Source organism: Vibrio sp. 10N.286.55.E10 (assembly GCF_002872555.1).
GTDB classification, from domain to species: Bacteria; Pseudomonadota; Gammaproteobacteria; order Enterobacterales; family Vibrionaceae; genus Vibrio; species Vibrio crassostreae.
On the sequence record NZ_MCSD01000035.1, the window covers coordinates 365,620 to 459,950 of the forward strand.

67 protein-coding genes and 1 pseudogene (1 of these 68 running past the window's edge) are annotated in these 94,331 nt (G+C 44.3%); 31 read left to right on the forward strand and 37 right to left on the reverse strand.

Annotated features, from left to right (window positions below; all coding sequences use genetic code 11):
• The 4 genes from BCV39_RS18110 to BCV39_RS18125 all read left to right on the forward strand — a co-directional run.
• A protein-coding gene (locus BCV39_RS18110) for a glycerate kinase (RefSeq protein ID WP_102431793.1) crosses the window boundary here: on the forward strand, window positions 1-1,146 show its 3' portion. It extends 24 nt beyond the left edge of the window; the window shows 1,146 of its 1,170 coding nt (coding positions 25-1,170); the start codon falls outside the window, past its left edge; its stop codon occupies window positions 1,144-1,146.
• Window positions 1,147-1,346: 200 nt separating this feature from the next.
• Window positions 1,347-2,798, forward strand: coding sequence for a catalase (locus tag BCV39_RS18115; RefSeq protein WP_102431794.1), 1,452 nt, complete (start codon window positions 1,347-1,349; stop codon window positions 2,796-2,798).
• Between the two features lie 230 nt (window positions 2,799-3,028).
• The gene (locus tag BCV39_RS18120) at window positions 3,029-3,901 is read left to right on the forward strand and encodes a patatin family protein (protein ID WP_102431795.1); all 873 of its coding nucleotides are present in this window, start codon (window positions 3,029-3,031) and stop codon (window positions 3,899-3,901) included.
• A gap of 233 nt (window positions 3,902-4,134) precedes the next feature.
• The gene (locus BCV39_RS18125) at window positions 4,135-5,136 is read left to right on the forward strand and encodes a substrate-binding domain-containing protein (RefSeq protein ID WP_102431796.1); all 1,002 of its coding nucleotides are present in this window, start codon (window positions 4,135-4,137) and stop codon (window positions 5,134-5,136) included.
• Between the two features lie 114 nt (window positions 5,137-5,250).
• On the opposite strand, the gene BCV39_RS18130 is transcribed toward BCV39_RS18125, so the two are convergent.
• Together BCV39_RS18130 and BCV39_RS18135 are read right to left on the reverse strand one after the other, a co-directional pair.
• Window positions 5,251-6,510 (reverse strand): carbohydrate porin, encoded by a 1,260-nt coding sequence (locus tag BCV39_RS18130; protein ID WP_102431797.1) that lies wholly within the window; start codon window positions 6,508-6,510, stop codon window positions 5,251-5,253.
• Between the two features lie 389 nt (window positions 6,511-6,899).
• On the reverse strand, window positions 6,900-9,464 hold the full coding sequence (locus BCV39_RS18135; RefSeq protein WP_102431799.1) for a glycoside hydrolase family 3 protein: 2,565 nt from the start codon (window positions 9,462-9,464) through the stop codon (window positions 6,900-6,902).
• A 554-nt stretch (window positions 9,465-10,018) separates the two neighbouring features.
• Between BCV39_RS18135 and BCV39_RS18140 the strand changes: the two genes are divergently transcribed.
• The 5 genes from BCV39_RS18140 to BCV39_RS18160 all read left to right on the forward strand — a co-directional run bounded on the left by BCV39_RS18140 (window position 10,019) and on the right by BCV39_RS18160 (window position 16,461).
• On the forward strand, window positions 10,019-12,148 hold the full coding sequence (locus BCV39_RS18140; RefSeq protein ID WP_102431449.1) for an ADP-ribosylglycohydrolase family protein: 2,130 nt from the start codon (window positions 10,019-10,021) through the stop codon (window positions 12,146-12,148).
• A 43-nt stretch (window positions 12,149-12,191) separates the two neighbouring features.
• Window positions 12,192-13,442 carry an extracellular solute-binding protein gene (locus BCV39_RS18145; protein ID WP_102431448.1) on the forward strand — a complete coding sequence of 417 codons (1,251 nt, stop codon included), beginning with the start codon at window positions 12,192-12,194 and terminating at the stop codon, window positions 13,440-13,442.
• Window positions 13,443-13,526: 84 nt separating this feature from the next.
• Window positions 13,527-14,627 carry an ABC transporter ATP-binding protein gene (locus BCV39_RS18150; RefSeq protein ID WP_102431447.1) on the forward strand — a complete coding sequence of 367 codons (1,101 nt, stop codon included), beginning with the start codon at window positions 13,527-13,529 and terminating at the stop codon, window positions 14,625-14,627.
• Window positions 14,628-14,629: 2 nt separating this feature from the next.
• Window positions 14,630-15,622 (forward strand): sugar ABC transporter permease, encoded by a 993-nt coding sequence (locus tag BCV39_RS18155; protein ID WP_102431446.1) that lies wholly within the window; start codon window positions 14,630-14,632, stop codon window positions 15,620-15,622.
• A 2-nt stretch (window positions 15,623-15,624) separates the two neighbouring features.
• A complete protein-coding gene (locus tag BCV39_RS18160) occupies window positions 15,625-16,461 on the forward strand; it encodes a carbohydrate ABC transporter permease (protein ID WP_060980646.1) in 837 nt (278 codons plus the stop codon).
• 291 nt (window positions 16,462-16,752) lie between these two features.
• Here BCV39_RS18160 and BCV39_RS18165 read toward each other — a convergent pair whose 3' ends face one another.
• The 3 genes from BCV39_RS18165 to BCV39_RS18175 all read right to left on the reverse strand — a co-directional run bounded on the left by BCV39_RS18165 (window position 16,753) and on the right by BCV39_RS18175 (window position 19,166).
• Window positions 16,753-17,745: a 2-hydroxyacid dehydrogenase gene (locus BCV39_RS18165; protein WP_048660977.1), complete on the reverse strand. Its 993-nt coding sequence runs from the start codon at window positions 17,743-17,745 to the stop codon at window positions 16,753-16,755.
• 211 nt (window positions 17,746-17,956) lie between these two features.
• Entirely contained in the window at window positions 17,957-18,289 is a 333-nt protein-coding gene (locus BCV39_RS18170) for a DUF1971 domain-containing protein (RefSeq protein ID WP_048660978.1), read from the reverse strand.
• Between the two features lie 73 nt (window positions 18,290-18,362).
• Window positions 18,363-19,166: a ferredoxin--NADP reductase gene (locus BCV39_RS18175; RefSeq protein ID WP_102431445.1), complete on the reverse strand. Its 804-nt coding sequence runs from the start codon at window positions 19,164-19,166 to the stop codon at window positions 18,363-18,365.
• Window positions 19,167-19,504: 338 nt separating this feature from the next.
• On the opposite strand from BCV39_RS18175, the gene BCV39_RS18180 reads away from it, so the two are divergent.
• The gene (locus BCV39_RS18180; RefSeq protein WP_102431444.1) at window positions 19,505-20,449 is read left to right on the forward strand and encodes an acyltransferase; all 945 of its coding nucleotides are present in this window, start codon (window positions 19,505-19,507) and stop codon (window positions 20,447-20,449) included.
• Window positions 20,450-20,553: 104 nt separating this feature from the next.
• On the opposite strand, the gene BCV39_RS18185 is transcribed toward BCV39_RS18180, so the two are convergent.
• From BCV39_RS18185 to glgX, 3 genes are all read right to left on the reverse strand, one after another.
• A complete protein-coding gene (locus BCV39_RS18185) occupies window positions 20,554-21,282 on the reverse strand; it encodes a tRNA (adenine(22)-N(1))-methyltransferase TrmK (protein WP_102431443.1) in 729 nt (242 codons plus the stop codon).
• Between the two features lie 140 nt (window positions 21,283-21,422).
• Window positions 21,423-23,165 (reverse strand): diguanylate cyclase, encoded by a 1,743-nt coding sequence (locus BCV39_RS18190; RefSeq protein WP_102431442.1) that lies wholly within the window; start codon window positions 23,163-23,165, stop codon window positions 21,423-21,425.
• Window positions 23,166-23,413: 248 nt separating this feature from the next.
• Window positions 23,414-25,405 (reverse strand): glycogen debranching protein GlgX, encoded by a 1,992-nt coding sequence (gene glgX, locus BCV39_RS18195; RefSeq protein ID WP_102431441.1) that lies wholly within the window; start codon window positions 25,403-25,405, stop codon window positions 23,414-23,416.
• 434 nt (window positions 25,406-25,839) lie between these two features.
• Here glgX and lamB point away from each other — a divergent pair, with 434 nt between their 5' ends.
• Both lamB and BCV39_RS18205 read left to right on the forward strand, forming a co-directional pair.
• Entirely contained in the window at window positions 25,840-27,048 is a 1,209-nt protein-coding gene (gene lamB / locus BCV39_RS18200) for a maltoporin LamB (protein ID WP_017078577.1), read from the forward strand.
• Window positions 27,049-27,209: 161 nt separating this feature from the next.
• Window positions 27,210-28,040 (forward strand): MalM family protein, encoded by an 831-nt coding sequence (locus BCV39_RS18205; protein WP_017078578.1) that lies wholly within the window; start codon window positions 27,210-27,212, stop codon window positions 28,038-28,040.
• A gap of 599 nt (window positions 28,041-28,639) precedes the next feature.
• Here BCV39_RS18205 and pulA read toward each other — a convergent pair.
• Window positions 28,640-32,281 carry a pullulanase-type alpha-1,6-glucosidase gene (gene pulA / locus BCV39_RS18215; RefSeq protein WP_102432459.1) on the reverse strand — a complete coding sequence of 1,214 codons (3,642 nt, stop codon included), beginning with the start codon at window positions 32,279-32,281 and terminating at the stop codon, window positions 28,640-28,642.
• A gap of 622 nt (window positions 32,282-32,903) precedes the next feature.
• On the opposite strand from pulA, the gene BCV39_RS18220 reads away from it, so the two are divergent.
• A complete protein-coding gene (locus BCV39_RS18220; RefSeq protein WP_102432058.1) occupies window positions 32,904-33,293 on the forward strand; it encodes a DUF1294 domain-containing protein in 390 nt (129 codons plus the stop codon).
• Window positions 33,294-33,345: 52 nt separating this feature from the next.
• Here the strand turns inward: BCV39_RS18220 and BCV39_RS18225 are convergent, their stop codons facing one another.
• Window positions 33,346-33,930, reverse strand: a complete 585-nt coding sequence (locus BCV39_RS18225) for a LysE family translocator (RefSeq protein ID WP_065675799.1) — start codon at window positions 33,928-33,930, stop codon at window positions 33,346-33,348.
• A gap of 141 nt (window positions 33,931-34,071) precedes the next feature.
• Here BCV39_RS18225 and BCV39_RS18230 point away from each other — a divergent pair, with 141 nt between their 5' ends.
• Window positions 34,072-34,512 (forward strand): Lrp/AsnC family transcriptional regulator, encoded by a 441-nt coding sequence (locus tag BCV39_RS18230; RefSeq protein ID WP_102432059.1) that lies wholly within the window; start codon window positions 34,072-34,074, stop codon window positions 34,510-34,512.
• Between the two features lie 26 nt (window positions 34,513-34,538).
• Complete coding sequence (locus BCV39_RS18235; protein ID WP_004732134.1) at window positions 34,539-35,468, forward strand: LysR family transcriptional regulator; 930 nt, start codon at window positions 34,539-34,541, stop codon at window positions 35,466-35,468.
• A gap of 155 nt (window positions 35,469-35,623) precedes the next feature.
• Here the strand turns inward: BCV39_RS18235 and BCV39_RS18240 are convergent, their stop codons facing one another.
• The 5 genes from BCV39_RS18240 to dsrO all read right to left on the reverse strand — a co-directional run bounded on the left by BCV39_RS18240 (window position 35,624) and on the right by dsrO (window position 42,876).
• On the reverse strand, window positions 35,624-36,685 hold the full coding sequence (locus BCV39_RS18240; RefSeq protein WP_102432060.1) for a c-type cytochrome: 1,062 nt from the start codon (window positions 36,683-36,685) through the stop codon (window positions 35,624-35,626).
• Window positions 36,686-36,694: 9 nt separating this feature from the next.
• Window positions 36,695-37,336: a c-type cytochrome gene (locus BCV39_RS18245; RefSeq protein ID WP_102432061.1), complete on the reverse strand. Its 642-nt coding sequence runs from the start codon at window positions 37,334-37,336 to the stop codon at window positions 36,695-36,697.
• Window positions 37,337-37,787: 451 nt separating this feature from the next.
• Complete coding sequence (locus BCV39_RS18250) at window positions 37,788-40,880, reverse strand: tetrathionate reductase subunit A (RefSeq protein WP_102432062.1); 3,093 nt, start codon at window positions 40,878-40,880, stop codon at window positions 37,788-37,790.
• A 14-nt stretch (window positions 40,881-40,894) separates the two neighbouring features.
• Entirely contained in the window at window positions 40,895-42,043 is a 1,149-nt protein-coding gene (gene nrfD, locus BCV39_RS18255) for an NrfD/PsrC family molybdoenzyme membrane anchor subunit (RefSeq protein ID WP_102432063.1), read from the reverse strand.
• The gene (dsrO, locus tag BCV39_RS18260; protein WP_102279811.1) at window positions 42,040-42,876 is read right to left on the reverse strand and encodes a sulfate reduction electron transfer complex DsrMKJOP subunit DsrO; all 837 of its coding nucleotides are present in this window, start codon (window positions 42,874-42,876) and stop codon (window positions 42,040-42,042) included. Before dsrO ends, nrfD begins: the two co-directional genes overlap by 4 nt.
• 209 nt (window positions 42,877-43,085) lie before the next feature.
• Between dsrO and BCV39_RS18265 the strand changes: the two genes are divergently transcribed.
• From BCV39_RS18265 to BCV39_RS18275, 3 genes are all read left to right on the forward strand, one after another.
• A complete protein-coding gene (locus BCV39_RS18265) occupies window positions 43,086-44,948 on the forward strand; it encodes a sensor histidine kinase (protein ID WP_102432064.1) in 1,863 nt (620 codons plus the stop codon).
• Between the two features lie 11 nt (window positions 44,949-44,959).
• Window positions 44,960-45,562, forward strand: a complete 603-nt coding sequence (locus BCV39_RS18270) for a response regulator (protein ID WP_102432065.1) — start codon at window positions 44,960-44,962, stop codon at window positions 45,560-45,562.
• 306 nt (window positions 45,563-45,868) lie between these two features.
• A complete protein-coding gene (locus BCV39_RS18275; protein ID WP_048661004.1) occupies window positions 45,869-47,080 on the forward strand; it encodes a tetratricopeptide repeat protein in 1,212 nt (403 codons plus the stop codon).
• Between the two features lie 174 nt (window positions 47,081-47,254).
• Here the strand turns inward: BCV39_RS18275 and sstT are convergent, their stop codons facing one another.
• The 7 genes from sstT to malT form a co-directional block, all read right to left on the reverse strand.
• A complete protein-coding gene (gene sstT, locus BCV39_RS18280; RefSeq protein WP_048661005.1) occupies window positions 47,255-48,469 on the reverse strand; it encodes a serine/threonine transporter SstT in 1,215 nt (404 codons plus the stop codon).
• A 389-nt stretch (window positions 48,470-48,858) separates the two neighbouring features.
• Window positions 48,859-49,923, reverse strand: coding sequence for a ribosome small subunit-dependent GTPase A (gene rsgA, locus BCV39_RS18285; protein WP_102432066.1), 1,065 nt, complete (start codon window positions 49,921-49,923; stop codon window positions 48,859-48,861).
• Window positions 49,924-50,448: 525 nt separating this feature from the next.
• A complete protein-coding gene (locus BCV39_RS18290) occupies window positions 50,449-50,907 on the reverse strand; it encodes a copper chaperone PCu(A)C (RefSeq protein ID WP_048661007.1) in 459 nt (152 codons plus the stop codon).
• An 85-nt stretch (window positions 50,908-50,992) separates the two neighbouring features.
• A complete protein-coding gene (locus BCV39_RS18295; protein ID WP_102432067.1) occupies window positions 50,993-51,589 on the reverse strand; it encodes an SCO family protein in 597 nt (198 codons plus the stop codon).
• Complete coding sequence (locus BCV39_RS18300) at window positions 51,586-52,026, reverse strand: hypothetical protein (RefSeq protein WP_048661009.1); 441 nt, start codon at window positions 52,024-52,026, stop codon at window positions 51,586-51,588. The genes BCV39_RS18295 and BCV39_RS18300 overlap by 4 nt, the downstream gene beginning before the upstream one ends.
• Before the next feature lie 196 nt (window positions 52,027-52,222).
• Window positions 52,223-53,143, reverse strand: a complete 921-nt coding sequence (locus BCV39_RS18305; protein WP_048662439.1) for a DUF368 domain-containing protein — start codon at window positions 53,141-53,143, stop codon at window positions 52,223-52,225.
• A gap of 555 nt (window positions 53,144-53,698) precedes the next feature.
• Window positions 53,699-56,407, reverse strand: a complete 2,709-nt coding sequence (gene malT / locus BCV39_RS18310) for an HTH-type transcriptional regulator MalT (RefSeq protein WP_102432068.1) — start codon at window positions 56,405-56,407, stop codon at window positions 53,699-53,701.
• Window positions 56,408-56,974: 567 nt separating this feature from the next.
• Here malT and BCV39_RS18315 point away from each other — a divergent pair.
• From BCV39_RS18315 to glgB, 3 genes are all read left to right on the forward strand, one after another.
• On the forward strand, window positions 56,975-59,428 hold the full coding sequence (locus BCV39_RS18315) for a glycogen/starch/alpha-glucan phosphorylase (protein WP_102432069.1): 2,454 nt from the start codon (window positions 56,975-56,977) through the stop codon (window positions 59,426-59,428).
• A 175-nt stretch (window positions 59,429-59,603) separates the two neighbouring features.
• Window positions 59,604-61,784, forward strand: coding sequence for a 4-alpha-glucanotransferase (malQ, locus tag BCV39_RS18320; protein ID WP_048661012.1), 2,181 nt, complete (start codon window positions 59,604-59,606; stop codon window positions 61,782-61,784).
• A gap of 175 nt (window positions 61,785-61,959) precedes the next feature.
• Window positions 61,960-64,140: a 1,4-alpha-glucan branching protein GlgB gene (gene glgB / locus BCV39_RS18325; protein WP_102432070.1), complete on the forward strand. Its 2,181-nt coding sequence runs from the start codon at window positions 61,960-61,962 to the stop codon at window positions 64,138-64,140.
• Between the two features lie 62 nt (window positions 64,141-64,202).
• Here glgB and BCV39_RS18330 read toward each other — a convergent pair whose 3' ends face one another.
• From BCV39_RS18330 to BCV39_RS18355, 6 genes are all read right to left on the reverse strand, one after another.
• Window positions 64,203-64,679, reverse strand: coding sequence for a TetR/AcrR family transcriptional regulator (locus tag BCV39_RS18330; RefSeq protein ID WP_102432071.1), 477 nt, complete (start codon window positions 64,677-64,679; stop codon window positions 64,203-64,205).
• 222 nt (window positions 64,680-64,901) lie between these two features.
• Window positions 64,902-65,741 carry an energy-coupling factor transporter transmembrane component T gene (locus BCV39_RS18335; protein ID WP_055319657.1) on the reverse strand — a complete coding sequence of 280 codons (840 nt, stop codon included), beginning with the start codon at window positions 65,739-65,741 and terminating at the stop codon, window positions 64,902-64,904.
• The gene (locus BCV39_RS18340) at window positions 65,738-67,432 is read right to left on the reverse strand and encodes an ABC transporter ATP-binding protein (protein ID WP_102432072.1); all 1,695 of its coding nucleotides are present in this window, start codon (window positions 67,430-67,432) and stop codon (window positions 65,738-65,740) included. Before BCV39_RS18340 ends, BCV39_RS18335 begins: the two co-directional genes overlap by 4 nt.
• Before the next feature lie 6 nt (window positions 67,433-67,438).
• The gene (locus BCV39_RS18345; RefSeq protein ID WP_004732085.1) at window positions 67,439-67,987 is read right to left on the reverse strand and encodes an ECF-type riboflavin transporter substrate-binding protein; all 549 of its coding nucleotides are present in this window, start codon (window positions 67,985-67,987) and stop codon (window positions 67,439-67,441) included.
• 303 nt (window positions 67,988-68,290) lie between these two features.
• Window positions 68,291-69,421, reverse strand: coding sequence for an HlyD family secretion protein (locus tag BCV39_RS18350; protein WP_057623594.1), 1,131 nt, complete (start codon window positions 69,419-69,421; stop codon window positions 68,291-68,293).
• On the reverse strand, window positions 69,421-69,816 hold the full coding sequence (locus BCV39_RS18355) for a DUF3302 domain-containing protein (RefSeq protein WP_102432073.1): 396 nt from the start codon (window positions 69,814-69,816) through the stop codon (window positions 69,421-69,423). Before BCV39_RS18355 ends, BCV39_RS18350 begins: the two co-directional genes overlap by 1 nt.
• 280 nt (window positions 69,817-70,096) lie before the next feature.
• Between BCV39_RS18355 and BCV39_RS18360 the strand changes: the two genes are divergently transcribed.
• The gene (locus BCV39_RS18360) at window positions 70,097-70,999 is read left to right on the forward strand and encodes a DMT family transporter (RefSeq protein ID WP_102432074.1); all 903 of its coding nucleotides are present in this window, start codon (window positions 70,097-70,099) and stop codon (window positions 70,997-70,999) included.
• 57 nt (window positions 71,000-71,056) lie between these two features.
• Here the strand turns inward: BCV39_RS18360 and BCV39_RS18365 are convergent, their stop codons facing one another.
• From BCV39_RS18365 to deoD, 4 genes are all read right to left on the reverse strand, one after another.
• Entirely contained in the window at window positions 71,057-72,637 is a 1,581-nt protein-coding gene (locus tag BCV39_RS18365) for a GGDEF domain-containing protein (protein ID WP_102432075.1), read from the reverse strand.
• A complete protein-coding gene (locus tag BCV39_RS18370; RefSeq protein WP_048662428.1) occupies window positions 72,637-74,106 on the reverse strand; it encodes a hypothetical protein in 1,470 nt (489 codons plus the stop codon). Before BCV39_RS18370 ends, BCV39_RS18365 begins: the two co-directional genes overlap by 1 nt.
• Window positions 74,107-74,292: 186 nt before the next feature.
• Window positions 74,293-75,762: a lactate dehydrogenase gene (locus BCV39_RS18375; protein ID WP_048661020.1), complete on the reverse strand. Its 1,470-nt coding sequence runs from the start codon at window positions 75,760-75,762 to the stop codon at window positions 74,293-74,295.
• Window positions 75,763-75,844: 82 nt separating this feature from the next.
• Window positions 75,845-76,555: a purine-nucleoside phosphorylase gene (gene deoD / locus BCV39_RS18380; RefSeq protein WP_048661021.1), complete on the reverse strand. Its 711-nt coding sequence runs from the start codon at window positions 76,553-76,555 to the stop codon at window positions 75,845-75,847.
• 346 nt (window positions 76,556-76,901) lie between these two features.
• On the opposite strand from deoD, the gene BCV39_RS18385 reads away from it, so the two are divergent.
• Window positions 76,902-77,876 (forward strand): L,D-transpeptidase family protein, encoded by a 975-nt coding sequence (locus BCV39_RS18385; protein ID WP_055319663.1) that lies wholly within the window; start codon window positions 76,902-76,904, stop codon window positions 77,874-77,876.
• Window positions 77,877-78,053: 177 nt separating this feature from the next.
• On the opposite strand, the gene BCV39_RS18390 is transcribed toward BCV39_RS18385, so the two are convergent.
• Complete coding sequence (locus BCV39_RS18390; RefSeq protein ID WP_017061882.1) at window positions 78,054-78,320, reverse strand: Lpp/OprI family alanine-zipper lipoprotein; 267 nt, start codon at window positions 78,318-78,320, stop codon at window positions 78,054-78,056.
• Window positions 78,321-78,681: 361 nt separating this feature from the next.
• Here BCV39_RS18390 and BCV39_RS18395 point away from each other — a divergent pair, with 361 nt between their 5' ends.
• Window positions 78,682-80,013, forward strand: a complete 1,332-nt coding sequence (locus BCV39_RS18395; protein ID WP_102432076.1) for a DEAD/DEAH box helicase — start codon at window positions 78,682-78,684, stop codon at window positions 80,011-80,013.
• 168 nt (window positions 80,014-80,181) lie between these two features.
• Here BCV39_RS18395 and BCV39_RS18400 read toward each other — a convergent pair whose 3' ends face one another.
• Window positions 80,182-81,432, reverse strand: a complete 1,251-nt coding sequence (locus BCV39_RS18400; protein WP_102432077.1) for an SGNH/GDSL hydrolase family protein — start codon at window positions 81,430-81,432, stop codon at window positions 80,182-80,184.
• A gap of 425 nt (window positions 81,433-81,857) precedes the next feature.
• Here BCV39_RS18400 and BCV39_RS18405 point away from each other — a divergent pair, with 425 nt between their 5' ends.
• Window positions 81,858-82,799, forward strand: a complete 942-nt coding sequence (locus tag BCV39_RS18405; protein WP_102432078.1) for a triacylglycerol lipase — start codon at window positions 81,858-81,860, stop codon at window positions 82,797-82,799.
• A gap of 38 nt (window positions 82,800-82,837) precedes the next feature.
• Window positions 82,838-83,731 (forward strand): lipase secretion chaperone, encoded by an 894-nt coding sequence (locus BCV39_RS18410; RefSeq protein WP_102319987.1) that lies wholly within the window; start codon window positions 82,838-82,840, stop codon window positions 83,729-83,731.
• A 110-nt stretch (window positions 83,732-83,841) separates the two neighbouring features.
• On the opposite strand, the gene BCV39_RS18415 is transcribed toward BCV39_RS18410, so the two are convergent.
• A complete protein-coding gene (locus tag BCV39_RS18415) occupies window positions 83,842-85,485 on the reverse strand; it encodes a methyl-accepting chemotaxis protein (protein ID WP_102432079.1) in 1,644 nt (547 codons plus the stop codon).
• 467 nt (window positions 85,486-85,952) lie between these two features.
• Here BCV39_RS18415 and BCV39_RS18420 point away from each other — a divergent pair, with 467 nt between their 5' ends.
• The 5 genes from BCV39_RS18420 to BCV39_RS18440 all read left to right on the forward strand — a co-directional run bounded on the left by BCV39_RS18420 (window position 85,953) and on the right by BCV39_RS18440 (window position 92,015).
• A complete protein-coding gene (locus tag BCV39_RS18420; RefSeq protein ID WP_048661033.1) occupies window positions 85,953-86,774 on the forward strand; it encodes a phosphate ABC transporter substrate-binding protein in 822 nt (273 codons plus the stop codon).
• Window positions 86,775-86,885: 111 nt separating this feature from the next.
• Window positions 86,886-87,815, forward strand: a complete 930-nt coding sequence (gene pstC, locus BCV39_RS18425) for a phosphate ABC transporter permease subunit PstC (protein WP_019822958.1) — start codon at window positions 86,886-86,888, stop codon at window positions 87,813-87,815.
• Window positions 87,816-87,830: 15 nt separating this feature from the next.
• Entirely contained in the window at window positions 87,831-88,694 is an 864-nt protein-coding gene (pstA, locus tag BCV39_RS18430) for a phosphate ABC transporter permease PstA (RefSeq protein WP_048661034.1), read from the forward strand.
• A gap of 90 nt (window positions 88,695-88,784) precedes the next feature.
• Window positions 88,785-89,534, forward strand: coding sequence for a phosphate ABC transporter ATP-binding protein PstB (pstB, locus tag BCV39_RS18435; protein WP_004732036.1), 750 nt, complete (start codon window positions 88,785-88,787; stop codon window positions 89,532-89,534).
• Between the two features lie 336 nt (window positions 89,535-89,870).
• Window positions 89,871-92,015, forward strand: a complete 2,145-nt coding sequence (locus tag BCV39_RS18440; protein WP_102432080.1) for a GGDEF domain-containing protein — start codon at window positions 89,871-89,873, stop codon at window positions 92,013-92,015.
• A gap of 137 nt (window positions 92,016-92,152) precedes the next feature.
• Here the strand turns inward: BCV39_RS18440 and BCV39_RS18445 are convergent, their stop codons facing one another.
• Entirely contained in the window at window positions 92,153-93,835 is a 1,683-nt protein-coding gene (locus tag BCV39_RS18445; protein ID WP_102432081.1) for a BatD family protein, read from the reverse strand.
• Window positions 93,836-93,837: 2 nt separating this feature from the next.
• Window positions 93,838-94,331, reverse strand: a pseudogene (locus tag BCV39_RS18450) (hypothetical protein); the annotation flags it as partial.

The window sequence follows — 94,331 nt, forward strand, 5'->3', positions numbered from 1 at the left end:
TCGTTTAAAGAATCTTTATCGGCGGTATCGGTGGCGGCGTGTATTGAAAAGGGTTTTCGTGAAATCTTTCCTGACGCTGACTATGTGACTTTACCTCTGGCCGATGGTGGTGAAGGTACGGTAGATGTGTTGTTGCAAGGTTTAGCAGGACAGAAGCGAAGCCACCAAGTAGAAGGGCCGTTGGGGGCACTTGTAAACGCGGAGTGGGCGATACTTGAGCCATCCGCAAGCAATCAGAAAAAAACTGCACTGATTGAGATTGCTGCCGCATCAGGCTTGGAATTGTTAACACCAGAGCAGCGTGATCCATTGGTAGCCTCTTCATTTGGTACAGGTCAGCTCATTTTAGAAGCGATGCAGCAGGGCGTTCAAACGATCATTCTTGGCTTGGGTGGCAGTGCGACCAATGATGGTGGTGCAGGAATTGTACAAGCGTTAGGTGGTAGATTGCTTGATCGTGCAGGGCAAGAACTCAGCCGAGGTGGCGCTGCGCTAGCTGATTTAGCATCTATCGATCTTACCGATCTAGATTCACGCTGTGCTGATATCGAATTGATTGTGGCGTGCGATGTGGATAATCCACTGTGTGGCGATAATGGTGCCAGCCATATATTCGGCCCACAAAAAGGCGCAAGCCCAGAACAAGTTGTGATGCTGGATCAGGCGCTTGCGAACTTTGCTCAAGTAGCTGAAGCGCAAGGTTGTGTTAGTGGCGATGAATCCGTTCACAAGCGCACGGGTTATGGCGCGGCTGGTGGTACGCCGATGGGACTTGGCTTGCTATTCAATATGCAGATTAAACCGGGCATTGAGATGGTACTCGATGTTTTACAAGCCGATGAAGTATTGAAAGGCGCAGACCTTGTGATTACCGGCGAAGGTCAGATGGACAATCAAACCCTTCAAGGAAAAACGCCTTATGGCATTGCTAAACGTGCGAGCTTGCAAGGCATTCCGACGATAGGGATTGCAGGATCTTTGGGCACTGAAGTCGAAGCCTTATATGGTGAAATGAGCAGCTTGTTCGGAACAGTGCGCTCTCCTCAGCCACTCGAGCAAGTACTACGAGAAGCTGAATTGAACCTAACCAGAACGGCGAGGAACATTGCCTCAACTCTGAGGTTAGGCCATGTAATTCTTAAATAAAGTTCGGTGATACAAAGGCTTAGTTAACTCACCTGTTCGATAGGTTTCATAGATAGCAACGATAAATATAAACGATTATATTTTCTAGTCACTCAGGTCTATTCTTTATCCATATTATTTTAGTGGTTTTTAAAGTACTGAATCCACTTTAATCGAAGATATGGCAACGATGCGATATCTTTTACCTTAAGGAATAGACCATGAGTAAAAAACTAACTACAGCTGCGGGTTGTCCTGTTGCTCATAACCAGAATGTTCAAACGGCGGGCAAACGTGGCCCACAGCTTCTACAAGATGTTTGGTTTTTAGAGAAATTGGCTCACTTTGATCGTGAAGTGATTCCAGAGCGTCGCATGCACGCGAAAGGTTCTGGTGCCTACGGTACATTTACTGTTACGCATGACATCACCAAATACACCAAGGCAAAGCTGTTTTCTGAAGTAGGTAAAAAGACCGACTTGTTTGCCCGTTTTACGACTGTAGCGGGTGAGCGCGGTGCTGCCGATGCTGAGCGTGATATTCGCGGCTTTGCATTGAAGTTTTATACTGAAGAAGGTAACTGGGATATGGTGGGTAACAACACGCCAGTATTCTTCCTTCGTGATCCTCTTAAGTTCCCAGATCTAAACCACGCGGTGAAACGTGACCCACGCACCAACATGCGCAGCGCGAAGAACAACTGGGATTTCTGGACCTCTCTACCTGAAGCGCTTCACCAAATCACGATTGTGATGAGTGATCGTGGTATCCCTGCGACTTACCGTCATATGCACGGTTTTGGTAGCCACACATTCAGCTTTATTAACGCAGATAACGAACGTTTCTGGGTTAAATTCCACTTCAAATCTCAGCAAGGTATTAAGAACTTGTCTGATGCAGAAGCGGCACAAGTGATCGGCGATGACCGTGAAAGTCACCAGCGCGACTTGTTAGACAGTATTGACAACCAAGACTTCCCTAAATGGACGTTGAAAGTGCAAGTGATGCCAGAAGCGGATGCAGCGACAGTGCCATACAACCCGTTCGATTTGACTAAGATTTGGCCACACGCGGATTACCCGTTAATTGAGGTGGGTGAGTTTGAATTGAACCGTAACCCGCAAAACTTCTTCTCTGAAGTTGAACAGTCGGCATTCAACCCTGCCAACGTGGTTCCGGGTATCAGCTTCTCACCAGACAAGATGCTGCAAGGTCGTTTGTTTGCTTATGGTGATGCGCAGCGTTACCGTTTGGGTGTTAACCATCAGCATATCCCAGTGAACGCACCTCGTTGCCCAGTACACAGCTACCACCGTGATGGTGCGATGCGTGTTGATGGTAATTTCGGTAGCACATTGGGTTATGAGCCAAACAACGAAGGTCAATGGGCTGAGCAACCTGATTTCGCTGAACCAGCATTGAACCTAGATGGCGCAGCGGCGCACTGGGATCACCGCGAAGATGAAGATTACTTCTCGCAACCGGGTGACTTGTTCCGTCTGATGACGCCAGAGAAGCAAGCGATTCTGTTTGATAACACTGCCCGTAACCTAGGCGGCGTTCCTAAAGAGATTCAACTTCGTCACCTAAGACACTGTTACAAAGCTGACCCTGCATACGGTGAAGGCATTGGTAAATTGCTTGAAATCGATGTGAGCGAATTTAAGTCGTAATCAATAAACTCGCTTAAATAGTCAGAAGGCCGCTGAGTTAATCACTCAGCGGCCTTTTTTGATCATGCTGTGTATTAGGTGAGTCATGTAAGTAGTATCAGTTACTTGAAAATTAGCACCATTTCTATTGATAGTTTTTACCTATCGAATTGATAAACACATCCCATTATCTTTATAAAATGGACGGGATTATCCTACAGCTATCAGTTTATAAAGTAATAGAGTTTGAGATGAGTAAAAGCGCATTAATCGTTGAAGGTGGGGCAATGAGAGGCATCTTCGCAGCCGGAGTGTTGGACGCCTTTATGCAAGACGATTTCCGTCCCTATGATTTTGCTATTGGCGTATCTGCGGGCGTGTCGAACCTTGTTGGTTACTCATCTCAAGCACCGAAGCGTAGTTATAACGTGATTACTACCATGGCGACCGATAAGACGTTTTTTAACCCTGCTCGCTTTGCTAAAGGTGGCAATTTGGTCGACGTTAAGTGGTTGTGGGATGAATCTAACCAACGTTATCCGCTTGATTACGGTCAGCTGTTCTCAAGTGTTCCTTTAATTGCTGCTGTAACTAACGTCGATACTGGCAGTGCAGACTACTACCATATCAAGCCTGAAAACCTTTCTAACGTGGTTGAAGCAACAACGGCTCTACCTATCGCTTACCGTGAAACACCGTGCTTCTCTGGTGGTTGTTATACCGATGGTGGCGTAGCGGATTCAATTCCGGTTCGCGAAGCATACCGTCGTGGTGCACGAGACATTACCGTGATTCTTTCTCATCCTTTGAGTTACCGAATGAAGCCTCAAAAGCACCAATGGATGCTGAAAAAACTATTAAAGAAATTCCCTAACATTGCAGAATCGATGGCAGTGCGTGCTGAAAACTACAACCAGTCTCTGGAGTTCATTCGTAACCCTCCAAAAGATGCGACCATTAAAGTGATAGCGCCGCCAGAAGCGTTCGCGGTTAAGCGATTAACCATGGATCAAACTGTTCTGGACGCAGGTTATCATATGGGCGTGAAGGCAGGTGCGGAGCATCTGGCCATTCGCAAAGGCGTTTATGGTTTGGATTCCGAGGATTGTCATTTCTGCGTTTAGCTGCCGCGTCGATTAAGTTATAAATAATCGACTTTTTATCATTGGCATTGCGATAATCCTTATTAAGCATTTATATGGTTTATGACTTTATTTGTTTTATAAAATCAATAAAGTCATTTATTTGTCAGAGAACTATATTTTGTGATTTTGGATTGGATTTTATGGAGTGAATATTAATATGATCTATAACGATTAGTGTGTTGGTACTAATGATTTATTAGGGGTATGAAAATATGGGAAAAGTAACATCTAGAATGATAGCTACGCACGCTAACGTTTCACCTAGTACTGTTTCGAGATATCTTAATCGCAGTTCATTTATTGAAAAGGAAAAAGTTCAGGCTATTGAAAATGCAATGAGTGAACTTGGATATGAACAAAAGAAACCTCATACTCAAGCCGCGGCTCGAACAATGGTTATTGGTGTTCTTTCACCTAGTTACGATAGCAATCACGTAACCAGTATATTTTCAGGAATGAATCGAGCGGTATCAAAACATGTTTATCGAATTAATGTAGAAGTGAGTAATTACGACATTGATCGTGAGCGTCGAATCCTTAAAGATATGGTTGCTAAAAAAGTGGATGGCATGATCGTTATTGGCTCATTTCTAAGCGAGAAGGAAATAAGTCAGTTATTAAAAGGTGCTCCAACATTAATCTTTGGAACACCGGCATTATCGACAAATAATCATGGCAAAAAAAAGTTACCGCAATTAAGCATGGATAATGAACTGGGAGCCTATTTAGCTGTAAACCATTTGATTCAAAAAGGTCATCGAAATATCGTACATCTTAGAGGGCCGAAAGATAACAGCGATGCAGATGCTCGTTACTCTGGTTTTGTTAGGGCAATGGAAAGTGCAGGGCTATCAGTGGAGCATGATTTAGTCACTTGGGGTGATTTTGACTCAGAAAAAAGTAGCCAAGCTGTTCGTCAACTTGTCTCTAATAATCATGAGTTCACAGCAATATTTGCTTGTAATGATGAAAGTGCATTTGGTGCCATGCACGGTCTCTATCGAGAGGGACTATACGTACCTAAAGATGTGGCTCTAATAGGGTATGATGATATGCCACTTTCAAGTTATACCGTCCCACCGCTTACCACTGTTCGGTTACCTTTTGAGAAAATGGGCGAGTTATCCATAGCATACATATTGGATCTGATATCAGGTAATAAACCGAAATATAAGATGCCAACAATGCAGCTTATTATTCGAGAGTCCACCTAGACTGAATATTTTAGACTTTGGCAGAGATAAAAAGGCAGCTACTTAGAAAAGTAGCTGCCTTTTCTTTTTAATATGCCCTATGGACTAGGCAGAAAATCAAGATGGGGTTACTTATTACCACCAAGCTTCAAACTGAGCGCCGAAGCTAACAGAGTCGAACTTGTCGTTTGCTACGGAAGAGTGCTCGCCAAAAGAGACTTCGCTCCAATGCGTGTCTTTCTCTGCGTATGTTACGTATAAGCGGATATGAGGTACATCACCAAAATGGAATTTTTGAGAAAGTGTCGCTTTAGCTGATGTATTTGTACCATCATAAGTCTTTGATTTTGCTTGTTGGTAACCAAGTTCTACCTCAGTTTGAGTGAACGAGCTCCAGTTGTAGCGTGGGCGAATACCCGCATTGAACCATTCTTTGCCATCTTTGTTATCAAAGTCCATGTCAATGTCTTCGAATGCAATAGAATAGCCAGCGCTCCACTTGTCGTGGAATGTGTAGTTACCGTGGTTAAACAGTCGAACACTGCTGCCAGGTGCTTCAACGTTAACGATCTGAGTTCCAGACCAACCAGCAACACCAATACCGTCGGTATATTGCAACGTTAAGATGTTATCAAAACCCGCAAAGTTACCGCGGTGAGAAGCCGTTAACATGTAACCGGTCGTTTGAGCGTTCGTGACGGTCTCTTTTAAAACTTCATCATCAACGACACTAGCAAGGTTAACACCAAGTGCTAGCTTACCGCCCGGTACTTCGATGTTATGAACACGCAGCTCTGGAAGGTGGACAGCGGTAATGAATCGCTTATCTTCTGCTGGTGTATCACCGGGGTTTGTCATCTCGCCGTTGTTGTAGTTATAAGTGACATCCATCAACATACCTGGCAATTCGATGTCACGAAGACCAAAGCCACGGCCGTAGTTATCCCAATACTCGTAATCTAGCATGTCATCAGCAATAGAACGTGGGTAGAGTTTACCCGCCCACATACTTGTTACGTCGCTGCCGAACACACCGTGCAGTTGTCCCCAAACTTGCATCACATCGAAAGAGTCAGAGATGCCACCACCAAACTCTTGAACATCATGCCAAGAACCTATCATGACGCCAATTTCTCCGCGTTGACTACCTTCAGAGAAAAGATCTGATTTAAGACCAAACTCTAGCCAATCGTCTTCGTTACCTAAGCGATATTTACCCGCGGCACCTTCAGCGGATATGTAATCAGGGTGACCATTTCCGTTACTGCTGTTTGGTGAAATATGAGCACCAGCACGCATGTAACCAAAGAAATCAATATCAGAGGTTGCCATTGCACTTGATGTGAAAAGCATTGCACCACAAGCTAAGGTTATTTTAGTTGGTTTAAATTTCATTTTATACCTATATTTATTAAAGGACTAATTAAGAAAATATTTTATTAATTATTGTCAGTGTTTAAGCCTGTTTTTTTATCGGCTAACCCTACTGATTGGATGGAAGTATTCTATATTTTGTTATAGGTGGTTTAATGTGAGGAGAATAGAGTTTTTAAAATGGCTTTATATTTACCATATCAAAATGGTTCATGGTTAACTTTATGTTTTTATTGTAATAAATTAAATCTCCCTTGCTTGGTTTCATGACTGTTTCTCTATGTGAGATGAGGGTCAATATATTTATTGAACTGTTTTTTCTATTTTTTTGTCAAGGAAAATAAAAGCCCACGTATTTTTGTGGGCTTTTTTTTAATTATAAAAAATTACATGTGACAGAAGTTAAATTATTAGGCATTCCATGAGATATTTGCAAGGACAACATTAAGCTTACCTTTTGTATACAGCATAAATGGTGTATCTAAATATCGTAAGTCAACACCTTGGTCGATAAAGTCCTGACAAGGAACAGAGACTTTAATAAAATCATCGCTTTCAATTAATAGCTCAGTAATATCAACAGATGCGACTCCAATTGGCTCTTCGTTCTTAGTCCATTTCTGTAGTGACAATTTAACAGGCTCGGTTGGTGCCTCTTTTACTTTAATTTCAAAGGTAATTGACCCGTTACGATATTGAGAGAAATCTTCTACCGAACCGTCTCCGACTTGGATATACGTCGCGCCAAATTGCTCATTAAAGTTGACCTTAATCGCATCTTGTTGCTGTTCATAGTTATAGGGTTCGGTGTTAATCGCTTCAATCGCCATTGGGTTGTTTCTTGAAACTTCAGAACCGATCCAATGTCCGAGGTCTGAGATTTTTAAGTTGTAGTCGCCAATGTTTGAACGAACCCCGTACAGATGCTTAGATTCAGTTGCCGTTTCTGTTTGGTTTACAACATCAATATCCAGTTCAATGTTATCAAGGTCGCGTGTTTGCTTACGATCAGTATAGTTAAGGCCGTATCCGTATTCGAACAGTGGAGCGTGTTCACCGTTTGGATCTTGCTCGTTCTCTGGGCAAACATAGTTAGGTATGTGCTGTGGAATGCGGTTAACTGTCACACTGCGCTTTTTGTTTGGCCAAGAGTATGAAAGTTGACCAACAAAGTCATAACGAATATTGTCATTTTCATCACGAATGAGGACATCGGTGATACCCATGCCTTCGCTACCAGGAAGGAAAGCGGCTACGAATGCTTCTGATTGAGCGATTTCTTCGTTGAGGTAAAGAGGACGACCACTAAAGAAAATGCTAATGACTTTAACGCCCTGCTTATTTAATTTAGCGACTTTCTCGCAATCCGATCTATAGCTGCGTTTGAGCTTTGAAAACTCCAGCGATTGCCACGCTTTGATATCTCCCATCATTTCAGCGTAAGGATCTTCGCCAAACACAACGACAGCGACATCACCTGCTTTAATATTTGAACTTAAATCTAGGTCAAAGGTTACGTTCTCTGTTCCAAGTTCAGCTTCAAGTGCCATTTTAACGGTTGTTGCACCAGGGAAATCGTCGAGTGTATTTTCATCCCCTTGCCAGGTTAGGTTCCAACCACCGGATTGTTTTTGTAAATCGTTAGCAGCGCTGCCGGTTAGAATGATTTTCTGGTCACGAGATAGAGGAAGAATATCATTGTTGTTTTTAAGCAAGACAAGAGATTTACGCACAGACTCACGGGCAATCTTACGGTGAGATTGAGCACCAAGTTGCGCTTGTTTTCCAGCAAATTGGCGTAGGCTAGGGCGAGGCTTATTCCATAATCCAGCACGCATTTTCACACGCAGAATGCGGGTAACGGCATCGTCAATACGAGCCATAGAAATAACGCCGCTATTTACTGCTGACAAGGTTGATTTTATTACCCCTTTCCAGTGTTCACGAACTGGAACCATAAGAACATCATTTCCCGCATTAATCGCGTAAACGGCGTCAGTATCGGTACACTTACTTACCTCTGCATGGCCGTTCCAATCGGTAACAATTAGGCCATCAAAGCCCATTTTTTCTTTAAGTACGTCGGTAAGCAGGTACTTACTTCCGTGAATTTTTAGGTTGTATTCTTCACCTTGTTCAGGTGAATGGTCATAGTTCGCATTATCTTCCCAGCTATTGAAAGAAGACATGACCACCTGTGCACCTGCTTCTAGGCCACTAAAGTAACCCATCGCATGGATGTTGATCAGGAGCTCTTCACTGTAGCCATTTACACCACGATCGATACCTGTGCGTGTACCACCGTCACCGACAAAGTGCTTAACGTTTGAAAGAACACGTTCCTCGCTTTTTAATTGCTCCGCGTCACCTTGTAAGCCCTGTACCATTTTCGCGGCATACTCGAAGGTCACTGCAGGATCTTCAGAGTAACCTTCATAAACGCGGCCCCAACGATAATCACGTGGTGTTGCTACGGTTGGTGCAAATGTCCAATCAAGGCCGGTTGCTACAACTTCACGAGCGGTTACTTCACCAATACTATGGATTAGTTCAGGATCTCGAGCACATCCCAATCCGATGTTATGAGGAAAGACTGTTGACCCGAATACGTTGTTGTGACCATGAACCGCATCGGTTGCCCATACAAAAGGTATTCTAAAGCCACGACCTTCAAACATTTTTTCTGTTGCTTCCCAGAACGTATCTGCGCAATCAGCCCAATCTTGAGCAGAAGCATGTTTGTTTTCGTTTGGCCAAGCGCCGCCACCGTTAAGAATCGAACCGAGTTTATATTCGTACACTTCTTCAGGTGTCACTTCACGCAGGTTAGGTTGGATCATCTGTCCAACTTTTTCTTCTAGTGTCATTTGTTGAAGAATTTCAATTATTTTATCTTCAATAATAGGATCTTTCTTAATAGCTGATTCAATCGTTGGCCAATCCTTAAAATAAGGAAGACTATTTTTAATTGTCATTATAAACACCTAAATAATATAAATTGATGGATTTCTAATACGGCGGATACTACCTTTGAAATTCCTCTTTTGTTTGTGATCGTGATCTTGTTCTTATGACTCAATGTTTTATATTACTCAAAACTAAATTCGGTACACATTTTAGTATGATTCCATGAATTGTTTTTATGCTATCAATATTTTGTTATATAAATTCAGTGATTTATTGTGAAATTTATTATTCTTCTAGTACGAGGTTAGCGATGGTGGATAATTGCGAGTGATGTGAATTATGAAGTTGTATGAATTTTGTTCAAATATAGGCCGTATTAGCGTGACGTAAATCGTTTTCAACCAATAATGCGTGAAATCATTCAGTTTTAATTGATTTTAATTGTTATTTATCAGTTGTTTACTGTGAATTGTTTTTTGATGGTGTAAATGGCTCGAGAATAAATTTTAGTGCTTGGATCACAATTTATAGAGGTATAACTCTGTATCATCCGCATCAGATGAGAAGTTCTTTATTGCTTCCTTAAATATAAAGTAACAATAATATTAATAGCGTTGGAGGTATGATGTATAGCAAAGGTTTATACCGTAAAATATATTCTGGAATACTAGGTAAGATTGTCGGTGTATATGTTGGAAGGCCTTTCGAGGGTTGGGATTATAGTCAAATAAGTAAAACCTTTGGCGATATCAATTGCTATGTAAACGAAGAAGTCAATCACCCTTTGATTTGTAGCGATGATGATATTACCGGTACATTTATGTTCACTCATGCTCTAGAAGATCATTTATTTCGTAAGGACTTCTCTTCAGTACATATCGGTCAAACTTGGTTAGATATCCTGATCAAAGGGAAAACCGTTCTTTGGTGGGGCGGGTATGGTCAATCAACTGAGCATACAGCTTGGCAAAATCTAAAAAATGGTATTCCAGCCCCAAAAAGTGGTTCAATCAAAACGAACGGACAAACAGTCGCGGAGCAAATTGGCGCTCAAATCTTCATTGACGGTTGGGGAATGCTTAACCCAAATATGCCGGATAGAGCAGCAAATATGGCTCGTGAAGCTGGTTTAGTTAGCCACGATGGTGCTTCGGTTGACGCTGCAGTTGTTATTGCTGTGATCGAATCCTTAGCATTTAACGAAACGAATCTAGATACATTGATTGATTCGGCACTGAGTCATATTAGCCAAGACAGTATCATCCAAAAAGTCATTGCAGATGTGCGCCAATGGCACAGTGAAAACCCACAGGATTGGCGCTACGCTTTTACTCAACTTCGCGAAAAGTATGGCTACGATAAATTTGACGGTACATGCCATGTTGTTCCTAATCATGGATTGATCATCCTTTCTCTACTTTATGGACAAGACAACTTCCACAAAGCGATGATGATTGTTAATACCGCAGGGTGGGATACAGACTGTAATGCAGCAAACGTTGGTTGTATTAACGGCATTCGTTTAGACCTAGACAGTATTAATGACGGTTATGACTGGCGTGGTCCTGTTGCTGATCGTATCTTGTTACCTACAGCTCACATTCATGAACATATTTCAGATGCGCTGCGTGAAGCAGACAAAATGATGGAATTGGTTGTCCGCTGGCATACCGGTGAAACACTACCGAAAAAACCGCGTTTCCACTTCTCTCTTCCGGGCGCAGTCCAAGGCTTCCAATTAGACAGCAAACATAACCATGTAAGAACAGCGGCACTGTCTAATCCAGATAGTGCATTGACGATTGATTACAAAAATCTGATTTCCGGTGTTCCACTGAAAGTCAAAACAGCCACGCATACAGACAAAGAATGCAAGGTTAACGAATCATCTTACCATGTTGTTGGCAGCCCAACGCTTTACCCTGGTCAAGATGTTGTCGCGGAACTTGAACTTACAAAAGAAGCAAATGCTGACGTTGATGTTCGTTTGTTTATCGAAATGTACGATACAGCGCTAAACATCACGACAGTTTCAAGCGAGTTTGTGCGATTAAATGCTGGTGAGCGAAATAGCCTTCAATGGGCGATTCCTCAGGCTAACTTCAAGATGATTGCGAATATTGGCATCGAGATTACCGGTACTATAGAAAGCTCGCAACACGGTCAAATCAAGCTTCACTCTCTAGACTGGACAGGTACGCCGACTCAGACGATTGGTTTTGATAATACGCCGCACCATGAAATTTGGGAAAGTAGTTTCATTAATACGATGGACACCAAAATCAAGTTTGATAATCAAGACATCTACCGTTTCGTAAATGATGACATCACAGACCCTGGTGTATTCGCATTTGGTAGCCAAGATTTTGAAGACTATGAACTGAGCATTCGCTTGGTACCGCAAACAAAAAATGCGTTTGGTCCTATCGTTCGCTACCTCGGCCTCACACGTTATTACCGAATAGAACTGACAAAAGATGACACCGCGATTTTGATGCATGAATCATTTGGTGAATCTCGTATTATCGCTGTCGCCCCGTTTGAGTGGCAACCGCATAATGCTTATGAGTTTAAGGTCAAGGCTGTAGATGACCATTTTGAATGTTCAATAAATGGTGTTGATACCTTTAGTGTTAAAGACGCAGCGATGCCAGAGACATTCAAATGCGGTGGAATTGGGTTCTATAACTCATTAGGCCCTGTTCACTTTACTGATATGAAGATTATTTCTGTTGACGCTCTTAATAGCTAATACGGTGTTAAAGCCGAATACTCTACAAACAATAAGGATAGGTATGAAAAAGTTACAATTAAGCACTGTATCTGGCGTTATCGCTGCGGCTCTATTTTCTACGGCTGCGCTTGCTGGAGAGCAAGTGACACTTAATGTCGCTGCATTTGCAAACTATGACCAAGTTGTTCGCTTGATTACGCCTGATTTTGAAAAACAATATCCGAACATCAAAATTAACCTACGATCGCTGTCGTTCCAAGATCACCACACCGCTCTGACAACATCACTGTCTACAGGCGCTAACGTACCTGATGTTGCTGCACTAGAAGTGGGCTTCATTGGTCGTTTAGCAAATGCTGGTGGCTTAGAAGATCTAAACCAAGCCCCTTATAATGCGGGTAGTTTCGCCGAGAGATTCTCACCATTTACTGTACCACTAGGTAAAAATAACCGCGGTGAGCAAGTGGCTATTCCTGTGGATATTGGTCCGGGCACGATTTTTTACCGTTCTGATGTGTTGGAATCAGCAGGAATTAGCGCTGAAGAGATGCTGAAAGATTGGGATAGCTTTGTCGAAATGGGCAAAAAGCTAAAAGAGAACAACGGCAGCTACATTGTTGATAATGCTTCGACAGCAATGAAAATTGTACTACGAAGCGGTTTAGACGAAGGTCAGTCCGTTTATTTTGGTGAAGACAATAAGATCTTAGTTGAAAGTGACCGTTTCAAAGAAGCGTTCCGTGTCGGCAAAGAGCTGTTTGATAACGACTTGTCTGCAGAAGTAAACCAGTGGAGTACCGAGTGGAACGAAGGTCTGCGCCGTGGTGATATCGCGACTCAAATGTTCGGGTCTTGGTTTGTTGGACACATTCGTGACTTTATCTCGCCTGATACTGATTATTGGCGTACTGCGCAACTACCAGGTGGCACTTACGCAAGCTGGGGTGGAACATTCTTATCAATTCCAGCACGAGCTGAGCATAAAGAAGAAGCGTGGACATTCATTAAGTACATGTCTGATCGCGTTGAAACTCAGGTTGCAGCACTAGAGTTCGGTACATTCCCTTCTTCTGTTGAAGCGCAACAAGCGCCTGAAATGAACGAAGAGATGACCATTCTTGGTAATCAGAAAGCGCGCTTGATCTGGCGTGAATCGGCAGAGCGTATTCCTGCTATTTCAGCTCACCGTCACGACCCAATTGCAGAGCGCATTATTGATGATGCATTTGAAAAAGTGATTAACCATAACGTCGATATCGATAAAGCGTTGTCAGATGCAGCTAAATTGATTAAGCGTCGCGCTCGTCGTTAATTTAAAAATAAATAAACTTTGCGGCTACGACTCTTGTAGCCGCGTTTCTCGCTAGCAAGTTCCACTTTTCTAAAGGTACAAATAATGAGTTCCGTTACTTTCGAAAACGTAAAAAAAGCGTACGGTCAAACGCAAGTAGTTAAGCAATTCGATCTTCATATCGATAATGGTGAGTTTGTGGTTTTTCTTGGCCCATCTGGTTGCGGAAAATCAACGACACTTCGTATGCTTGCTGGTCTAGAAGACATTACTTCAGGCGATATTCGAATTGGTGATCGTTTGGTGAATGATCTTCATCCAAAAGATCGCGACACTGCGATGGTGTTCCAAAGCTACGCGCTGTATCCGCACATGACAGTGGAAAAAAACATCGGTTTCCCAATGAAAATGGCCGGTGTTAAAAAAGAAGTCATCGCTGAACACGTTAAAGAAGTAGCTGAATCGTTAGAGCTTACCCCTTTGTTGAAGCGCTACCCAAAAGCACTCTCTGGTGGTCAACGCCAGCGTGTTGCTATGGGGCGTGCAATGGTTCGAGTGCCATCGGTATTCTTGTTTGATGAACCACTGTCTAACCTTGATACTAAACTTCGTGGAACCATGCGTGCTGAGATTAAAGCAATGCATAAGAAGATTAAAACTACGACACTGTATGTTACTCACGATCAGGTTGAAGCAATGAGCTTAGCTGACCGAGTCGTTATCTTAAAAGATGGTTATGTTTCGCAAGTAGGTACACCAAAAGAAATCTTTGAATCGCCTTGCAGTAAATTTGTGGCGACATTCATTGGCGCGCCAGAGATGAACATTCTTTCTGCACGAGCAACGTCATCAGATGACACGATTGTGACAGTGGGTGAGCAAACCGTTACGTTAAATAAAACACACGATTTGCCAACATTTGATATCGAATATGGTATTCGCCCAAGTGATTTCTATCTAAATCGTCAAACGGTTCAGTCTGACAATATTGGTACCTTAACAGTCACCGTTAATATGGTTGAGCTTCTGGGTTCAAATTACCACCTTCACTGTTCTTTGGACGGACAAAATATTCTGGCGGAAGTTGAATCTCCAACGGGCTTAGAAGAGTTAGAAAATCAGCAAATCGAACTTTACTTCGACCTAAACCGTACACACCTGTTTGACCTAGAAGGTCTTACAATTACTGGCACTGCGCAGGGGTAATTATGTCTGACGCTATTATAACTAAAAGTGAGCCTGTACAAACTGTCTCTCGGATAGAGAAGCTAAAGGCCAATAGCCACAAGTGGATACCGTACGTATTCATCAGCCCATTCTTTATCGTATTTGCAATTTTTGGTTTATTCCCAATGTTGTTCTCTCTGTTTCTATCGTTCCACTACTGGGAGCCAGCAGCAGGATTTGGTGCAATGGAGTGGGTAGGGCTTGAGAACTACATCTTTACTCTTGGTGATGATTGGTTCCATACATCTCTATACAACACGTTTTGGATGGCACTTGCTTCGGGTATTCCACAGCACTTAGTGGCGATTCCTTTAGCATTCTTTATCCATACCGCTTTCAAGCGTGGTCGTAATACCATCATGGGTTTGTATTTCTTGCCATACATTACTTCGACGGTAGCGGTAGCGATGATCTTTACTACGCTATTCTCTCGTGACTATGGCTTGATCAACATGATGTTGACCTCTATCGGTACGATCAGCATTGGTGACTTCCAACCGTTTGCGATCTTATTCCCAACGGAAAATATTGACTGGAATCAGCCTGAATACACTAAGACGATGGTGTCGTTTGTTGTTTTCTGGCGCTATGTTGGTTGGAATACCATTTTGTACTTATCAGCAATGCAGACAATTCCTAAAGATCTTTATGAAGCAGCAACGATTGATGGGGCAACCAAGCTTAAGCAGTTCTTCTACATTACGCTGCCTATGCTTAAGCCAATGATGTTCTTTGCAGTTACGCTTTCCATTATCGGTAGCCTACAGATCTTTGAAGAACCATTCATTATTACCGATGGTACTGGTGGTATCGACCAAGCTGCAAAATCGGCCGCGATGCACATGTACATCACTGCATTCCAAGAGGGTGATTTTGGTACAGCGTCAGCAATATCTTGGTTCTTATTCTTAATAATTGCGGCCCTTACGTGGGGTAATAACAAAATCTTTGCTGATAAAGAGAGCGAGAGCTAATCATGAAAATCAAATTTACACTTAGTGAGCTTGTCGCGTACGGATTTGTCATAATGGGCGCGTTGATGATGCTGATACCGTTTTACTTTATCTTCATCTTTGCGACTCACGATAACCAAGCGATTCTTTCTGTCCCACCGCCAATGTGGTTTGGTGATCAGCTGGGCGTGAACCTTAACGCTCTGATCGGTTATCTTCCGCACTTTTGGAAGAATTTAGGTTGGTCATTCTACATCGCACTGATTACGACGATATTGAATCTACTGTTCTGTTCATTGGCAGGTTATGCGTTCGCAATGTTCGAGTTTAAACATAAGAACCGTCTGTTCGTGTTTGTAATGGCTACGATGATGCTGCCAGCGTTCTTAAGTATGATTCCTACCGCTTTGATCATGTCTTGGTTAGGCTGGATGAACACACCAAAAGCGCTATATATTCCAATGGCGGTGGGTGCGATGGGGATCTTCCTTATGCGTCAATACATCAGCTCTGCAATTCCAAGAGAGTTGATTGAAGCGGCTCGTATGGATGGGTGTGGTGAATTCTCGATTTTCTTCAGAATCATTATTCCTTTGATCACACCAGCATTGGGAACATTAGGTCTGGTGACATTCATTGGCCAATGGAACAACTTTATGGGCCCACTTGTTGTTATGAACGACATGGAGATGTTCACGCTTCCACTAGCCCTTCGTTCACTGCAAGGCAGTACGGCGCTTATCCCTTACGGCGCGATGTTTACTGGTATTGCGGTCGCGGTTTTACCATTGATGATCTTGTTTGCTATCAGTTCTCGACAGCTGATTGCAGGTCTAACGTCCGGTGCTGTCAAAGGCTAGAAGTTCAGTTTTGATTTGGAGTAACAATATAGACTTAAGTACAAAACTTGTTCTGTTTATTATCAATAGACTATAAATAGGTGAGATTTTTTACTATCTGAATAATGTCATTACAACGACTTTTCAGTTGAAAAAGCACTGTGAAGCGCTACCAAATGATTGGTTTTATCATCAGAAGGTCAAGACATTTGAAGACAGTGAACTAAGACGTATTAAATAGACGAAAGAGCCACGCGAGTTCATTTTTTGGGCTAGCGTGGCTTCATATTTAATCTAAGAGCAACTCAGCTATTAAACCAGTTCATTGCCGCTGGTGTTGCCTGCAAAGAAAGCATCAACGCTGGTTAGGGTTGTATTGGCGATGTTGAACAGAGCATCTTTGGTTAAGAAAGCTTGGTGACCTGTGAACAGCACGTTGTGACAAGCAGATAGGCGACGGAATACGTCATCCACAATCACATCGTTAGACTTGTCTTGGAAGAACAGCTCTTTCTCGTTGTCGTAAACATCAAGGCCAAGCGCGCCAATCTTACTCTGCTTAAGCGCTTCAATAGCTGCAGTTGAATCTAGCAGTTCACCGCGGCTAGTGTTGACGATCATCACGCCATTTTTCATTTTCTCAAATGCAGTCGCATCTAATAGATGGTAGTTTTCTTTACTCATAGGGCAGTGCAAAGAAATCACGTCAGACTCTTGATAAAGCTCATCCAGTTCAACGTATTTAGCACCTAGTTCAACGGCTAATGGATTTGGATACGGGTCGTAACATAGGATGTTCATGCCCAAACCTTTCAGAATACGCATGGTTGCTAAGCCAATCTTACCTGAACCGATTACACCAACGGTTTTACCGTGGAAGTTAAAGCCTACTAACCCTTCAAGGGAGAAGTTCGCATCACGAGTACGTTGGTATGCCTTGTGCAGTTTACGGTTCAAACACATCATCATGCCGACCGTGTGTTCAGCTACCGATTCTGGTGAATAAGCCGGAACGCGAACCACTTGCAGGCCAAACTCTTTGGCTGCGTCTAGGTCGACTTTATCAAAGCCTGCACAACGCATCGCAATCAGCTTAGTGCCGCCTTGTGCAAGAATCTCTAACACGTCTCGTGATAAGTCGTCATTTACAAATGCACACACCACTTCATTGTCGTGCGCCATTTTCGCTGTGGTTGTAGTGAGGCGAAAATCATGGAAATGAAACTCAGCGTTGAGTTTGCCTTTCGCTAGGTTGAATGATTTTTCGTCGTATGATTTTGAGCTAAAAAAAGCAATGTTGAGCATGGCTTCCTCTCTTACCTAAAAAATGAAAACCCCAATTATGTTTATTTGATAAGGGGTTAAAACTAATAACTCTGTTCAGTGTGCTAGAGTTTTTATCACCATTAGTCATTGTAATTACTATGGTTATTTGGTCTTATATCTTTACTTATTGAACACTAAAAATCACAGTACGAAGTAGCTTGCTTATAAGTTCATCAATATCGAATGGATCTTATTTTCGAGTGTTGAACATCTTCTTGGTCTCTTTTTCTGACCAGAAGTTAATGTTGAATTGCGCGTCGTCACTCAGTTCTACTCGGTGCCAATATTGAGGTGGACTGGTGGCAAATTGCCCGGCTTCAATCGTGATAACATTTTCTGGTTCTGTTGCTTCTGCATCAGCAAAACCATAGAAGGTGACAGTGCCTTCCATGACGCAGATCTGACCAAACACGCCTTCCGCGGTGTTGTGATGGTTGAGCAGTGCTGCTGGGATGTTGTCTTTAGTGAAAAACGGTGTTGAACGTTGGATTTTCCAGTGTGACGGAATACGTAAATGACTCATATAAAACCTCTTATCTGACTGTTCTTTGAAAGTTGTGTTTCTGTGCTGCTATGTAACTGGTGGTGGTTGGTATTTACCAGTAGTTCTCGCTGCTGAATTGACCGGGCTTTCTGCGTAAGTGTTTTTCGAAACCTAAGCTGGTTAGCGCTTCACTTGTGTCACGAACCATTTGCGGATTGCCACACAGGTAGAAGAAACTGCGGGTTTGATTGAAAGCGACAGACGCGGCTTGCTCAAGGTCGCCTCCAAGTAACAAACTTGGGATTCGTCCGCGCAAAGTTCCGGTAACTGATTCTCTAGAAATAATTGGCACATATTTAAGTTTTCCTTGAAAGTGATCGACGAGTTGAGTGATACGGTCTCGATAAGTCAAGTCTTGTTCTGTTCTTACGGCATGAACCAATACAAGGTTGTTGAATGAGGCGGCTTTTTCTGTAGCCAATCCATTCTGTTGTTGAATCTGCATGCTTTCGAGCATTGAGATGAATGGGCCAACCGCGGTTCCGGTTGAAAGCATCCATAGATCGTCGACGTTCTCTGGGAGCTCATCCAATGTCATAAAGCCGCTTGGGTCTTTGCCGACAAAGATGTCATCGCCTGCTTTCAATTCATGAAGCTGAGGAGAGAGCTGACCGTTCTGATCCTTAATAATTAAAAACTCGAGATGTTGATGACCTTTTTCGTGCTCTGGTGCGTTTACCATTGAATAAGCACGTCTCACGAACTCATCTTCACTATTTAGCAAACCGAGCTTAGTAAACTGACCTGCCTGATAAGGGGAGACAGGAGCACTGACTTGGAGTGAGAACAATTGTTCTGTCCATTCTGTCTTGTGTAGGACTTTTCCGGTTACCAAACCATGAGGAATATCTGTCATATCATCACCTTTAAGAAGAGAAGTTATCTCATTAAGGATACTCAACTATTTACATTTTGGAGTTGCATGTACCATGCCAATAATGAGAATGCTTATCAATACTGACTTGTTGGCTGAAATTAATTTTTTTGTGTCAAAAAGACCCTTTTATAAATTGGTCTAAATGACTCATATGTGTGTTTGTTGTGTACGTGGTGCGTTGTTTTGGGGGATTTAGAGCCGAGCTTTCGCAAAGTCCGAAGAGTGGTTTGACCCCTGAAGTATTGTACTAATAACTAAAGAGAATAATTTGTAGATGCGTATAATGGCGGCTTTCGATCTCAATATAGCCGTGTTTTATGCTTGATAATCTTCGTATGGCCTTGAACGTGTTGTTCGTGACCCTCAATACCGCAATGACTGCGTTTACCGTGAGTTTCTTTGGCCTCATCAAACTGATTCTGCCAATCTCTGTTGTGCAAAAGTCGTGTACTCGTTTAGCTAACTTCACATTCTGGTGTTGGGCTTCGCTCAATCTTTGGATGTTGAACGTGAATAATGACATCGAGTGGCAAGTGGAAGGCGGGGAAGATATCTCGACTAAGCAGTGGTATTTGATGATGTCGAACCACCTGAGCTGGGCGGATATTGTGATTTTGTCTTCAATCTTGAAAGACAAGATGCCGATGACGAAGTTCTTCCTTAAGCACGAACTGCTGTATGTGCCTTTTGTTGGCTTGGCCTGCTGGGGCTTGGATATGCCGTTCATGCGACGTCACTCTCGCGAGTTTTTGCTACGTAACCCAGAGCGTCGTAATGATGACTTCAATGCAATCAACAAAGCGTGTACTAAGTTCAAGCTAGCGCCGACAACATTAGTTAACTTTGTGGAAGGAACGCGTGCCAACCACGACAAACTGGCGACAGCGAAAACTCCATACCGACACCTATTGAAACCAAAAACCGGCGGTGTGGCGTTTGCTCTATCTGCAATGGGGCCAATCTTAGATGGGATCGTGGATGTCACTTTGGCTTACCCTGAAAACCAAGTCTCTCCGTTTGAAGATATGTTGAAAGGCAAAATGACCAAGGTTGTGGTACGTATTAAATTGCACCCGATGGACGAGAACGTAAACGGTAATTACTTTGAAGATAAAGCGTTTAAACGTCGCTTCCACAGTTGGTTGAACAACACGTGGAAAGAGAAAGATGCTTATCTTGATACGGTTTATGGGGTTGATACGCCCTCTGAGGCTGAATCGATTGATGAGACAGATGCGGTTCATAAGAAACAACAGCAGTAAGCTCAAACCAAACTGATAGTATTGAAAAAGCCGATAGTTCATTGAACTATCGGCTTTTTATTGATTTGAATATTCTTAATATTCAGCAATAAAGTTAGTACTTACTATGGTTTAACCGACTGGTAGGCATCAATAACATGCTTCACTTGACTCGGTTTGCCTTGCTTCTCCTGTCCTTGATGGATACGTAAGTAGTGCTGCAATGTTTTGGCTTTGTATTGCTGTGATACCTTCATTTGTTCGTCACAATTTGGTGCCCAGATCTTGTCACCGACGTTCGATATCTCGCGAACGTTTTGGCTATTATCTGAATCACCTTGGTTATTACTCACCAATAAAACCTCGTAGTAACGACGGTTCTCTTCGATCAAAATTTCATCAATAAGACCAAAATTGAGCGCCTTTAAATGGCTTCTCAACTCGAATTGCTGATGCACCGGGCAAAGCAAGAAATCGATCGCTTTGTCTGGGTGTTGACGGTGAATATCATCGACTAATTTCTGAGTCAGATCGCCACCGACGCCTGCAATAATAACCAGGTGTTTGCCAGTATGTTTCTCAAGCGGAATAGCGGCGACATCCATGCAGTAGACTTGCCATTGACTGGTAACCGTTTTTTCAGCTCTGTTATCTTGTGGAAAGTAGCGCGCTAGCTTGCCTTCCAGTTCATTCATCAGAGACGGGACTATATCGACAAAGTGAATCTGAGAGGCTTTGTTATCCGACAACAGTTGAACACCCAAAAAGCCATGATCACAGCAACAGTCCCAAATATGCTGGTAGTCATTGCTGACAAGGGAATGGAGAGTTTGCAGTCGGTTACTTAGCTTCATAAGGTTCGTGTCGTTAGAAAAGGGGATATTGTCTTATCGAAGGCGCATTGTAATGACTTTCTAGAAAAACAAAAGCACCTTGGATGTGAACCCTAGGTGCTTTGTCGTGTGAGATAGTCTACAGGCTTGTTGGAATACGTTTAAGATGCTTTGGCAACGGCTCTGATATGGCCTTCCACTCGGTTCTTACCAAGCTGTTGTGCGATAAGCTTTGCCTGTTCCGCTAGCGCTAAAGCTGAATCGCGTTCGCCTTCTATTTGCGAGAACCCCACGCTAACCCCTAGTGATAAGGTGATATCTGGAGTGACGATGGTTTTCTCCGCGATTGCTCTTCGGCACTGGTCTAGCTGGAATTTGGCATCTTTCACATCATTCGCTTTGAATAATACAGCGAACTCTTTTCCTCCAACACGTGCCAAGCAAAGACCTATTGGTTTAGGGAAGTAACTTCGTATTGATTCTGCAGTCAGCTTAATCATCTTGTCGCCCACTGCTTCACCGTAGGCACGGTTTACGTGGTCGAAGTTATCGATATCAAGCAGAGCAACATAGGTATCGGGCTCGCTCGCGTAGTTTTCGATGGCGCTACTGAAACTGTTTTTATTGTCTAACTGTGTCATCAGATCTTTGCTGCTCAATTGATGTTGAAGCAGTAAGTTCGACAAAGATACCTCAGTGTAATCTCGGATCATTCGCAGAATATTCTGGCTAATCGGTAAGTTTGCGTTTACATAGAGCACAGCGATCAACTGCTTACGAGAGTGCAAAGGAATACAGTAATGGCGTTGGTGTATTTTGAGTTTACGCGCCAATGGGTCGGCGTATTTTCCGCTTCTGTAAGCCATGGAGTCCGGAGCAAAGCGCTCTGCAAGGGCTTTGTCACAATGTACCGTTGATTTATTTCCGTGATAGTCGATGGTACTGAATGAGTGGTTCTCAGGCTGATAGAGACAGAATTGAATGCCTTTTTGGTAGGTGAAGCTATCAAGTATGGATTTTAACTCTCGCTTAAAGCTTACAAGGTCATCGACCTTATTCAGTTGTGACAAGGACACGTTCAAACGATAAGCCAAATAGTTTGCGCCAATCCACAATAGAAGCAGTGAACCAAGTACCAAGCCAGTTAGCGTAAATTGGTGTGAGCTGGTTAAGATGTCGTGGCGATCGGTGCCTGCGATGAATACCCAGTTCAAGCTGTTGTCAGCGTCAAACACCGATATTTTGAAGTTATCTTGATAGTAGTATTCGTGCTTACCAACGGTTTCACCTTGTGAGAGTTGATGGCTGATACCTGCGTGATAGCTAACAGATTTAGAGCCTATACGTTTTGGGTCTGGGTGGAAAACCAGTCGTTCTGTCGCTCTATCCACCACGAACACATAACCATGGTTAAGGGTCTTTAAATCTCTTAAGCCTTGTGTGGTGTGCAGAAGATCAAACTCAATCCATATTTCCTCATTCAGCCTTTCGGCTGTGTGCTTTACGGCGAATACCCAACGACCGTCTGCCTTTTGGTAAACGGAAGAGATATAGAAGTCTTCAACAACACTGTCTATTGAATGCCATTGAATTGCTGATATCTGTTCATTTGATAGAGGCAAACCTCGAGTGGAAATGTAGTTTTGATATTGAGGTTGGTATCGAATGATATCGGAGAAGTTAGGCGTTCTTTTTAGAATGTTATCGCTGAGTTCGCGGAATTTTTTGTCATCAAAGCTGGTGGCTTGAGGTAAGCCTAGGCTAGTTTCTAGGAAGTAAAGCTTGCCAAATACCGCTTCGATGTTGGAACGAATAGTGGAGCTTGCGATACGAATGTTTGACGATGATTGTTCAGTTGCTGCTGTTTCTACTTTTTCAAGCTGAGCCACAGCTAGATAGAGCATCCCTCCAGTTAATAAAATAATGTATGGTTTAAAAAGCCGAATTAATGTTTTAGGTAAAGCCATGATATCCAAAGACGTTATAGATTCATTTTTATAGTACGGCCATACTAAACAGTTTTCGTAATCACATCAATGCAAATGATTCCATATAAATGAATGAGTTTTGTGATATTAGGCTAACAAAAAAGCCAGTCATAAATATAACTGGCTTCTATGGTTTTCGGTGTTTTATTACGTTGGCTTAACTTTTAACTTAACTCAGTCTTTCCTGGCGAATAATGCAAAATCGCCATCGAAGTTGGCGACAATAACATTTCACCTTCAGCATGACCCGGTTTTACATTTCGTAGGTTAGTATCGCAGATCTTCACCCAGTTTTGATCACGATCACTAGGTAAAGAAAAACGTGCTGGTGCGTTGGTTTGGTTGATCAGATAAATCAACTCGTCACCATTTTTACCAATGCCTAAATGCAGCGCAACTGAGCTTAAACGGTTCCAGTCATCATGCTCCATGAGTGTGCCATCGACACGGCTCCAGAAGATGCGATTAGAGTTACGCTTTTCGCCACTGAATGCCTTAATAAATGGCACCATGTATTGCTGACGAGCAGAAATCATTTCCGATAGCCAAGTCTTGAAGCATGTCTTGCGTTCAGAGTCTTCCCAGTTAAGCCAACTTGTCACGCCATCTTGGCAGTATGCGTTGTTGTTACCTTTTTGAGTATGAGATAACACATCTGCCGTCAGAATATGTGGAATACCAAAAGCAAACAGCAGACTCGCCATGAAGTTACGTTTCTGCTTCTCACGCGTGGCGATAACTAACAGGTTTTCTGTTTCGCCTTCAACACCATAGTTCTCAGAGCGGTTGTCACCGTGTCCATCGCGATTGTTTTCACCATTCTCTTCGTTGTGTTTGTGCTTGTAAGAAACAAGATCCTGCATGGTGAAACCATCGTGATAAGTGATGTAGTTGACGGTCAATTTGTACGGCCAGTGTGCTGCGCTATAGATGTCACGTGAACCCATCAAGCGAGTCGCAAACTCTTTCAGGTAGCCTTGATCACCGCGCCAGAAGCTGCGTGTGATGTCTCTGAGCTTGTCGTTACACTCATTCCAACCTAACGGGAAATTACCAACTTGGTAGCCATTCGGGCCGATGTCCCAAGGTTCAGCGATGAGCTTAGTTTCTTTAAGTACAGGATCTTGAGCAACGGCTTTGAAAAAAGCGGCCTCAGGATTATAGTTGTCACCTTCTCGCCCCAGCGTGGCTGCTAAATCAAAACGGAAGCCATCGACTTGGAATTCACTCACCCAGTAGCGAAGCGTATCCATGACTAAGTTGAGTGCAGGTTGATGGGTTAGATCGACCGTATTACCGCAGCCTGTGAAGTTCGCATAATGACAGCCATGTTTGATGTAGGAGTTGCTATCCAGCGCTTTTAGATTGAACGTTGTCCCACCTTCACCACCTTCACCACCTTCACCACCTTCAGCTGTGTGGTTGTATACGACGTCAAGGATGACCTCGATACCATTGCGGTGCAGTTCACGAATCGCGGTTTTGAGCTCAGTAACCGCGTCTTTTTCTGCATAGCGAGGGTCTGGCACCATGAACAGATATGGGTTGTAACCCCAATAGTTTACTTTCCCCATATCCAATAGGTGGGGTTCATGCATACACGCAGCAATAGGTAAAAGTTGTAGAGAATTGATATTTTGCTGTTTATAGAACGCAAGCATTTCAGGGCTAACTAACCCTAAGTAACGTCCTTTAGTATTGGTCGCTACTTCAGGATGAAGTTGAGATAGGCCTTTTACATGGGTTTCAAAAAGAACGGTCTCTTCGCGGCTAATGCTTGGTTTTTCTACGCCTTGCCAATCGAAAGTGTCATCAATAACAACACATTTCGCCATAGCAAAGCTCTTCTCATTGGTATACGGCGTGACGTAATCGAGCGGTTCGCTGATTGCTTTGGCATACGGGTCTGAAAGTAGGATTGGCCCATTGTCAGTGTCAGCAATGAAGCCGTATTTTTGCCCCGCTTTTATACCATCAATAAAAACATATCTGATATCAGCGTATTCATTTTCCAACTTATAAGTGGTGAATTTATCGTTCTCGTCAAAAAGAGCAAGAGAGAGGGATTTACAGTCAGGAGAATAAATTGAGAAGTTACAGCCAGTGTTTCCTAGCGTTGCGCCTAGTGGATAAGGGCGAGCGAGCGTTCTAGTCATTGCTTGATTTCTTGTTCGTTTATCAACATCAGTGAACTATAAGTAAAAAGCTTTGTCACAGTAAGGTCAAGCAACTTCACAGAATAATTATTGTTAAAAAAATAATTTACCGATTAGGTTCAAATTATATATTTGAAGTAGATCTCACTTAAGGTGAATAATTAGATCTGTGTGCTGTCTACTCCTCCTAGATTAAGTGATCTACCTCTTTAAAACACCATTCTGTATATTTTCTACTCCCCTCTAGTCCCCCTTAATTAACTTAGGGGTGGAGGAAGTCAAACTTGTCATCCCCTCTTAATATTGACCCCGTTGAAACGAATCAGGGGAAACCCTAAACCTCTCTATCTTACGACTACCATTACTGCCTTTGGTTGCCGCAAGAGAGCAAAAATATAAAAACCTAAAATAAATCGTCCTTAATGGAGTTAAGAATGAAAAAAGTAAGTTTGATTGCTGCTGCAGTGGCAACTACATTAGCTGCTGGCTCTGCGTTCGCTGTAGATTTTAATGGCTACATGCGTGCTGGTACTGGTATTAGCGGAAATGATGGTGGTGACGTTTCATTCATGAAGAATGGTATTGGCCGTCTAGGTAATGAAAACGACAACTACTCTGAGTTTGGCTTGGCTGAAGAACTAAAAACTGGTGAGCAAACTTGGCGTTTAGAGTCAATGATTGCTTCTGGTGCTGATGGCGCAAATGGTTGGGAAGACGGTGACTTTAACGTTGCTCAGTTTGCGGTTAAAGCAAAAGGCGTTCTATCTTTCGATGAAGAAGCGACTCTTTGGGCTGGTAAAACATACTACCAACGTAAAGATATTCACATCACTGACTTCTACTTCCTAAATACATCAGGTACTGGTGGTGGTATTGAAAATATTTCAGTTGGTAACCAAAAACTTTCTTTAGCAATTATTCAAGATGGCGAAGATGAGAACGGTGCTGGTTACATGGCTGATGCTCGCCTAGCGAATATCGGTTTATGGGAAGATGCTAGTTTAGAGCTTGGTGTTGTTTACAACTTCGGTACTGAAAACAAGAATGGCAAATACGATGGTGATGATGGTCTACTTGCTACAGGTATTATCCACCAAAACATGAGCAATGGTTTTAACCAAACAGTTGTTCAGCTAGGTACTGCTGGTTACGGCGTTCAAATGGCTAACTTCTGGGGTTCTGGTGCTTACTATGATCGCTCTGGTGCTCAAGATGATGGTTTTGGTTACCGTATTCTTAACTGGGGTGTAATGAACCTAGGCGAATCTTGGGAAATGGGTCACCAACTTGCATACCTAGCAGGTTCAGACCTAGGTGTTGATAAGCATGATTCAAGCCAATACTCTATCGTGGCTCGTCCAATGTATAAGTGGAACGACACAATGCGTACTATCTTCGAAGCTGGCTATAACGCTGGTGAAGTAGACAACGTTGACTTTGGTGGCGCTAAATTTACTGTTGCTCAAGCATGGGCAATGGGTGACAGCTTCTGGGCTCGTCCTGAAATCCGTGTATACGGTAGCTACCTAATGGATCTAGAAGGTGATTCATTCGGCGAAGTGAAAGATGCGAGCGGAGATGTAACAGCTAAAGGTGCTGACAACGACTTCGTTGTTGGTATCCAAGTTGAAGCTTGGTGGTAAGCCACTTAGCTTAAAATCCTAAACTGTCCTAATTCATAGCCGGCTTGCGTCGGCTATTTTTTTAAGGAATGTACGATTAAGTTGATCGTTCCCTAGGTGAATAGTTCTCTTTGTGGTAATTAAAGTTAGTAAATTTCTTAAAAAAATAAAAAGGAAGGGTTATGTATTTTAAAGCTCTGATGTTGAGTGGCTGTGTTGCATTGGCCGGTTGCCAATCTGCACAAGTAGTCGAGCAAGTGCAAGTGGCACAGGCTGAACAAGTTAACTCGATTACTGGTCTTCAATTTGCCCCGATGAAGCTTCCAAGCTCGGCAATTTTTGATGTGACACCAAATAGCCAAGTATTAAACTATCAAGGAATAAACAGCCCTGTAGTAGCGATTGAACTGCCTGCAGATCGCGGTGAGTACTCGATTAATATCACGAGCATTATCGGCGATACAGCGTTTGTTCCTAATGCGGTTATCTATGACGAAAACGGTAGTGAGCTAGAGCGTTACGGTAAAGAGAGTTTCGAGTACGCTAAACCAAGACTACACTTGGGGAACCGTCTCGTTGCTGAGAACGATTTTTACCCACCGACAACAGCAAAATCAGTTTATTTAGTTATCTATACAGATCAAGCTGATATTGGTGATTTTACTGATGTGATCCATCCTGCTCGTTTAGATGCGGAAGGTCGTGGTAACTATTTACCTGAAGTGAAAGATATCCCGATTCCAAATGCTAACGTTGGTAAGATAGAAGTAACAATCGATAAAGCGAGCTTCTTTTCTATTGGTTCATCGAGCAGCGAATCTAACGCTAAACCAGCCGCTGCGACTAAGATCGATACCATTCAACCTGAAACGCAAACCTACTATCACAATGCGATTCAAACGGCTGTAACTGAAGACAATATTCCTAAAGCTCTGAGCTTATTAGATGAAGCAAAAGCACTAGGTATTGAAGGCGCGCAAGAAGTATTTGTAAAAGCCGTCAATAAAAAGTAGTCGAATAGTTTGTAAATACTGATTGATATAAAGAGAAGGGCTCCTAGTAGGGAGCCTTTTTTATTGATTGTAATATATTAAAAGTAATACTCATGTTAACCAGAATCTTTGAATGTAAATAATATCAGGCTTACACATAATAACCAATAACCAATAACCAATAACCAATAACCAATAGCTAATATAAATGGGCGTAATTCGTTGTTTATAGTTTTGATTTACTAACTACTAAAAAACACTCTCGTCTATTTTACTCTTGTCAAATAGCTGAATACGAGCTCTATTGACGAATCGCTATTTCATCTAGTGACCTAAAGTCGGCCTCCTAAACTTTACGTACACTGGAATTATACGTTCACACGACATCGTTATACTTTCTACCAAGAACCAAGAACCAAGAACCAAGAACCAAGAACCAAGAACCAAGAACCAAGGCGGTTTGTTTATCTCTTAACATTTATGTTAATCAAGGTCAGGGAAGGGTGGGACGTGTTGGGATTGGTGTTTGTTGAGCACAAAAAAAGGGAGACTGAGGTCTCCCAAAAGGCTAGCTTGCGCTGGTTTTATTATCTGTTTATTAGAATCGTAAGCTTTAAGGCTTAATTCTTGGTTACTGAAACGACCGCTTTTTCTACATTGTCATCCAGCTCATTAATCGCATTCAGAGTGAAGGTGTAGCTGCCAGCTTCTGCTACGCTTAGTTGGCAGTTACCATCACTACCTAGGTTGATTGACCCATTAGCAAGTTCAACGGAGTCACAACCAAAGTTAGGTGTTTTCCAGTCAGCATCTGCAAACTTGAAGCCATAGTTACCCGCTTCCAAGCTACCTGTTACTGAATAAACGCCGTTACTTACAAAGCTCATTGCCCAACCCTCAACAGGGTTCCAGCCATTCATATCACCACGTACATACACGGTAGTTTGACCGTATGGCGGAATGCTAGACACATCTTTATCAGAGTTATCAACTGGCAGACCGACACCTTGTGCATCACCTTGAGCTTGTACAAATACAGCGGTGGTTAGTGCCGGTACTGTGAAGGTCTCAGCGGCGAAGCTTGCACCTTTCACTGTATCATCAGCAGAGTTTTGTTGAACGTCATGAAGTGTAAAGCCTGTCGCTCCTGTGATTTTGAACGATTGAGATTCATTAGTTGAGTTTACAACTGCCACAATCGCATCATTTGCAGGGTCAAGATCGTCGCCCGCAGACACACCATCATCGATAGACATGACAATCAGGCCTTCGACTTGATCTTCGCCAACATTTCGGAAATCGACACGCTTCATGACTTCGTCTGCTGTATCTAAGCGGAACAGTTCACTTGAGCTACGGATTTTTAGTAGTTCTAGGAATTGCTGCTTAGTCAGTTCAATGTCGTCTGCGTCTGGTTTAGCAGTGCTGTCAGCAATGATAGTTTTGATCAGATCCCAGTTCGCACCATCTTTGTCTTCACGAGGTAAGCCAACATTCCAGTTATTGTCAGTACCATCAAACATCACGCGGTTGTACCAATCGCCAGAGTCGTAAGAATCACGCTGCATTGATTTAGAACGTAACAGTTCAGAACCCATGTGTATGAATGGGATGCCTTGGCCCAACATGACGGTCGAGAGTGAGACCGACTGCATGCGAGCGCGTTCTGCAGAGCTAGTACCGGTGGCGATTTTGTATGCGTTGTTATCCCAAAGCGTTTGGTTATCATGTTTTGAAACGTAAGAAATGTTCTCTGAAGGCATCTTAGTGTAACCAGCTGGCGCGCCGTTGTAATCAACGTTTTTACCCAGTTTGGTATCGCCTTTGTAATCAATCAGTACGTATTCTGCGAGGTTACCTGCCATACCTAAACGAACAAGGTCTTGGTTATGCAAACGACCATTGATCGAATCTTGATCAACTTTGGTTTCTTCGTTGGCAATCGCTGCGTTACCAAAGCCTTGGTTAAAGCGAAGTGGGTGGTTGCCTTCTGAATCGACGCCACCATCAAACGGGCTACCGCCACGAACAGCGTCACGTAATCGATCAGAGAATGTACCTATCTCTGTGCCTGCCATATTGATTTGGTTCGCTTGGTCGAAGCGTGCGTTATCCGCTACTTCGCCGAAATCCCACCCTTCACCGTAGAACAGTGTGTTCTCGTCGATTTTACGAACTTCAGCAAGAGCTTCTACCATTACGTCTTTTGGTTGGTGACCCATTAAGTCAAAACGGAAACCATCCACCTTGTAGTCGTCAGCCCACACCTTAAGTGAGTCGACCATTAACTTACCCATCATTAGGTTTTCGGTCGCAGTGTTGTCACAACAGGTCGAGTTTTCCACGCCACCTGTGTTCACATTAAGACGGTGGTAGTACCCAGGGACAATCTTATCCAGTACCGACTTATCGTTCACACCAGACGCATTGGTGTGGTTGTATACCACGTCCATGATCAGCTTGAGATCCATGTCGTGCGTGGCTTTCACCATTTGACGGAATTCTAGAATACGTTGAGAACCATTAGGATCGGTCGCGTAGCTGCCCTCTGGCACAGTGTAGTGGAATGGGTCGTAGCCCCAGTTGAAGCTGTCCAGCATGCGCAGGTCGTTCATTAATGCTTGCGCATCGCCTGTTGAAGGGTCATAACCATCGAGTACATCTTCGATGACTTTATTTTCGTCTTCGTTTCCACATAAGGCAGCAGTCGGTTTTACATCACACAGTTTGCCAACGGTGTCGGTGATATCAACACGGCTCGCGGCATCTTCATCAACGGTCGCGATATCAAATGCCGGTAAGATATGCAGCGTGGTTAAACCTGCTTCTTGCAGAGCTTGTAGGTGCTTGACCGACTCACGATCTGCTTCTGTGAGAGCTAGGTACTTGCCGTTCAGGCTTGTTGTGCCTAGTTTATCGCTGAAGCTAAAGTCACGAAGGTGTGATTCGTAAAGTACATGATCTTCATCTTTTTTAACGGTTGGTCGTACGTAGTCGTCCCAGTTCGTTGGTTTCAAGGTTGAGTCATTTAGGTCAATCACTTGAGAGTACGCAGAGTTTTTCGACAAGCTCAGAGAATACGGGTCCGTTACAAGGCGAGTTTCAATGTTACCTGTGGTTGGATGGTAAACCTTCACTTGGTAGCGATAGTAACTGTTGACAGCGTTAGGTACCGCGTCAGTCGCCCAAATACCCGTCTCAGTGCTTTCCGTCATTGGGAACACTTGTGAACTTTGCAGATCTTCGCTGTACAAGACGAGTTCTACATCTTGCGCGGTTGGTGCCCAAAGCTTGAAGGTCGCTGCACTGCCTTCAACAATCGCTCCTAGTTCTTCGCTCATCGCATTACCAGCATCTTCGCTAGCAAATACCGCATCAAGCACACCTGGCTTTTGAACCTCAGTTGAAGAGATAACATCGCCATTGGCATTATAGGCAACAAAAATTATCTGAGATTTTAAGATGGTGCGTAATGTGTTGTCGTCAACGTCGATAGCAAGGGCAGGTAAGCTTGCAAGGTGGCGGAAACGCTCTTTCAATTCAGTAGAAAGCTCTCCGTCTTTGCTCAGTTCAATTGCAGTGCCACCCACGATTTCTTTGTCGTCGTTCATCGTGATGCTGTTATCGAGTGCGTAGAACAGCTTGACAGAATCGGCGTTACCAGCGGCTTCCCAAGCGATAGTGTCTGCGTCTAACCAATGCGCTTTTTGGCCATCAATATTCACTGGGCGCTCTGAAATTGGGTCGTAGTACAACTCGCTGCTGCCATGGAACCCGAATACGCCTTGTGAATCGCCAAGCTTGGTTAGCTCGATTTTAGAATTGGCACTACCAAACGCTTTTTCGTCGCCATTGTGTAAGATGAAGTTCATGCATTTATGTGGGTCAGAAGCATCTGGATCGACTTTCAACACATAGTAAGCGCCGTAGGTATCACTGATACCATCAAATTCGTAAGGTGCTTCCCAGTTAGTACCCGTTTCGCTTAGCCCCATGCCTTTTAAGTCTGTGCTAGTACAGCCTTCGCCATTCCATAGGTGAAGCCCCCAACCGTCGTAAGTTGAGCCCGAAGTGCTCGCGGCTGCAACATCACGTTTGTAATACACAACGACTTCGTTTTCGCCTGCTTTGTATAAGCCATCGTTGCCTGCGTCTGTGTCATTGTCGCTATCACTGCCACAACCTGCGATCAAAGTAGCGGTGAATAGAGGTAAAATCGCTTTGGCCAAAGTCGAGCGCTTGAAGCTTCTCTTTTTGGTCATATTGAAGGTGTTTCGTAGAGATATAATTTTATTAATATTTATGTTGTTCACGTTTTGATATCCATATTTCACTTTTTATGAAGATAAATATCCTAGCTTTAACCAAGGTCAACTATTTGTGATGGCAATGTATAAAGTTATTTTTAATTCGTAATTATAAGAAACCTAGTGTCAATATCACGCTTTGTATTTGGTTAGTGCTGGATTAATTGGATCAATGACTCATATGTTCGGAATCAATAACCTAAGGCGTAGAGGATAGGAGTAGATAATAAGGATGAGAACTCATCCTTATTAATGTGAGACGAATACCACTTTTTTTGGCTCTTATTTTTCAATGGCAATAAAGTTTTATTTATTACCGTTTTTATTGCTACTATAGCTAATAATAACCCTATTAATTAGTGTGGAGTAACCACAAATATTTTGACACTAAAAATGGATTCACATAAGTGTGAAAATACTGTCATTTCTATTTTCAGATCCTTTCGATTACGATAGATCCAACGTGTGTTTAGGAAGAGGTTTCTTAGTAGACTAGCTCCGTGCTACTGAGCTCTTTCTATCAAAATCTACAGGGCGTAATTGCCACAATATGTGAGCTGTTACCCAAAAGGAGTTGATGTTGTCTTCATCTATTAAAATTGCTATCACCTATCTGATGTTGGTTGCGATATCTGTGTTGTTTACAGAAAGTTCTAAAGCGCTGTTGGTGTGGTATTTGGTTATCGGATTGGTGACGTTTTTTGTGTACGCGAAAGACAAGCGAGCAGCGATCAATGGTAATTGGCGTGTTCCAGAGAAAACCTTGCATGTTTTTTCTGTAGCTGGTGGTTGGTTGGGGGCTTTGCTCGCACAAGACAAGCTGCGTCATAAAACGCAAAAGCAGCCGTTCAGAGCGATTTATTGGCTGACGGTGGCGATGAATATAGCAGTGTTTATATGGACGTTAACACCGAGTGGGCAGGCGATATTCGGTCGTTGGGTTAGTGAGGTTATTGGATACTTGTAATGAAATTGATGGTTAGTAATCACTTGCTAACCATCATATGGAAGCTATCTGGCTACAACATCGGAATCGTTGAGGCTAACAGCAACCCCGCCATGCCATAGTTGAAGCTTTTGATGCGGACTGGCGTTGTTAGCCAGTGTTGCAGTTGCTTGCCTGCTGCCGTCCAGAAAGTTACGGATGGCAAGTTAGCTAGTGTGAATATCGCTGCGATGATTGCAAGTTCCCACCATGAACTACCGCTGCTATAAACAGAAATGGCTGTCAGTGCCATTGACCAACCTTTCGGATTAACCCACTGAAAACTTGCCGCGCCAATGAAGGTCATCGGTTTATAAGCTTCAGTGCTTTTAGCTTTTCCACTCTTTGCTATTTTAATCGCTAGGTAAACCAAGTAAGCAAGGCTCAGGTATTTCAAGATTTGGTGCGTCACCGGGTATGCATTGAAAATCCCCATTAAGCCGAAGCCAACCAACAGCAACATAGCGGCAAACCCTAGAGCTATGCCAAGCATGTGTGGAATGGTACGAGCAAAGCCAACATTGGCACCTGATGTCATGAGCATGATGTTATTTGGACCCGGCGTGAAGGTCGAGACAAACGCAAACAAGGCAAGCGCGCTAAGTTGTTCTAAAGGCATTATGGTTCTCCAGCAATAAAATGAACGAAGTGACTGACCGGTCATGACTTTCACGTGTTGAGAAACATAGTAGGTGGAAAGTGAGGCAATTATGTGCTTTTATTTCATCTATTATCACTAAATGCACAATAATAAGTACCTATGGATAGATTTGACGAAAGGATATTGCAAGAGCTTAAATTGGACGGCAGAATCTCCAACATTGAGCTTTCAGAACGAATTGGTCTGTCGGCTTCAGCGACCTTAAGGCGAGTACAAGATCTTGAGCGTAAAGGGATCATTCAAGGTTACCGCGCGGTTCTTGATAATGGCTTAATGGGCATTGGTTTTATTGCCTACGTTTCGATTGGCTTATCTAGCCATAGCAAAGCGGCTCAGTTGGAATTTGAACAACATGTCAGCATGGAAAAAGAGGTGGTGGAATGTCACAACATCACTGGCGCTAACGAGTATTTGTTGAGAGTCGAAACCAAAGATCTGCCGGGATATAAGAAGTTTCATGCCGATGTACTTGGGGAATGTGCTCAGGTTCAATCCATAACGACTATGGTTGTGATGGATACCCCTAAAGATGAACGCTAATCGAGTTTTATTGCAGGAGAGGCGAAGTGCCCAATACTAATCAGTTGTTATTGTTCTTAGATGTGGTTCAACAAGGGTCGTTCACCAAAGCGGCAACCTTGCATGATATGGACAATTCATCACTCTCTAAACAGATAAAAAAGCTTGAGCAAGACTTAGGTGTTCAGTTGCTCAACCGCTCTACGCGCTCGTTCTCATTGACGTCGGCAGGGGAAGATATTTTAGCGCAAACCTATGTGCTGAAAGATACCATTAATCAGATCCAAGGCATTGCTGATTCATACCAGTCTGAACCCAAAGGTGTGTTACGAATTACATCTCCGATCTATTTTGGTCAGCAATACCTGCAACCTATCATCACTCAGTTTATGAGAAAGTACCCGGATGTTCAGATTGTCCTTTCACTGGACGATAAGATCGCCAACATCATCGCAGGCCAATTCGATATCGCCTTTCGCTTCAGCAAGCTTGTTGAATCGAATTTGATTGCGAAGAAGATTGCTGACAGTAACTTCATGTTGGTCGCGTCGAATGATTTTGTTAAGCAGCACGGTGAACCTAAGACACCACAAGATTTGCTAGCTTTGCCTGCGGTGATTTATACCAATGGCGATATGACGGTTGATCATCTGCGTATCAGTGAAGAGCCGCATGGCAATACTTTCCAAAGCCTGACGATTCGTGGCAACTATAAGGTGAGTGATGTTCGTACCATGGTGTCTTGTGTGAAAGATGGTCTAGGTTATGGCTTCCTTGATCAATCAAACCTGTATGCCTCAATGAAAGAACTTGGCTTGGTCACCTTGCTACCGGATTATCCGATTTCTACAATCGATACCGCGATTTATGCTGTCTATCCACACCGCAAGCAGACCAAGCTGGTGAAAGAGTTCATCACTACGGTTCAAGACTATATTGGCTCTCCAACCATTTGGGAGAAGATGCAGCAAGGTTAGCTGCTTCTATGCCATATCAAATAAAAAAAGGAGCCAGAACTTCATACGAACTGGCTCCTTTTTACTCTCAGGCTATAACTGATTTACAATGTAAAGTGTAGCTATAGCTGGTGTGAACGGCTCTTTTCTCGAAAAGAGTCCCTCTTTAAGTGAAGCTAGTGATTATGAATCACTTCTTTGCCACTTGGATAAGCTTTTGTACCCAATACGTGGCCATCCACTTCTTTACCGTAGTAGCCCTGATGTTTGTGATAGCGTTCTGCATTATCAGCCACATCGCCCTTGTATCTCGGGTCTTGTGGGCGCTCATGGCTATTCACAAACGCGGCCACATCCCAAGCATCTTGAATCGAAAGCTGTTGGCTCTTTCCAAGCGGCATGTTTTCATAGATGAAGTAGGCAGCGGTGTTCACGCGGTGCATACCTGCGCCCCAGTTGAACGAATTCTCTCCCCAAAGTGGCGGTAGGTATGAGCGACCATCAGCTCCTTTAATTCCTTCACCATTTTGACCATGACAAGTTTGGCAGCTGGTTTGGTAAACCTTTTCACCACGCGCTATCGACGGCTCTTGTTCTGGGTTGGCAATCTTAGGGTAGCCACGACCTGCCAGCTTGCTGCGGTCATCAATTGGGTATTTGCTTAACAGCTCTTCAGGAAGAGGGAAGCTTTCCGCTTTACCACCGACTTGCAAATCTGCATCGCTGATCTCAGGAACTGGAGTGTCTTGCATGCCGTTTTTATCTAAGATGCCACCCATCGCCAACCAATATGAATAAGCCGTTAGCGCGACCATCTCTTTTGAGCCAACTGCTGGTGGCAAGCCATTCATTGAGTAAGTGAAACAACCTTGGATACGCTCTGCGTAGCTGTTTACCTTGTCGTTTTTCTTACGGTAAGCTGGGTAGGCCATGTAAGCTCCCCATAGAGGCGCTGCATTTGCCTTCATGCCCGCTTGCATGTGGCAGTTTACACAGTTTTGTTCATTGCCTACGAACGTCCCACGCATCTGCTGAGAATCGACAAACAGCGAGTAGCCCAGTTTGACCTTGTCACCAAATTCTCCGGCAGGAATATCAACCAAGTCGCGTGGCACCAGATACTTGTTATCTTGAGGCTTCTCGTCAGCGGGCAGTTCGGTTTGGCGATCGGGCAACTCACCTTCGGCGTAAGCGATTCCAGAGGCAAGGGTTGCGGTAATTAAAAGTAATGTTTTCATGCGAGCCCTTTAGTATCGGAAAGATGCGAAGTAGTAAGACAGTTTTTTGATTTCATCGTCGGTTAACTTGCCTGCGATGTTGCCCATCATGTTCAAATCATCACCCTTACGAGTGCCGTTTTTCCAAGCGTTGAGCTGATTTTGAATGTAGTCGGCGTGCTGGCTCGCTAGACGTGGAAATTTGTCTACACCCATACCACTTGGCCCATGACAGGTTGCACAAGCTGGAATGTTTCTATCCCAATCGCCTTGGAATACAAGCTTACGATAAGGATTATCAATATCAGCCTGTGAGCCGCGCTGTTCTAAATCGCTGAATTCGTATGACGGTAATGATGCAAAGTACTCTGCTACTTCACGACGAACGGTAGGATCAGACACACCATCCGCCATGCCCTTCATGATCGCGCTTTGACGCTCACCACTAGAGAATAGAACCAGTTGGTGTTCAAGATAGTCAGCATTGAGCCCTGCTAGCATAGGGGCAATGTTGGGCATGCCTTTACCGTCAGCTTGGTGGCAGCCACTACAGGTTTCTGCAGCTTCTGGCATTGGATTAGGCGCTGCTTGTGCAAAACCGGATAAAGAAAGGCTTCCCAGAGCTGCGATACAAAGCGTTAGAGTTTGAGTTTTAATTTTTAGCTTAGTCATGAGGCGTCGCTATTGGTTGTAATGCACGCATTTTCGACATAATTGGTTGCTCGCGCTATTGTGGATTTCCACATTAATTCACTTGGGACTTGAGGTGAGTCTCACATTAATCACCATGATGGTATTGATGTGGATTTCGATAGGAGAATCTGACTGCCGTTAACGAAATGCAAGGGAACTGCCATGTTCGCCTCGATGTAACTGCTTGTTAAGGCTCTTTTATGGCACCGATTGTATAAGCATAGCTGCTTTATGGAGGCTGGCTATAAAAGTTGTGGTGAAGAGAAGAAACGAGAAGTGAAGAATCTTTGGTTGTTACGACTGGATTGGATGTTGCGGGTTGAATACTGTCGATGTATTGGCTGATACAAAAGCAGAGCAACTTCGAATGGTGAAGTTGCTCTGTTGTCACCCTAACTAAGTATCAGTAGGGGCTGTATTGGATTACTGATTAGACTTTGTAGATCTTAGCCGGAAGCGCTTGTCTTGCTGCTGCGCCGACTACCCAATCTAGCATCACGCCTTTGCCTTCTCTCGTCGGGTCAATCAAGCCAATATCATTGATGTTAACGCCATCGTTGGACTTCATCTTTACGGGTTGTTGCGTGTCGCCAATCCAGTGTGCACGTTCGCCAAGTTCTTTATGGCCAAAGCCATGTTCAAAGCCTAATGTGCCCGGCTTGATGCCATCAATCACCATCGCCAACGCGTGTGTAGTTGAACTCGGTGTTTCAATGGCAAATACGTCGCCTGTTTTGATGCCAGCAGAAGAGGCGTCTTGCGGGTGAATGTAAACTGGGTTCACGCCTTTGATCGACTCCAAACGTGGTGACAAGTTAGATACTGCACTGTGAATGTTGGATTTAAAGTTGGTCAGAGTAAATGGCCACTCTTTGGTCGGGAATTGCTCTGCCAAAGGTGTGCCGTCTGCCAGCTTCTGTGGATACCATGTCGGGCAACCCATGTACTGTTCGCCACTGATGGTGTTGCGAGAGGTACCCAGCTTTTCATTCCAGATAGCCAAAGGTTTGGTCCATTTGTATTTCATGGTTTCATTGGTGTAGGCATTGGTTGCGTCTTCGAAACGACCGCCACGCGCAAAGATATACGCCACCTTGAGCATTTCTTCTGGCTTGAGCGTTTCTTTCATCACAGGCATTAGGCGCTCTAGGCCAGACCAAACAATGTCTTCCGCATCGACATTGGGCACGCCGCCTTTGGCAAATGCTAAGTTAGCCGCTGAGCGCAGGTAGAAGTCTTCTGCACTATGGATACCGAACCAATTGCCTTGGCTGTCTTTGATTGCATCATCGCCAAATCCACCTAGATCGAGCGCTTTCGCGACATCAATAAAGAAGTTTTCTAGGTTGATGGCACGTCCGTCCTGAGTGCGAGAAGTTTTAGGTTCAACAATCGGCCAACGAGCGGTGATCGCCTTAGTTGCAACGCCATGCCAAGGTGTTGCCATGCCCCAGCTTTCGTAGGTTACCGTGTCTGGCACTAGGTAATCTGATAGTGCTGTAGTTTCATTGATGAAGGCATCGATAGAGACGATCAAACCAAGCTGTTTTGGGTCCTTAAGCTTGTCGCCTAACAGGTTGTCTAAACCCGGTACGCCATAGAGTGGGTTCGCCATGTGGTTGATCCACGCTTTTGCGCGGTAAGGGTAGCCATCAATGGCTGCTGATAAATGCTCGGTTAAAAGCGGCGCTGAGATTGGGTACCACGGCGCGCGTGTCGGGTAAGGTGATTCACCTGCAGCAACGCGACGCTTGTATTCGCTGGTCTTGTGATATGGGAATTTGCTGCGAGACAAGAACACACCTTGAGGCTTAGTCTTACCCTTGAACTTGGTAAAGTCATAACGCGGGCCTGCAACAGAAGTTGGGTAGCCACCAGCTTTCGCCATCGCACCGCCTTTTGCATTGATGTTACCGATCAGCGCGTTCAGCATCAGAATAGAGAACGAGTTGTAGAAGCCGTTGGTGTGCATGTTGCCACCGTGAGTATCAACAACTGCTTTCGTTCCGTAGCTTGTGAAGCGTTTCGCTAGTGCAATAATTTGGTCTTGCGGGATTTCACACTGCTCACTGTAATAAGCAAGGTCGTATCTGAAGGCTTCTTCCTTCAATCTTTGTAGAGAAGACTTCACACGAACGGTTTGACCATCAATTTCTACGTCTTGATCGACGAACAGAGCCGCTTCATTCACCTGAATATGCGATGATAATAGTGACGTTGTCACATCTAGTGCGATAAATCCATCATCGTCAGACATCGGTTCGCCTGTTTCTAGCAAACCCACATCCGATGCGCGAAGCATACGCCCGTTTTGTGGGTGTGCTTCGTCACTGATTACAAGGTGTGAAGCATTACACCAATGCGTGGTGCCTGCTTTTTGCATCGCTTGCGCACTTGGGCGAGACAAGAAGTCGTGATTGTAGCGTTGGTTCTCGATGATCCATTGGATCATGCCCAGTACTAATGCTGAATCGGTGCCCGGTTTGATCGGTAGCCAGTTGTTGCGATCGCCCGCAGCAAGGCTTGAAGATCCTGCAGGAAGGCTTGGTGTCACTATGGTGTAGCTCAGTTTTCCGTTGGTACGAGCCTCAGCCAGTTGTCTTGCTTGGCGCTTAAACGGGTTACCCGCTTGAGCCGGAGACATACCGATGAAAAGAATGAACTCTGCGTTATTGAAGTCAGGCTTTAAGTGCGAGAATTTGTCTAGATCATTCATGATCGCACCTGAACCTGCACGGAACGCGTAGCCACAGTAAGAACCGTGATGGCCAAAGTTGCGAGTACCGTAGCTGTTAAATGCAAAACGCTTCAAGATGTCGTCACGGCCTTCATTACCGGCATTGGTCACAAGCAGTTGGTTGGCTTTTGGTCCGTATTCAGGGTTGTTCGGATCAAGTGGCGTTTCGATGTCGCGAATCGATCGTAAGCCTTCAACTTCACCTTCACCAAATAAGTCACCACCCTCGGTGATCTCAGAGATTAGTTGTTCGTAGCTGATTGGCTCCCACTTGCCTTCACCACGCTTACCAACGCGTTTGAGCGGTTGAGTGATTCGGTATGGGCTGTTTTGAATCTCTAACATGCCGTTACCGCGGGCGCAGGCTGTCGAGCGGTTATTGATACCTGATTCACCAGACAAACCAATGTAGGCGTCTTTTACAGGCGTTTTGAACGGGATCTGTTGGTCGCTTGATAGCGGGTGGTAAGGGTTGCCTGAGATGCGCAAAATCTCGTCATTGCGATTATCGATACGCACACGTAAGCCACACAATGTCCAGCAGCCAAAACACATTGATGGTGCAACGCGTTGGTTTGGATTCGGCGAAATCTTACCTTGCTCATCGACACTGTATTCCGTCTCGAGCGAGTTACCGTGATGGATGTGATTGGTTTTCTTGCCCGCGGTGCCATCGATAGCACCGTGAACCATGTGCTTTGTGGTTGTCGCATAACCTGCAGCAAAAGCTCCAACACCACCGGCAGCAAGGCCTGTTTTCAAAAATTGACGACGTTTGTTATCCATGATGATTCCTCAGACTACAAGCTATGTGAGCGGTTAAGTGGTGACGGTGTGTTTGGGTTTGGCTTAGATTCTGTCTTTTGTGCAGAGCCAGTTGTTCTTTTAGATCCAGTAGACACGATTTCAGAAGCGAACAGCGCAAGCGCTAACCAAAGGCCGCACATACCAATAATGCCAAGTAGCCCAGCGCTCCCCATCGGCAGTTCATAAGGGAATGGGCCTACATCAAAACGTGGAATGGTTTGAACTTCCATCATGGTGACCCAGCGTACCGCCCATGCTGAAATCATGGTCGCAAGTGCTACACAGATAATTCCTAGCTTGCTTTGCGATAAGCGTTGTAGGGGGAGAACTAAGATCATACACAGCAAAATGCTGGTGGTCATGATGCCTAGATTGATTCCCCAAGCGTTGTTCTCATAGAGATTGAAGTGACCATGGTTAGATGCCCAAATCGACGTAAGAATGATGGCAAGGCCACCTGTCAAGGTAATGGTTCTTTGTATCAGAGCTAGGTCTGTTGGTTTTAAGCTTGGTTTACTTGAAGGCAGCAGAGCCCAAATCAACAGCGTTAAACCCGTTGCAGCAAAGAATGCGGTCGTGAACCAAAGTAGTGGAGAAGCCGGTTGATGCCAAAGCGGTCGGCTCGCCAAAATTGCTATCTCTGCGCCTGTATAAAGCGCGATGCTTAGGCCCGAAATAGCCGTCACAGCAGCGAGCGTAATCATCAGCTTTGACGATATTTGCCATTGACCTAGCGTCAGCCAAGCCAAACGTTTTAGAAGTGGGTTTTCACTTTCCTTAAGCTGTGCGATGTCATCACGCAGGTAAACCCAAGCTGTCGCAACAGCCAGACCAGAGAACAAAGGTAGGAATAGAGAGCCTAATGACATCCATGACCAAGGCGTGATGTGAGCGTAGAAGTGCCAAGCACGTCCCGGTTGGTGTAAATCACCGGTTAATGCTAATGGCCCAACAATCGCGCCGATGGCCATCACAAGCACAAGGGCAGAACGGAATTGATGGCTGGTTGAGTTTTTGAATACAAGTGAAATCAAGAACAGAATAGCCGCTGCGTAAGCTGAACCAATGTAGAAGAAATATTGAACCGCCCACGGTAGCCAAGCGATCTCTTGAGCGGGGACTAACACCTCAGTGATATTCATGCTGTCTCTCCTTGTTTGCCTTGTGTCGCGATTGCCAATTCTTGTTTGCTAGAGGATGAGTTATCGATGGCGGCTGGATCATAAATCGCAGGTTGGCCTTCAATGTGGCTAACGAATCGCTCGTTCATGCCGATATAGAAAACATGGGGGTTGGTATTCTGCTCAGGCTTAAGCACCTTGATGTCGTCTTGGTTTTCATTGAGCAGACGGTTGATCTCGCTGTTTGGATCTTTAAGGTCACCGATGACACGCGCGCCACCGACACAAGTTTCTACACAAGCGGGCAGCAACCCATCTTCAAGGCGGTGTGCACAGAAGGTACATTTGTCGGCGGTAAGCGTGTCGTTGTTAATAAAACGAGCATCGTAAGGACAAGCTTGAACACAGTAAGCACAGGCTACGCAGCGTTCGTTGTCGACCATCACTATCCCATCTTCACGCTGGAAGGTCGCTTGAACAGGACAAACCTTGATGCAGGGTGCGTTGTCACAGTGATTACATAGGCGAGGTAACATGAATGATTTCACGTCTTGTTGAGCAGTCGAACCATCATCAAGGGAGACTTCATACTGTTTTACGGTGGTTCTGAACTGGCCGATTGGCGCTTGGTTTTCAACGCTGCAGCCAACAGTGCATGCCTGACAACCAACGCATTTACGTAAATCAATCGCCATCGCGTAGCGCTTGCCTACTTCGCCTTTGCGGTCAGGCTGGTTGTTATTGCGAATGGCTGTGCTCGCGACTGCGGTGTTGATTCCGGTAATGGGAATGAGCGCAGCGCCGGCGGAAACTTTACCGAATTGGCTTAGAAACCGTCTTTTCAATGAGTCCATAGAGGTACCTATAAATGGGTATTCGATCTGTTAGGCTCATTGTCAGTTTTTGACTGTTAACGGGGTATTGTGGATTTCCACATACCCAGATCAAAGTTGATCTAGAACAAATGTGGTTTTCGCTATCTAGCTGTTATGCTTTGTTTAAAAGCGTTTTAACGCATTGAGAAATCATTGAATAGGTAATCCGATTGAATAAAGAGATGTCCGTGACTGCTCGCAACCTCATCACATTCATCAGTATCTGCTGGCTGAGCTTAAGCGTAGGTGTTTGTGTCGCTGGTCAAACGGAACCTGTTTCAGTAGCGACAAATACGATTGAACCAGACCAGACGATTGAAGTGGGTGTTTTAGCCATCAGGGGTAAACTTGCAGCGCAACAACGTTGGCAACCAACAATGGACTGGTTGTCTGAGCGTATCCCGGGTAAACATTTTGTTCTCAAGCCTTTCAACTTGGAAGAGATGGCGGAAGCGGTAAAGAAGGTCGAGGTCGATTTTGTTGTCACTAATCCAGGTCAGGCGGTTCGCTTAGGGCGTCAGTATGACCTCTCTTGGATGGTGACCATGACTAGCCACAACTACAACGATCAAGGTGTGAGCAGCACGCGCAGTATCGGATCGGCATTGGTGGTCAGAAGAATGTCCCCCTATATCTCGTTTGAACAGCTCGTCGGAAAACCAATTGCTGCGGTTTCTGAAAATGCGTTTGGCGGGTACCTCACCATGCGCTATCAAGTGATGCAGGAAGGGCTGAACCCCAACCAATTTTTCTCTAATACTCATTTCTTGGGCTTCCCGATTGATGCGAGTCTGTATCAGCTGCGAGATGGTCACATTGAAGCGGCAGTCGTCCCAGCCTGTTTGGTTGAAAACATGATCAGTGAAGGCTTGCTGGTGGCTGAACAATATCGTGTTATTGGCAACCAAGCACCGGAAGGGTTCCGATGCCAAGTGTCTACACCTCTGTATTCCAACTGGTCATTTGCCAAAACAGAGCGAGCCTCTTCAGCACTGGCTAAGCAAATGAGTCAGGTACTATTTGCGATGCCAAAAAACAGTGGGCCAGCGATTGCGGCGAATGCTTCCGGCTGGACATCACCCACAAGCTTATTGCCGATCGACAAGCTTTATCAGCAACTCGATATGCACCCACTACAACAACCTTGGTGGAAAGAAGCGTTAATCTGGCTGAAGTACAATCAGCAATGGGCATGGGCGTTTTTCTTGTTAGTCGTGTTCTTGAATGCTTACCACTTTTGGCTTGAGTACAAGTTCAGTCGCAGCAAAAAGCAGTTAGAAGCGACACTTAACAAGCTAAAGAGTAAGAGTGAACAGCTAGAGCATTCTCAACGCATCGCCGTCGTGGGTGAGTTGGGGAGCAGTCTAGCGCATGAGATCAATCAACCTTTGGCGGCGATTCGTAACTACAGCGAAGGCGGTTTATTGCGGATTTCGAAGAACAAGCCACTCACCGATATTGAACCTGTCTTTGAGAAGATCCAATCGCAAGTGGATCGAGCAGACGCGATCATTCGGCGCCTAAGAAACATGATAAAGAAACGCTCATCAGAGAAGTCGCAGACTGACATCGAGCAGTTACTATCAGACACTATTGAATTGCTACAGTTCCGTTTACAACAGCACCAGATTACCGTTGAGCGTTACGTCGTAGGTAAGCCCATGGAGATGCATGTTGATTCGGTGGGGCTACAACAAGTGATTGTAAACCTGATCAACAATGCGACCGATGCGTGTAACGCCCAACAGCAGCGCGCGATGTCTGATATTGCTAACAAAAACTACGAGCCAGCGACAATTAAAGTGATTACCGAGTATCAACCCGATAAAATGATGTTGTCAGTTATCGATAATGGCACGGGATTAGATTTTACCGAGCATCAAGTGACTCAAGCTTTTGTGAGCAGCAAAGAAAACGGCTTGGGTCTAGGGCTTGCGATATGCCAAGACGTGATTGAAGACCACAGTGGTCAAATGAGCATTACGTCTCTCACTCCACATGGTTGTCATGTCGCGGTGACTTTACCTTTCTCTCTTTCAAATGATTCATGAGGAATCTTGTTATGTCTGAACTTCATCAAACGTTGCCGGTCTATGTGGTTGATGACGATGAGTCAATGCGTGATTCATTGGTGTTCTTACTGGAAGAGCATGATTTTACCGTATCAGCTTGTGAAGATGGACCAAGCTTTTTGAATTCAGTGGATTTGAGTGCGCCGGGTTGCGTGGTATTAGACAGCCGAATGCCAGAGATGAGAGGGCAGCAAGTTCATGATCTGATGGTGAAAGCGCAGAGCCCGTTATCGGTTATCTATCTCACAGGGCATGGCGATGTGCCAATGGCCGTGGAAGCTCTGCAAGCCGGTGCGGTGAATTTTTTCCAAAAGCCAGTTAAAGGCAGTGAGTTGGCTGAGGCAATCAAACAAGGTTTGGACGCTTCTGAAAAACACTTACACCTGAACGTGTATCGCCAAGCGTACGCGTCGTTAACCGAGCGTGAGATAGATATCCTCAAACAAATTATCGACGGTAAGCGTAACCAGAAAATTGCCGATGAATTGTGCATTGCAATGAGAACTGTGGAAGTACACCGAGCGAGTTTGATGAAGAAGTTTTCTGCGAAAACAGTTGCTGAGTTAGCATACATTTATGGGCAGCTCACCTAACCATAGATGTAAGGTATTAGGGATGTGGAATCATTACTTTTACCACTGATTTTCTGATGACAGGTGGTCTTCATAAGTAATCGATATTGAAGCAAGATCACACCATTTATGGAGTACATAAGGATGGGTCTTAGGAGACTTTTTATCGCTATGTATTCCTGAGATACTGAACTAAGTTCATTTTAGGGCGGAACGTTTTAATAACGGCGCGTTTCCCTGTAATTCGAAACATTCACTATAGGTTGATAACTCCTCGACACCGAGGCTGATATCAGCCGAGTTAGGTTAAAATATTTTATGAGTACAATGGGAATCGCAATTGGTGCGACGGCTCTTTCGTTAATACTTGTCGCCGTGTGGCTGATCTCTTTATCGCTAAGAAAGCAGCGCTTGGAACAAGAACGTAAGGCTCGTGCTGTCGCTTACCGCAAAGCGATTGAAAAAGCGCGTATCCAAGAGCAAAAAGAGCGTCACTTCAAAGCCGAAACCGGGCATGTACCGTCGATTCTGTATTTGGCGAAAGAAGCTGAACGTAACAATATTAAGGAAGCTCTGTATTGGTACGACAAAGCGGCGCAACTCGATAATATCAATGGCATGTACGGCATTGTACGCCTAAGCATGAAGCGCAAAGAAGACCTGATTTTAAGAGAGAAAGCCAACTTTTGGCAGCTAGCAATCTCTGCTTTAGACAATGACGTATCGGCGAAATTCGAGATGGGTAAAGCGCTCGTCTTTGGTCGTGGAACCGATAAGAACATCCCTAAAGGCTACACCTATATCGAAGAGTCTGCGGCTGGTGGTAATACCGAAGCGATGCTGTTTATCGGTGACTGGTGTCTAGATAAAGAAAATCCGGACTACTCTGCCGAAAGTTCGGTCGAGTGGTACCAAAAGGCCGCTGAAAAAAATAACCTAGACGGTAAGATTAAACTTGGTATGAGTTATTTGAACGGTGTGGGTGTTGAGCCTAACCATGGTGAGGCTGTTTACTGGTTTGAAACGGCCGCAGAAAAGAACAGTGCAGAAGCGATGTTTAGAGCTGGTGAGGCTTGGATCGACCATGGTGAACATGGCAACGCTATCGCGTATATCTGGCTATTTCTATCGGCCCACTTTGGTTACTCAGAAGCGAAGCATTTGCGGGATAAAGTAGGCGGGGAGCTTGGTGTGGATGCAGTCGTGGGCTTACAGGCTCTGACTAAGCCGATAATGACCAAGCTGACCCAAGAAGCAATCACTAAGCATTCGATTATTAAGGCGCTTAACAAGCTCTACAAACGCAATGTACCTGTTCCGAAGAAAGTGAAAGAAGTGCTCGATGAAGAAGGGAATGAGTTGAATGTAGAGGCGAGTCACATAGAGACTCAAGTGCCGGGTGCTCAAGAGGCTAATGTTGATTACAGCCAACAGGTAAACACCGAGCAGGCTGTAACAGATAAACCAGCGAGTCAGAATAGTGGCTCTTTAGACTTCAGTCAGTCTGCTGTTGAGTCTAACTGGAATCGAAATCAGTAAGTAGCGCTCATTAGCTGTGTTCGATTATCGATGGAGCAACTTGCGATTAGTCGACAATAGTTTTAGCTCTAATCGAGAAACTCAAGACAATAAAAAGGGAAGCTGATGCTTCCCTTTTTTTATGTGCTATTTGCTTTTAGAGCTTAGAGCTGAAGCCGAATAGCTAGGAGCCGATTAAGCTTTGTTTTGTTCAGCTTTACATACAGCCGCAGTGAAGACTACGTCAGTTGAGCTGTTAAGCGCTGTTTCAGCTGAATCTTGAATCACACCAATGATGAAACCAACCGCTACAACCTGCATTGCTACATCGTTTGAGATGCCGAATAGGCCACAAGCTAGAGGAATCAGTAGTAGTGAACCACCGGCAACGCCTGAAGCGCCACATGCAGATACTGCAGCAACAAGGCTTAGTAGGATAGCAGTGAAGATATCAATCTCAATACCCATTGTGTGTACAGCTGCAAGCGTTAACACAGTGATGGTGATTGCAGCACCCGCCATGTTGATCGTTGCGCCTAGTGGGATAGATACAGAGTAAGTATCTTCGTCTAGGTTTAGTTTCTTACAAAGGTTCATGTTCACTGGGATGTTTGCAGCACTTGAACGAGTGAAGAATGCCGTTACACCAGATTCACGAATACATTGCAGTACTAGTGGGTATGGGTTCTGTTTTGTCTTTGCAAATACAAGCAATGGGTTAACCACAAGAGCAATGATCAGCATTGAGCTTAGTAGAACCGCTAGTAATTGACCGTAACTTGCTAGTGCATCGAAGCCCGTTGTTGCAAATGTTGTCGAAACAAGACCGAAGATACCGAATGGCGCAAGACGAATAATGAAGCGAACAATGTGTGAAACACTGTGGCTAAGGTCTTCGAAAACCGCTTTGGTTGTTGCAGATGCGTGGTGCAGTGCAAGACCTAGGCCGATTGCCCAAGCAAGAATACCGATGTAGTTCGCGTTCATTAGCGCGCTAACTGGGTTATCTACAAGCTTGAATAGAAGAGTATGAAGAACCTCAGCAATACCTTGAGGAGGGTTAGCACCTTCAGCGCCAGCAACCAGTGTCAAAGTGGTTGGGAACATGAAGCTTAATACTACGGCTGTAAGTGCAGCTGAGAAGGTACCAATCAGGTAAAGCACAATGATTGGACGCATATGGGTATGCTGACCTTTCTTTTGGTTTGCGATAGAAGCTGCAACAAGAATGAATACTAAAATTGGGGCAACAGCTTTCAGAGCACCAACAAACAGACTACCTAGTAGGCCTGCATCTTGAGCTGCTGAAGGAGAAACCATGGCGAGAACGACACCGAAAACAATACCAGCAAGGATCTGTAGAACGAGATTTCCACGAGCGATGCGGGCGAGCATGTTGTGATTTTGCATAAAATACCTGCAATTGTTAATTTATTATAGTGATGTATCTTTTTATAAAGTTGTACCAAATCCGACTATACACTAGTGGAATGGGCGGTCATATTAGCGGGATCTTAGCGGGTGTCTAGGAATAGTTTACTTTTAGGGTGATTGTTTGCACTACGTGGTGTTTTTAGAGCTAAATGTTAAATAATTGTATTTCGATTGAGCTATAAATCTGCAGAACTGCATTTATTAGACCTAATGTACTGTAAATTTGGGAATGTAAATACTTATAGATAAGAACATTGTGTGCATAAATAGTCGATTTACTACTAAATTGAAACAAAAGCCCCACGTGTTTAACACCGTGGGGCTTAATCGTTTAAATAAAGCGTATTTTGATTCACCTGATTGGTTTAGTCAGTCGCTTTTTTAATGTTTCGGCTTTCTGACTGTACGGTTTTGTACATCTTGGAAAGCTGTTTGCTGTTCGCGCGTTGCTCTGCCAATGAGGCGCCATTTCTGGCTTGCTCTCTCAATAACTTTTGATAGTTAGTAAATCGTCTTTCAGACAAATCACCATCCTCAATGGCTTTGCGTATCTTGCATCCCGGCTCGGATTCATGATGACAATCAGAGAAGCGACAATGCATGGCTAACTCTTCGACATCAGAAAAGGTTTCACTCACGCCTTCAGCGCAGTCTGCAAGTTGTAGCTCTCGCATTCCTGGAGTATCGAGTAGTAAACCACCCGATGTTAGCAAGTGGAGCGACCGTGATGTGGTTGTGTGACGGCCTTTACTGTCGTCTTCACGAATGCCACCCGTAGCTTGTTGAGTTTCACCGAGCAATGAGTTTACTAGCGTAGATTTGCCCACACCGGATGAACCCATCAAAGCGACGGTTTTGCCTGTTTTACACCAAGGTGACAATACTTGAGTTGATTCTTGGTCTAAGTTGTTCACCGCTTCGATCATCAACATCGAATCTAAGCTTTGCACTTGTTGTACTTTGTCTTGGTAGTCGTCACACAAGTCTTTCTTGGTGAGTACGATAACCGCTTCAACCTGTGCTTCATTAGCGAGCGCTAGGTAGCGTTCGATACGGCTTAGGTTAAAGTCGTTATTTAACGAAACCACGATAAAAACCGTGTCGATGTTGGCCGAGATATATTGTTCTGCGACGCGACTGCCCGCTGCTTTGCGGCTGAAGAGTGATTGACGTTCTAGCAAGCGGTCGAATTGCAGTTCAGAGTTCAAGATTACCCAGTCGCCAACCGTCATTGCGGGTTGGTTTTGATTAATAGGTAGAACGATTTCGCCTTGTTCCGACGCCAGTGTATAGCCGCTGCGATGGTGCGCGGTAATACGAGCAATGACGGATTGGTCATAGTCTTCGAGTGTCAGTTGTTGTTGAAATACAGGTTGCCATCCAAGTTGTTGAAGTGACATTGGATGAGAAAATGCGTGTTGTGAATTCATGTTTATTTACCCAGACGTGCGAGCTTTCTTTTCTTGTGAGAGTATTAAAGTCTTATCAGTGCATTAAAGTCTTATGAGAGCATTAACATCTTGTGAGATCTCAGGTTATTGACGAGATCAACAAGTGTTGATGAAACCAAAAAGCGTTGATGAGTTCAAAAGCGTCGAGACGTCAAAAATGTTTTGAGCTTGGGTCGAATTCAAATAGATAGGACCCCGGATTTAGTCATGCGTTATTGAGCATGCAGGTATCGATCACTTATAGATCAATAGTAAACCGGGTAAAAGTGTGCGGTAGCCAGTAGATGGCTTGATGTTGGTCGTTCTAGATAAAAGTTTGCTTAACCAAACAAATTAACGCGTTACTTTTACTGCCAGTTTTAGTGTTTTCATTACAATCATCTTCTATTCTCCTTGGTTACTAATGTGTTCAGGCTTTGAATAAAAAGCGAGTTCAGTTTAGCAAAAAGCCACGATGGCGAGAAGTCATCGTGGCTTAATTTAGTTCATTGATTGTGAATCCGATTAGTGATGATCGTGATTCATCTTTTTCATGCCGCTCATTACTTTCTTAACTGGCGCTTCAAAGGTTTGCGTTTCACCGTTAGCGAAAGTCAGAGTCATCTCGATTTGCTCACCTTCTTTTAGACCATCTTTTAGGTCGAATAACATAATGTGCAGGCTGCCAGGCTTAAGTACCGCTTCACCATTCGCAGGGATTGTGATCTGTTGAACTTGGCGCATCTTCATTACGTCGCCATCAACGATAACATCATGAAGCTCTACCTTGCCTGCTGCGGGTGTAGTTGCAGAAACAATAGCGCGATCTTTATCGCTGTGGTTCATCAGGGTCGTGAATACTGCGCTGTTCACTGCTGAAGGTGGTGTCGCACGAGCGTACGCGTCATGAACCATGATGTCGCTTTTTGCATGAGCAAGAGGAGTGAGCAATAAGCCTGCTAGAGCAAGTGCTTTTAACTTCATGTTGTTGTCCTTATTGTTTTATGTTTTGGTCTGGGACCTGACTTTATGTTTGAACTTTATTCGTTAAGTTCTTTGTTTTTACGTTTTACTGCGTCAGCTTGTTGATAGCTTCAACAATTGGCGCAGGCGTCAACGTGTGCGGTACTTTAGTAATTAAGGTACCGTTGGGCTTTAAAAAGTAGAAATATGAGCTGTGGTCAAGTGTGTACTCCAGCTCTGAACCTTCAAGCTGTGTCTTTCTGAAAATAACACCGTATTTATGTGCCAAATTAGTGGTTACATCCAGTGGACCACTCATACCTTCAATCATTGGGTTGAAGTACTGCGCGTATTCGTATGCAGCTTCCGCGGCATCGCGCTCAGGGTCAAGAGAGACAAACATTGGGCGAATCTTCGCTTTTGCTTCATCTGACACTTGGTTAAGTGCTCCAGCTAGCATCGCTAATGACGTTGGGCAAACGTCAGGACAGCGTGTGAAGCCAAAGTAAACGATACGAATTCTGTCGTCGGTTTCGTCAAAGAGTTTTATTGGTTGGTTGTCTTTTCCAAAAAGCGTTGTTGCCGAGAATTCTTGCTTTGCAGCGTGCTGTTCTTGAGCTTCGTTTTGCCCATCAAGGTAGCTTTTGACACCAAAGCCAAGTACAAACGCTACCACTAATGCTAACGACCAATTCTTACTCATCTTGCCATCCTTATTGCAGGGTTTACGGTTTCAACACCATCGGTGAGTTCGCCAAGCCAAGTCATTTTATCCATGGTACACACAGGTAAAATTACATCACCTTCATAGGTATTGTTACCAATATTCTTTAATTGAAAACGTGCTGAGCCCATTTCCATTTCTAAGCCAGTGAGTGACAGCATTAATGTTTCAGATGCTGCGCCTTCCCAAACGACTTTGATTTTAGTCGGAACCAGAGGCTGTGCCGTCTCATGTTCAAGCGTCATAGCAACGGTGTCTTGCTCACACGATGTTGTTGAAAGCATGCAGTAGTCATCTAAGTTGACGTCAGGAGAGTGGCTCTCTACTACCGTTTTAAATTGCTCAACTGCCTGTGGTCCATAAAAGCCAGCGACCAGAGCAATACCAAGCGCAGCAACCTTTAATGCTGGATGCATGTCGTGTTCCAATTTGATTTTATAAGAACGGCGATGGTATCACACCACTCAATACGTGCTTGTATCAAAAAGCAATTTTGTGCGTAGGTAGATATAAAAAAGCGAAGCCAGTAGCTTCGCTTTGATTCAATTTACAAGGTGCATCGCTATCTAAGCTCGGCACCCTACATGCTAACTTGTGCACGATTGTTAGAGATTAGTCAGCATTGCGCTCAGCAAACTTTTCTAACCCCAGCACTAGCGCGATGGCCACCAACATCATGATCACCGATAAAGTGAGTTGAGAAGGTTGAGAAGTTACCGCTTCGAAATTGAACGGAGATAGGTTCTCTTGAATCAGCGGTACTTGCTCACCTTTCGAGTTGATGCGCCAGCTGATGGTCTCTTTCCACGGCCAGATTTTAGGCAGCGTACCGATCATCAAGCCTGTTAAGAATACTAATGTGAAATCGCGGAATGAGCGCAGTAGCCAAGAGAGTACGTGTGAGAAAGTCAGTAGACCAATCACACAGCCACCTAGGAATAGGGCAAGTACATCGATTTGAAACGATTTAACAGCGCCAAGTACCGGGCCATACATGCCAATCAGTAACAGAATAAAGCTGCCTGAAATACCCGGTAAAATCATCGCGCAGATCGCAATCGCACCCGCAATCAAGATGTTGATGCTGGTTGGTTCCATCTGCAATGGCTTAAGCACGGTAATGCTATAAGCGAAGGCAACACCAAGCAGTAAAAAGACGAATCGAATCATATCGCGCTTTTCTACTTGCTTAAGAATATGGAAAACCGACACCAAGATCAGACCAAAGAAGAAAGACCATAGTGGAACAGGGTGCATGACTAATAACCAAGAAATCAGTTTGGCGAATGTTGCAATGCTGGTGAACACGCCCGCGAACAGTGAAATCAGGAAGAAACCGTTGATGTGGTTAAACGCAGCTTTGAAGCCTTCGCGTTTCCATAAGCCAAGTACACTAGGGTTAATTCTGCGAATGCTTTCTAGCAACGTATCGTAGATACCGGTGATGAATGCGATGGTTCCGCCCGACACGCCAGGGACAACATCGGCAGCGCCCATTGCCATGCCTTTGAAAAAAGTACTTAAGTAGTTCATTGCTTCATAGAGTTGAGGATGATTTTGTGCAGTATACAAACTTTAGTGTAAAAAAAGTATGAATATGCTACTGGGTCGATGCTTTTATTACCTCTTTAATTGTAAGGTAATAAGTTGAAGTGAACTTTGGTCTAATATTTAAAATACAACCACTTAGTGATTTGTCATTAAGAGTATCGATGAAACTGGTCTCTTATCGATATTGCATCTTGGTTGCATTATGCAAATGCACTTTGCAATTCGCATGTGAAAATCGCGGTTTTTATGCGATGCAGGGCTTATAAAACGCTAAATTAAAGTTGGCACGCTAACTGCATAGTATTAGTTGACCCTTCTTAAGCCGAGGGTCACCTAGCCAACTGACGTTGTTAGTGAACTTATGATTTGTTCACAAATATATAGAGCCAATCGCGATTATTGCGGTTGGCTATTTTTTTGCCTGTTGTTTGGCGATCTCTAGTTTTTATCGGTGACTTCCCATTCTCCAAGCGAAAAAAAAGCCAGCCACCATCGGTGACTAGCTTATGTTTTTCTCGAATCAATCTCGAACCCGTTTTAGTACCCCATCAACTGCAGCAAGTTCTCTGCTGTGCTTATCGCTTCTTTACGGTTAGCAATGTTGAGCTTTTGGTACAGATTACGGATGTGAGTCTTGATAGTGGTGCCTGCTACATCAAGCTCTTGAGCGATTTGCTCGTTACTGAAGCCGGAATAGATCAAGCCAAGTACTTGCCATTCACGCTGGGTGAGTGGGCTGGTACGCACCAGCTCAGGAATGTTCGGGTGATTAACCAGATTCTCTACAAAGTCTTCATCGAAGTGAACCGAGCGACTGCGTTGAGTTGTCGAGATATCTTTCATGATTTGTTGTGCTCGGTGACGTTCTAAATCACCCAAGCCTGGCTTGTTGCTCAACTTATCCAAGATATGCCCGATAGTACCACCGTCGACCAGGAAGTTACCGACCATACCAGTTTGGTTGGTCATGTGTAGGGCTTCTTCTAATAATACACGCGCACTGTCTTCATCGTTGATCTGGGTGCGTAATACCGCTTCAACGATCAAGTTTCTGTTGGTATCAGTAATCAGATGCGAACGCTGAGCTTCACTCTTTAAGAACGCCAAAGCTTCTTCTGCTTCTTCGTATTGCTCAAGGATGATGTGAGCACGCACGATGTTACGCCATTGAAGCTGACAGAAGTGGTTGCTTGCTGATTCAGGGTGAACAGCAACGCTCAACCAGTCACGGATTGCGTCTTTGTCGCCTTTCACTTGCCAGAATAAGATCAGAGACAGCGAGGCATTCGCAGTCCAATCTACGTGGTAAGTTGATTGACGTAACAAGTGCTGAATTTGGTCGATAAATTTCGACGCTTTATCTATCTCGCCGCGGCTCAATGAAATACGAGCCAACATAGAGTAGCTGTGCAGGTGTTTACTTGGAGAGTGGTGACCAAGGATATCTAACCCTTTGTAGCAACACTCTTCCGCTTCATCTAGTCGGTTCCAACACCAGAAGATCTGGGCGCGAACACGCAGCAAGAACTCATGCAAAGGCACGTATTGAAGCTGGTGCTCTTCAATCAATTTGAATGCACTGTCTTGTAGCTCAAATGCAGCTTGAACATAACCTTGAGCAATCAAGATTTCGCTTTGTTGCAGAATCGCCCACAGAGCCTGATGGTAAACCTGATACTGACGTGCCAGTTTTTCTGTTTGTTGCATCATCGGTAGCGCACGACTGAGGTTACCCATTACGTGATTCACTTCGCCAACAACCGAGGTTGCAACAATACGGCTACGATAAACAGTGGTGTTCAGTTGGCTCAACGAAAGCTCAGCCAGTTCTAACGCTTTTTCAGGTTCATTGCTGTTGATGGCAACTTGGGCGCGCAAGGCGTTGTATTGACCTTGCTGCTGAGTATCGAGTTCAATGTTTCGAGCTTGATATTGAGTCTCTGCCTCTTCCAACAAAGTACCCACTTGGTCATAACGGTGCTGACTTTGTGCAAGCCACGCGCGCAACATGGACAGTTTAGGCTCACTGTAAAGTTGATCCGTGGTTAGTTGCTTGATCGCCATCTCTAAAGATGACAGCTCACCTTGGTTGAACATCGGCCAACCGTGTTCAGTCAGGATTTGAATGATCAGTTCTGGATCTTCAGCGCGCTGTGCGTGGCGTAGTGCTTGGTGTGGTGTGTTTTGCTTGATCCACGCTTTTGCCGCACTTCGATGCAGTTCTGCTTCCTGTTGAGGGATTCGAGCTTGACGCTCATGTGCGAGGAATTCACCAAATAAGTTATGGAAGCGATACCAGTTCTTTTCGCCCTCAAGTGGGTAGATGAACAAACCAAAACGGTTGAGTGATTCGATCATACCTAACGCATCTTCGCGCTGTGTAAGTGCACAAACAAGCTCATCGTTGAAGTGATCAAGCAAAGAACATTGCATCAAGAATCGTCGGGTTTCTTTATCTAGCAGGTCGAATACTTCTTCAACCAAGTAGTCCCAAAGGTGGGCGTGGTTAAAGTGAGAAAACGACTCTGCGGATTGTGCAAGGGTGCGTTTTTGGTGCTGTGCTTGCAGCGCGATAAGTTGCAGAGCAGAAGGCCAACCCTCTACATAGTTACAGATACTGTCTGCGGTGATGTCATCAATGCCATCAGCAACACGTTGGTTGAAAAAACGTGTGGTTTCTTCGGTATCAAACGCCAACGAGTCATTACCCAATTCGATCATTAAATCACGAACGCGCAGGTTTGCTGTACCAAGTGGTGGTGTACCACGACTGGTTACAACTAGCGTTAGGTTGTCGGGCATGTGTTTAAGGAAGAAGCGCATTGCTTCGTGGATGTCGTCATTGTTGACCAAATGATAGTCATCCAACACTAGAAAACATTCGTGATGGAATTCCGACATTTCGGCGAACACTTCACTCAATAAAGAATGCAGCGATGAAAATTGTCGTTTTTCTGCTAGTTTTTGGGCATTCGGGCAGGCATTTTGAGTCGCTTTATTAAGCGATTGAAGTAGGTAGTTGATAAAGCGGAAGGCATCGTTGTCACTATCATCAATGCTGTACCAACCCACATTGGGTTTATCTACCAACCATTGTGCAGCCATGGTGGTTTTGCCGTAGCCCGCTGGAGAGCGGAACAACACAAGCTTATAGCAATCTGCGTTCTGAAGCAGATCGAGAACCCTAGGTCGTAGGATTGCATTATGTAAGCGGCCGGGACGAGTTAGTTTCGATGGGATCCACATGTCGAAGTTTTTCACCTATTCCGTGGCTATGTTCAGAATTATCCCAATCTATCGTTGAGTGCAATCCAATGACATTAGCCTAATTACTTAAGTCTTCGCTCATATTACGTGAAGCAAAACGGCACCGACTATGATCCTCCTCAGAAACCTTGCGCTTCTGCATGTTTTTGGGTGTCTACGCCCTTTATTTGAGACTTTGCTCACGTTGTTGGTTGGTTCGTGAATGTGACTTTGTTCTTCCCTACACGGGAATCTATGCAAAGGATGAGAGCTAGAAATTATTTTCGTGATCTGAAACTCAGATTTGATAATGACTGTAATCCGGTTAAATAAAAGTCACATCAATTGAAGTTAAGTTATCGAACGGGAGCTTGTGATCTTAGTCACTCCAACTTTTTGTTCGAAGTCAGAACATGAGAGTCAGATCACTAACCCTAAGTCGGTACGCCCCCTACGCCCTCCCATCTACTCCTAGTCAGTCGCGTTAGCGGGAGGATGTTTAGTTTATGGTGACCATGCACGATATGTCACAGATGAATTAGAACTATTAAAAGCGAGATTTCTGAAATGAAACCAACTCAGCAAAAAACTTTCGATAAAGTGTCGTTCCAAGAAAGCGTTAAGAAGCATTTATCTGCAACCTACGCAACAACGATTGAAAACGCGGATAGCCGCGCATGGTACCTAGCAATGGGTCGCGCATTAGCAGAACTCACAACATTCGACCTGCTAGAAACTGAAAACGATGAAAAAATTAAGAACGCGAAAAGCGTTAACTACCTTTCATTAGAGTTTTTGATTGGCCGTCTGACAGGTAACAACCTGATCAGCATGGGTCTATACGAACAGATCACTCATGCAATGGAAGAGCTAGGTCAAAACCTAACTGACCTTCTAGAAGAAGAACGCGACCCATCACTAGGTAATGGTGGTCTTGGTCGTCTAGCTGCTTGTTTCATGGATTCTTGTGCTGCTCAAGAATACCCAACAGTAGGCTACGGTCTTCACTACGAGTACGGTCTATTCAAACAATCTTTCCAAGACGGCCGCCAACAAGAAGCACCTGACGCGTGGCGCGGTGTTGAAGGGTACCCATGGGAAGTGGCTCGTCCAGAACTAGCACAACACATTGGTTTTTACGGTCATGTAGACGTTGAATTCATCGACGGTAAAGAAGTACGTACTTGGGTTCCAGGTATGGAAGTAAAAGCAATGCCTTGGGATCTACCTATCGTAGGTTACGAGTCAAACACGGTTTACCCGCTGCGTCTTTGGGAATGTCAGGCAATTGCACCATTCTCACTAGCAAGCTTTAACAACGGTGATTACTTCGAAGCGCAACACTCGCTAATCGATGCAGGTAACATCACGAAAGTTCTTTACCCGAACGACAACCACGAGAAAGGTAAGACTCTGCGTCTAATGCAGCAGTACTTCCACTCAGCAGCGTCTGTTCGCGATATTCTACGTCGTCACGAAGCAGCAGGTTTCTCTCTAGAAGAGCTGCCTAAGCAAGAAACGATTCAGCTTAATGATACGCACCCAACAATTGCGATTCCTGAGCTAATGCGCATCTTGATTGACGAGAAAGGCCTATCTTGGGATCAAGCATGGGAAATCAGCGCTCATACGTTCGCTTACACGAACCACACACTACTTCCTGAAGCTCTAGAGACTTGGTCTGAATCATTGATCAACCGTCTTCTTCCACGTCACATGGAAATCATTTTTGAAATCAACCACCGTTTCATGCAAGAAGTTCGCAAGATGTGGCCTGGTGACGGTGAGAAGCAAGCGAAGCTTTCTATCATCCAAGAAGGTTTCCACCGCATGGTTCGCATGGCAAACCTATGTGTGATTGGCTCTTACAAAGTAAACGGTGTAGCTGCGCTTCACTCACAACTGGTTAAGAAAGACTTGTTCCCTGAGTTTAACGAAATCTTCCCAGGTAAACTGACTAACGTAACGAACGGCATCACGCCACGTCGTTGGTTGAAGTTCTGTAACCCAGGCCTATCTAATCTAATCACAGGTAAGATTGGCTCTGAGTGGCCAGCAAAACTTGAGCAGCTTGAAGGCATCGCTCAGTTCGCAACAGACGCGAAATTCCAAAAAGAATTCATGGCTGTTAAGAAAGAAAACAAACAGCGTCTTGCTGATTGGGTTCAAGAGAACATGGGTATCGAGCTAGATACTAACGCTATCTTTGATGTTCAAATCAAACGTCTTCACGAATACAAGCGTCAGCACCTAGATTTGCTACACATTCTATCTCTGTACCACCGTATTCTTAACGAACCTGGTTTCGAGTGTGAGCCACGCGTATGTTTCTTCGCAGCGAAAGCAGCTCCGGGTTACCACCTAGCGAAAGAGATCATCTTCGCGGTTAACAAGATTGCAGAGAAGATCAATAACGACCCTCGCATTGGCAACAAATTGAAAGTGGTATTCATTCCTGACTACCGTGTAAGCATGGCTGAAATCATCATCCCTGCAGCAGACGTTTCTCAGCAAATCTCACTAGCTGGTAAAGAAGCATCAGGTACGGGCAACATGAAGATGGCTCTAAACGGCGCGCTAACTATCGGTACGATGGATGGTGCGAACGTTGAGATTCGTGAAGAAGTGGGCGATGAAAACATCTACATCTTCGGCCTAGACGTTGACGGTGTTCAAGCACTGAAAGCTCAGGGCTACAACCCATACGACTACTACAATGCAGACCCACTACTGAAAGCATCTCTAGACCTTCTGACTGGCGATGAGTTTACACCGGGTCAACCAGGCCTTCTACGTGCAACGTTTGATAGCCTGCTAGACGGTGGTGACCCTTACCTATGTCTTGCTGACTTCGCATCTTACGTGAAAGCGCACGAAGACATGGGTACGCAATACAAAGACCAAGCAGGTTGGGCTAAGAAAGCGATTCTTAACACCGCATTGGTTGGTAAGTTCACATCAGACCGCTCTATCCGCGACTACGTGAACAACATCTGGAAACTTGAAGCGGTTAACCGTTAATACTTCCAAAGTAGCCAAGGCAGTTTCTGCCTTGGCTCAATTAGCTTGTGAGCAAACAGATGGCTTATCCGATAGCAATGCTTACAAACTGATTGTCACAAGCTAATTGATTAGTAAGAAATTAAATTAACAACCCTACAAAATAGAAAGCGTCAGAACGTTTTCGGAGAGAGCGATGAAAGAACAGACCGTATTAAAACAAGTCGCAGAAATGGCAAACATTGCCGACAGTTACGTTAGTGCGTGGGGCGATGAAGCACAAGTATCAGACGAGACGATTACGTCTCTATTGGCTTCGTTGGGCTACGATACAAGCAGCGATGATGCACTGCTTAAGTCAGCAGAAAGAAAACACAAAAAAGATGTACTAGACCCAGTTCTTGTCTTGCGTGACGGTGAGCCAGTAGAAGTGGCGCTTAATCTAGGTGTAAGTGCTCGTGAAAGTGAGTTCAGCTGGCGCTTAGAAACCGAGCAAGGAGAGGTACTTGAAGGCTATCTTCAATCTCAAGTCGTTCGTGATGAGCGTGCTGAGGGTGGCCCTTTAGTGTTTGCATTGCCAAGTGATTTGGCATGGGGTTATCACAAGCTAATTGTGAGCCGTAAGCGCCGTAAGAAGCCTTACGAGATGACACTGATTATTACGCCAAAAGCGTGTTTCAAGCAGTCACCAATCGAGCAAGGCAAAAAGCTGTGGGGACCAAGTGTTCAACTTTACACACTAAGAACTCAGCACAACTGGGGTATTGGTGATTTCGGTGACCTAAAACAGCTTGTTGCTGATATCGCTTCTCGCGGCGGTGATTTCGTTGGTCTAAACCCAATCCACTCATTGTTCCCTGCGAACCCTGAAGGCGCGAGCCCATACAGCCCGTCTTCTCGTCGCTGGTTGAACATCCTATACATTGATGTGAGTTCAGTACCTGAATTCGCACTAAGTGCAGAAGCACAACAAACGGTAGGCAGCGCAGAGTTCCAGCAGCGTCTACAAAAAGCGCGTGAAGCACACTGGGTAAACTACACTGAAGTGTCTGAGCTGAAGATGAGCATCTTGCCTTTGCTATTTGCAGAGTTTAAGACTCGTCATTTAGACAAGAACAGCGACCGTGCACAAGCGTTCTTAGCCTTCGTAGAAGAGGGGGGCGACAGCCTAATGCATCAAGCCGCGTTTGATGCTCTACATGGTGAACTACATGCTGAAGATTCTGGCATGTGGGGATGGCCGGTATTCCCTGAGAAGTACCGTACATTCGACAGCCCAGCGACACAGAAGTATATCAAAGAGAACCTAGAAAACGTTCATCTGTACATGTACCTACAATGGCTAGCAGATTGCCAGATCAACGATGCACAGTCTCTTGCTGAAGAGAAAGGCATGGCTGTTGGCCTGTACCGTGACTTAGCGGTAGGTGTTGCAGATTCGGGCAGCGAAACTTGGGCTGACGAAGGCAACCTAGTGATGGATGCGAGCATTGGTGCTCCACCTGATATTCTTGGTCCTCTAGGCCAAAACTGGGGCTTACCACCACTGAACCCAGAAGTGCTTCAAGAAACAAGCTACGATGCTTACATCAAGCTACTTCGTGCGAACATGAAACATTGTGGTGCACTGCGTATTGACCACGTTTTAGGTCTACTGCGTTTGTGGTGGATTCCAAAGGGTGAAAACGCAACCAAAGGCGCTTACATCTACTACCCAGTACAAGACATGCTGTCGATTCTTGCGCTCGAATCTCACCGTTACCAATGTAGCGTTATCGGTGAAGATTTAGGCACGGTGCCTGATGAGATTGTAGACATTCTAGCAGATGCTGGCGTGCACTCTTACAAAGTGTTCTTCTTTGAAACATCAGAAGAAGACGGTGGTTTCATCTCACCGAAACACTATGCATCACAATCAATGGCGGCACTGTGTACGCACGATATGCCAACATTACGTGGCTTCTGGCACTGTGATGACTTGAAGATGGGCCAAGAGATTGGTTTATACCCAGATGCAGCACAGCTAGAAACTCTGTTCGATGACCGTCTTGAGTGCAAACAAGGTATCTTAGACTCAGTGGCATGGCATGGTTTCCTACCTGAAGGTGTGGGTCGCGATGCAAGCAAAGTACCGATGGATTCTTACCTTGCTGAAGCTCTTCAACTGCACGTAGCAGCTGGTGGTTCAACACTATTGAGTGTTCAGCTGGAAGATTGGTTAGAGATGGATAAGCCGGTAAACATTCCTGGCACGGTCGATGAGTATCCTAACTGGCGTCGTAAACTATCAATGAACTTGGACGAAATCTTTGCTCATGAAGGCGTTAATCGTATCGCTTCTAAGCTAACTGACGTTCGAGAAAAAGCAGGTAAGTAATGACGTTGAGTGACTTGAAATTAGGTGGTTTTTTGCTTACGCCGTACGAAACTACAACCTCGGTCACTCAATAATGAATGCTCATCTGGTAGAATAAACCGTCGTTATATTGCCCGCACTAATAGCGGGCATTTTTGTATTATATTTTTTGGATGTTTGGTTAGGGAGAAACGTTTTGGAACTAAGTTCGATTTCAAAGCAAAAACAAATATATACCCAACTATCACAGGCTTGCTTCACAGACCCATTTGCGTTTTTAGGTCCATACTTACCTTCTGATCAAGGTGCATTACGTGTATGGATTCCTGGAGCAGATAAAGTCGAGTTGATTGTTGGAAAGGAACCTCGTATTGAGTTATCGCGAGAGGGTGAAAGTGGTTTCATTCTTAAGCAAGAGAGAGATTTGCGTTTCACTCACTATAAGCTTGCGGTTGATTGGGCTGGTGTAGAACAGATCATCGATGATCCGTACCAGTACCACGATCTGTACGCGAGCTACGAAGATCTTCACACACCGAAAGATATGTACCATCACATGGGGGCTCAGTTTATTACGCTAGAGCGTGATGGACAGACGATTGCAGGTACTCGTTTCTTGGTGTATGCACCGCACGCAACAGCGGCAAGCTTGATAGGTAACTTCAACGCTTGGGATGGTCGCCGCCACCCAATGCAACGCTTAGATTACGGTATGTGGGGCCTATTCATTCCTGAACTGGAAGAGGGCGCTCAATACAAGTTTGAATTAAAAGGACCAAATGGCGAAGGCTTACCGCATAAAGCCGACCCATGGGGTTTTTACTCAGAGCAATACCCATCATTTTCTTCTGTGACTTACGATCACGCTCGTTACGAGTGGCAAGATACTAAGTGGCAGAATCGTCCAGTGACACAAAAGCGTAAAGAAGCGCTTTCGTTCTATGAACTGCACGCGGGTTCTTGGAAGCGTAACGCTGAAGGTGAGTTCTTAAATTATCGCGAGCTTGCGGCAGAGCTGATCCCATACCTAACAGATCTTGGCTACACGCACGTTGAGCTAATGCCAGTTTCAGAGCACCCATTCTACGGTTCTTGGGGCTATCAGCCAGTAGGTCTATTTGCACCGACTAGCCGTTTTGGTTCTCCAGATGATTTCAAATACTTCGTCGATCAGTGTCACCAAGCGGGTCTTGGTGTTGTTCTGGATTGGGTTCCTGCTCACTTCCCAAGTGATGATCACGGCCTAGCAAACTTCGACGGTACGCCATTGTTCCATGATCCAGATCCACGTCGTGGTTGGCACCAAGATTGGAACTCGTACATTTACGATTTAGGCAAAGAGCATGTACGTCGCTTCTTAGTTTCTAACGCATTGTACTGGTTCGAGCAATTCCACATTGATGGCATTCGTGTTGATGCAGTCGCTTCGATGCTTTACCTCGATTACTCGCGCAGCCATGATCAATGGATTCCGAACGCAGACGGCGGCAACGAAAACTACGATGCTATCGCTACGCTTAAGTGGATGAACGAAGAAGTATACAAGCACTTCCCGAATGCGATGACAATTGCTGAAGAGTCTACCGCTTTCCCGGGTGTTTCAGCACCGACCTTTATGGGCGGCTTAGGTTTCGGCTTTAAGTGGAACATGGGTTGGATGCACGATAGCTTGTCTTACATCCAAGAAGATCCAATCAACCGTAAATATCACCACGATACGATTACCTTCCCGTTAGTTTACGCTCACAGTGAGAACTACGTATTGTCTCTGTCTCACGATGAGGTGGTTTACGGTAAGGGCTCTATCCACAACAAGATGCCTGGTGATGAATGGCAGCAAACGGCAAACCTTCGTGCTTATATGGGTTACATGTATGCTCAGCCGGGTAAGAAGCTGAATTTCATGGGTGCAGAATTTGGTCAGACGGCCGAATGGAACCATGATGACCAATTGCAATGGTTCTTGTTAGATTATGATCGTCATCAAGGTGTTCAGCGTTTAACGAAAGACCTGAATAATCTGTACCGCTCTGAAGCTGCAATGCACGATCTTGATTTTGACCCGAAAGGCTTTGAGTGGCGTCTACAGGACTCTGCTGAAGCGAGCATTCTTGCACATGAGCGCATCAGTGAATCTGGTGAGCGTGTATTAGTTGTCTCTAACTTTACACCCGTTCCTCACGAGCATTTCCGCTTAGGTGTTCCTGAAAAAGGTGAGTACTCACTACTGTTGAATACAGACTCAACTGATTATGCGGGCAGTGGTTTTGAAGTGAAGCAGACAGCTGAGATTGAATCGGTAGAAAGCGAAGGTCTAGACACTTCGATTGAGCTGCGTTTACCGCCACTTTCAACAATATTCTATAAGTTGAAATAAGCGCTAGCTTAAAATAAGACGGGAGCCGAAAGGCTCCCATTTTTTTGTTGTCAGTTGCTGTTTTACGTTGGAGTTCTACTAAAATTGGTGAGTTGTAGTAGTGAGCGTCCAATGACCACTTCAATGATCGCCCTTGCATCAGCCCCGAACCTTTCAGTCATCTTTTGGCGAAATTCACCATCAACTTGTAAGTTGAACTCTTCTGGAACACAGTTTTGCGATGCATGGAAAAACATTAGTTTGATAGAGTGTCTAAAAGGTTTTTCAGTAAGTGCGCTTTGCCAAGAGCGATAAAACGTCTCCTGATCTGAAAAGTCTAATGACTTCATCATAATAGCTAATACGTGTTCATGTAAGACAGTTCTTACTGCACGTGTTGAAGGATAGTACCCTTGCAACGTAGTTAAACTAATGCCGATTTCTTGAGCAATCCTTGCATAAGTTAGCGCTTCATGTCCTTCTGCTAGAAAAAGATTTAATACGATTTCATCGTAGTTTTTTTGATTTTCTATTTTCTGAGCTTGGGTAATTCGAGCCATTACAAATCTCTATTGAGTGTAACATTCTGTAAACACATATATTAATAGTTTCTTATAGAGATCTCAAAGCCTAGAGGTAATAAAAACGTCAGTTTATCGTCAAAATTCGATAGATATAGATCGTTCGCTTGAATTTCAACCAGCTCTAAGTCCATATAAAAACACCGCTCTATTGAGCGGTGTGTTATCTAAAGTCTTTGTTTATATTGCTAATTCAGAAAGCTAGAACGGATACCAAAATAACTGCGGCTCTAGAATGCGTTTCGCAATGGCTAACACCACGATAAAAGCGATGACACTCAAACAAACAAAGTCGATACGTTTCAAAGGTGCATAGCTATACCAAGTGCGAGATTTATGTCGTCCGAAACCGCGCAGTGTCATCGCATTTGAGATCTCATCTGCTCTATCCAAGCTTGAAAAAATCAATGGCCCTAACACTTTAGCAACATTTTTGATGCGAGTAATGAATGGTGCTTTCTTGGAAAGTTCTACTCCACGAGCCTGTTGAGCGTGCATGATATTGATGAAGTCCTTCTTAACCTCAGGCAAGTAACGCAGGGTTAAACTCACCGCATAAGCAATTTTGTAAGGAACTCCGATACGGTTGAGACTCGCTGCAAACTCAGTTGGATGCGTTGTGAAGACAAAAATCAACGCTATCGGGAACATGCTCATATACTTGAGCGTGACAGTGACTAAGTAAAACAAAGTCTCTTGGCTCAACGAGTAGTTACCCGGTAATGTCAGCAATAAGGTTTCGCTGCCGATGAGCTCTGTACCTTGCTGCGGAGCAAGCAGGTACATGAACAAAGCATTTAGGCTCAGAACACTTGCAGTACCAATCAATAGCGGCTTGTAAACACGAACAGGAACTTGAGTCAGCTTTAATAGATATAAGCCAGTCAGGATCAAAACAACGATGAGTCTAAGATCGAACGTTGTAAGAACAACGGTTACCCAAGCTAAAAACAGTGCAAACTTGGTGATGCCATTGAGAGCGTGTAGCGGTGATTTGGTATCAATGTAATTGATGCCGAATTTTACTTTTGATGCATTCATTGAGCACTTCTCTCGTAGTCGATGAAGTACTGCATAAATGCATTGGTGTCGTCGATTTTCATCATGGTCGCGAGTTCATAAATGCTGGTGGTACAAAGATTTGCGCGTTCTAACAGCGAAGGCTGACTGAATACTTCTGTCATCGCGGTATTGGCAATCAGCTTGCTGTCTGCAATCACGATTGAACGTGTGGTGTACTCTAGAACGAGGTGCATGTCGTGTGAGATGATTACAACAGTAATACCCAAATCACGATTAAGCTTTTGGATGAATGCCAGCATCGATGTGTAGTTACGGTAGTCTTGACCTGCAGTCGGTTCATCCAAGATAAGAAGCTCAGGCTCCAGTACTAAGATAGACGCGATGGTTACACGTTTTTTCTGACCGTAGCTCAGTGCTTCAATCGGCCAGTGGCGGAACTTACTCAGCCCACACAACTCAAGAACATGCTCTACTTTTTCTGTGATCAGCTCTTCTGCAATGTTGCGGTTACGAAGACCAAAAGCAACCTCGTCAAAAATCATATGATGCGAGATCATATGATTTGGGTTCTGCATCACGACACCGACTTTCTGGCTTCTTTCAAAGATAGAAAGTTCAGATAGGTCTTCACCATTTAGATAGGAAGAGCCTGAATCGGCATCGATCACACCCATGATGAGTTTAGTGATGGTTGATTTACCCGAACCGTTTTTGCCCAGAATCGAAACAAACTCACCTTTGCCAATCTTGAAGCTGACATCTTCGAGTGCGTTCTTCTCGCCGTCATAAGAATAAGTCAGACCATGAACTTCGAGTAAAGGTGGGTACTGCTTCTCTGCTACCGGGGCTGGGCGCTCAGCAAACCAAGCTTGAACAGCAGGGCGGAACCTTTTGTAGTCTAAAGCTTTGAGGTTTGACAGCTTGTCTTCGCTGGTTAGTGGGGCTTTCGCCGCCTTAAGCGCCGACAAGTAAAGCGGTTCACGAATACCGTGTGTATCAAGTAATTCAGAAGCCAAGATTTCATCGGGTGTCGTGTCAGCGACGATTTCACCGCGTTCCATTAAGATCACGCGGTCGATATCGCGATGTAGGACATCCTCGAGGCGGTGCTCGATAATCACGATGGTCTTGTTGGTTTCTTTATGCAGCTGGTCGATTATCTCAATCGTTGCCTTACCCGTTTTAGGGTCAAGGCTTGCTAGAGGCTCATCAAACAACAAGATATCAACGTCGTCAACTAAGATGCCCGCTAATGATACTCGCTGCTTTTGACCACCAGAAAGGTCATGAGGTGAACGCTCAAGCATGCCCGCTAGGTCGACCATTTTTGCAGTCGACTTAACTAACGGGTACATATCAATGTTCGACATCAACTGGTTTTCGAGTGCGAAAGCGATATCTTCACCGATACTTAAACCCACAAACTGGCTGTCAGTATCTTGTAATACCGTGCCGACTTGCTCGGTATAATCGTGCATCGAAAACTCAGAGGTATTCTTGCCGTTTATCTCTAAAGAGCCCGTTACCTCACCTTTGATTGCATGAGGTATCAAACCATTGAGACACTGACCTAGGGTAGATTTACCACTACCACTTGGTCCAATAATGACGATTTTCTCTCCTTTCTCTATCCTTAGATTGATATTTTTTAGCGTCGGTTTATCCAGCGACTCATATCTAAAAGAGAAGTTCGAAAATGCTATAGTCATTATCGCTTATGCCTCAGTCAGGTTGCGGCTTTGTTTGTTGCGTTTAGCGACTGATTTTAGGATCAGGAAGCCCACAACAGCGATCAGAACGGTGTTACCCGCTGCGATGATAGACAGTTGAGTGAAGACTTTAGTAAACGGTTCTGCGTATAGGATGGTGTCTAGGAACGCAGAGCAGCCATAGCCTACAACGTTACCTGCAAGGGCCAGTATCACGAACAATACAAAATCTTTCATTGGCAGTTCGCCTTGTTGAAGACGGTTCTTAGTCATCATAGGGAACAAGCCGATAACCATGCCTACTATACCTGAGCCTAAAACCCAAGTTAACCACACGCCCCAACCTGCGAACAGATCCGTAACCCAGTGACCGATAAAGCCAACTAAGAAGCCAACAATTGGGCCGAACAAAACAGAAAATAGTGCTAGGACTGCCATCGCTGGTTTCAATGTCGTGTTCGCAAACACTGGAACACCAAACATAGGTAAACCACCAATGCCGTACAGTGCCGCGCCAATGGCAATAACGACCACTGTTTTAGCTGAAAAGTTCATAGATAACCTCGAATACTGAAAGATAAAGCTGAATAAAGAACGAATATTCGCCATTATTAATATGCGTCTCAATGAGAACGTTTTTTGGGCAAATATAAAAAATAAGGCGCGCATTATACAGTAGAACCCTTCCATAAGGGAAGGTAAGTGTCTAGATGTCTAAAATTCCATCTGAACACTTAAATATCGTGTAAAAAGCGCAATTTTACGGTTAATCAAGCAACAAAAAAGCCAGAGCAGGGTCTGGCTTTTTCATTCGTCTTAACAATGTGTTAAGTGGCTTCGTCGCATATCTACGACCGTTTAGTGGTCTAGGTATAGATAGTTTTGCCAACTCTTCATACGAATAAGCACCTTACGCATGATAGATACGTGAGTGAAGCTGTCAGAATAAACCGAAACCTCAACCGCAGTACCCATAGGTAGATGGTATTCAGATAGGTCATCTGTGATGGTTAACTTAACAAACACGCGACCACTGGTACGCAGAGCATCAGTACCTAGTAAAGCACCTCGAGCTTGGAATTGGCTCTCACCAATCGCAGGCAATACTTCATCAATACGGCCTTTAAACACTTTGCCTGGTAGGGCTCTGAATAAGAACTCAGCTTCGAACCCTGGTTGCAGACGCTGCAATGAGTTTTGTCTAAAAGCAGCGGTGTAGAACTGAGCTTCGGTGTGAACAAATGTCATCACTGGAGCCAGTGGAAGTGGCACGGCCATGACACCTGGGCGAAGGGCAAGTTGCGTCACATAACCATCTGTTGGCGCACGAACGATAGTTTGGTCTAAGTCAAATTGGGCCTTACGTAAATCGGCAAGTAAACCTGCAACGGCTGTGTTCTCGCCACCAATTTCTGAGTTGAGTGCGATTTGAGCTTGTTGTTGATTCGCCTCTGCAACTTTCACTGCAGCTTCTGCACCTTTGTACGCTTGTCGACGAGTATCGAGTTGTTGCTCGGTAAATGCGCCACTTTCGAACCCACGTTTGTATCGAGAGAATTCACGCTGTGCTTTGTCTCTTTCTGCAATTGCTTTTATTTTGGCGGCTTCAGCCTCTCCCACTTGAGACTCTAAGCCTAGAGCGCCTTGGCTCGCTTCTTTGACTTGCGCTTCCAGTTTTGCAACGGCCGCTTCAAAAGGGATAGGGTCGATCTTGAAAAGGATATCGCCTTTCTGAAGAGGCTTATTCGCTTCAACAGGAACTTCAATTACTTTGCCGCGCACACCAGAAACAATCGGTGTTGTTGAGTAAACTTGGTTACCGATTTGCGTAAACGGATGGTTGTAGTTCATCAATAGAATCAAAGTACCTATGAGTACGACCCCACCAAGTACCGCAGTTGGAACCGTCCACTTGTTTAGAGGGATATTGAATACTTTGAAAATCGTAATACAAAGTGCCGCGTAGGTCATTATCAGCAGTAAATCCATTACTTAGCCTCCTGATCTTGAACGTTGGTGGTCTCTTTCTCTGTGCTGTTTTGCACAGTAGCCGTTTGTTTGAGTTGGGCAATTTCGTCCTGAAGTGTGCTCACTTGGTCGATTAGAGAGTCGACACGGTGATGAATGTCGTGTTGTTCTTCTTCAAGCTTAGCGAAGCCCCAGCCACGATCTTTGCGCCACAACGTAGCCCAAATCCAAAGGAACGGCCAAATAGTGTGTAAAGTGAATAGGCTAACCCAGCCTGAGACGTGAATGGCATCTTGATGAGGGTGGTTGCGTTCTTTCGCAATTTCATAGGGAATATCGTGAATAACGATGATGCCGTAAAAGATGACTAATGCTACGAAAATCAGTAGACCGAGTGCAAAGTAGTCTAAAAACATAACAGATCCTTGTAATGTTAGATGTTAAGTTATAAATATACTACGCTATCATCCAAGTAATTGTTATAAAAATGATTTACCAATTTGAAATAATATGTTGTCGCTTCTTATGTGACTCAAAGCATGGATGGATCTTATAAAATTCAATCGTATTTGAAGAAGTTATTTCGGCTTCTTTGTTGGTATTCAAGCTGACATGATGACAGTTCCGATTCAAACGATGCGCATAGCCATAGCCATAGCCATAGTCATAACAACAAAAAATAAAGGACAAACACGGATGTATGTAGGTGAATTGGCGGCCATTGGTGCTGCGATTGTGTGGGCGTGTGCGACATGGATTTATGGACAATTTGGACATCGCTTCTCTGCAATGCAACTGAATATTGTTAAGGGTGTAGTGGCATCTGGGATGATGTTGCTGGTAATGCCTCTTATCCCAATGCCGGATTTTGAGCTTAGTACCAACCATTTTCTGATATTGGCAATTTCAGGTGTAATTGGAATAGCGATCGGAGATAGCGCCTATTTTGCGGCATTGAAAAGAATCGGCGCCAATAAGACTTTACTATTGGAATCTTTGGCACCGCCTCTTTCTGGTGTATTTGCGTTGATGTTCCTTGGCGCTGTATTGACATTGCAAAGCTGGCTCGGTGTCGTGATTACAACACTAGCGGTGACCTTCGTCGTCTTCCAGCCATCAAAATCGGCGAGCGGTGATTCGAATGACAAAGCGGAGTGGGGTGGCATTGGTTATGGGCTTGTGGCGAGTGTTTGTCAGGCATCTGGTGTGGTTATTTCTCATTACGCGTTAGTGGCGGGTGACATTCCACCATTGTTAGGTGCTTTGATTCGCCTGACGATTGGCGTGTTTGCCGTAATGCTGATTATCCCTTTCGTTGAAAAGAAGCCGTATTCATCGATAAAAAGAGATTTATGGGAAATGACCAAGCTCGACAAACTTTGGTTATTAGGGGCGATCTTTGTTGGGACGTTTCTCGCCCTTTGGCTCCAGCAAGTGGCGCTGAAAAATGCTAACCCTGCGGTTGCACAAACGTTGATAGCGACCAGCCCTGTCTTTATTTTGGTTATTTATGCGCTGAAAGGGGAAAAAGTGTCAAAGCAAAGTGTCATCGGCACACTTGTCGCCCTTGCGGGAATTTCTCTGTTCTTTTATCAATAAGGGGCAGGCTTTTAGTTACAGAACTACAGAACTACAGAGCTAAAAAGTGTCATGGCTCTACTCTGTACAGACTTGATTGCGGCCGTTGGCTTTAGCTCGGTATAGCGCTTTATCGGCACGGTAGAAGGTGCGTTGAGTATTCTCTCCGTCACGATGCAAAGTGATACCGATACTTACGGTCAAACCGCGCTCCCCAAGTATTTCATGCCATCCGAATTGGAAGATACGTTCTCGATAATTTTCAGAGTGCATTTCTGCCTTAGCGAGATCGCTGTTCTCTAGGATGACCAAAAACTCTTCTCCGCCAAATCGTACACAGGATGCACCTCTGAACTTGAAGTACGATCTAAGCTCTTGAGAGACGCTGACGATCGCTTTATCACCCACTAAGTGGCTTAGTTCATCATTGATAGACTTAAAGTGGTCAATATCGATAACCATCAATGCGAAAGAGGTGTCGTGCAGCAGCATATCTTTCAGTTTCACATCTAACCAACGACGGTTGTGTAATCCTGTCAATGGATCGGTGAATACGTCTTGTTGAAGTTGAGCAACCGCATTCTTGTGTTGCTCAGTCGTCTCTTTTAGTTCTTTGTTTTCTTGTTCAGAGAGAATGAGTTTGAGTTGTAACTCAAAACGAGACAAGCGGCGTAACTGGCTTGCACCGAGTTCACTGATCGGGATCTGCTTCATTAGATCGGTTTCAATTCGGTAGCCTTTTTTCTCATAGCTTAGCGCTTCTTGAAAACGTCCTTGATTCATACACACGTCACTCAGCGAATCGTAGAATCGCTTCGCAAGCACTGGCGACGAGTAGGCTTTCACACGTTTGTCTGTGCTCGACAAAATCATGCTCGCGTAGTCTTGCTTGCCAGTTGCACTTAGACAATGTGCTAGCTCTAGACGAGTCATAGTCGAAAGCCAGCTTGCTTGAGTGCTGTTGGCTGGGTATTGAACCTTGGACAGACAGCGTAGCGCTTCATGATATTTTTTCTTAGCGCGCAGCACCTTTGCTTGGTAAAGCAATATTTGAGCTGTGAGTAACTTGTCACTCACCAAAATACTCAGTTCTTCGCACTCATTCAGTAAATCGCTGGCTGCAGTAATACGGTTGAGCAGAAGCAAGCTCGCCACCATATGCAGCTTGAATTTGAGGCGAAGTGAGCGACTGCTTATCGCATGGTCTATGCTGCTGATTTTTTGGTAATAACGAAGGGCTCTGTTGTGATCGCCATAGGAATCACACAGGTTCCCCATGCCTAAAATTGCTAGTACATACTCATCGATATGGCCGTGTTCAACCGCGATTGTCGATGAACTGATGAATTCATTGAGTGCTGACGTGTAATCACCAATTTCAACTAAGCGGTCACTTAGGCTGGTCTTGACTGTCAGAATGTCTTCAATATCGGCAGGAAGGTGGAGCAGATCGAGTGCTCGTCTCAACTCTTCGATACTGGTTTGATTTTGTTGTAACTCGGCACGGTATTCAGAGCTGATGATATAGCAGTGCGCTTGCTCTGTTTGCGTTGTCGAAACGTGCTGGCGAATGTGGTTCCAGAAGATGATCGCTTCTTCACCTGATACCGATGAAGGGTCTAAACCGGCGTCTGTGATCTTGCTTAATAGCGTTTCCATTATTCTATTACCTCAGCATCGTCTTCTTCTAATTGTTCAAGCGTAAACGGGAACGTCAAAATATCATTGAGGCTGACGGTCGGTCTTGAACCTTTTAATCCTTTTCTATGCCAAGGATAAATATCAAGCATGGTGCTGAGAGTTTGGAAGGTTTGCTCTGCGGCTTCGCCTTTTTCGGAAAGCATAAGAGCCACACGTTCAGAACTTAGCCTTGCAATGAAGTCATTCTGGTTACATAAAGCATGAGCAATCTCGGTACAGACATCTAAGTAATCAGTATCGACATGATGGAACATAATGATGCTGTGGTTTGAACGCTTAAGCTCTGTCTTAAAGAGGACCAGTTTTTCCCACCAAAAGGTTTCAGAGACAACGTAAGATAGGTGCTTTTCAGGATCGTATTCGTGTTGGCCACGAATACGATTAATCAGCTTTCGTGCCCTCTGTTCAAGCTGGCGTTTTGAACTGCGTGCTTTGTCCAAACCGACACGATTAGTTTGCTCTTTAAGCATGCCGATAGAATATTGACGGTACTTTTTAAAGGCGACTAATGCTGCTTTGAAATCCTGGTTTTCTTCTGCAACCAAGGACTGTTGGTAACAAATTTGGCTAAGCAATTCACCATTATCAAATTCATTGGCGGATTGTTCAGCGAGTCTCAGTAGTTCTGCCGCTTGTTCTGGCCTTTTTCTCAGGAGATCCAATCGAGCTCGACTGATGTATGAATGCGCCTTCATCCAAACTAGGTTGTGTTCAACTGCCAGACTGTGCGCTTTGGCAGTGGCGCGCTCTGCGTCATCTAAGCGTTCAAGACCAAGTAGAGCAAGGCCTCGGAAGTCCCATACTTCTGCATGCCAAGTGTTATCTTTATGGTCTTTTAATGCTTCTTCTGCACCGTCTAGTACCGATAGCATTTCAACATAGTTGTTGAGCAGATAGTAATCCCACGCGAGCAGTATTCTGGCTTTGCCCTCTAACCAACCAATGCGGCTGTTGTTAGCCACTTTAACGGCAAGTTGGTGAGTAGAACGTGCAAGTTTATATTCGTGGGTCATTCGCCAAATATTGCCGAGACCAATGAGGCATTCAATTTGAATTTCGACTTCATCAACCAACGCAGATTGCTCTAAAGCATTGATCCAAAACTGTTGGGCGGAATAATATTTGGCTTGCCCCCAGAACTGGAGAGCGTGTAAATGGAGGATTTCAGGGAGAAAAAGGTCGGTATCTAATCGGCTTTGGCGCTTATAGGCTTCCTTGATGTGCTTTAAACCTTTCTGGTAATCCATCAGGTTCCAGCTACACCTTGCCATTAACATCAATGACTGGATGGCACCCTCTTCAAACAGAACTTGCTCTGATCTGACTAGGCACTGTTGAGCGATCTCTAGGATCACCGATGGCTCAGAGTCAACACGAGTTTTGAGTTTTTCTAATTCTGTTTCAAGAAGGTACTGATTTTTGTCCAAGACTTAGATCCATGATTATCGAACATATTGATAACACAATCATTATAAGAGTGTAATTTGAGATAAGCACCAATTATCTTTCTTAGAGCGTCAAAGGAACATCGATCTTTTCTAATTATGGGTGTTACCTCATGTTGTTGCTTTAAAATCAATGAGTTCCCGAATAATTATCTAGAGGCTTTGTTGCTATGAAAGTAGTTGCTTTAGAGTTAATGGCTGCTCTGCTACGCCCAAGCGTTGCGCTGCCGTGAGCCCTTGCTTATCTTGGTAGCACAGATTGTGCCAAGCTCTAAATATGTCGAGCAATGGAAGAATGCCCCCAGGACGAAGTTTACGTCTGGGCTCATTGATGAAGCTATCAAATAACAGCTGAAAGCGCTGTTGATAGAACTTAGTTTGTTGAATTGAGGCCGTGTTAAACCACTGTTTTGGTTCTGGATTGTTACCTGTTAGGTAGCAGATGCCTTTCTGATTATCACCTTGATTCGCAATAGCCCAACGATCTCGCCACCAACTCATATGAACGATGTCGATCTTTTCAAAACTTTGATCGTCTTGCCAGCCTGAATCTTCCTCTACATACATAAGGTCAATATTTTGACTCTGAATGCGCGGCAAACATACGCTTAAAGCGGCAGATCTTAGTAATGGATCTTGTGGCATATAGATGGCGACATGTTTGTCTTCATTACACATATCCAATACATGTAGGAAGTGAGCATAAGAGGTATAAGGCGGTCGAATTAGTGCGCCTTTTGAAGGGTAGCTAAATGTGGTGAGGTTACCCATAGGGTCCTCAACGTTACCTCTCGCAAGAATCACTTGGTACTGCTGTTCAATGCGCTCTTTTAGTTTGTCAGAGGGCTGAGGTAGTTCGAGATTCGCTTCTGAAGAGTGCTCTTTGGATACAAAGCGTGCAACATCATCATAAGGGTTGTGGTCGACATTCCCTGATGGCTCTTCATTTTGAGAGTAGTTAACGTGTTGGCAAAGGATGTAGCCAGAATGCGCCTCGCCAGTCGCTATCCAAACCACACCGTTGTTACTTTGTGGCTGTAGACGCTGGTAGTGAGATGCGAACTCGTAATCTTTCGCATGGTTAACCCATCGTGCATCGATCATCGCTAATTTACGACGACAACGGCTCGCGATATGGTCAACATGATCATAGAAAGTCTTTGGATTGATCTCTAATTTTCTACAGATTTCACGTACGGAATAGCCCATGAACAGTAAGCCCATGAGGTTTTCTTGAAATTGAAGTTTTTTATTGGATCCAGACCATTTATCAACGAAGGTTGATTGGCAGTCTTTGCATCGATAACGCTGCCTGTCGCCACTATAGCCGAAGGCATGATAAAGATGTTTGTGGGTATGAACCGATAAGCCGAAGTTATCGCAATCATCATTACGACAAGCAGGGAGCCCATCGCTGTGAAGTTGTCTTAGGCGATGAAGTTCGCTTAACACTTCACGATTGTTAAGTAAGGGGGGGAAAGCTCCACATTCACGACAAACCATCGCTGGACGCTTAGGGTTAGCGTGTTGCAAAACATACCGTTTTGCATCGCTCAAGCCAAAGTTGTCACACGCCAATGTTTTACAAAAGTTGAGTTGCAAACCATCCGCATCTTTTGGCAGCTTGTCGTTAGACACGATCTCCCCCTCGGGATTATTTGAGCAGCCAAGCGAGCTTGGCTGCGGGGTAACGCTTTTCAATGTATCTTTTATCAAGTCGTTAGATGTTGATTGCTGTCTCTAGAGCAACTTTCATCATGTCGTTGAAAGACTTTTGACGCTCTTCAGAGCTTAGTTTCTCGCCACGGATGATGTGGTCAGATACTGTTAGGATAGTCAATGCTTTAGCACCAAGGTCTGCAGCAACACCGTAGATACCAGCTGCTTCCATATCAACACCTAGGATGCCTAGTTTTTCCATTTTTTCGAAAAGGTCAGCTTCTGGAGTGTAGAAAAGGTCAGCAGAGAATACGTTACCAACTTTAACTGGAACTTCTTGTGCACGTGCTTGGTTTACTGCTTCTTCTAGAAGGCCGAAATCAGCGATAGCCGCGAAGTCGTGGTTGTTGAAACGAATACGGTTTACTTTTGAGTCAGTAGAAGCACCCATACCGATAACAACGTCCATTAGTTTAACGTCGTCACGTACTGCGCCACAGCTACCTACACGAATAACATTTTTCACACCGTACTCAGCGATAAGCTCGTGTACGTAGATGCAGCATGATGGGATACCCATACCGTGGCCCATTACAGAAACTTTCTTACCTTTGTAAGTGCCTGTGTAGCCAAACATGTTGCGAACGTCACAAACTTGCTTCACGTCATCAAGGAATGTTTCTGCAATGTATTTTGCGCGAAGCGGGTCGCCCGGCATAAGTACTGTTTCTGCGAAATCACCAGCTTGAGCATTAATATGAGGTGTAGCCATGGTCGTTCTCCAAAGTTTAAACGGTAATTATAGGAACAGGATTTAATCAATTACCGATTCTGTTGAATTGAATTCGTTTTGTTGAGGCAATATTAGCGAGTTAGAACGTGGCTCCATGAGACTTTAGTCACAAAATAGGTCTGTCATTATAGTTTTATTAATATTGATAACCAAATGTGTTGAAAGCGTAAAGGCAATCGATTTTGTATGGGTAAATTGCAAGCCAATGAGAGGAAAAGGCCCACATATAAACTTGTTGCCTATCAGTTTCGAGACAACAATACGTTGTAGAGACGTTTGATCAGCGATAATCTAAACTTTGATAAAAGACAAACCAAGGATTTGTATGTCGTATTGCGCTAACTCGACGCCTTTGCAGTCAATGAAAACCCGACTACACAGGGCAGCATCGCTTGTTGTAAGAACTACTTTGCTTGCCAGTGGAATAGCTTCATCGTGGGTGTCTGCTGCAACCTTTGAATTGCCACCAACAGAAAGCCGTATCGTGGGCAGAATACAGCAGCATGAAGTGGTGGCGGGCGAAACCTTGGCCATCATTGCCAAGCAATACGATATTGGTTTCCTCTCTTTAATGGCAGCCAACAAAGGAGTGGATCCTTTTCTTCCCGCGGAAGGTTATGTGTTGAGCATTCCAAGTCGTCTGATTCTGCCTGATACCCCAAGAAAGGGGATTGTTATCAACCTTGCTGAGTTGAGGTTGTACTACTTTGAGCCCGATAAAAATCAAGTACATGTTTTTCCTGTCGGCATCGGTCGAGTGGGACGCGATACCCCCGAGATGATCACCAAGATAAGTCAAAAAAGACCGAATCCAACATGGACGCCACCGAATTCAATCCGCAAAGAGTATCTTGAAAAGGGCATTGAATTACCGAGAGTGGTTCCTGCCGGACCGGAAAACCCATTGGGTGAGTACGCTTTGAGGCTTGCTTATGGCGCTGGTGACTACTTGATCCATGGTACTAATAAAGACTTCGGAATAGGTTTACGAGTTAGCTCTGGTTGTATCCGAATGGAACCTAAGGATATTGAATGGCTGTTTGAGCAAGTGAACCGTGGCGAACAGGTCACCATTATCAATGAGCCAATCAAAGTGTCACTAGAGCCAGATAGAAGTGTGTTTGTCGAAGCGCACGAACCATTAACTCGAAGTGATGGTTCAAAGAAATCATTACAGATCCCTGTGGAATTAAAATGGTGGCTTGAAGACGCAGAACTGCCTAATTCAAAAGCGAAGGCGGTTATCTTTGCTCAAAACGGCGTGCCTGTAGAGATAGCACCACCTGTGATTGAGTTTTAATTCGATTGCCTCTTCTGTAACAAGGGGCGGTTTCCCTTTCTCTACTCGAATTAGTCCCTTCTACTCAAGTTAGTATCGCCCAAAAAAAAAGCACCACATCCGTTAAGAGGTGGTGCTGTCCATATACTGCTTTTGCGACTTATTTAAACTACAGCTTAATCGCACTTAGATCTCAAACTACTTAGTGTACGACTCAGCGATGTTGTCGATACGTTCGTTAGCACGATCCGCTTCTTCTTTTGCTGCCATAGCGGCTGCTTCTGCTTCTTGTGCCTTCATTTCTGCGGCTGCTTTGTCACTCTTAAGTGCTTCAACTTCGCTAGTAAGTTGAGCAACTTGGTTAGTTAGTTGATCCATTTCTGACACTGCAGCTTCTTCTGGCTCTGAAGAACAACCGGCTAAAATGAAAACTGAGGCTGCAGCTGCGATTAACGTCTTATTCATAAGAACTCCTTGCTTATTTATCATCAAAAGATGCGCTATACATTCTCTATCATATAGTCGCTTCATTAATGATTGTAGCGACTAATTTTTTAACTGCAAAAACAATAAATAAAGAAATTGCTAAATTTTTGAGGTAATTAGCTGAGCATCACGTTCTGTCTCACTTATGAGATGAAGGGTTTAGAGGCGACTGTAATGTGTTCTTGGAGAGCCATCCCTTTGTTGGCAATGCATACAATGTTCTAGCTAGAGATAGATTAAAGGATAAATTTACTGTGATCTCTATCCTTATAAAGTACTTTCGCGGTATCATGTCACGTTAAATTAATTTTATTCAATACCATCATGACTGGAGAGTCCTTTGCACTTTAAAGATTTAGGCTTAGATAACCGCTTACTGAAGAACTTAAAACATTACGACTTCAAGAAGGCGACAGAGATCCAATCAAAAGCGATCCCTGTTGCTATTGCTGGTAAGGATCTATTGGCTTCATCAAAAACGGGATCAGGAAAAACATTGGCGTTTGTGTTGCCAATGATACATAAGGCTTTAAAAACAAAAGCGTTTTCTGCTAAAGATCCTCGTGGTGTAATTTTGGCTCCTACTCGTGAGCTGGCTAAGCAAGTTTATGGTGAACTGCGTAGCATGCTTGGTGGTTTATCTTACGAAGCGGCGCTTATCTTGGGTGGCGAAAACTTTAACGACCAAGTTAAAGCACTGCGTAAGTACCCTCGTTTTATCGTTGCAACTCCAGGTCGTCTTGCTGACCACTTAGAACATCGTTCATTGTTCCTAGATGGTGTTGAAACGCTAATCCTTGATGAAGCAGACCGTATGCTTGACCTGGGTTTCGCTCCAGAACTTCGTCGCATTGCTAATGCTGCTAAACACCGTCGTCGTCAGACACTAATGTTCTCTGCAACGTTAGATCACGCTGAAGTAAACGGCATTGCCAATGAAATGCTAGATGCGCCTAAGCGTATCTCTGTTGGTGTTTCTAACGAGCAGCATTTAGATATCACTCAGAAATTCTACCTATGTGATCACCTCGATCACAAAGAAGCGATTCTAGACCGTGTACTAGAAGAAGCTGAATACCGTCAGGTAATGATCTTCACTGCAACTCGTGCTGATACCGATCGTCTAACAGATAAGTTGAACGAGAAGAAGCTTAAAGCGGTTGCACTGAGTGGTAACCTAAACCAAACGCAACGTAATGCTATTATGAGCCAGTTTGAGCGTGCGGTTTACAAAATCTTGGTAACAACCGATGTTGCTTCTCGTGGTATCGATATTCCAAACGTGAGCCACGTTATTAACTTTGATATGCCGAAGCACACCGAAGAGTATGTTCACCGTGTTGGTCGTACTGGCCGTGCAGGTAACAAAGGCGATGCAATCTCTTTGGTTGGTCCAAAAGACTGGGACAGCTTCAAGCGTGTTGAGCTTTACCTTCAACAAGATCTAACTTTCTCAGTGCTTGAAGGCCTAAAAGGTAAGTTCAAAGGCATCAAGCCTCGTAAACCAGCCTTCAAGAAGGGCGGTCCAGCTAAGAAAGCGGGCAAACCTCAAGCGAAGAAGACAGCGAAGAAGCCAGTTAAACGTGATAAGAGCTTCCACCAAAATGTGGCAGTGGGTGATACCGTGTTTATCCCTAAGAAGAAAGTCGCACCAAAAGTGGACGACGAGTAATCAACTTGCGTGACCTAAAAGCTTAGCTTTGAAAGGTTGATGCAAATAAAAAACCGCCGATGATGGCGGTTTTTTTGTGTCTGTACCTTGTCTATTTCTCGTCTCTCTTTATCTTGCCCTATGCTCATTTAACTTCTGAAAAGCTTGAAAGGACACCTATCCTTGCATCTATTCAAAGTCGAAGGTCGAAAATGAAGACATGAGAATATTATCCGCTAGATATTTATGGATTGCGGTAGTTGGGTGCGTCACGCCCCAAAACACATATCGGTCTGAACCATAGGTTGCGCATTCGTTAGTTAAGCTATGGCGATATAAGTAATCGGAAGCTGAATGGCGCTGAATATCTAAACATGCATCTGTGGCGTTCTGAAATCCATGTTGCTGCGGGTTTTCAGTAATGTGGTTAAACAGATCATGAGCATTGAAAAGTACGACATTGACCCCCCTAGCTTGGTAATACTCAGCTTGCTCTTTGATGAAGAGGTTAAACTCAATTATTTTGCTATGCACAATAGAAATTTCATCTTCTGTCGAGTATTTAAATTGTGGAGCTTTTGTGGCGTCAGGGAGAGTGAAGAGCAAAATGTTTTGAGCACCACTTCCCGTTAAACGAATTAGAGCGCTGCTGAAATCAGCTTTTACATCAGCCACCGATCGTTCGTAATTCATAAAGTCGTTAAGGCCGAACTCCAAAGTAAATAACGAGTTTTCTGGACGGTAATTCTTCGCGGCTTCCATGTATTTCAGGTACGACGTGACTTGGTCATAAACTCCTTTGAGGACTCCATACTGATTTGTGCCTGCCGCCCCACCAACTGCCCAGTTATACAGAGGTATGTTTTTCTCTCTAGCTAGGTACTCTGTCCAGACTAAGCCATTTGAGAAGTGACCTAAGAACCATGAGTTGGCATTCGGAAGAACCCATTGCGAACCGTTGAATAAGTTTCCAGTATCAGAAAGGCTATCCCCAAATGTGATGATTCGATTAATTTTATTGTCTTGGAGTTCTTCGTCATTGGTCCATATTGAGTGGTTGTAGGAGAACCGACTGTCTGCTGCAAAATAAGTGATGTCGGCGGCATCATGCTGGATGTCTAGTGTCTCTTCGCAACGTTGTTCTATTTCTGATTGTGGTGTTCCACTAAAGAACATGTTTTTATACGATGAGGGCGACCACCAATATCCATCGATAGTGTAGTAATTGCCATCTTCGTTTCTTGCCCATTTCCAATCAGTTGCAACTGAGTCATTCGATATGTCGGTTCGGTACCAGCATCTGATATATGATCGTGTATCAAGCATCTGCCCTTGTGCTACTTCGTCAGGAATTGTTGCATCTAGAGGCATTGATGTATCGGCGATAGCTGATGCAATTAGAGGCATTGTCAACGTAAATACCAAGATCATTTTCTTCATTTTAGAGTACTCATTTAGCAAAGTAAGTAAGGTTAATTACTTTATTATTAATAATAAGAATAAATATCATTTAGGCAATGTATTGAATATTACTCATTGTTGCGTCAACAACTCATATGAAGCACGTATAATAAGTGTTACATAGATCCAACTTTCAACGGTTTTGCGTTCATTAATTTTTATCTGGGCGAGAGTCCATACCTACTTTATTAACATTTACTATTAATAGTTATCTCACTTAATTATTATTAATCAATTGCTTACTTGTTTTATCGTTTATTGTGACTTTGGTTGAGCAATGTTCATCACTACTGTTTAATTCCAGTTCAATCTCACAAATATCGAGTCCCTACTTTCTGTTTTATAAAATCATCAACTACGGTTCTTTTACTCATCAGAGGTCTAATCTGTTTAAGGAAAGAGCATTGAAAAAGATATTAATTTGGACGATAGCTTGTCTATCCAGTTTTGGTGCCTATGCAGGAACGAGCGCATCGGCATTAGAAGTCAGCGGATACACTGAAACGAAATATCCCATTGTGTTGGTACATGGCTTGTTTGGCTTCGATACATTGGCGGGCGTCGACTATTTTTATGGCGTACCGGAATCTCTGACAAAAGATGGCGCGAGTGTATACGTCGCTCAGGTTTCTGCGACCAACAGCTCTGAAGTGCGTGGAGAGCAGTTGCTGGCTCAAGTTGAAACACTGTTAGCCGCGACCGGGGCAAGTAAGGTGAACCTAGTTGGTCACAGCCACGGCGGACCAACAGCGCGCTATGTGGCTTCAGTTCGTCCTGATCTGGTAGCCTCAGTGACAAGCATTGGTGGCGTCCATAAAGGATCTAAAGTTGCCGATCTCGTGCGTGGAAGCGTATCAGAAGGCTCAGCTGCGGAAGGTATCGCGGTTAAGTTGGCTGGTGGATTGACGACACTGATTAACCTTTTATCTGGTGGAACGGATCTAGACCAAGATGGCCTTGCATCTCTTGAAGCGTTGACCACTGAAGGTTCGCTTGCATTCAACCAGTTTTACCCTGAAGGCGTTCCGACGTCTGCGTGTGGTGATGGTGAATGGCAAGCAAACAACGGTGTTTATTACTATTCATGGACAGGATCTTCCACTTTTACCAACCTTCTGGATCCTACCGACGGAGCGATGACAATCCTTGGTTTAGCTTTTAATGAACCTAATGACGGGTTAGTGGGAGCATGTAGCGCGCATTTGGGCAAAGTGATTGGTGATGATTACAAAATGAACCACCTAGATGAGATTAATGGGTTGTTGGGTATTCATCATCTCTTTGAGACTGATCCAGTGACGTTATATCGCCAACACGCGAATCGATTGAAGTTGGCTGGCCTGTAAGTCGCGCTGCCCAAAGTTAAGATCATAAGGAAAATATAATGAAAAAGACCGCCATTTTGTCGATAACCACGATAGCCCTGATGAGCACAGCGGCGGTCTTTTTATATCTAAAGAAGGAAGAGGTAAGTTCATATAATAACAACGAACAAAGCGCTTCTTCATTGAAGGTTAGCTCTCAACAAGATACCGAAATCGATAGTGCGTCAGCCAAAGACATGATGGAATATTTCGTGTCAGGCAATACAGAATTAACCCTCGAAGAGATTCGTGACAATGTGGCAAATCACCACGAGCAATCACAAGCAGCGGTGGTCGATGAAGCATTGTTCGCAAAGTATCTTGAGTACAAGTCGGCACTGACAACATTGGATGTTCAATTCGACACCACCTCAATATCCGCAGAGGACTTACGCGCGCTGAATCAAGCTCTGCTTGACCTTCAAACTCAATTTTTCAGTGAGAGCGAGATAAGTATCCTGTTTACCCATGACAATAAAATGAGGGAAATCGCTTTAGAAAAGTTACTTCTGAAACAAGAAGGGCTAGAGGAACAAGAATATCAGCAAAGGCTTGAATCTTACCTATCTGAACAACCCGATTATGTTCAGTCCAGTCATCAAAATCAGGTTTTATTACAGCAACTATCCAACTCACAAGGTCTAGACGAACAAGGTAAATACTTGAAGAGAAATGAACTGGTTGGCGAAGAAGCGACACAGAGGCTCGAAGCACTCGATAAACAAAGAGCGGACTTTGAAGGAGCTTTAGAGATTTATTTTGTTGAACGAAATGACATTTTGAATGACTCAGCCCTCTCGACAATTGAGCAACAAGAGACGATCGCTCAGCTTAGAGAAGCTCATTTTCAGCCACAACAGCTTAGAAGGGTAGAAGCGATTGAGAGAATCAGAGCCGCTGAGAACGGCCAGTAAGGTTTGGTGATTTAGTCAAAAATCTATCGAAAATAAAAAACCAGTCAAGAGTGACTGGTTTTTTATTATGGGTGAGTTGCAAGGTAAATAAAGCTAAATGTCTTTATCCCTTAAACCTTAAAATAATCCAACTGCTGCTTTTGCTGCTCGGCTAGGTTAGATAGCTCATGGCTCGCTGCTGCGGCTTGAGTAATACCGGTTACGTTTTGGCTTACTAGGCTGTAGATGTTTGAGATATTACGGTTGATGTCTGCTGTCACTTGGCTTTGTTCTTCTGCGGCAGAGGCAACTTGAGTGTTAATTTCTGTCATGTCGGTTACTGAGTTAGCAATACCAGAAAGTGCTGCGCTCACCTCGCCTGAGAGTGTTTGGTTGTGCTCTAACATAGACAGTGAACTGCTCATGCTCTCATTGGCGTTACCCGATTGAACCTGCAAGCCTTCGATAATTGCTTGGATCTCTTTGGTTGAATCTTGCGTACGAGCAGCCAGCATTCGAACTTCATCGGCTACAACTGCGAAACCACGGCCACTCTCACCAGCTCGTGCGGCTTCGATTGCTGCGTTAAGCGCAAGCAGGTTAGTTTGTTCAGAGATGCTTTGAATCACCTCAATCACTTTACCAATTTGTTCAGAGTGCTCTTTTAGCGTGCCTACAACGTTCGCAGCTTCGCTGAGCTGAATCGCCATTTGCTCATTGGCTTGGTTGCTTTCATTAAACAAGCTCATACTGTGCGTCGCCATTTCGTCGGCTTGCTTGGAAGCTGAATCGGCTTGTACTGCATTCTCGTTTACGTGCGATGCTGTGCTCTCAAGTTGGTTCACGGCAGAAGCCACTTGTTCCACTTCTTGCTTCTCTTGATCAGAGTTCGCACTTGATTGCGTCATTACTGCCGCCAACTCTGTTGATGCAGACGCCACTTCAATACTGATTCGAGATAGTGAACTTACGGTGTCGCGCAATTGCTCAACGGATTTGTTTACGTCTTGGGCAAGGCGAGATATTTCGTTGTCGCCATGCTCTTCCGCTTTTACTAGCAGGTTACCTTTTGCTACTTCGCGCATGGTTTCTTGGATATTGCTAAGCGGCTTAACAATGATGCCAGCTAGCGTCCAGCTGATGACTAATGCGATTGAAAGAATCACTAACAGTGCGATGGTTGCGGTGTTGAGTGTGCTGGTGTGTTGCTGGCCATTGATGTCCACTTCTTGAGTGGCAATACGGTTCAGTTGCTTTGAGAGGAGGTTGATAGCTTGCACCATTTCGTTACCCGCGTGACGATATTGGTCGATTGCGATCTGATAGCGGTTATCAAAGTCAGAAGGTAGCGCTGCGCTGCCATGTTTTGCTCTTAATAGAGGAAGCATAGTGGTGCGAGAAAAATCGACATAGTGATTCATCGCTTTGCTCATTGCGGCTACTTCATCTTGCATGCCTGGCACTGTGTCTAATGAGTTCAGTAGGCGAGTATTTTGGTCGCGTTTTTGGTTTAGTGTTTCAACCAGTGTTTTTACGTCATCAGCATTGAATAGGCTGTAGATCGCTTTGATGCGCATGCCATAGCTGTTGTCGACGATTTCACTGAGTTCTTCTTTATGTAGGATGAGTTGATCGGTTGCTGTTGATACATCTTTAAAAGCGTTTTCCAGTTTGTCACCACCGATGATGACACCCGTCAAAAGTAATACGACAGAAAAGAGTACTGGAATGAGAATTTGTATTTTTATCGATAAGCCACTGAGAAGTTGGCGCATGTAATGTCCCTCTTTGAATAAATAAATGAGCAGAAGCAATTGTTATTATTGTTATTAGTCAGTGATTCTAACTTCTGAGAATGACAATTCAATCAGTAATGGATTCGATTTTGATATATGCGATAGGTATTTCATAAATTCTGATTATTTATCGTACAAACAAGGCTTTAGCCATTTTTAAGATAGGGTTATTTAACACAGAACCCTGTGTGGTATTAGGTAATGAAAGGGATGGCGAGATATTGAGCGGTTTGGCTTAAATAGGTTGGAATGAATATTCAGTGCCTATAAGTGAGGCTAATTTATTACTTCAAGGTTTATTTGGTAGGGGGAAAACAAGAAAATAAATTGTAGTTGTCATATAGCCTTCAATTAAGTGAAACACAACTGTCACATTCAGATTCTAAAGTGGGCACCGTTCAAGCAAAACAACATTACGGCAATAACGCCACTAAAGGAAATTTGTGATGAAAAAGACAGTTATCGGTGCAATCGCACTACTAGGCGCTCTAACAGTGAATACAGCTTCAGCTAAAGAAACTATCTCTGTAGTTGGCTCTAACAGTGCTTCTCCACTGGTTGAAGTTTTTGCAGAAACCTACATGAATAAAGGCGAACCAGTGTTCATCGAAATTCAAGCACCGGGTTCTTCTGCAGGCATCAAAGCAGCAAAAAATGGAAGTGCTGACCTTGGTATCTCTTCTCGTGACCTAAAAGAAGAAGAGAAAACAGCTGACCTGAAAGAGCTCGTTATCGCTCGTGACGGTATCGCAGTTGTTGTTAACCCAAATAACGAAGTATCTGCTCTTACAGCTGAGCAAATCACTTCAATCTACAAAGGCGACATCACTAACTGGAAAGATGTTGGTGGTGCAGACAAGCCAATCGTAGCAATCACTCGTGATACTGCATCTGGTACACGTGGTGCATTCGAAGACATCATGAAACTTAAGAAGAAGATTGGCGACAAGAAAGTATCGGCTATCTCTCAACGTGCACAAGTTGCAAACGGTAACGGCGCACTTAAAGTTTCTGTAGCTAGCAACCCATACGCTATCGGCTTTATCTCTCTTGGTACTGTAGACAACACAGTTCAAGCTCTAACTATCGACGGCGCAGAAGCATCAGTTGATAACGTTAAGAACGGCTCTTACAAAGTTGCTCGTCCTTTCCTAGTTCTTTACAAAGCAGGCGCTCCAACAGCTGAAACTCAACAATTCCTAGACTGGATGGTTGCAGACGAAGCTCAAGCTATCGCTGACAAAAAAGGCTACATCACAGTTAACTAATCTTAACTGACCAACACTTAATTATTGCTCAGCCTAACTTAGGCTGAGCCTTTTCTTTCAACTTTGTCTATTTCGAGCTCTTGTTGAGCCACAAAGTTTGAGATTTTATATATGACCATCGCAAATAGTGAAAAGCTTATGAATACTGAAGCGACTCAAATCAACAAGCCAAGTCTACGTGCTAAGAAGCGCATCGACTGGAGAGAAAGAATCTTCCACGGCTTGTTCTTATCGAGTGCTGTAATCGGCATCGTATCACTAGCCGTTATCGCTTACTTTATCGTTGCAGAGAGTATCCCTGCATTCCAAGAGGCGGGTGTTTCTGGCATCGTTCTGGGTGTTGACTGGTTACCTCCAGCTCTATTCGGTGTTGCAACCATGATCGTTGCCTCGATCGTTTCGACACTTGGAGCTGTAGTTGTTGGTGTGCCAGTTGGTGTATTAACCGCTATTTTTATTGCTGAGATTGCTCCAAAGCGTCTGGCAGATATTATTCGACCAGCAGTTGAGCTTCTAGCTGGTATCCCGTCGGTAGTTTACGGCTTCTTCGGTCTGGTAATTATCGTTCCAATGATTCAGAACATTTTCCAAGTACCAGCCGGTAATACTATCCTGGCAGGTATCATTGTTCTGGGTATCATGATTCTTCCTACCGTTATCACGGTTTCTGAAACTTCGATTCGTGCTGTACCTCGTACATACAAAGAAGGTTCACTTGCACTGGGCGCTTCGAAAATCTACACAATTTTTAAGCTACTCGTTCCTGCTGCACGTTCAGGCATTATGACTGGTGTGATTTTGGGTATCGGTCGCGCACTTGGCGAAACGATGGCAATCATCATGGTTATGGGTAACGCGCCAGCAATGCCAGAAGGTATTTTGGATTCGGCTCGTACGCTAACAGCAAACATTGCAATTGAAATGTCTTACGCAAGTGGCGTTCACGCTAACGCACTGTACGCAACAGGTGTTGTACTTCTAGTGTTCATCATGATGTTAAATGGTGCTCTACTTTATCTTAACCGTGAAAAAGCGAAGTAGGCGAGGATAAGTAATATGGATCGCGTAAAATTAAAGCAAGCACGTCAAATCAAAGATAACATCTTAAAAGGTTTTATCTGGGCAGCTGCGGCTGTAACCGTTGGTTTCTTATTCTGGATTATTTGGTACATCCTATCGAACGGTCTGCAATACGTAGATTGGAACTTCATCACTGACGATTACACTCGTACTGGTGAAGAGCGTGGTATTTTCCCAATGATCATCGCCACGATCTACATGGTAATTGCATCGATTGCAGTCGCAGCGCCACTGGGCATCATGACGGCAATCTACCTAACAGAATATGCGAAAGTAGGTAGTCGTTTGGTGAAAGTGATTCGATTCTGTACTGAGTCGCTCGCTGGTATTCCATCGATTATCTTCGGTCTGTTCGGTATGACCTTCTTTGTTTCGATCCTTGGCCTTGGCTTCTCGATTCTATCGGGTGCATTAACGCTAAGTATCTTGATTCTTCCTGTAATCATTCGTACTACAGAAGAAGCATTGATGGCAGTACCACAAACTTACCGTGAAGGCTCATACGGCCTTGGCGCTTCAAAAATCTACACTATCTGGCGTTTGATCTTACCAAGCGCAATGCCAGGTATCTTAACTTCGGTCATTCTTAGTATTGGTCGTGTAATTGGCGAATCAGCACCTGTATTTTTAACAGCAGGTATGGTGGCACGTGTTCCTGAGTCGGTATTCGATTCTGGCCGTACACTAACGGTTCACCTATATAAGCTGACAACAGAGCTATTTACTATCGATGAGTGGAACCAAGCCTACGGTACGGCGACAGTCCTAATCGTATTGGTTCTCTTGATCAACATGGTTACAAAACTGATTGCAAGACGCTTCAACACGGCAACTTACTAAGCTGATTAGCAGGCTCAACAATAAAGAGAGCCTCCGTGATAAAGAAAGCATCAAGCTAGACACGAATTTAAGAATTTAGAGATTACGACAATGAACAAATTTGATATTGAGAACCTAGATCTGTTTTACGGCGACAACCAAGCGCTTAAATCTATCAACCTGCCAATTCCAACTCGTCAGGTTACGGCACTGATTGGCCCATCTGGTTGTGGTAAGTCAACGCTACTACGTTGCTTGAACCGCATGAATGACCTAATTGAAGGCGTTACTATCAAAGGTAAGCTGGATATGGATGGCACAAACATCTACGGCAATATTGATGTGGCTGACCTACGTATCCGCGTCGGCATGGTATTCCAAAAGCCAAACCCATTCCCAATGAGCATCTACGAGAACGTGGCTTACGGGCTACGTGCTCAAGGTATCAAAGACAAAAAGCACATTGACGAAGTAGTAGAAAGCTCACTGCGCAGTGCGGCACTTTGGGACGAAGTAAAAGACCGTCTTAAAGCACACGCATTTGGCTTGTCTGGTGGTCAGCAACAGCGTCTATGTATCGCTCGTACCATTGCAATGGAACCGGATGTAATCCTAATGGATGAACCAACATCGGCTCTAGACCCAATCGCGACGCATAAGATTGAAGAATTGATGGAAGATCTGAAGAAAGACTTCACTATCGTTATCGTAACGCACTCAATGCAGCAAGCGCGTCGTATTTCAGACCGTACTGCTTTCTTCCTAATGGGAGAGCTTGTAGAGCACAACGAAACGAGTGTTATCTTTAGCGAGCCAAAAGATGATCGTACTAAAGGTTACGTAAACGGTGACTTTGGTTAATTGATTATTCAAGTGCTGTGTTTGGCCTTTTAGCGAAATCAGCACGCTAACTGATACGCAGGTTAGATAATCGAATAGATCGACAGAATTATCACTATAACTATAAGCGATGGAAGTTTTGCCCCACTTTAGGTGGGGTTTTTTTATACCTTTAAAAAAGTCCCAATGTCGATGAAATTTTGGGCAGGAAATCCCATTTTTGTAGTCCTTCTCATGCTTGTGATAATGTAAAAAGTGAAATTGCGACCCGCTTAACATCTCATTTTTAGTTACATTGATTGCATATCAAGGCTTCTGTATTTTTGCTGTATTCTCAATAGCCAATGGACGGAAGCTGTGCCTGTAAAAGCCTTTGCAAAACAAATATCTGCTACGCGTGATCACCGTTTATTGGCAGAGTCTCTTTTTGACTACTTGACTAAGATGCTTGCTCCAAAAGGGATTGGGATATTTGCAGAACCGATACCAGAAGTCGATTCGTTCCCCTTGTTTTCTTATGGAGAGCTAACGTCTCTGGCAAATTATCCTGCTACGTTTTGGCCTTGGGTTTCTCAATTCGATACCGCAGATGGCGTGCTCCCAATGTCTATCAACACTTGTAAGTGGGAACACATGAAAGTGTTAGGTGGAGAGTCATTCATCATGATGCTCGACAACGCGCCTGCCTGTAGAACTTATTTAATTGTTCAAAATTGCAATGCTCAGCATATCAACCAAACCTTCGACCAAGATCTTGATGTTCTTCAACTTGCAGCAGCCCGCTGGCAATGCATTCGTGCAGAAAAGAACGCTGCGCTGGAGATCAAACACCGCGACACGCGTGAAGCGCAGTACCTTGATGAAATAAAGCTTCGTGAACTGTTTGTGGAGAATATGAAACTGGTTCATCAGGTGGCATTAGAGCTTTCTAATCCTGACTCTTTGGATGCCTTGTATAAAGCGTCAGTAGAAGCCGTGCGCGACCGTCTAGGCTTTGACCGTGCGATCTTCATGTTACTCGATATGAAAAAGCGCTGTTTTAGCGGCACTTATGGTACTGATGAGGCCGGTAGAACCAACAGCGAACATCATACCCAGTACGACTTGCATCAACTCGAAGCGGAATACATCGAAGCGTTATCAGACAATCACACCAACTTGGTTATTATCGAACAGGCACCTCTCTACACCGAAGGAAAAGTAGTAGGGCAGGGCTGGAATGGAATGTTGATCTTACGTGAAGGTGATAAACCCGTGGGTTGGATTGCAATGGATAACTACATTCACCGTTCACCTATTACCAATTACCAAAAGCAGATGCTTGAATCCTTTGGTTCTCTGCTTTCTCAGATCTACATCCGCAAACGGCAAGAACAGAACATCCGCATGTTGCACTCAAGTATGGTGGAACTGTCTCGCTGCGATAGCGTAAGCGAAGTCTGTAAATCTGCGGTTAGCTTTGCTATTCAGCACTTAGGGATAGATCGTTTAGCGGTTTTTTTAACAGATAAAGGCTGCAATTACATGCAAGGCACGTGGGGCACGGATATAAAAGGCGACATTGTTGATGAGTCCTATTACCGCTCAGAGCTGGTGGAACGTGACATTGTTGCAGCAGCTCGCGCTTGTCCTAATCAAGTCGCCTTTGAAGAATCGGTGCCTATCTATCACGATTTCAATATTGTGGGAGTCGGTTGGACGGCAATGACGATGCTCACCACCAATACGGGTGAGCCGATTGCGTTTATAGCCGCGGACAATTTGTTAACTCGCAGCCCTTTAACGTCACAACTGCGTGAAGTGATACGTATCTTCGCTTCTAGTTTAGCTGAGGTGCTACAGAGAACCATGGCGCAAGAGGAGCTCAAAAAGCTTAATGAGACGCTAGAGCAAGAGGTCAGCAAGCGCACTCAAGAGCTTGAACGAGCCAATGAGCAGTTGGATATTATCTCTAAATTAGACCCGCTGACACGTCTTGGAAATCGGCGTATGTTGTCGCAGGTGTTAGATGATCTAAATTGCGACGATCAAGGGGCGTTTGCCATACAACATGAAGTTACATTCGGATTGATCCTCGTCGACCTTGATCATTTTGGTTTGTATAACACGGTTTATGGGCATACAGAAGGTGACGCTGCTCTGCGCACCATTGGCAAGATACTCAATGCCCATGTTCATAGCGATAAGGAAACCTTTTGCCGTATTGGTGGTGAGGAGTTTATGTTGTTGATGATCGGTACTCATCACTCTGAAACTAAACAGCGTGCAGAGTCGATCAGAAAATGCATTGAAGAGGCGAAGATCCTTCATTGTGAAAGCAGTACCAGCCAGTATTTAACCGCATCTGTCGGTTATGCTTCAATCACCTCTGATCAACGCCAATTCGATTTCGATCTACTGTATGGCAAGGCAGACAAAGCTTTGTATCAAGCCAAAGACTCAGGGCGAAATCGAATTGTCTCTGCTCTAAAGCGAAGAAAGGTCGCGACGCCACTGATTTAGTTTGGCGTTTATTTTTCCCTATCTCAAAAACGACTGAAGCCGTGATGATCACAATGTGGTCATCACGGCTTCGTTCTTTTTTGTTTACTTAGATTTTCTGCTTAATTAGCTTTCTGCTTACTTAGAACGCTGGTTAATTAAAGTCTTTCTAATGTGCTCTTGTGTGCTTTGTTCGTGATGCGTTTTGGTTTCTTAACCGCTTTGATTGCCTCAGAAGGATCCCATGACTGACTTGGTGAGCCAGCTTCAGCATAGAGGCTCTGATTTAGCTTGGTGAGCTCAGCTTCGATCACTTCTATTGTCTCGTCACTCAAGTCTGGATTTTCTGCTTTCCATTGCTCAAACAAGGTTCTCGTCTTCACACCGTCTTTCATTTTCAGAGCGGCAATAAGCGCTTCTGCCGTATCGGATTGACGTTCATCTTTTTGCTTTGGTTTTACTGCTGTACCGCGGCGTGACCAGAAATAAAAAGCAACCGCAGAGCTAATTACCCATAAAGCAGCAAATAGCGCGGTTAGATAAGGCCAGATTCCAGGGCTTTCCACGGTAACAATCGTCGGGCTGGCTTGCTGAGTTGGTGTCTCCATAACCGGCGCTGGCGAGCTTGAGCTAGCGCGTTCACTTGCCTGAACCGACAACTCAAGACCAAGAGCTTTACTGATTTCTTGTGATTGCGAGTCAGTGTTAAACCAAGCTTGAGAAACATCAGGAAGCGAGATATTTCCAGCCTCTTTCGGAATCAAGACTTGCTTGTAAACAACGACAGCATCACCGGATTTAGTGGTGCCAAATTGCGGTTTTTCTTCATAAACACGCACCGTTTTAGGGTAGGTGATATTCAGTTTTGGCAGTTGGTGCTGCGTTAAGTTGCTAGCCGTCATAGTAATGGTTCGAGTTAACGAATCACCGGCTTCCATTTCAATCTTCTGTTTGTCGTCACCTAAAGCATTGTCATCCGTGAGTTCATTGCCTTGGCTATCTGACCATTTTTGAATCAGCTTGAAGTTCGATGTTGGTAACCACTCACCTTGATAGCCTTTTGGTACAGGATTCACTGTTATATCTAAGGTTTCAACAGGCGTGTCGAGCTGGAAAAGGCGCGTTGTGCTTGAGTTGTTGGTTGAGTAAACAACAGCACCGGTTAACTTTGGTCCTTGAAGCTGAAATTGCCCAGCTTGTTGTGACGATATATGGAAAGATTGCTGAACAACCGTGACTTCTTGTCCGTTGATAACATCTTGAAATTGCTTTGACTCTCCAATCGGTTCCACGTCTAATTGCGCTGAACTTGGTGGTGCAATTTTAGGATCTTGCAGTCTTCTAGGATCAGCCTTAATGATGAGTTTTACATCAAGCTCCGCGACCTCTTGAGGGTACAGCGAGTCTTTACTCAGATTAAGTTGAAACTCGGCCATATCACTCTGCTTTGGAGCGGCTTTGTTAACCGCAACGTTGATGGTGATCGGCTTAGTTTTCGCGCCTTCAATATCAAAGCTAGGAATCTCTAATCGGCCTAATCGAAGCGGGGCAAGGGTAATATTCCATTCGCTAGACACAGTGCGGCTACCATTGACGATTCGCATCGATGACCCAAAGCTTGGGGTGCCGACGTAGAAATTTTTCTGAAGGGAGGTCAGGTCTAAAGCACCGGACGATACTTTTTCATCGGTCGCCACTCTAAGTAGGAATACTTCATCTTTGGTCACACTGTTTTGCGAAACACTCGCCACAGCGGTCGCTGCGAATACAGAGTGTGACGAAAAAACACCGATTAGCAGTGTCAGTAGCATTGATAAAAATGGCTTGTTTAAAAATCGCATGGTTACCACTTTTTGTTTTGGTTGTTAGGAGCACTTTTTTGTCGTGCTTGTAGAATCATTTGCGCTTTAAGCAATTGGCTCGGATCACGCGCGCTTTCTACTTGCTCAAGTTTTCGCATATCAGGATCGCTCGACATAGGTTGACCTGATACTTGTGCCGCAGCTTGTTGATCGTTGTTATCAGTGTCTTCCTTAGCAGCCTCTTGTGTTTGTGCTGCCTGAGATACTGAGTCACCCTTGTCCTGTGGCTGTTTATCTTCTTGGTCCGCTTTGTTTCTTTGCACAGCTTGCTTGTCGTTTTCTTCATCCGCCTTGGAATCAGGGTGGCTATCAGCTTGGCTTTGGTCAGTATTCTGATCTTGGTTTTCACTTTGATCTTGTTTATTGCTTTGATCTTGGCTGCCGCTTTGACTTTGCGACTTCCCATTGTCAGCTGAGCTTTGTTGTTGATCCTGCGAGCTTTGCGAAGAATCATTTTGCTGACCTTGCTGACCTT

Coding starts and splice junctions, on each gene's coding strand:
- BCV39_RS18115 (WP_102431794.1), top strand. CDS start 1,347: ATGAGTAAAAAACTAACTACAGCTGCGGGTTGTCCTGTTGCTCATAAC.
- BCV39_RS18120 (WP_102431795.1), top strand. CDS start 3,029: ATGAGTAAAAGCGCATTAATCGTTGAAGGTGGGGCAATGAGAGGCATC.
- BCV39_RS18125 (WP_102431796.1), top strand. CDS start 4,135: ATGGGAAAAGTAACATCTAGAATGATAGCTACGCACGCTAACGTTTCA.
- BCV39_RS18130 (WP_102431797.1), bottom strand. CDS start 6,510: ATGAAATTTAAACCAACTAAAATAACCTTAGCTTGTGGTGCAATGCTT.
- BCV39_RS18135 (WP_102431799.1), bottom strand. CDS start 9,464: ATGACAATTAAAAATAGTCTTCCTTATTTTAAGGATTGGCCAACGATT.
- BCV39_RS18140 (WP_102431449.1), top strand. CDS start 10,019: ATGATGTATAGCAAAGGTTTATACCGTAAAATATATTCTGGAATACTA.
- BCV39_RS18145 (WP_102431448.1), top strand. CDS start 12,192: ATGAAAAAGTTACAATTAAGCACTGTATCTGGCGTTATCGCTGCGGCT.
- BCV39_RS18150 (WP_102431447.1), top strand. CDS start 13,527: ATGAGTTCCGTTACTTTCGAAAACGTAAAAAAAGCGTACGGTCAAACG.
- BCV39_RS18155 (WP_102431446.1), top strand. CDS start 14,630: ATGTCTGACGCTATTATAACTAAAAGTGAGCCTGTACAAACTGTCTCT.
- BCV39_RS18160 (WP_060980646.1), top strand. CDS start 15,625: ATGAAAATCAAATTTACACTTAGTGAGCTTGTCGCGTACGGATTTGTC.
- BCV39_RS18165 (WP_048660977.1), bottom strand. CDS start 17,745: ATGCTCAACATTGCTTTTTTTAGCTCAAAATCATACGACGAAAAATCA.
- BCV39_RS18170 (WP_048660978.1), bottom strand. CDS start 18,289: ATGAGTCATTTACGTATTCCGTCACACTGGAAAATCCAACGTTCAACA.
- BCV39_RS18175 (WP_102431445.1), bottom strand. CDS start 19,166: ATGACAGATATTCCTCATGGTTTGGTAACCGGAAAAGTCCTACACAAG.
- BCV39_RS18180 (WP_102431444.1), top strand. CDS start 19,505: ATGCTTGATAATCTTCGTATGGCCTTGAACGTGTTGTTCGTGACCCTC.
- BCV39_RS18185 (WP_102431443.1), bottom strand. CDS start 21,282: ATGAAGCTAAGTAACCGACTGCAAACTCTCCATTCCCTTGTCAGCAAT.
- BCV39_RS18190 (WP_102431442.1), bottom strand. CDS start 23,165: ATGCTCTATCTAGCTGTGGCTCAGCTTGAAAAAGTAGAAACAGCAGCA.
- glgX (WP_102431441.1), bottom strand. CDS start 25,405: ATGACTAGAACGCTCGCTCGCCCTTATCCACTAGGCGCAACGCTAGGA.
- lamB (WP_017078577.1), top strand. CDS start 25,840: ATGAAAAAAGTAAGTTTGATTGCTGCTGCAGTGGCAACTACATTAGCT.
- BCV39_RS18205 (WP_017078578.1), top strand. CDS start 27,210: ATGTATTTTAAAGCTCTGATGTTGAGTGGCTGTGTTGCATTGGCCGGT.
- pulA (WP_102432459.1), bottom strand. CDS start 32,281: ATGACCAAAAAGAGAAGCTTCAAGCGCTCGACTTTGGCCAAAGCGATT.
- BCV39_RS18220 (WP_102432058.1), top strand. CDS start 32,904: ATGTTGTCTTCATCTATTAAAATTGCTATCACCTATCTGATGTTGGTT.
- BCV39_RS18225 (WP_065675799.1), bottom strand. CDS start 33,930: ATGCCTTTAGAACAACTTAGCGCGCTTGCCTTGTTTGCGTTTGTCTCG.
- BCV39_RS18230 (WP_102432059.1), top strand. CDS start 34,072: ATGGATAGATTTGACGAAAGGATATTGCAAGAGCTTAAATTGGACGGC.
- BCV39_RS18240 (WP_102432060.1), bottom strand. CDS start 36,685: ATGAAAACATTACTTTTAATTACCGCAACCCTTGCCTCTGGAATCGCT.
- BCV39_RS18245 (WP_102432061.1), bottom strand. CDS start 37,336: ATGACTAAGCTAAAAATTAAAACTCAAACTCTAACGCTTTGTATCGCA.
- BCV39_RS18250 (WP_102432062.1), bottom strand. CDS start 40,880: ATGGATAACAAACGTCGTCAATTTTTGAAAACAGGCCTTGCTGCCGGT.
- nrfD (WP_102432063.1), bottom strand. CDS start 42,043: ATGAATATCACTGAGGTGTTAGTCCCCGCTCAAGAGATCGCTTGGCTA.
- dsrO (WP_102279811.1), bottom strand. CDS start 42,876: ATGGACTCATTGAAAAGACGGTTTCTAAGCCAATTCGGTAAAGTTTCC.
- BCV39_RS18270 (WP_102432065.1), top strand. CDS start 44,960: ATGTCTGAACTTCATCAAACGTTGCCGGTCTATGTGGTTGATGACGAT.
- BCV39_RS18275 (WP_048661004.1), top strand. CDS start 45,869: ATGGGAATCGCAATTGGTGCGACGGCTCTTTCGTTAATACTTGTCGCC.
- sstT (WP_048661005.1), bottom strand. CDS start 48,469: ATGCAAAATCACAACATGCTCGCCCGCATCGCTCGTGGAAATCTCGTT.
- rsgA (WP_102432066.1), bottom strand. CDS start 49,923: ATGAATTCACAACACGCATTTTCTCATCCAATGTCACTTCAACAACTT.
- BCV39_RS18290 (WP_048661007.1), bottom strand. CDS start 50,907: ATGAAGTTAAAAGCACTTGCTCTAGCAGGCTTATTGCTCACTCCTCTT.
- BCV39_RS18295 (WP_102432067.1), bottom strand. CDS start 51,589: ATGAGTAAGAATTGGTCGTTAGCATTAGTGGTAGCGTTTGTACTTGGC.
- BCV39_RS18300 (WP_048661009.1), bottom strand. CDS start 52,026: ATGCATCCAGCATTAAAGGTTGCTGCGCTTGGTATTGCTCTGGTCGCT.
- BCV39_RS18305 (WP_048662439.1), bottom strand. CDS start 53,143: ATGAACTACTTAAGTACTTTTTTCAAAGGCATGGCAATGGGCGCTGCC.
- malT (WP_102432068.1), bottom strand. CDS start 56,407: ATGTGGATCCCATCGAAACTAACTCGTCCCGGCCGCTTACATAATGCA.
- BCV39_RS18315 (WP_102432069.1), top strand. CDS start 56,975: ATGAAACCAACTCAGCAAAAAACTTTCGATAAAGTGTCGTTCCAAGAA.
- malQ (WP_048661012.1), top strand. CDS start 59,604: ATGAAAGAACAGACCGTATTAAAACAAGTCGCAGAAATGGCAAACATT.
- BCV39_RS18330 (WP_102432071.1), bottom strand. CDS start 64,679: ATGGCTCGAATTACCCAAGCTCAGAAAATAGAAAATCAAAAAAACTAC.
- BCV39_RS18335 (WP_055319657.1), bottom strand. CDS start 65,741: ATGAATGCATCAAAAGTAAAATTCGGCATCAATTACATTGATACCAAA.
- BCV39_RS18340 (WP_102432072.1), bottom strand. CDS start 67,432: ATGACTATAGCATTTTCGAACTTCTCTTTTAGATATGAGTCGCTGGAT.
- BCV39_RS18345 (WP_004732085.1), bottom strand. CDS start 67,987: ATGAACTTTTCAGCTAAAACAGTGGTCGTTATTGCCATTGGCGCGGCA.
- BCV39_RS18350 (WP_057623594.1), bottom strand. CDS start 69,421: ATGGATTTACTGCTGATAATGACCTACGCGGCACTTTGTATTACGATT.
- BCV39_RS18355 (WP_102432073.1), bottom strand. CDS start 69,816: ATGTTTTTAGACTACTTTGCACTCGGTCTACTGATTTTCGTAGCATTA.
- BCV39_RS18360 (WP_102432074.1), top strand. CDS start 70,097: ATGTATGTAGGTGAATTGGCGGCCATTGGTGCTGCGATTGTGTGGGCG.
- BCV39_RS18365 (WP_102432075.1), bottom strand. CDS start 72,637: ATGGAAACGCTATTAAGCAAGATCACAGACGCCGGTTTAGACCCTTCA.
- deoD (WP_048661021.1), bottom strand. CDS start 76,555: ATGGCTACACCTCATATTAATGCTCAAGCTGGTGATTTCGCAGAAACA.
- BCV39_RS18385 (WP_055319663.1), top strand. CDS start 76,902: ATGTCGTATTGCGCTAACTCGACGCCTTTGCAGTCAATGAAAACCCGA.
- BCV39_RS18390 (WP_017061882.1), bottom strand. CDS start 78,320: ATGAATAAGACGTTAATCGCAGCTGCAGCCTCAGTTTTCATTTTAGCC.
- BCV39_RS18400 (WP_102432077.1), bottom strand. CDS start 81,432: ATGAAGAAAATGATCTTGGTATTTACGTTGACAATGCCTCTAATTGCA.
- BCV39_RS18410 (WP_102319987.1), top strand. CDS start 82,838: ATGAAAAAGACCGCCATTTTGTCGATAACCACGATAGCCCTGATGAGC.
- BCV39_RS18415 (WP_102432079.1), bottom strand. CDS start 85,485: ATGCGCCAACTTCTCAGTGGCTTATCGATAAAAATACAAATTCTCATT.
- BCV39_RS18420 (WP_048661033.1), top strand. CDS start 85,953: ATGAAAAAGACAGTTATCGGTGCAATCGCACTACTAGGCGCTCTAACA.
- pstC (WP_019822958.1), top strand. CDS start 86,886: ATGACCATCGCAAATAGTGAAAAGCTTATGAATACTGAAGCGACTCAA.
- pstA (WP_048661034.1), top strand. CDS start 87,831: ATGGATCGCGTAAAATTAAAGCAAGCACGTCAAATCAAAGATAACATC.
- pstB (WP_004732036.1), top strand. CDS start 88,785: ATGAACAAATTTGATATTGAGAACCTAGATCTGTTTTACGGCGACAAC.
- BCV39_RS18445 (WP_102432081.1), bottom strand. CDS start 93,835: ATGCGATTTTTAAACAAGCCATTTTTATCAATGCTACTGACACTGCTA.